Genomic DNA, 106486 nt, shown 5'->3' with positions numbered 1-106486 from the left:
CGACGAGCGAACACGTCGCCAGGTCACTCAAGGTCGGTGACGAGGTTTCGGTCCGCGGGCCGCTCGGCAGCTCTTTTCTGCGCGAACAGCATACTGGTCCAATTCTGGCGGTCGCCGGCGGGTCGGGACTGGCGCCGATCAAGTCGATTGTCGAAACGGCGCTGACAAGCGGCCTGCGGCAGCCGATCCATCTCTATTTCGGGGCACGGACGGAGCGCGATCTCTATCTGGTCGAACATTTCAGTCTTCTGGCGAGCGCCTACGACAACCTCACCTTCACACCCGTGCTTTCGGAAGTGAGCCGATCCGATCGCTTCCGAACCGGCCTGGTAACGGATGCGATCGTGAGTGACGTGCAGGATCTCGATGGCTGGAAGGCATATATGGCCGGACCGCCCGCCATGATCGATGCTTCTGGCATCATGCTTCGCGAACTGGGCTTGCGCGGCGAGGACATACATGCGGACGTATTTTTTACGCCCGAAGAAGCGCCTACATAAGTCGAAGAAAGGAACCAGCGATGAACATCGGAAAGGCAGCGGCGGCATCAGGCGTTTCGGCGAAGATGATCCGTTACTACGAATCGATCGGATTGATCGCGGAAGCGTCGCGGACGGATAGCGGATACCGAGATTACTCCGACAAGGACGTGCATACGTTGCGTTTTATCAGGCGTGCGCGCGATCTCGGTTTCTCGGTCGAGAAAATGACGGAACTGCTTGCGCTCTGGCGAGACCGAGACCGGGCGAGCGCGGACGTCAAGCGTGTTGCCCTTGAGCATGTCGAGGAACTTGAACGGAAGGCGCGTGAACTCAGGGAGATGAGCATGACGCTCAAGCACCTTGCCGAGAACTGCCGGGGCAATGCCCGGCCGGACTGCCCGATCATCGATGAGTTGGCGACGACTGATGACCCTGAGACCAGCCCCACACACACCCGCGATCGTTCCGGCGCGACAGGGAACAGGTTCGAGCACACGAGGCCCGTCGTGTCGGCGAAGGCGGAAAGAAGCGGTCACGGTGCCAGGGAGCAATAGCCATGACACTTGCCGGCGAAATCCTGCACCTGTTCAAACGGGCATGTTCGGACGGCGACATGGAAGTTGCCGAGAAGCTATTGCAGGCTCTTGAACTGATTGATGCGCGAGGGCTCGGCGTCGCAGCTTCGCACAAGCCGTTGTCTCAAGCTTATCTGGCTATCGGAGAACTTCCTGTGCCTCCGAAAAAATGTCAGCGGCATCACTAGGACATCATCCGTTCAATGAGGCCCAAGGATGGATGAGCCGGAAACGGGACGGGTCAATGCCGACTTCGCAGGTCAACAACTGCCCGCGTAGGCGGGACTCCGAAACTCAGCGGCGGCGGGAGACCTCCTCCTGATATCCGCGCTCTCGTTCCGGCCAGGTACTCTTAATAAAAGCGAGGACAGCCCGGATCTCGCCCTCGCTCAGGGCATCGGCAAAACCAGGCATGTCGCTCTCATAGCTCCCTCCGACGATGGCCGCTGTACCCTCCTTGACGATGCGGAACAGCATCTCATCGGCATGGTGCCAGGTGTGGCCGCTCTCGTCGTGCGGCGGTGCGGGCAGCCGACCGGAGGGAAGCGGCGAGCGCCAGTCCGGCTGCCCTTCGAGATTCGCACCGTGGCAAGACGCGCATTGATCCGCATAGACTTGTCGGCCCTGCTCGACGACCTCCGCTGATGCCGCAGCGGTGGATTCGGAACGGGCGTAATGCCACCCAGCCAATGTTACCACGATCGCTCCTCCGAGGAACGACCTTGACCAGAAAGTATTTTGGGGCTTCTTTCGCATGGCACGCATGTTCAGTAACGAGGAATTGCAACGCACGAGATGGCAAGGAAGATTTGCCAGTGGTGCGACACCATTTGCAATAGACATTCCGGTGAGTAGTACCTATCTTTCCAGTATGTTTGCGCGCGTTGTCTCCATGCTTGCCATAGCCGCGGTCGCCATCATGACGATGGTGTTTTCCGCGCACGCGGCACGCATGAGCATAACGCCGGACCCGGCTGTGCATGCGAACGAGATGATAGTCGTCTCAGCCGGCATCGAGCCTGCATGCAGCAGCGAACACTGCGGATCGGCAGACATGGATGCGGGAACCTGTGAACTGGTTTGTGCAGGTTTTTCGCTCTTTCTCATATCACCGAGCGGTGGTTCTGGAAACCAATACACGCCAACCATCTATGTCCTGCCGCCTGATGCAAGCATTGCCGGTGGGGCGCTTGGACTGAACGAGCGTCCTCCGAAGGTCCGCCTCCTCTGATCGCGCCCGGGCTTCGGCCCGCGGACTTCCGACAGCTTGAGGAACGGGACTGCTGTCCCGAGGAGACGACCATGAATACCCTTTCACGACGCGGCTTTCTCGCCGCTGGCGCAGCTATGCTGGCCTACGCTCATGTGCCCCGGACGGCGGCAGCGCAGGACGCCACGCCGCTGTCGCTTCGCGCCGCCAGCCGGACTCTGGACATCGACGGACGCGCCGCCACTGTCTGGGGTCTTGCCGGGCCATCAGGACAGGGCCTGACACTCGATCCCGGCATGCCCTTCCGGGTGGATCTAACAAACGAACTCGATACCGCCACACTGATTCACTGGCACGGCCAGATTCCGCCCAATGCGCAGGATGGCGTGCCCGACATGCCCTTGCCGATGCTCGCCCCCGGCGAAACACGCGCCTATGACTTCGCACCGCTGCCCGGCACCTATTGGATGCACGCGCATGTGCCGCTGCACGAGATGCGCCTTCTGGCCGCGCCACTGATCGTGCGCAGTGCCGAGGATGTCGCCGCTGACCGGCAGGAGGTGGTGCTGTTTCTGCATGATTTCTCGTTCAAGGCGCCCGAGGAGGTGATGGCCGAGATCACATCCGGCCATGGCGCCACGGGCAATCACGGAAGCGGCGCAGGCGCAGGCACGGGCGGAATGTCGGGTATGGACCACGGCGCGATGGGAAACATGCCGATGACTGGCATGGATCACGGCGCCATGGGTGGAATGGGGTCCATGGACAGTATGGCGATGGACCTCAACGACTACGATTGGGACGCCTATCTTGCCAACGATCGCACGCTCTCGGACCCGGAAGTGGTGCAGGTCGAGCGCGGCGGGCGTATCCGCCTACGCGTCATCAACGCCGCTGCGGCGACTGTGTTCTGGCTGGACACCGGCGAAGCGCAGGCCCGGCTCGTCGCGGTTGATGGCCACGCCGTTCAGCCGCTGTCTGGCACGCGGTTCGGTCTGGCCATGGGCCAACGGCTCGACCTTGAGATCGACCTGCCTTCGGAGGGTGGTGCCTGGCCGATCCTTGCGCTGCGAGAAGGAGCGCGGGAGCGCACTGGTCTGATCCTTGCCACTCCGGGCGCCGAGATACGGCACATTGATGCTTTGGCAGAGTCCGAAGCACCGGCTTTTGACACCGACCTTGGACAGGAGACGCGCTTGATCGCTTCCGAATCCTTGCCGGAGCGGCCGGTGGACCGCAGCCACATGGTAATGCTGGGCGGCTCGATGCAGCCCTATGTGTGGACGATGAATGGCGCCGTCTGGGGCCAGCATCGCCCGGTTACCGCGAGGCGCGGCGAGCGGATCGTGCTGTCCTTCCACAATATGTCGATGATGGGTCACCCGATGCATCTGCACGGGCATGTGTTCCAGGTCGTCGGGCTGAATGGACGGGCGGTTACGGGCGCGCGGCGGGACACGGTGTATGTGCCGCCAATGTCGATGGTCGACATTGCACTCGACGCCGGAGAAGCCGCGCGCTGGATGCTTCATTGCCATCACATGCCGCATCTTGAAACAGGCATGATGACCGAATTTGCGGTCAGCGCATAGGCAGCGTGCTGGCAGGAGGACGCCGGCACCGGCGTCCTCCTGTGCAACAAGGAGGTGAACCCTATGTCAATGTCTCACGGCGGTCATGCCGGCCACATGCCCGCGAGTGGTGATCGCAAAGCGCTCGTCATTTCGGGCTGGCTTACCGGCCTTTACTTCATCGTGGAACTCGGGATCGGCATCTGGACTGGCTCGGTCGCCGTCATGTCGGATGCCTTCCACACCTTCTCGGCCGTGGGCGGCGTGCTCATTGCGCTGGTCGCCATGCGTCTGGGTGAGCGAAAATCCAGCCCCTCGCGCACCTTCGGCTACATTCGGGCGGAGATCCTGGGGGCCCTCTTCAACGGCCTCTTCCTCGTCGCCATGGCTCTCTACGTGCTGTGGATGGGCGCGATGCGCCTCATGGAGCCCATCGAACTGGCCACGACGCCGATGTTGATCGCCGCAGCGGGCGGCATCGCCACCGAGCTTGTCGCGCTCTGGCTCATGTACGAGCGCCAGAAGGACAACCTGAATATCCGGGGTGCGTATTGGCACATACTGCAGACCTTCGTCGGCAGCTTCCTGATCATCGTCTCGGCGCTGGTGATCCGATTCACGGGCTTTGTGGCCATCGACCCGCTGCTTGGCATGGCCTTCGGACTGGTGCTGCTCTGGGCTTCCTGGGGTATTATGCGCGAGGCATTGCACATCCTGCTGCAAGGCACGCCCGAAGACCTCGACTTGGAGGCCGCCATCGAGGCCATCCGGCAGCTAGAGGGGGTTACCGACGTGCATCACGTCCATGCCTGGAGTCTGACATCCGGGCGCAATGTATTCTCAAGCCACGTCTGCGTTGGGGACTTTCAGGAAGGCGAACGGGTGTTGCGACAAGCAAGCAATCTCCTGCGCGAGCGTTTCAACATCTACTTCTCGACGTTGCAGATCGAGAAATACTGCCTCGACGGCGAGGACTCTGCGGCCGAGATTGACATCATGCAGTCTCAGACGGGGCAAGAACGGACCAGCATCGGAAAGATCCACGACAATCACTGATTGGCAGGAACTCCGGATTTCGATCACCTCTTGACCTTCCAACGGTTGGAAGGCGCAGAATAGGCGAAGAGCAAGCTTAGGATAAGACGCCGGGGAGGCGTGAAAATGGCCAGCAAGACCGAACACGATCACCAGAATCAGAGTCACGTTCATTCCGCCCAAGGTCATGCGCATGATCACGGGGCGGTCGCGCAGGACGACGCGCACAAGGTCAAGGACCCGGTCTGCGGCATGATTGTCGATCCCCACACGGCCCAGCACAAGGCCGAGCATGCGGGCCGGCCCTATTATTTCTGCTCGGCCGGGTGCCGCGCGAAGTTCCTGGCCGAGCCCGAAAGCTATCTCGATCCGGCGGCGGCGGAGGTAGTACCGATTCCCGAGGGGACGGTCTATACCTGCCCGATGCATCCCGAGATCCGGCAGGACGGCCCCGGATCATGCCCGATCTGCGGCATGGCGCTGGAGCCGGTGCTGGTCAGCCTTGAGGCCGAGCCCAATGTCGAACTGATCGACATGACACGCCGCTTCTGGATCGGCCTCGTTCTGGCGATCCCGGTGTTCATTCTCGAGATGGGCGGGCATGTGTTCGGGCTGACTCACGCCATCGGGCAGCAGGTCTCGAACTGGCTGCAACTGATCCTCGCAACGCCGGTCGTTCTCTGGGCGGGCTGGCCGTTCTTCCAGCGTGGCTGGCAGTCGCTCGTCAACCGCAGCCTCAACATGTTTACACTGATCGCCATGGGCACCGGGATGGCGTGGATCTACAGCGTCGTCGCCACGCTTGCACCCGGCATCTTCCCCGACGCCTTCCGCCAGAACGACGGCTCGGTCGCGGTCTATTTCGAGGCGGCGGCGGTCATCACCGTGCTGGTGCTGCTGGGACAGGTACTGGAGCTGCGGGCGCGCGAGAGCACCAGCGGCGCGATCCGGGCGCTGCTTGACCTCGCTCCCAAGACCGCGCGGATCATTCGTGACGACGGCACTGAGGAGGAGGTTCAACTCGACACCGTTCATGTCGGCGACCGTTTGCGGGTGCGGCCTGGCGAGAAGGTGCCGGTCGATGGCGAAGTTCTGGAAGGACGCAGCGCTGTCGATGAATCGATGGTGACCGGCGAGTCGATGCCGGTGACCAAGGAGGCCGGCGCCAAAGCCATCAGCGGCACCATGAACCAGTCCGGCGCGCTAGTGATCGAGGCACGCAAGGTCGGGCGAGACACCATGCTGTCGCAGATCGTCCAACTCGTCGCCGAGGCGCAGCGAAGCCGCGCGCCGATCCAGCGCCTCGCCGATCAGGTGTCGGGGTGGTTCGTGCCGGCGGTGATCGTCGTCGCAGTCATCGCCTTCATCGCTTGGTCGATCTGGGGACCGGAGCCGCGCTTATCCTTCGGGCTGATCGCGGCGGTTTCGGTCCTGATCATCGCCTGTCCCTGCGCGCTCGGGCTGGCAACGCCGATGTCGATCATGGTCGGCGTCGGCCGGGGCGCACAGGCGGGCGTGCTGATCAAGAACGCCGAGGCGCTCGAGCATATGGAGAAGGTCGATACCATCATCGTCGACAAGACCGGTACGCTGACCGAGGGCCGGCCCGCTGTCACCGCAATCGTGCCAGCGCCTGGCTTCACCGAGGACGAGGCTTTGCGGCTTGCCGCCAGCGTGGAGCGGGCCAGCGAGCATCCGCTGGCGCTGGCCATCGTTCGCGCTGCCGAGGAGCGGGGGATCGTGACCGCACCGGTCGCGGATTTCGACTCGCCGACCGGCAAAGGCGCCTACGGCACGGTCGAAGGCAAGCGCATTCCCCTTGGAAATGCCAAGTTCCTGGCCGAGCAAGGCGTTGATGTCGCCCCACTGGCGGATGAGGCCGACCGGCTGCGCGAGGACGGGGCAACCGCGATCTTCATGGGAGTGGACAACCGCATCGCCGCCATCTTCGCCATCGCCGATCCGGTCAAGCCCTCGACGCCCGAGGCGCTTGCCGCGCTGAAGGCGCAGGGAATCCGCGTTGTCATGCTTACGGGTGATAACTGGACCACGGCCAAGGCGGTCGCCCGCCGGCTCGGCATCGACGAGGTCGAGGCCGAGGTCCTGCCCGACCAGAAAAGCGCGGTCGTGCAGCGTCACAAGGCGGCAGGCGAGGTGGTGGCGATGGCAGGCGACGGCGTGAACGACGCGCCGGCGCTGGCGGCGGCCGATGTGGGCATCGCCATGGGCACCGGTACCGATGTGGCAATGGAAAGCGCAGGTGTCACATTGCTCAAGGGCGATCTCACGGGCATCGTCCGCGCGCGCCGGCTCTCGGAGGCTGTCATGCGCAACATCCGCCAGAACCTGTTCTTCGCCTTCATTTACAACGCGCTCGGCGTGCCGGTGGCAGCCGGGGTGCTCTACCCGTTCTTCGGCATCCTGCTGTCGCCGATCATCGCCGCCGCCGCCATGGCGCTGTCGTCGGTGAGCGTCATCGCGAACGCCTCCCGGCTGCGGGCCACGAGATTGTAGGAGGCTGACGTGGGCGAAGGTCCTCCATCTGGAAAAATTGGTGACGATGGTGGCGCCAACAGCCCGGATACCGTCCCATCCTTGCGCTAAGTCAAAGTCTGCGGCGAAGGGGGCCGCTATGAGTATCTTTGCGACGGAAGGGCAGAACAGGCCATGATGCAATGTCATGATGTCGGGCGGGATGATGTGGGGCATCGTTCTTCTGGTACTCGTGCTCCTTACCGCCGCCGCTTTGATCAAATACGTATTTTTCCGGTGATCCAGCTTTGACGAAGTTGCGGCCCAGATGGAGGAACTGAGATGCAAACCATCCATATGATCAGCAGGCGCTCCTTCCTAGCCAGCGCCACCGCGTTCCCCGTCCTGCTCTCAACGGCGGGAACGGTTCGCTCGGCAGGACTGCCTCTGGTGACCGTCACCAAGGATACGAATTGCGGGTGCTGCGGCGCATGGGTCGAGCATATCGAGGCGGCCGGCTTCCCGGTGAGCGTCGTGGAATCGAGCGAGGTCGAAAGCCTCAAGCAGCGGCTCGGCGTCCCGGCGGCGTTGTACTCCTGCCATACGGCCGAAGTGGACGGCTATGTCATCGAAGGACATGTGCCGGCCGCCGCGCTTCGCCGCCTCCTGGCCGCGCGCCCGTTCGCGACAGGGCTTGCGGTTCCCGGAATGCCCGCCGGCTCCCCCGGCATGGACTTTCCCGGCGTGGTCCCCGAGCCATACGAGGTGTTCCTGTTCGGCCCTTCCGTCCAGAAAACCTTCGGGCGTTTCCGCGGCGCGCGGGAGATCTGAGTGGAACGCTGCTCATGATCCATCCGGTCGCCATCAGTCCGATTCAGAACCGGGCCTGCGGGGCAGACCCTGCCTTTGTCAGGAGCTCTGGTTGCCTGGGCTCGGATATTGACGGCCGCAAGGATGTCATCTGGTGCGTGGCAACTCTCCATCCCGACCTCGACAAAGAAGCCAAGCCATGAGCAGGAGCTCGACTGCGGCTTTCGGATCGAAAGGCGACTGGCTCCGCCAGTTCCTGACAGGCCTGCTGCTGCTTGCGTTCAGCGCTTTTGTTTTCCTGGCAGCGGCGCATGCCAGTCCGGGCACACACGGCTCGCATCAGGATCAGACCGTTGCGGGTGCACAGCATGAGGCCCATTCGAATTACTCCGACGACCGAAGCAAGGCTGCGGACGAACGATGCTGTCACACTGAAACGGCGCCGGACCGCGATTGCGGCCAGCTCTGCACCATTGTTGCCCTGCTACCCGAGGCGCCGCCTGTGATGCCATCCTCGGACGGCGAGCCATTGCTCGGTTTCCAGGCCAGCGATCTGGGCCGAAATCCTTCAGTCCTCCTGACACCACCGCGTCTGACCGCCCCTGCGTAGTGAACGCATCGGCCGGGAGATGTTCTTCTCGGCACTCAAGCAGCAAACAGTCAGACGAAGCCACGGTAGGCGCGCGTCCAGAAATTAGACGCGGCTCTCCGGTGCCAAAGGATAAACCATGACGTACCGAACAATAGTTGCGCTTTCTGCTAGTCTCTTGATGGGAGTCTCCGGCGCTGCTCTGGCGCAGCAGGCAGAGCATGACGCCCATTACCCTCAGACGCCACAGGCCCAGGAGGAACGGGCCCCTGCCTCCATGTCCCCTTCAGGACAGATGCCTTCGATGCAGGACATGCCGCATGAATGCCGGGCCATGATGGAGACCATGCCCCAAGCGTGCATGGACGCCATGCAGCAGATGATGCAGGGCGGCATGATGCACGGTGGGATGGCCGCTCCCCAAGGCGGAGAGTCGGCTCCAGCCGACGCCGATGTCGCCGACTTCACCAAGGCCTATGTCGATGCGATGGAGGAGATGCACGGCCCGATGATGGAGGGCGTCATGGCCGAGGACCCGGACGTCGCTTTCATCCTGGGCATGATCCCGCACCATCAGGGTGCGGTCGACATGGCGAAGATCGTGCAGCGATACGGAGATGACCCGCAGACAAGAGAGTGGGCGTCTCAGATCATTGAAGCACAGGAACGTGAGATCGCCGAAATGCAGGCGTGGCTGGACAGGAATGCCGGCCAGCAGCCTGCTGGCTTGGTCGAGACAGGCGGAACCGTGTACTCCGCCAACGAGGGCGACAATTCGATCAGCGCCATCGAACTCGGCACGGGTTCGGTCGAGACGGTGCAGATCGGAGTCTCACCGCACAATGTCGATCGGACGCCGGACGGGAGGCTGCTGCTCGCCGTCGGGAGCCCTGCCTCCGATCACGCTCACGGATCGGATGACCAGGGACATGCCGATGCCGGCAACGGGCTTCTGGTGGTGCTCGATCCGCAGCAACTGTCACAACCCGTCGGCACTGTAGAAGTCGGTGCGCATCCGGCGCATGTCGTCGCCGATCGCAGCGGCCGCGCCTATGTTTCGCTGTCCGGCGGGAACGAGATTGCGGTCGTTGATCTCGCAGCGGCTTCGGTGATCGAGCACATCACGACAGGAGCCTATCCGCACGGGCTGCGCCTCAGCCCGGATGAGAGCGAGCTCTATGTGGCCAATGTCGAGGACGGCTCGGTCTCCGTCATCGACACGCAGGAGCTGACCGAGGTTGCGCGCATTCCGGTGGGCGCAGCGCCCGTTCAGGTCGGGTTCACGCCCTCGGGCGATCAGGTCTACGTCTCTCTTCGAGACGAGAACCGGGTGGCCGTCATCGACACCGCATCCCGCGAGGTGACGAACAGGATCGATGTCGGGCCGAACCCGATCCAGATGTTCGCCACCCCGGATGGAGCCTACGTCTATGTGGCCAATCAGGGCACCGAGGCGGAACCGAACGATACGGTCTCCGTGATCGAGACTGAGTCCGGAAACGTGATCGAGACGATCACCACCGGGGGCGGCGCCCACGGCGTCTCGGCATCGGCTGACGGGGCATTCGTGTTCGTAACGAACATTGCCGATGACAGCGTTTCGATCATCGACGTGGCGAGCCAGGAAGTGCTCAAGACCGTGCCGGTCGGCGATCGCCCGAACGGCATAGTCTACGCCGGATCGAACTAGTAAGCAGCGCGGCGCCGGAGCGAAACAGCTCTGGCGCCAGACTTGAGAATAGCTATTGGCGTCGATGAGCAGAGCCGGCCTGCACGACGAACTTCGAGGCAGCACGGCATTGGTTGCAGACATCGGAACTGATCTTGTCGCATATGCCGCCCTTTTCGTAAGCGCGTTCACGTCGGCGACCCTCCTACCAGGGTCGTCCGAGGCAGCGCTCCTGACTCTTCTAACAATGGGACAGGCCAACCTCGTCACCCTAGTGGGCGTCGCAACGGCAGGAAATGTGCTCGGCTCCTTGGTGAACTGGGCGCTGGGCAGGTTCCTCTCGGGGTTTCGAGACCATCGCTGGTTTCCGATTGACGACAGGTCATTTAGCCGTGCATCGGATTGGTACGGACGTTATGGCGTGTGGTCTCTACTCTTGTCCTGGCTGCCGATTATCGGCGATCCGCTGACAGTTGTGGCAGGAGCACTGCGAGTTGACCTGTTTCGTTTCCTCATATTCGTGTCGATCGGCAAAGCGGCACGCTATCTCTTTGTCGCCGGCGCATTTCTCTGGTGGAGCGATTCTTGAGTGTACTTGCACGTCGAGTCGAGCTGTTGAGAATGGCGGAGACGAAGGGGCGCAGCCGAGCCGCCACCGCGCCCAGAAGCCTCACCCGGCCGCCGACTGGTCCTTGCGCTCGGCCGGATAGCCTGCCTCGGTTAAGGCGGCGGGAAGTACCTGCTCGTCCACCTTCGTGGTGACCGTCACTTCGCGCGTGGGTGGATTGGTGGTGACATCAGCCGCCGGATCGACGCTCAGAAGTGCGTTGATGACCCGGCGCGCGCAGCCGCCGCAAGTCATGTCGGGAACAGTGAATCGGAACATGCGAACTCCCTCTGTTGGGTGTTCACGGACAAATCTGGTCCTTGCCACGTTGGCAAGGTCAAGGGTCAACGAGGAAAATGATATCGCGGCCAAGGTGGCTTGACCTTCCCATTGTTGGAAGCCACATCGGGGGTGCAATGGATCAGGAAGGAAGCATGTCAAGACGAACGTTGTTCCGGCGAATTTGCTGCTAGGACCGTCTGACCGCCGCCCGTTCCTGCCGCGCCAGGCCGCTCGGCCCGTCCGTGAACGACGGAGCTGGTCATGTCCTGGCCAGCTAGACCACTGATCGCCATTGCCTGATCGGCGCTTCTCGCATGCAAAATGTGGGCGATGTGCAGATCATCGGCTTATAGATCAAGTTTCAGCGGATTTGGGAATCAATTTGTTCTTGACCTTCCAGCCATTGGAAGGATTAGAGGTCTGCGACATCTGAACGACTCAAAAAAGTAGCAGGAATTCCCGGATGTCTACGATCTCCCCTCAAACGCCGAAGCCTCCGGTCGCTTCGGCACCTGCAAGCACGTCATTGCCGCTTGTCGTCATTGCGACGGCCCAGCTCATGGTGGTGCTTGACGATACCATCGCCAATATCGCCCTGCCGACGCTCCAGAACGATCTCGCATCTCGGCCGCGAACCTGCCCTGGGTGATCAACGCCTACATTCTTGCCTTTGGTGGACTGCTGCTGTTCGGCGGCAGGCTGGGCGATCTCTATGGCCGCAGGCGCATGTTGCAGGTAGGCATGGCGATCTTCACCATTGCGTCCCTGTTCGTCGGTCTTGCCCAGGACGGTGTGAGCATAATCGCGTCGCGCGGCCTTCAGGGGATGGGCGCGGCACTAACCGCCCCTAATGCCCTTGCCCTTATCGCCACGACCTTTCCCGAAGGCAAAGCCCGCAACGGGGCCATGGCCGTCTATGGCGCTATGTCCGGCCTTGGCATCATCGCCGGGCTTATCCTTGGCGGACTGCTGACGGGATTGCTCGGCTGGCGTTGGGCGTTCTACATCAATATTCCGATCGGCTTAGCGGTGCTGGCCGGATCGAGAACGCTTGTCGAAGCGGAACTGCACAAGGGCCGACCCGATCTTGCCGGTGCGCTCACCAGCATCCTCGGCATGGCGGCGCTCGTCTTTGGAATCACCCGTGGCGGCGAGCATGGCTGGACCGACAGCATCACCCTCGCTGCGTTCGCCACTGCAGTGATCCTGCTGCCGGTGTTCCTGATCCTTCAGGCCCGTAGCAAGGACCCGCTTCTTCCGCCGCGCCTGTTCAAGGAACGCAACCGCGCCGGCTCCTATCTCGCCATGCTGCTGCTCGGCTTTGGCCCAATGGGCATGATCTATATGCTGACGCTCTATTTACAGCATATCCTTGGCTACAGCCCGATCATGACCGCACTGGCGTTCCTGCCCTTCGGTGCGGGTATTATCCTTGGTGCCATTGTCAGTTCCAAGCTCGTCACGCGGTTTGCACCGCGCGAGGTGGCAGCGCCCGCCGCACTGATCGGTGGTGCTGCCTTGTTCTGGCTAGCCACAATCGGACAGGAACTCGACTATATCTGGCATTTCATGCCGGCCGCCTTCCTTTCCGCTTTCGGCTTCGTAGGGGCGGTGATTGCCTTGGCGCTGACCGCCGTGAAAGGCGTGCAGGCACAGGAGACGGGCATCGCATCGGCGCTCTTCAATGCTTCGCAGCAGATCGGGGTCGCGTTGGGGCTGGCCGTCCTTTCGACTATTGCGGTCTCGGCCACGGCTGGCCGATTGCCGGATGCACTCGGTGCGCTCTATCGCGGGCGAGTGGCTGGCGACAGCGATGTTGTGAGGTCTGCCAGTGATGCGCTGATCCACGGTTATGGTCTGGCGCTTATGGGCGCTGGAGCTGCCCTCGTGATTGCCGCCGTCATTGCAGCGGTGCTGGTCAACGCCAGGAGGGGACAGGTTTCTCCCGGCACGATCGCTGTCCATTGACAGGATAGTCATTAAGCCTACGGCGCGGTTCCGTGGCGCGCTACCCGCCGTATGCCTTGTGCAGACGCCTACTCGGGCGAATTGCAAGCGGAGCAGTGGATATGCAATACATGAACACGTATTCATATGTTGCATGTTAAACGGATGAGCCCTAAATGTCCCATTCACACAGCCATGGTCATTCTCATGATGACCATTCCCATGATCACTCCCATGCGCCGACCGTCACGAGCGATAATGAGCGCAAGGTCCTTCTCTCGTTCTTCCTGATCCTCACGTTCATGATCGTGGAGGTGATCGGCGGTCTAATCTCAGGATCGCTGGCGCTGCTCGCCGACGCTGGACATATGCTGAGCGACGCGGCTGCGCTGGCGCTAGCTTATGCCGCCTTTCGGTTCGGACGGCGGGCGGCAGACTCCAAGCGGACCTTTGGCTATCTGCGTTTCGAGGTCCTTGCCGGTTTTATCAACGCAATCACGCTATTCGCGATCGTCGTCTGGATTGTCTATGAAGCCTGGCAGCGCTTTCAGGAACCGCATGTTATCCTCGCGGGTCCGATGCTTGGCGTCGCCATTGCGGGGCTCCTCATCAATATTCTCGTGTTCTGGATTCTGACGCGCGGAGATACCGAGCACGTGAACATCAAGGGTGCCATCCTTCATGTGTTGGGCGACCTCCTCGGCTCTGTGGCAGCGGTTTCAGCGGCCATCGTGATCATGTACACGGGTTGGACGCCGATCGATCCTATCCTCTCGGTGTTTGTCTCCCTGCTGATCCTGCGCGCCGCGTGGAATCTCCTCGGCAAGTCGATACATATCCTGCTTGAAGGTGCGCCAGATAACGCGACGCCCGAGAAGATCGAACGCCATCTTGTCGAGAACATCGCTGGCGTGGCGTCGGTGAGCCACATCCATGTCTGGTCGATCACGTCCGGGCGGACCTTGGCCACCCTACATGTGCGGCCGAAAGCCGATGTCGATGCCCGCTCGGTGGTGCGCGCGGTCGAGCGTGAGTTGAAGTCACAGTTTACGATCGAACATCCGACCATCGCCATCGACTGGAATGACGATGCGGACGCGTGCAGCCTGTCGCAAGCCTCTGCCTTGACCGGGCACGCGCATGGGGATCCACACGACCATGATGGGCATCACCACAACCATGGGCCTGAGCATGTCCACAGCAAGCAGGAGCATGAACGTTGAAGCAAGCCCCGTCCCTGTCGCAGAACGACGTAACCGTACTGGCAGAGACTTTTCGCCTGCTGGGCGATCCCACACGGCTGAGAATTCTGCTCTTTTGTCTGCCGGGTCCAAAGTCCGTCGGCGACATTGTTGAGAGCCTGGAACTGTCGCAGACACTGGTTAGCCACCATTTACGCCTGCTCAGAGGTGCACGGCTCGTCAGGGGGGAGCGTCGGTCAAAGCAGGTTTTCTACGAAGTGGCAGACAGTCACGTGAGCGACATGCTGATCGACATGGCGACCCATATCGACGAGGAGCACTTTGATGACTGACAAACAAGGCTTCTTGGCGATGTGATGCCTGTACCGCTGAAGAGCGGGCCTCTAATGCGTTCGTTGACGCAGGCAGCAGCACTTATCGCCGACACGGCAATCTTCACGCTGCGGTTAAGACCGGGATCTGTAATTTGCAGAGCTTGGCGGTGTTTCCCTTGAGGGTTTCAAGGATCTGTCCGCACTGACGGCTGCGAGCAGCGGTCGTGCTGTATCGGGTTTCACAAGGCCGAACGTTGCATTGACTCGAAGCGGGCTCACTTGCCCATCCGGTAACCTTCGCAGATCGTCCGTCCCTGCGTTCCCTCTCGGGACACCGCCCTCGGATCAGCTTCTGGGCTTCACCGCTGGCAATCAGATTCTACCTCACTTCATGCTTCGAACAAAGTGCCATCGCGCAGCATGGCGTGCATGATGACGGCAAGACGGCGGGCAAGCGCGACACGCGCCTTTCTCAGCCCGCGCCGCTTCGCGATCTTCATGGCCCACCCTTTGAGGGCGAAGCTGCCGCGACTGCGCGTTAGGATCGAGTTGGCCGCTTCGTAGAGCAGCTTGCGCACCATACTGTCGCCTTGCTTGGTAATGCGGCCTGTCCAGTCGACCTCTCCGGATTGATGACGTCGGGGGACCAGTCCGAAGTAGGCTCCAGCCGTTCGTGATTGCCGGAACCGGCCAGCTTCATCGACTGCTGCGGCGAATGCTGCTGAAGTCTGGACACCGACACCAGGGATGCTCATGAGCTGCCTGCAGGATTGCGATCGGTGGGCGAACTCACGCAGCACCAGATCCATTTCCTTGATCTGCTTCATCAGCCCGGTTCTCACGGCAAGCAACGCGGTAATGCTCTGGCCGAGGCCAGGTATATTGGCAGCCTCCATCACACGGTCGATAAACGCCTTGCCCTGACCGGGACCGGGTTTAAAGCCGAAGGTCGCGCACAAGCCCCGGATCATGTTGTCGAGCCGTACCCGGGCTTCGACCAGATGGTTGCGTGCCGTGATGACGCTCCGCACGCCATGAGCAGCGGGCGATTTGACATGCACCTCTTTGTAGAAGCCGGTCCTGGCCAATTGCGCCAGACCGGCGGCGTCATGAGGATCGGTCTTGTTCGCCTTCAATGCTTTCAGACTCTGATGCGCCTGCCGTGCATCGATACAGACGACGGGAACGCCGAGAGAACGCAGACCGTGACAGATCGCCGGCGACATGCGGCCGGTTTCGATCACCGCCCGTTTGACGCCACCAACCTCGCGCAACGCCTGTGCGATCTTGTCGGGAGCGCTCTCGACCTTCATCGAGGCGATCTTCCCGCCATTCTCATCGACAATGCAGACCTGCGTGGTTTCCATCGACAGGTCCAGTCCGGCATAGTGTTTCATGGCTGCTTCCTTCCTTCAGCTTTCGACAGCCAGAAGTGTGAGCCATTTCAGCTCCGAGGGAAGCGGCCACAAATTACCCGATGACTTAAGCAATTTCGGTCTTGACCTTCCAATGGTTGGAGGCCGCACGATCTTGCTTGATACCCGTTTCGTCAATGCAAGGCGGCAGAAATGAAAGACCAAGCGAAGAACCGTTCGTCCGTCGACAAATTATTCGGCTCGCTGATCGCGGAAGGGTACGTTTATGCAGATGATGCCGCGGACCTCGATGATGGTGCCGACATACGGATTCGTTTGGGCTTTCTCCAGACATTGATGTTGGCGACCAGAAGCAAGGTGGCCGCATAATGCGGAAAGGGGTCAAGTGTTCGGATAAAGTCGAGCTTCGCCATCTCCGTTATTTCGTGGCGGCGGCCGAGCATGGCAGTTTTCGTAAAGCAGGCGCTGCGGTTGGGCGGTCGCAAGCTGCGATCAGTCGGTCCATTGCCAAGCTGGAAGACGAGATCGGCGCCTCCTTGTTTCACCGGCACACGTGGGGCGTATCGCAAACCTATGCCGGCCAGCGATTCCTCATACACGCCCGCAGGGTCATCAGGACTGTTGGAGAAGGCGCTCAAGAGGTTGCCTCCGCAGGTCGTTCTGAAAAGGGACGTGTCCGAATCGGTATTTATTCGTCGATCGCTTCCGGCTTTTTGGCGGAGTTGCTGGAAGTTTACGGCAGGCGACATAGCGCGGTCAGAATCGAAGTGGCTGACGGGAACCCCGCAGAGCATGTCGCAGCGATCCGGCAACTCAATCTCGACGTCGCCTTCATCACTGGAACACGAGACTGGCCGGATTGCGAACGCGCCCTCTTGTGGTCGGAGCGTGTGTTCGTGGTCTTGCCTGGCCATCATGCCTTAGCCAACAGAGAGGAGGTCGTGTGGCGCGATCTGGCCGACGAATCCTTTATCGTCAGCGAGACTGCTCCGGGACAGGAAATCCATGATCATCTGGTGCGGCGGCTCGCGGATCTCGGCAGGCATCCCGAGATCCAGGTGCAATATGTCGGTCGGGATAATCTGGTGCCGCTTGTCGCACTCGGTCGAGGGCTGACTCTGGTGAGCGAAGCCATGACCGTCGCACAATTTCCGGGTGTGGTTTACCGGCCGGTCCTCGGTGAGATCCTGCCCTTTTCGGCCGTCTGGTCGGCGAGCAACGACAATCCCGCCTTCCGTCGGTTTCTCAGTCTGGCGAAAGCAATGGCCGTCAGACCTGCGACTTCGGAGACCGGACGGAGCGCCGTGCTTTCGTGAATCCCCTGTCGGTGGCGATAAAGCGCTCCAACATAGGCGCGATCAGCCTGACAGGATCAGCGGCGGGCTGGCCCGTCTCGCGGGCCAGTACTTCGGCATAGGTGGCAAGATCGCGATGGAGCGGCCCCGGCAGTTCCACCGTGACCTTGACCGGCTTGTCGTCGGGCAGCGGGCCGAGTTTCAGCTTGGTCATGGTCAACCTCCTCCGTTGTCAAATACTAAATCTCGGGTCACAATTATCCTGACCGGGAAGCCCGGCCGGATGGTGAGCGTCGGCGCGACCTGCAACTGGCGCTGCACGATCTGCTGCCCGGCCTGATTGACGGTATCCTGTGCGCCGTCGCGGATAGCCCGGATCAGCCGGTCCTCGTCGCTCGTCGCCAGCTCCGTGCCGACCGCGAGCAGCGTGGACAGCCCTGCGGCCTTCATCAGATCCCACCAGTGATAATCGACGCCATCCTCAAGGCCAGCGTAACCGCTGGCGTCCGCGCCCGGCAGGCGCTCCAGAACGATGGAGCGTCCGCCGGGCAGGATCAGGCGATTCCACACCAGCAACACCCTGCGCTGGCCGAAGGTCACGCCGTCATCGTATTGGCCGATGATGCGTGTCCCCTGCGGGATCAGAAGCAGGCTGCCGGTTGGGCTGTCATAGACGTTTTCGGTCACCTGCGCCGTAATCTGGCCGGGAAGATCGGAACGGATGCCGGTGATGAGCGCGGCCGGAATGACGGCGCCCGCCTGAAGGATATAGGGCGAAGCGGGCGGCGTGACGCGATCCGCGGAAACGGTCTGCCGGTCGACCGGGCCATTGAGGAAAGCCGCGTGCCTGTTCTGCCCGGACGCGTCCTGTTGCTGTCCGCCAAGCCCGGCGAGGCCGGGCATGGCCGTTCCCGGTGTCCCGCCAGAGCGCGGGCCGGACTGGAAGAACACGTTGCTGAGGCGGGCCGCCTCTTCCTCGGCGCGCCGGCGTTCCTCTTCGGGATCGACGGCAGGCGTCGTAATGGCAGGTGTCGCTATGGGCTGGCCCCGGTTCTGAGCCTCAACGATCGGGCGGCCGAGATCGCCCGGCAGCGCCGGTCCCAGGATCGGGCCCGTATAGTCGCGCGGCAGGTCGGATAACCCGTCGGCCGTAGGTCGGTTTTCGGTCGAATAGAGTTCTTCGCCGCCCGGTCCCATGTCGCGGGTCTGGAGCGCGTAGATCAGCGCGCCGCCGATGCCGAGAAGTGCAATCGCACCGACGCCCGCCAGCACCTTGCGAGACAGTCGGGTAACGCGGGGCGATTCAGCGCGCAGGCGCATGGGCGCGGCGGTGTCGGTATCGCTCATAAGGACGATGCTCCCGTGGTCGTGCGGGCCGGCTGGGCTGCGGCCTGCCTCTGTTCCATGCGAACGATCCTGACCACCTGCTGGCGGTCGCCGCTGCCAAGGCGCAGTTCGGCCGCGCTGAACAGGCGGTCCACAATCAGGACATTCTGGTGGACACGGCTGTTGACGATCTGCGGCTCGCCATCGGAGCCGAGCACGAAGATCGGCGGCATCTCGCCCTGCACGATGCCGCGCGGGAAGACGACATAGACGCGGCGTCCATCGTCGAAGACGGAAACGGGCCGCCATGGCGGGCTATCGCCTCGCACCTGCAATCCGTAGCGATAGTTTCGGGCCGCTTCGGCCGGGATGACGGGTGCGGTCGGAACGCTCTGGCGCAGGCCTGCCGGTGGCGCGGGATAGGCCCATGCCAGGGAGGGCATGTAGAGCGCTTCCCGCGCGCGCAACTCGATCATGTAGGTGCGCCGGTCGGTGGTCACGACAAGGTTCGTGGAAATGTCCGGTCGCGTCGGCTTCACGAGGATGTGGACACGGCGGGTCGCGCCCGAACCGGATTCGGTGTCGCCGATGATCCATCGTGTCGTATCCCCGGCCGCAATCGGTCCCGCGCCGGTCAGGCTTTCGCCCGGCTCCAGCGCGATATTGGTGATTTGACCGGGGGCTGCATAGACTTGGTAGAGCGCGCCTTCGCTCCACGGATAAATCTGGATGGCGTTGTAATAGCCTTCGCGGCGTGGTTCGACGCGGGCGGCGGCATTGGCGTTTTCGACACGGCCTGCCGGTGTGCTGGCAGCGGTTCCGCCCCGCGCGACTGTCAAGGCAGGCGGGACATGCAGCGGCCGGGGCCGGTCGTCGGTGGCGGCCGCCTGCACGGCGGGCAGCGGCGGAACGTTGTCATCGTAGCTGAATTGCGGTGTTCGGTTGGTCGCGCATCCCGCAAGTATGGTCGCGGAAAGCAGCAAAGCCGCGAAAGGGGGTTTACGGAAAACCGGTAGCCCGGCTTTACGGAAAGTCGTGCGGGTCATTGGCTCATCTCCCGCGACCAGTTGATCGCGTTGACATAGATGCCTAACGGATTGGCGCGCAGCCGCTCGGCGTCGCGCGGAGCCTGGATCACGATGGTCAGGATGGCGGTCCATCGCTCGGTGGTAGAAAGCTGGCCGCTCTCGTAATGCCGTTCCGTCCACGCCACGCGGAAACTGTCCGGCGAAGCCCGGATGACGCTCGATACCTCGACAGCGATCTGCTGGCGGCCGACCTTGGTGAACGGGTCGTTGGCGCGGGCATAGTCGTTGAGCGCCGCCGCGCCACGATCGGTGGTGAACTCATAGGCGCGAAGCCAGTTCTGCCGGACAATGATCGCGTCCGCCGGGATCGCGCGGACCTGCTCGATGAAGCGGCCGAGATGGAAGGCGATCTGCGGATCGGTCGGGCGATAATCGGCCGCTGCCGGCGCGACTGCCTGCGCCTGTCCGAGATTGTCGACCTGCACCACCCAAGGCACGACGGTTCCGCGCGCCGATTGCCAGACGAGCGCGGCGGCGAAGCCGGCCGCGAGGATCAGGCAGCCGAAGGCCATATAGCGCCAGTTCTTCGCCTGCACGCGGGCCGAGCCGATGCGCTCGTCCCAGACCTGCGCGGCGCGCTGATAGGGGGTCTCGGGTTCCGGCACCTTGCCGTAATGGGTCGTCGGTCGTTTGAAGAGATTCATGAGCGGTCACTTTCGGAAAGGCTGACGGAGGAGCCGCCGCCGCGGCTGTCGCCGGATCGGACAGCATGAGCAGCAGCGGTAACGCCGTGGCTCATGGCCCGGCCGCAGCGGATCTGCTGTGCCCAGGCTGGCCCATCGGTAGATGGCGAAGTTGATGGCTCGGCAGATGCGCTTGCGCCGACCGTGCCCATAGAGGAACTGCCGCCGGACGCAGCGAACCCGGCTCTTGCACCGTCGGAATAGCTGGATTTGAGGCTGTCGGTGGCTCGGGAGGCGGCGCGTTTCAGGGGCGAAACGGTCGCGGAGGCTCCGGCGCGTGCCACACCTCCAAGGCCGGAGGCGACCCCGGCCGCGCCGGAGCCGCTCATGGAACCAAGGGTATAGGCGGACGAAGCCGCACCGGCTGCCACAGCACTACCACGCGCCAACGCTGCACCGCCCGATAGCGCGGCTGCACCTCCCTTGGCGGCGAGCATGGTCGCACCGCCTGCGGCAACGGCCGCGCCGCCAACCGCAAGGCCAGTGCCGACGGCAGCGCCTGCGCCGAGTTGCGGGCCGCCGGAGACAAGGCCGGTGGCGATACCGGGACCGAAGATGCCCAGGCCGAGAAGGGAGAGTGCGGCGAGCACAATCGCCATGGCGTCGTCGATCGTCGGGGTCGCACCGCCGAAGCCTGCGGTAAACTGCCCGAACAGTGTCGACCCGATGCCGATGATGACGGCAAGAACCAGCACCTTGATGCCGCTGGAGATCACATTGCCCAGCACCCGCTCGGCCATGAAGGCGGTCTTTCCGAACAGGCCGAATGGAATCAGCACGAAGCCGGCCAGCGTGGTCAGCTTGAACTCGATCAGCGTGACGAAAAGCTGGATTGCCAGGATGAAAAAGGCCAGCACCACCAGCGCCCAGGCGAACAGCAGGCACGCGATCTGGATGAAGTTCTCGAAGAAGGCGATCCAGCCCATCAGGTCCGAAATGGATTCCAGCAGCGGGCGACCGGCGTCCAGCCCGGTTTGGGCAACGCGGCCGGGACGCAGCAGATCGGCAACCGAGAAGCCAGTTCCGGACGCCATGAGCCCGAGCCCGGCGAAGCTCTCGAAGACGATCTGTGCGAGATTGTTCCAGTTGCTGATGAGATAGGCGAAGACGCCGACGAACAGCGTTTTCTTCACCAGTCGTGCAATGATGTCGTCGTCGGTGCCCCAGGCCCAGAACAGTGCGGCGAGCGTCACGTCGATGACGATCAGCGTCGTGGCGATAAAGGCTACTTCGCCGCCGAGCAGGCCGAAGCCGGAATCGATATAGCTGGTGAAGATGCCGAGAAAGTTGTCGATGACCCCCGTTCCGCCCATGTGCTCACGGCCTCCCGTTCTGTTCGGGTGTCGCTGGCGCAGGTGTGCGGCCGAGGAAGCGGTTGCGGGTCTCGGCCCAGATCGCGAGGCAATCGGTGTTGTTGGCCGCAGCTTCGCCCATCTGCTGGCAGCGGCGCTGCCCCTCGCGCAAGGGATCGACCGGAGGCTGGAGCGAGGGAGCGGAAGGCGCCGGGACGGAGACGTCCTCGCGGGTCATCTCGATGATGGTCGCCGTGATGGCCACGGCGACAAATACGATGGCCGCGATCCGTGCCAGCACCTTCCCGTCCATGACTTCCCCTCCCGGCTCAGTTGAACATTCGCGCGTTGCCGGGCTGGTAGCCGGACCCCGGGGTCAGGAAGCGCTCGCGCTGGATGCGTCCCTGTTCGGCTGCGGTGGCGCGTTCGGCCTCGGTCAAGGCGTCCGCCCGGCCATTGGCCGAGATCACCGCGATCAGGTCGGAAAGCTGCTGCGACTGGAGGGCGAGAAGCTGGTTGCCAGCCTGGGTTGCCTGAAGCGCACCGGTCGCGCCCTGGCTCTGGCCGACAAGTGCAGACATTTCGGCGCGGTTGCTGTCGATATTGCCGACGACGCCGGCCTGCACCCGCATAGCGTCCTGCAAGCCGCCGACCGTGTTTTCCCAGCGGGACCGAGCATTCGCTATGAGCTGCTGATCGGTGGCTGTGAGGGACAGGTTGCCATAGTCCTGCTGGAACATCTGGTCGATGTTCTGAACGTCGAACGCAATGTTCTGGGCCTGCCCGAGAAGCTGCTGGGTCCGCTGGACGTTCTGCTGAAGCGCCTGAAGCGAGCTGTGAGGCAGGCTCGCGAGATTGCGGGCCTGATTGATCAGCATCTGCGCCTCGTTCTGAAGCGAGGTGATCTGGTTGTTGATCTGCTCCAGCGTACGGGCGGCGGTCAGCAGGTTCTCCGCGTGGTTGGTCGGATCATAGACGATCCTGCCGAATCCGCCAAAGAAGGCATTGGCCGGGGTGATGAAGACCGGCGCGAGCGCCAGCGGCGCGGCGAGCGAAAGGGCGAGCGCCGAAGCGCTGGCCATGCGGGAAATCTGGGTCTTTGTGCGCGTCATGGGGTAATTTCCTCTTCTTCCAGGGTGAACTCGAACGCGTCGTCATCGAAAATGACGGACGGCAGATCCTCGCTTTCGGTCGCGAGATTGCTGAGGTCGGGGATGAGATCGGCCGCCCATTCGACATCGCGCGCCCGCAGCCAGGCGGCGAGGAACCCGTCACGGCCATGCTCGGTGAGGATTTCGGCAATGAGTGCCTGATCGGATTTGGCGGACGCGGCGCAGAGCGCGAGGCCGACTTCGGACAGGCCCAGCTCGAACAGGCGATTGCCGCGCCGCGACTGGCAGTAGTAATCCCGCTTGGGCGTGGCCCGGGCCAAGATTTCAATCTGCCTGTCGTTCAAGCCGAACCGGCGATAGATCTCCGTGATCTGCGGCTCGACGGCGCGCTCGTTCGGCAGCAAGAGCCGCGTCGGGCAGCTTTCGATGATGGCCGGGGCGATGGCGGAATTGTCGATGTCGGACAGCGACTGCGTGGCGAAGATGACGGAGGCGTTTTTTTTGCGCAGGGTCTTGAGCCATTCCCGCAACTGATCCGCGAACCCCTTGTCGTCCAGCGCGAGCCAGCCTTCGTCGATGATGAGCAGCGTCGGACGGCCATCAAGCCGGTCGCCGATGCGATGAAACAGGTAGGACAGGACAGCGGGCGCCGCGCCAGTGCCGACCAGGCCCTCGATCTCGAACGCCTGCACGTCGGCTGAGCCGAGATGCTCGGCCTCGGCATCGAGAAGGCGTCCATAGGGGCCGCCGACACAATAGGAGCGCAGCGCCTGCTTGAGGTCATTGGACTGAAGCAGCACGGCAAGGCCGGTGATGGTGCGTTCGCCGACCGGGGCGGAAGCCAGCGAGGTCAGCGCCGTCCAGAGATGTTCCTTCACCTCGGGCGTGATCTGGATGTTCTCGCGCATCAGGATAGCGACGATCCAGTCGGCGGCCCAGGCCCGCTCGGCCGTCTCGTGGATGCGGGCCAGCGGTTGCAGCGAAACCGAGGTCTCGGTCGCATCGGTCAGTTCACCGCCGAGATCGTGCCAGTCGCCGCCCATGGCCAGAGCGGAGGCGCGGATGCTGCCACCAAAATCGAAGGCAAAAACCTGCGATCCCGCATAGCGGCGGAACTGCAAGGCCATCAGCGCCAGCAACACCGACTTGCCCGCGCCGGTCGGGCCGACGACGAGGGTATGGCCCACGTCGCCGACATGAAGGGAGAGCCGGAACGGCGTCGATCCTTCGGTCCTGCCATACAGCAGCGGGGGCGAGCTGAAGTGATCGTCCCGTTCCGGCCCCGCCCACACGGCGCTTGAGGGAACCATGTGGGCAAGGTTGAGCGTCGAGACCGGAGGCTGACGAACATTCGCATAGGCATGTCCGGGCAAGCTGCCGAGCCAGGCGTCGACGGCATTGACCGTCTCGACCATGACACTGAAGTCGCGGGACTGGATGATCTTCTCGACCAGCCGCAGCTTTTCGTCGGCGCCGCGGGCGTCCTCGTCCCAGACCGTGACGGTCGCCGTGACATAGGCCATGCCGGCCATGTCGGCGCCGAGTTCCTGCAACGCCATGTCCGCGTCAGCCGCCTTGTTCGCGGCATCGGTGTCCACGAGCGCGGATTGCTCGTTGGTCATCACCTCCTTGATGATCGCCGCAATGCTCTTGCGCTTCGCGAACCATTGCCGCCTGATCTTCGTCAGCAGCCGCGTCGCGTCGGTCTTGTCCATGAGGATGGCGCGGGTGGACCAGCGATAGGGAAAGGCCAGCCGGTTCATCTCGTCGAGCAGGCCGGGGGTGGTCGTGCTCGGGAAGCCTGTGATCGTCAGCACCCGGAGATGTTGATTGCCCAGGCGCGGCTCCAGGCCGCCGGTCAGCGGCTGATCGGCCAGCAGCGCATCGAGATAGACCGGAGTTTCCGGCACGCAGACACGATGCCGATTGGTCGAGATGGTGGAGTGCAGGTAGGTCAGCGTCCCGGCGTCATCGAGCCAGCGGCATTCCGGCATGAAGCCGTCGAGCAGCGCCAACACGCGATCGGTGCGGTCGATAAAGCCGCGCACCAGTTCCCAGGGATTGACGCCCGAGGTTTCGCGGCCCTCGTAGAGCCAGGACTCGGAGCGGGCGGCATCCTCGGCGGGCGGGAGCCACAGGAAGGTCAGGAAGTAGCCCGAGACGAAGTGGCTGCCTTCCTCCTCGAAATCGGCCTTCCGCTCGGCATCGACCAGCGCGGAGGCCGGATCGGGGAACTGGCTGGCGGGATAGGTCGCGGCTTCCGACCGCTGCGCCTCGACAAAGATCGCCCAGCCCGAGCCGAGACGGCGGAAGGCGTTGTTCAGCCGTCCGGCCACAGCGACCAGCTCGGCCGCGACGGCGCTGTCGAGATCGGGACCGCGAAACTTGGCGGTCCTCTGGAACGAACCGTCCTTGTTGAGGACAACCCCCTCCCCGACCAGCGCGACCCAAGGTAGATAGTCCGCGAGGCGGGATGCGGTGCGGCGGTACTCTGCAAGGTTCATCATGGCTCGTGCCTCACACCGAGAGATGGCCGGGGATACGCAGATGGCGGCGCGCGACCTCGACGAAGAGCGGATCGCGCTTGGCTGCCCAGACGGCGGCGATATGGCCTACCGCCCAGATCAGGATGCCGGCGAGCCAGAGCTGAAGACCGAGGCCGACGGCCCCGGCCAGCGTACCGTTCAGGATCGCGACGGAGCGCGGCGCCCCGCCGAGCAGGATCGGCTCGGTCAGGGCGCGATGGACCGGAACGGAAAAGCCCCGCACCGTGTCGAGCGCCTCAAAACTCACCGCCATCAGACCAGCGCCCCGCCGCCGAAGGAGAAGAAACTGAGGAAGAAGGAGCTGGCGGCGAAGGCGATGGAAATGCCGAAGACGATCTGGATCAGACGGCGAAATCCGCCGCCGGTATCGCCAAAGGCCAGCGTCAATCCGGTGACGATGATGATGATCACCGCGACGATCTTCGCCACTGGGCCCTCGACGGATTGCAGAATGGACTCGAGCGGGGCCTCCCATGGCATGGAAGAGCCGGAGGCCCAGGCCGGGGACGTCGTGAGGCTCACCCAGGCGAAGGCCGATGCGGTTGCGATATGGTGGCGGATACGGAAGGCACGACGGATCATGCAGGTTCTCCAGTGTTGTGAGCGGTGTCTGGTTCTGAGAAAGCGGGGGAAATCCGGTAGTCGCCGTCCGGCCCGATCCCTTCGACGCGGGCAAGCTCGGCCAGGCGGCGCGCAGCCCCGCGACCTGCGAGGACGGCCACGAGGTTGATGGTCTCCGCGATCATCGCGCGGGGGACGGTGACGACGGCTTCCTGGATGAGCTGTTCGAGGCGGCGCAGCGCGCCGATGCCGGAACCGGCATGGATGGTGCCGATGCCGCCGGGATGCCCGGTGCCCCAGGCTTTGAGGAGATCGAGCGCCTCGGCGCCGCGCACCTCGCCGATGGGGATACGATCCGGACGCAGGCGCAGCGAAGACCGCACCAGTTCCGACAGAGTGGCGATGCCATCCTTGGTCCGCATCGCCACCAGATTAGGCGCGGCGCATTGCAGTTCGCGGGTGTCCTCGATGATGACGACACGATCCTGTGTCTTCGCTACCTCGGCGAGCAGCGCATTGGTCAGCGTGGTCTTGCCGGTGCTGGTGCCGCCTGCAACGAGGATGTTGGCGCGGGAAGAAACGGCCGCGCGGAGCGTTTCCGCCTGATCGGCGGACATGATGCCGGCGGCCACATAGTCATCAAGGGTGAATACGGCGACCGCGGGCTTGCGGATGGCGAAGGCGGGCGCGGACACGACCGGCGGCAGCAACCCCTCGAAGCGCTCGCCGGTTTCGGGCAGTTCGGCCGAGACGCGCGGGCTGCGCGCATGGACTTCGACGCCGACATGGTGGGCGACCAGCCGCACGATGCGCTCGCCGTCAGCGGCGGACAGTATCTCGCCTGTATCGGCCAGCCCTTCGGACAGCCGGTCCACCCAGATGCGTCCGTCGGGGTTCAGCATGACCTCGACGACAGACGGGTCTTGCAGCAAGGTTGAGATGGCAGGTCCGAGCGCTGTCCGGAGCATGCGCGCGCCGCGGTCCACATTTGCCTGTTTGTGGTTGATGCCTGCCATCTCGTCCCCGTTCCACCGGGGAGGCGAGAGACGATCCCCGGATGGGGATCACTAAAAGAGACACAAAACAGGTCGTTTCAACAAGTTTCGGTCGTCGTAGTAGTGTGGGATAAAATTACAGGAGAACGGCGGTGTGTCTGAGCAGTCGGATGATCCGCAGGCACACCGGCATGCTCTCGACTGATTCGACTGGCTCGTGGCGTCAGGCCGCCTCGCCGGGACCGAGCCGGCGTTCGCCCCAGGTGGTCCGCTCTCGGAAATCATGTCGCAAGTGGCTTAGCACTTGCGATAAAGACTTGTGAAACGAAAAGCCGCGACTTTCCGGGTGCAGCCGATCTATTGCGGGTTTCAGGAATTGCGCGAGATTGACGCGTGCGCGCTCCATCTATAAGCAATAATTTCAACAAAACATGAAACGTTGAAATGATATGGACGAAAACGACGCGCTCGCGGGCTTCGCCGCGCTCTCTCACGAGGACCGCTTGCGGATAATCCGCATGTTGGTCGTCGCCGGCGCTGACGGCATGGCCGCTGGTGCCATCGCCGGCGCGCTCGATAATGCGCCGCCGTCGCGCGTCTCCTTCCATCTCAAGGAACTGGAGCGTGCCGGACTCGTGCAGGGGCGGCGAGATGGCAAGTCGATCATCTACAGCGCCAACTGGCCGGCGCTCTCCGATCTCGTCGCCTTTCTCATGCACGACTGCTGCGAGGGCCACTGCAAATATTGCGATCAAGCGATTGCCCTATTCGCAAAATGCGAGGGTCGCCCAACCGGGCCGATCTGCTGCGACTAGAACTGGCCGTGCAAAAAATCCTCGCTTTCGTTGAAAACAACCTTCTGCTGCTGACCGTCGCGACGGCCGCGCTCGGCCTGCTGGTGCCTTCGGTCGGAATCATCCTTGAAAGCGGCATAAGCCCGCTTTTGGCCCTGCTGATGCTAGTCATCAGCCTGACCTTTGACGCTCATGCCGTAAAGCTGGTTTTCCGGAAGCCGAGCCGGCAGCTTTGGGCGCTTGGCCTCGTCTATGGTCCCATGTCGCTCGCCGGATGGCTCACCGGGCGGCTGTTCTTCGGCTCTGGGCCGCTGGCCGCCGGTCAAACCCTTGTCGGCACTCTGCCGACTGACGTTTCCGCTCCGTTGCTGGTCCTGCTCGCACGCGGCAATGTCGCCCTCGCGGCGGTCCTCAATGCGGTCAACACAGTGCTTTCGCCCTTCATCGTGCCGATCCTGTTCCTGCTTCTCACCGGAATCGAGCTGCAAGTTCCCATCGGGGCGGTCATCATGGAATTAGTGCTGATCGTGGTGCTGCCGACCGTGATCGGGGTCTACCTACGCACGCGATACCCGGAAGCGGTCGGCCGACACGATGGCCTCTATCCCTCTCTTGGTTCGGTGCTCTACCTGCTCCTGCTTCTGGCGGTCGTGGGTCCAAACGCCGAAACAATCCTCGGCTATGGCTGGTTCGCCCTCCTAATCGCGCTGGCCGCGCTCACGCTGAACCTGATCGGCTATGCGGTCGGGTCCATCGCAAAAGTCTTTGTGGCCGACCGGCAAGAGCTGATCGCCTACCTGTTCACGGTGAGCAAAAAGGAGTTCTCCATTGCGGCGGCGTTCGTAGCGGCGTCCGGGTTGCCCTCGGAAATCGCCGTGCCTGCCGCCTTCTTCGCTGTGATCCAGATGATTACGTCACCGATCGCCGCAAAGATTTTGGCATCGAGAGGCCCGGCGCTGCGGTGAGCAGTCATTAGGTTCTGGCTGGCAGCGGAGACAGGCTCTCTATTATCCTACAATCTGCGACCAGCCCGCATCCACACTGGTCTATCATCCTGTCCAGTTCCGACTTGAGCGCAGTTAGGTCTTCGATTTTTCGCTCGACTTCCTTCCGGTGCTCCTTTGCGATCGCATCAATCGCCGCGCAGGACTGCGAACGATCGTCGGCCAGCTTGAGAAACTCCCTGATCTGATCGAGCGAGAAACCAAGCTCGCGCGCACGCCTGATGAAGCTGAGGCGGTTGAGGTGGCCCGGCTCATATGCACGGTAGTTGCCATCGGTACGCGAGGGTGCGGGCAGGAGACCGTTCTTCTCGTAGAACCGGATCGTCTCGACCTTGGTCCCCGTTCGTCTAGCCAATTGGCCGATCATCAGAATTCTGTCGTTCATCTCTTGACCCTATAGTGACTACAGGGTCTATCTACAATGTCACATCGGGAAAGTCGAGGTGACATCATGGCGGCAGCGAACCCTTACAGACTGCGCGTAGAAGGCATGGACTGCGCCTCTTGCGCGTTGAAAATTGAAACGGCGATGCAACGCTTGCCGGGCGTTAGCGACATCAATGTCAGCTACGCCAACGAGACGCTTGCATTGCAACTCGATGAAGACCGTACGGCCCTCGGCACCATTGAGCAAAAGATCCGATCGCTCGGCTACACACCAGTGATCGAGCAGACCGAGGCAAAGGCGAGCCCACCTCGGAAACGCATCACAGAGGCATGGTGGAAAGGCAACAAGGGTCGGCTTGTGCTCCTTACCGGCGCGTTGTTCATCCTTGCCTTCGCCCTCGCGCGTGTCCTGCCCGAATCGGAGCAATGGCTATACTCAGGCGCTGCATTGATCAGCGTCATCCCGTTTGCGAGGCGGGCGGTCGCCGGCGCGATGTCAGGCTCACCCTTCACCATCGAGACGTTGATGACGGTCGCGGCACTCGGCGCGGTCGCCATTGGCGAGGCCGAAGAAGCTGCTGTCGTGATCTTCCTGTTCGCAGTGGGCGAATTGCTTGAAACGGTCGCGGCGGGCCGTGCGCGTGCTGGCATCGAGGCGCTGATCGATCTGGTGCCCCGCGTCGCATTCCGCGAACGTGATGGTGCCGTTGAGAAGATCGACGCCGAAGATCTGGCCATCGGCGATGTCGTGGTCGTTCGGCCAGGGGACCGTGTGCCGTCTGACGGCACGGTGATTGACGGTGTATCTGAGGTCGATGAGGCGCCCGTGACAGGCGAATCCGTGCCCGTGCTGAAAGAAGCCAGCGCAAACGTCTATGCCGGCAGCATCAACGCCAATGGAGAGCTGCGCGTAGCGATCAGCCATGTCGCGGCCGACAACACCATCGCCCGCATTATCCACATGGTCGAGGAAGCCCAGGAATCAAAAGCCCCAACGGCGCGTATGATCGACCGTTTCAGCCGCTGGTATACGCCGGGCGCGATGGTCGTCGCGGCTCTGATTGTTGTCGTGCCGCCGCTCGCCTTCGGCGGTGACTGGATGACATGGGTGTATCGGGGTCTCGCGACGTTGCTGATTGCTTGTCCCTGCGCGCTCGTGATTTCCACACCGGCGGCTATTGCCTCGGGTCTTGCCGCCGGTGCGCGTCAGGGACTGTTGATCAAGGGCGGCGCGGCGCTGGAAACACTTGGCAAGGTCGTAACCGTTGCCTTCGACAAGACGGGAACGCTGACGCGTGGCCATCCCCAAGTGACGGACATTGTGCCGATCAACGGTGATGAGAACTCCGTCCTTGCCACCGCAGCGGCCGTCGAGCGCAGCACCAGCCATCCTCTCGGGATTGCAATCGTGGAGGCGGCAAAGGTGCGGGGGCTCGAACTGCCCGCCACCTTCGGGGGCGGCGTTGCCACACCTGGCAAAGCGGTCACAGCGCGGTTGAAGGACGGCTTCGCTTCGGTCGGGTCTCCCCGTCACGCCGCCGAACAAACGGGCCTCGAAGAGGGCATCGTTGAGACGATCACCGAGCTGGAGAGCCAGGGCAAGACGGTCGTCGTGCTTATGAAGGACAAGACCATCGAGGGATTGATCGCATTGCGCGACGAGCCGCGCGACGACGCTATCGAAGGTGTGAAGCGGCTGACAGATCGCGGCGTGCGCCCTCTGATGCTGACGGGCGACAACAAGCGCACGGCCGACGCCATCGCGGCTCATCTTGGCCTTGAGGCGAGCGCCGAACTTCTGCCCGACGCCAAGCTCGCCGAGATCGGCCGCCTCAGGGCTGATGGACCGATTGCCATGGTGGGAGACGGTATCAACGACGCTCCGGCGCTCGCTGCTGCCTCCGTTGGCGTTGCCATGGGTGCGGGCACCGACGTTGCTCTGGAGACCGCCGATGCCGCGCTGCTAAGAAACCGGGTGACAGGTATCGCTGATCTCATCGGATTGTCGCAGGCGACGCTCGGCAATATCTGGCTGAATATCGCAATAGCGCTTGGTCTGAAGGCTGTCTTCCTCGTGACCACTTTATTCGGCATTACCACACTCTGGATGGCGATCCTCGCCGATACGGGCGCTACGGTCCTCGTTACAGCCAATGCGCTGCGCCTGCTGACCTGGCGCGGCACCCGCGACAAATGAGCTTGAACAGTGCGCACATGCAGGTCGCGGCTTCCACTTCTCGCCAAGAAAGCCGAGGTGTAATTTATGAGTAATCAGTCCCAGGGCAGTGCCAATTCATCCGAGAAGAGCGAACAATGGGCGCTCGCATGGGTACTTGCGATCAATACTGCCCAAGCAGCCATTGTGGGAGGATTAGGGTGGTGGGCTCAGTCAACAGGATTGATGGGCTCTGCGCTCGATAATCTTGGCGATGCAGGTGTCTACGCCATCAGCCTTTTTGTCGTAGGGCGCGGACTGGTGGCGAAGGTTCGCGTTGCGCGGCTGTCGGGTATGCTGCTGATATTATTCGCCGGTTTGCTTCTGTTTGAGGTCGGCCGACGCTTCTTCACTGGCTCCGATCCGATCGGGCCGGTCATGATCGCCGTGGCGATCGCGAGCGCCCTGACGAATATGGTCTGTATGTGGTTCCTGAAATCTCATCGGGAAAGCGGCGTGCATCTGCAAGCCTCATGGATTTTTACGACAAACGACATGCTGGTGAACTCGGCGATCGCTGTTTCTGGTCTTGCAGTAATTCTTTTCAATTCGCCTTATCCGGATCTGATCATTGGCTTGGGTGTGGTTGTAGTCGTTGTCAGAAGCGGCTTCGAAATCCTTGAGAAGGCCGGCGAAGCTGGAAAAGGAGAAAAGGAACATGACTAGTTTGCGAGCCCTATCCGCCGCCTTCCTTGCCTTTGCAGTGTCGATCTCTCCTGCTGTGGGTCACGACTTCCAAGCTGGTTCGATCACCATCAATCACCCGTGGTCACGCGCGACTCCGCCGGTCACGCCGGTAGCCGGCGGCTATCTCACGCTGACGAACGATGGCGACATTGCCGACCGCCTGATCTCGATCTCATCACCCCTGTCAGACCGGGTGGAGATCCACGAGTCGACCGTGAGCGACGGGGTTGCCAGCATGAGACCAGTGCAAATTGGCATCGAAATTGGAGCTGGCGAGACCGTCGAGCTTCAACCTGGCGGTATGCACATCATGTTCTTGAAGCCATCGCGCCCTTTGAAGGATGGGGAGCGGTTTGGCGCGACTCTTGTGTTCGAGCAGGCCGGTGCCATCGACGTTGAGTTCGCTGTGCAGAACATGGGTGCTCGTCCGGCATCTGCGAACGAGCATGACGGGCACGGGGAGCCCGCCCAATGAGCGGCGTCAAACTTTTCCGACTCGTTGCATGGGTCTCCGTCGCCGTTGTCGGCGGGCTTTTCATCGGCCTGTCCGTATCCAAGCCTTGGCAACAGCAAACCGTGACGGTCGCGTCCTCGACAGGCACGGCAGCCATCGGCGGCCCGTTCCAACTCACATCCCATCGAGGCGAGACGATCGACAATGCTGCGCTGGCCGGAAAGCCTTATCTCGCCTTCTTCGGCTTCACCCATTGTCCCGATGTGTGCCCGACGACGCTCTATGAATTGAGCGATCTCATGAACGAGCTCGGGCCGGTGGCCGACCAGTTCAACGTCCTGTTCTTCACCGTCGATCCCGAACGGGACACACAAGAATTGCTTGCTCAGTACATGACAGCCTTTGATAATCGCATCCTCGCACTGCGGGGCAATCGACAGGAAACGGACGCTGTGGTGAAGGCCTTTGCGGCCTATGCGCGAAAAGTGCCTCTGGAAGGGGGCGAATACACAATGGATCATACCGCCGGCGTTTACCTGATGGATGCCGAGAGCCAATTCGTCGGCACGCTCGACATGCACGAGCCGCGTGAGATTCGATTGCAGAAGCTCCGCCGCCTGGCGGGCGAGATTGGCTGATGGAGTTCTCCAGTATCGGAATAGCGACGGCTTTCGCCGCAGGCGTCGTATCCTTCCTGTCGCCCTGCGTTCTGCCGCTGGTGCCGGGCTATATCTCCTACGTCGCAGGCCGCACGATTAGCCCGGATGGCACTGCGGCCGATGCCGAATTCAAGGCGGCAAGCCGAACTCTCGGCCTCAGCCTCTGCTTCGTGCTCGGCTTTACGACCGTGTTCGTCCTCCTTGGGGCCAGCGCAACCGTGTTGAGCCGGCTCCTGCGCATGTATCTTTTCGAAGCGAACCTGATCGGAGGCGTGATCGTCGTCCTCTTCGGTCTGTTCACGACAGGTCTCGTACCAATGCCCTGGCTCAATCGTGAAGCGCGGTTCCATGCCAATCCGGGCAGCGGAAGCGCCGGGGCGGCTTATCTCCTCGGTCTCGCTTTCGCGTTCGGCTGGACTCCCTGCATCGGACCAGTGCTGGGCGCGATTCTGACCCTGTCCGCCGCCAACGCCACGGTCGCAAGCGGAACGACGCTACTCGCCGTCTACTCGCTCGGCCTTGGCCTCCCTTTCATCTTGGCCGCTTTGTTCATGCGCGGGTTCATGGCCCGGATGATGTCGATGCGCCGTACTGGCCGGGTGCTCAAAATCGTCGCTGGTGGGGTGATGGTGGTGATGGGCATCGCCATGATCACCGGCCATCTAACCAGCTTTGCGATATGGCTGCTCCAGACGTTCCCGGCCCTCGGTCGGATCGGCTAAGCCGGAGTTTAAAGGACATTTGGACATGCTCAGACTCGGCCTCCCCCTCGCCCTTGGCGGATTTTTCTTTGATCAGGCGACGAAGTGGTGGGTCCTGAACCATGTTATGAACCCGCCTCAGGTCATCCCCGTCACCGGCTTCTTTAATCTCGTGCTCGGCTTCAATACCGGCGTGAGCTTCGGATTGTTCGGCCAAGCGCCGGCTTGGCTCCTGATGGCGTTCACGCTCGCAATAGTCGCCGGCCTCCTTATCTGGATCCATCGAAGCGACAGCCGCCTGACGGCATCCGCCCTCGGGCTCGTGATTGGGGGGGCGCTCGGCAATCTGCTCGACCGGCTCCGGCAGGGTGCCGTGACGGATTTCCTGGATTTTTACATTGGCAGCTATCATTGGCCCGCCTTCAACCTTGCCGACGTGGCGATTGTTTGTGGGGTCGGGCTTTTGCTGGTGGAGAGCGTTCTGGCACGAGGCAAAACAAAGGCTGCATGAACAGAAGCCCTCGCCAGCTATCCGAAACTATCGCCGCAAAATTCCCGGAACCTGCAACGTAGCGGGCTTTAGAAGTAGTGCGACATGGCAATGGCTCGGGCGGGCTCAGCCGCAGCAGGCAGACGCTCTCGTCTGCTGCGCGCGATGCCTCGGCTTGCAGATTGCGGAACGTGGGCTGAGACGCACAATCGTCCGGTCTTTCTCGATCTCGATTCCGGCCCCGTCATAGACCTGCATCGGCTTACCGGGCCGGCTCACCTCCCATGTCAACCGCACGTCCGTGTCAAGCTGGACCCTGCTGCCGACCTTTCCCAAGATTGACCGGAACTTGGCGACGGTCATCGGCATGCTGCCTTCGGTCGGGGGGAATATCCTCGACCTGCAAGACCGTCTCCCGCCACGCATCGGGATTGCCGCCGCAATCGAGCGTGACGAAGGAACCGGCCTTGACCTCCGTGATGTGATAGCCGGCCTGCACCTGCTGCCCGTCGCCATAGGCGAGCACAAGAGCCTTGTCGGCATGGCCCTCCAATATATCGAGGATCGCCCCGAGCGAGGCATCATCAGGAAATTCTGTAATTGAGGGGCTGGCGTGAGCGTTCATGTCCGTGTATCCATGATTCAATTACTCTTGAGATGTTGAGGCATACATGAACGAAAAGCAAGCCCTCTCCGCGTTCGCGGCGCTCTCGCAGGAAACCCGCCTGCGCATCGTGCGCTTGCTGGTCACGGCCGGGCCGGAAGGGATGCCGGCCGGCGCGATCGGGGAAGCGATGGACGGCGCATCGTCGTCGCGCATGTCCTTCCACCTGAGCCACCTTGAACAAGCCGACCTCATCGAGTCGCGGCGCGACGGGCGCTCGATCATCTACAGCGCCTCCTATCCGGCGCTGTCCGGCCTGCTCGAATTTCTCATGCGCGATTGCTGCCAAGGCCACCCGGACGTGTGCAACCCGGCAGTCGCCGCGCTGTCCTGCTGCGAACCGACGAAAGGCGTCACCCATGCCTGAGCCTATGACCAATCACTCCGATAGAATCTTCAACGTGCTGTTTCTTTGCACCGGAAATTCCGCCCGCTCGATCCTCGCCGAAAGCATCTTGAACAAGGATGGTGCGGGTCGCTTCCGGGCCTACTCGGCTGGAAGCCAGCCCAAAGGCGAAGTAAACCCGCTCGCCCTGAAGGTACTCGAAAGCTACGACTACCCGGCTGAAGGCTTCCGATCGAAAGGATGGGAAGAATTCTCCGGGCCGGTAATGGATTTCGTGTTCACCGTTTGCGACAACGCGGCCGGCGAAGCCTGCCCGGTCTGGCCGGGCCAGCCGATGACCGCGCATTGGGGTATCGAAGACCCTGCCGCCGTCGAGGGCACCGAGATTCAGCGCATGGCCGCTTTTGTCACGGCGTTTCGCTACATGAAAAATCGGATTTCAGTCTTCGTGGCCTTGCCCGTCGCCAGCCTCGATAAATCGTCGCTCAAGGTGAAGCTCAACGAAATCGGTCAATCCGAAGGGGCAACCTGGCCCCGCTCTGGCGCGGCGTGAGGCAATCCATGGATGTCATTATCTACCACAATCCCGATTGCGGCACCTCGCGCAATACGCTCGGCCTGATCCGCAATTCCGGCGTCGAACCGCATATCATCGAATATCTGAAAACCCCGCCCTCACGGGCGCTGCTCGTGCAACTCATCGAGCGCGCCAGCCTGACGGTCCGCTCAATCTTGCGGGAGAAAGGAACGCCCTATGCCGACCTCGGCCTTGGCGATCCAGAATTGAGCGATGACGCATTGCTCGACGCCATGATGGCGCACCCGATCCTCATCAATCGCCCCCTCGTCGTCACCCCCAAAGGGGTCAAGCTCTGCCGACCGTCCGAAGCCGTTCTTGATCTGCTGCCCCCACAACGGGGCGAGTTCGTGAAAGAGGACGGCGAGCGGATCATTGACGAACATGGACGGCACGTCGCTTCCGCCTGACTTTCAGCCTGTGATTGGAGAATACCGATGGCTTCCCTCAAGCCAGCTTCCCGCCTTGGTTTCCTCGACCGCTATCTGACGGTGTGGATTTTCGCCGCGATGGCGCTCGGCGTCGTGCTTGGCACGATATTCACCGGCTTGCCGGAAGCTCTTAACGCCATGTCGGTCGGCACGACCAACATACCGATCGCCATCGGCCTGATCCTGATGATGTATCCGCCGCTCGCCAAGGTCCGCTACGAAGAACTGCACCGGGTCTTTTCCGACAAGCGGGTGCTGATCCTCTCGCTGGTGCAAAACTGGATCATCGGCCCGACATTGATGTTCGCCCTGGCGGTGATCTTCCTGCGCGACCACCCGGAATACATGACAGGACTGATCCTGATCGGACTCGCCCGCTGCATCGCTATGGTGCTGGTCTGGAACCAACTCGCGCGCGGCGACAATCAATATGTCGCCGGTCTGGTTGCCTTCAACTCGATATTCCAGATTCTGTTCTTCTCCACCTATGCGTGGTTTTTCCTTTCCGTCTTGCCGCCCCTCTTCGGCCTTGAGGGCAGCGTCATAGACGTGAGCTTCTGGACCATTACCGAAGCGGTGCTGATCTATCTCGGCATTCCCTTCCTCGCCGGGTTCCTGACGCGCCGCATCCTCATCGCTCGCAAAGGCGCGGGCTGGTATGAGCACGAATTTCTGCCGCGCATCAGCCCGATAACGCTAGCCGCGCTGCTGTTCACCATTGTCGCCATGTTCAGCCTCAAGGGCGCGGACGTGGTGTCGCTGCCTCTCGATGTCCTGCGCATAGCCATTCCCCTGGCGCTTTATTTCGTCATCCAGTTCCTCATCAGCTTCGCGATGGGCCGGCTGATCGAGGCGGATTATCCGCGCACCACGGCCATCGCCTTCACCGCTGCCGGCAATAATTTCGAGTTGGCCATCGCGGTCGCCATCGCGGCATTCGGTCTCGCATCGCCGGTGGCCTTCGCCGCCGTCATCGGCCCGCTCGTGGAAGTGCCCGCACTGATCCTGCTTGTCCATGTCGCGCTCAGGCTCGGCGCGAAGTGGTTTCCCGAGAAGGGGACGCCCGTTGCCGTTCCGGCCGAGGCCAAGCCATGACGGTTTCCGACCTTCCTAATGTGGTCCGCGCGGTGCTCGACAGCCCATCGGCTGAACGCCTACGAACGACGCCCTCTGCTCATCCGCCGCGCATTCTCCTGCTCTACGGCTCGTTGCGTGAACGCTCCTATAGCAAGCTGCTCACGCTCGAAGCCGAACGGCTCCTCAACCACTTCGGCGCGGAAACCCGTGTGTTCGATCCGCACGGCCTGCCGCTGCCTGATGGTGCGCCCGTTGATCATCCGAAGGTGCAGGAGCTTCGGAAACTGTCGCAATGGTCAGAAGGGCAGGTCTGGACCAGCCCAGAACGCCACGGTGCCATGAGCGGAATCCTCAAAGCGCAAATCGACTGGATACCGCTCGCGATCGGCGCAGTTCGCCCAACGCAAGGCCGAACATTGGCGGTAATGCAGGTCTCCGGCGGCTCGCAGAGTTTCAACGCCGTCAACCAACTTCGCGTCCTCGGCCGCTGGATGCGGATGATCACCATCCCCAACCAGTCCTCGGTCGCCAAGGCATATCAGGAGTTCGACGAAGCGGGTCGAATGAAGCCTTCATCCTATTACGACCGGGTGGTCGATGTGATGGAGGAACTGGTGAAGTTCACGCTTCTGACCCGCGACGTCGCTCCCTACCTCACCGATCGCTACAGCGAACGCAAGGAAACGGCCGATAAGCTGGACGAGCGCATGGCGCTCAAGCGCGTCCGGTGATGACGAACCTGCCGGCGCATACAGGTATGTCATCTGGGCCAAGAAGGTGGCCCGTCATCTCCGCGCTCGGCATCGTACAGATATTTGCATGGGGCAGCTCCTATTACCTGCTCGCCGTTCTCGCCGCCCCGATCGCGGCCGATACGGGTTGGCCGCTTTCATGGATCGTCGGCGCTCTCTCCATTGGCCTGCTCGCGGCCGGCGTCGTTTCCCCGCGCGTGGGTGACGCCATTGGCCAGCACGGCGGGCGTCCCATCCTAGCTCTGGCTTGCCTGCTGCTGGCGGCGGGTCTCGTCGTCCTTGCGGCTGCGCCGTCCCTATGGGTATTCGTCGCCGGATGGATCGTGCTCGGTATCGGCATGGGGGCCGGCCTTTATGATGCGGCATTTGCCACGCTCGGGGGCTATTATGGCCGTTCCGCGCGATCCGCCATCACTACACTGACCTTGTGGGGCGGCTTCGCAAGCACGGTCTGCTGGCCGCTCTCGGCCTTGTTTCTGGAGCATCTTGGATGGCGCGGGGCCTGCATGGCCTATGCCGGCATTCATCTCGCGATCTGCCTGCCGCTCGTGCTGCTGGTCCTTCCGAGCAACGGCAAGCCCAGGCCGATCGGTGGCAAAGACCAAGCTCCTGCGATCAAGCTGCGCGACCATGAACGTCGGGCCTATCTGATCATGATGGCGATCGTGGTGCTGGCCGGATTGGGCGTCACCATCATATCGGTGCATCTGCTGACCCTGTTGCAGCAACGCGGGCTGTCGCTGGGCGAAGCTGTAGCCCTCGGCGCGCTGATAGGCCCGGCCCAAGTCGCCGGCCGAATTGGCGAAATGGCGAGCGGGGGGAGGCATCATCCCTTCTGGACGCTCGCGGCCGCCTCCGTCCTGAGCGCGGCAGGGGTGACGATGCTCGCGGCAGGTTTTCCCATCATCGGCCTGTCGCTCATCCTCTACGGGGCCGGCAATGGCATCTTCTCGATCGCCAAGGGTGCGCTCCCGCTCGCCCTGTTCGGACCTTCCCGCTATGCGCCGATCATGGGGCGGCTTGCCCGGCCCAGTCTCGTCGCCCAAGCTGCCGGCCCAACCGTGGGTGCGATCCTGCTTTCGGTCGGGGGCACCGATCAAACTCTTGTGGCGCTGGCAGCTCTCGCCATCGCCAATCTCGCCCTCGTCGCGCTGTTATGGGGGCCGATCAAAGGAGAAGCGGGAAGCAACGATAAGTTTTGAGAAGCCGTCACGAAGATCCCTGATTTTTGTAGCAGGTCAGGCCAACGTTGAATTTTCAGGGGAATTTCTGTCGCAAATGTCGCGTGCGAAAGTCAAAATTGTGCGACTGATTTTTGCGACACGTCGCGGCCCGGAATCCGGGCCGCAATGGATTACCGCTCTTCCCGCTGCTGTGGTGCTGGACCGATTGTAGCGGGTTCCCCTTCGATGATGCGGATCGGCACGCCCAAAGCAGCCGAAAGGGATGCTTCGCTGCCACCGGCAAGCTCTGTTCCGGGGAGAACCGTAAGAACCACATATCCGGTGCGCTCATCGACATATCCGCCGTAGCCATCGGGAAGAACGCGCGTAATCATCTGGCGGTCATCCAACGCGGCGACCAGTTGATCGACGGTATGGGATGCGCCTGTCAGGACTTCGACACGCACCCGATCTTCGCCCAATTGGTACTGAAGCGTGCTCGCATCCCGGTCTCCCGTTAGCCTGACGACGACATGGAAATCGGGCTCGCGCTCGATGAAGATACCGGCGATACGGTCGCGGAAACGCTCCTGTAGGGCGGCCGAAAGCGGGCCGGTGTCCGGCTCCATCTCATGCGAGGGGATTTCAGGAACATAGTTCTCAGGCAACCCGGCCGGTCTTGCGGGGTCGGGCGTCTCCGCGCCTGCCACGGATGCTGCCGCGACAAACACCGTTGCGCCAAAAGCCCCCGCCCATACCCTATTCATTTGTGGTTTTGCCGCGTGCTTCGAAGAGCGCGGCCTTGTCTTCCGCGGGGCTGATGAAACCGTCGCCATCGGTGTCGATCTGGTCGAAGACTTCATCGGTCATGTTCGGATTCCCGGCTTTCGCCTCTTCCCGGCTCAGCTTGCCGTCGCCATCCGTGTCGCCCGCGTCCCATTCGGCCTGCCATGCGGCTTCGTCAAAATCTGCGGGTGGTTCCGTCTGGGCGAAGGCAGGGACGGCGAGACCGATGGCGAACAGGCTGGCAATGGCAAGTCTCAAGGCTGTTCCTCCAAAGTCGAGTGAATATACAGCCATCACCTTAGGATATTTCGCGAAAATCCCAAAGACCGCGACAGTCGCGAAGGCTGCTTCCGGCCGATCCTTGTTACTGCTCAGCCAACCGGGAGCGGGAACTCGTGTCAACGACTAAGGCGGCCGAATTCAACTCTCTGATCCGTCCATATCCTCCGAAACCTCCTGCCGGAGCTTCGGTCCCTGTGCGAGGCGGCGGCCAAGCGCGGTGATGAACGCCTCGTATCGCTCCGCCGATTTGGCCTTTGCGGCCTTTGCCGCCGGCTCAGGCAAGGCCGGTGTGGTGTTGATCCAGAAGCGGATGAAGACCGCCAGGCTTTCGACGGCGATGCCGACGTCTCGTTCAAGTCGGTCCATGCGGCGATCGAGTCGATCGAGGCGCTTGGCGATTATGGCCTCTCGACGTTCGGCATCGTCGGGAGACAGGAAGGAGGCGATGGCCGCCTCGCCGATCATCGACTGCGACCGATCCCGCCGCGCGGCAAACTCGGTCAGGGCTTTTTCGACATCGGGGTCCAGATAGACGGTGAGTTTTTTCTTCTTCCGGTGATTGGCCATGGCGCTACAACTCCATGCCGTCGTTCGGGTCCATGGCAACCTGTCGGGCAATGCCCTGCACCTGCCGAACCATGCGCCGGTTCTGGGCGGCGTCTTCATCGACGTCATCGGGCAGCGCGATCTCGAACTCGTTCTCGATCGGCTTTTTCTTCTCCACGGGCTTTACGCGGCTGAGTTCAGGTTGCAACCGGCGTTCGGATTCAGTCGGATCTTCGCCATCGGTCCTCTGGTCATCGTGATCCGTGGCGCCTTCCGGTCGCGCCGGGATCGGAAGCGTGGTCCAGTCGTCAGGCCGCGTTTCTTCGGGACCTTTCAATTCAGGCGGTGACAGTACGCGCTCCCGAAACCGGGCATCCTCGTAGTAGCGCGCCTTCGTCGCCCGGATCGGGGGGATACCCGCCACCATGACGATCTCCTCGTGTGGGGGAAGCTGCATGATTTCGCCCGGCGTCAGCAACTGGCGCGCCGTTTCCGAGCGCGAGACCATGAGATGCCCGAGCCAGGGCGACAGCCGGTGCCCGGCGTAGTTTTTCATGGCTTTCATCTCGGTGGCGGTGCCGAGGGCATCGGAAACACGTTTCGCGGTGCGCTCGTCGTTGGTGGCGAAGCTGACCCGGACATGGCAGTTGTCGAGAATCGAGTTGTTCGGGCCATAGGCTTTCTCGATCTGGTTCAACGACTGCGCGATCAGGAACGATTTCAGGCCGTACCCTGCCATGAAAGCCAGCGCTGTCTCGAAGAAATCGAGCCTGCCGAGCGCCGGAAACTCGTCGAGCATCAGCAACAGGCGGTGCCGGCCGGCATTCGCCTGCAGATCCTCGGTCAGGCGGCGACCGATCTGATTGAGCAGCAATCGCATCAGCGGCTTGGTGCGGTTGATGTCGGAGGGCGGCACGACGAGATAAAGCGTGGTCGGTTGATCGTCTCCCACAATGTCCCTGATGCGCCAGTCCGAGCGGCGCGTGACCTCGGCCACGACCGGATCGCGATACAGGCCGAGGAACGACATCGCCGTCGACAGGACGCCGCTCCGCTCGTTCTCGGACTTGTTGCGCAACTCCCGCGCCGCACTGGCCACGACCGGATGCGGCCCTGCTTCGCCCAGATGCGCGGTCTTCATCATGGCGCGCAACGTAGAATCCACCGGGCGCTTCGGATCGGACAGGAATTTGGCCACACCTGCCAGGGTCTTGTCGGGTTCGGCATAAAGCACATGCAGGATGGCGCCGACGAGGAGGCTATGGGAGGTCTTTTCCCAATGGTTGCGCTTGTCGAGACTGCCTTCCGGATCGACGAGGATGTCGGCGATGTTCTGGACATCCCGCACCTCCCACTCGCCGCGGCGCACCTCGAGCAGCGGATTGTAGGCGGAGGAGTTCGGGTTGGTCGGGTCGAAGAGCAACACCCGGCCGTGGCGTGAACGAAAGCCGGAGGTGAGTTGCCAGTTCTCGCCCTTGATATCGTGAACGATGGCCGAGCCCGGCCAGGTGAGGAGCGAGGGCACGACCAGGCCGACGCCTTTGCCCGAACGTGTCGGGGCAAAGCACAGGACATGCTCCGGGCCATCGTGCCGCAGATACTCGCGATCATACCGGCCGAGGACGACCCCATCGGGATCGAGCAGGCCCGCCGCCTTGATCTCTCCTTTCCCGGCCCATCGCGCCGAGCCATAGGTGGCGACGTTCTTCGCCTCGCGCGCCCGCCAGACGGACATGCCGATGGCGACCGCGATGGCGATGAAGCCGCCCGAGGCCGCGATGATCCCGCCCTTGGCGAAGATCGGCGGCGCATAGGCTTCATAGAAATACCACCACCAGAAGATCGCGGGCGGATAATAGATCGGGGTGCCGAACAGCACGAACCAGGACGGCCCGAGCTGCGCCTGATAGCCGAGGCTCCAGGCGACATACTGCGTCGCGCCCCAGGTGGTGGCGAGAATGATGAGGAAGACCACTGTGATCTGTCCCCAGAGAATCTTGGTCGCGGACATGGCGTAGTTCCTTTCCGATTGAGGCTAGAGACCGAGACCGCGCTTGCGCCCGAATTCCCAATCGACGCCGCCATCGTCGCGGGCGACGCCGGAGACGTGGCGGCCGATCTGCTTTTCGAGAGAGGGCGACCAGGGCACGAGCTGGAAGCCGAGGCCGTCGTCGATCATGGCGAAGCGGCCGGAGGCGAGCGCGAAACGCTGGCGATAAGAGCCGGCAACATATTCGCCGCTGGCGGCGCGCTCGAGGGACATGCCGGTCTCGGTCGCGAGCTTCTCGCCGAGACTGTCGAGTTCGCGTTGGCGCAAGGTGCTGAGCAGCCGGCGCGCGAAGACGACACGCCCGCCTTGCCGCTCGGCAAAGCCCTCGCCAATCAGATGCTCCGCGCGCTCGTCCAGGGCCTGACGGACCTCGGCGCCGAAACCGCTGTCCGAAAGAGAGATGGGTTCGCGCGCCACGGCCTGCCGGTCGAGCCAGGTCGCGCCTGTGGCGCCCACCTGTGCGCCAAGATCGAGATCGGCACGGACGGCGAGCGCGACGCGGCGCTGCCCCTGCGGGTCCTCCCAGGATCGCAGTTCAACGATGGAACCGGGCGGGCTGTCGCCGGCGGCGTCGAGATGCGGCAGCTTGATGTGGTGGGTGCGCCCGTCAACACCGTCGACCACGGCATAGGCCGTGCCTTTCAGTTCGTCGTCGAGGCCGCGCTCGACCAGGCGGCCGATGACGGGAACGTCGAGGCTTTCGCCGGCGAGGACATAGCTCGCCGAGCCGCGCTCGATGCCGCGTTCGGTCAGGGCGCGGTGCATACGCTTGATGATGTCGCCGCGCTCGCCCATCTCGCGCAGCACGGTCTCGGCTTCGGGCTTGATGAACCATTGCGCGTGCCCGACCTGTCCGGCCAGCCCGCGGATTTCGAGGGTGCGCAGCCGCCCCACCTTCAGCGCATGAAACTCGTCCGGCTTGCGGTCGGCGAGCGGGGCAAGGTCGATGATGCCGGACCTGCCGGCTTCGCGCACAAGCTGCCGGTCGAGCTGCGTCCAGCGTTCCGCCTCGACCTGCCGCTCCAGATTGCGGTGGAGCTCCAGATCGGTGCGGGGCCCGAGTTCCTGCGTGACAAGATCCTGCGCACGGGCGCGCATGCCCTCCTTGATGTAGTCGCGGGAAATCACGAGGTCCTGGCCGTCGTCGGCGCGGCCGCGCAGGATGACATGGATGTGGGGATTGTCGGTATTCCAGTGATCGACCGCCACCCAGTCGAGCTTTGTGCCGAGATCCTTCTCCATCTGCCCCATCACCTCGCGGGTGTGGGCTTTCAGGTCGGCCATATCCGGCGCGTCCTCGGGCGAGACAATGAAGCGGAAATGATGCCGGTCATCCTGGCAGCGCTCGGCGAAGGCACGTACGTCCATGTCGTCGCCTTCCGGGCCGAACATCCGCGCCTTTTCGTACTGCTGCCCATTGCTCACTTCGTTCGCGGCACGGGTCACGCCATCGCGGCGCAGGTAATCGAGGTGCGCGCCGAGCGGAGCCGAGCGCACCGTATGGCGAACCACGCGGGTCTTGATGACGACGATGCGCGAACGTCCGGTGAGAAGCCGGTTGGCCTGGATGCTGGCGCGCTGACCGCGCCCGAAGCGCGAGCGGTTGCCCGAGGTGATCTTGCCGGAGCGCGAGACGCGTCCGCCGGCCTTCTGGGCGGCAGCGAGAGCCTGGGCGATGAACGGCCGGGCCTGCTGCGCGCGGGTCGATCGGATGCGCCCAGGACGGATGCGGAACTCGCTGTCATCTGACATGGCGTTGCCCCGCACCGTGCAAATCATCATGGAAAATCAGGAAGATGGGCGCGCAGCGCACGGTGCGGAACGCGCCGGAAACCTGAACAAAAACAACCGCCCGCCACAGCCGCACCGTGCGGCCTTTTATCTCGCCATCTTTCGGTCGTGGTGCCTGCCGCCACCCTCTGCGCCCTCCATGACACGCCAGCGCCCGATGGGATGCGAATTGCGGTGCCGCTGCTCATGGCCGGTCCCCACCGGCATCGCGGGCGACGAACAGCCCCTCCGACTGCAAGGCGGTGAGTGCGTCCGGTGCCGCCGGGACGAGCGAAGGGGCATCGTCCGGCGTGCGGTCGGGGGACGCGGGATCGGCAGCGGAAGCGCCGATTTCACGCGCGACGAAGAGCGCCGCCTCGCGCCAGTCGGGCGGCGGAGCGACCGTCGAGCCGCTGCCGGAAGGCCGCTCGCCGAGCAGGATCGGCGTCAAAGCAGCGACATAGGCGCGCGTCTCGGCAGGCAGCGGACGAGCCGTCGCGCGGTATTCATCGTAGCGACCGGGACCGGCATTGTAGGCCGCGAGCATCGCGGCGACATTGCCGTAGCGATCCCACATCTCGCGTAGGTAGGCGGTGCCCGCGAGGATGTTGTCGCGCGGCTCGAAGGGGTCGCGGCCGAGAGCATGGCGGATGCGCAGCTCCGCCCAAGTCGAGGGCATGACCTGCATCAGCCCCATCGCGCCGGCAGACGATATGGCGTGCATATTGCCCGCGCTTTCGACCTGCATCACGGCGATGATCCATGCCGCCGGGATGCCGAACCGCTGCGAAGCCTCTTCGATATGGGCGCCGTGCGGATGCACGGCGACGGCACGACCCATCACGGCGATCTGCGCCAGGCCGGGCAGCGGGGCAATGGCTGTGACGAACAGGCCGGAAAGAAGAAGGAGGAGGATGCGGCGGCGGGCGCCACATCTCCCCGAGGCGGGACGGATGCAGGACGTGACCATGATCACTCCTGCTCGTCGCGCTTCTTTTGGCGGGTCCAGTGCAAGCCCCAGTCGCGGCCGTCTTCGTCCGACTGGAACAGGCGGGCGCGGATCGGCTGCTGGAAAACTAGATCGTCGAGAAGCACGGAGACGAACGGTCCCGCGCGCTCGCCGGAATGTTTCCAGCCTGCGCCGACTTCCGGCCCATACTCATCGCCGAGATGGATGCGATAGGCAGGCGCCTTGTCGGCGTCCGCATTTTCCGACGGCGTGAAGGTCAGCTCGACGTCCAGCGAGAGCGTGCGGAGTCGCCCGGAATAGCCGGACGGGGTGCGGGTAAACTGGCCGATCTGTGCCATGGAAGGCTCCTTTCCTATGCGGTGGAGAAGACGCGGGACGGCTCAACGGCCCCGCTCTGGACGCGCTGTCACCGCATCGGCGCGCGCCAGACAAAGCGGCCCTCGCCGTCTTCGTCGGTGAAAAGCGGGATCGCGTGGCCGATCACCGCCGAGGCGGGGAACGGGCCGAAATAGCGGCCGTCGAGGCTGTCGCCGACGTCCGGGTTCATCAGGAACACTTCGCCCTCGGCGATGACGCGACAGCCCTGCCAGACCGGCAGGTCTCGGCCGAAGCTGTCGTGGTCGCGCGCCTCGCCGAGCGGAACGCCGTCGACGATAATGGCGCGGCCATCGCGGCACAGGCGCTGTCCGGGCAGGCCGAGAACGTGCTTCAGAAGCGGCACGTCGCGTGCGACGTAGCCGCGCTCGACCATAAACGAGGCGAAGGGTTCGGGTGGGATGACGGCGACCAGATCGGGCACCGCGATCCGGTCGTCGGGTGCGACAGTATAGAACCCGATCGGCACGCTGGCCGATGCGTTCCAGACCAGCCTTGGCGCAGTCGGAACGAATCCGGCAAAGGCGATCCCGAGCGTGGCAACCGTCGTCACCATGACATAGCGAAAGCGCGTCATGGGGCGATCTCCCGCCGCCAGAGCCATGCCTGATGACGCTCCGCGGTGTAGGGACGCGGCGCTTCGCCTGCGTTTATCCAGTGGGAGACGTGCCGCCAATGATCGGGATCGACTTGGGCCGGATCGACACCTATGGCCTCGATCCCGTCGACATGGCGAAGGACAGCCTCGACCTTCGGCCAGCCTTCGATCTTCAGCAGGATTTCGCCGCCTGGACGGACGAAGGGCAGCGTCTGATAGGACTGGCCCGGCGCAACCGCGCGCAGGATGTCGAGGCGCGAAATGATCGTGCCGTGGTCGTTCGCCGCCCAGCGGACGAACGCAAACACCGTGCCGGGATGGAAGAATACAACACGCCGGTTGCGATCGAGGATCTGCTCACCAGTCGCATGGCCGAATCTGATCCAGTATTCGGTCTTGCCTTCCACCCAGGTCAGTTCCGCGCGGGTCAGATCGCCGTCATGGGCGTCGATGCCGATCATGGGCGGTCTCCCCCTATGTCGGGAAACTCGCGCGCCAGCAGGTCGCGCAGCATGTCGGCGACGGTGATGCCGCGCTGGAAGGCCGCGATCTTGATGCGGCCGCGCAGCGCCGGCGTGATGTCCACAGTCAGCCGCGCCGAATAGGCGTCGGCGGTATCCGTGCGCTTTGGCGGCGCGTCGCCCGCCTTGATCCAGTTATCGGGATCGGCCGGGCGCGTAGCGAAGCTGCGCTTCTCGGTGCGCGCCGTCATGACGAAATTCCGTCATGGAATGGCAGCACGGTGGCGATGCGCGCCCGCGCGCACTCGGCCATGTCGGGGTCGATCTCGCAGCCGAGATAGCGCCGGCCGGAAAGCCGGCAGGCTTCCCCGGCCGCGCCGGAACCGGCGAACCAGTCGCCGACCAGGCCGCCTTCGGGGCAGCTCGTGCGGATCAGGATCTCCAGGAGCGCCGACGGCTTTTCGGTCGGATGGATGGCGCGGCCGTGGCAGTTGCGCAGGTAGATGACCGAGCGCATGAGGCGCGGCCCGCCGTCATGGCTGACATAATGGCCGGCGTCGATCTGGCCGGTATGGGGCGGGCGCTGCTTGCGCCGCACCGTGCGGGCCGTCGCGTCGGGCGTGGTCTGGACGTCGTTGTAGATGTCACGCCAAGCGGTCTCGGCGGGATAGAACTGGACGGCCAGTTCATGCACCCGCTTGAAGCGGTCGGCATGAAAGCCGGTGCCGTTCTGCTTTTCCCAGACGATCTCCTGCGCGATCCGCAAGCCGGCGTCAGTGAAGCGGTCGGCGGTCGCCATGAAGCTGCGCAGCGAGCCGAAGACCCAGAGCGAGCCGGTCGGCCTGAGGGCGGCGCGCGCCAGCACGACCCAGCCCTCGACGCGCCGATCCCAGGCGAGCGAAGTGTCGCCATAGGGCGGATCGGCGATGATCATGTCGTAGGGTGCGTGCCAGGGCATTTCTTCGCGGCAGTCGCCGGTAAGGATCGTCATGCCGATACCCTCCCGATCCCCAGCAGGCCGATCTCGGCGGCCAGGGCGGCAATCTCGCGCGCGGCGGGTGATCGGCGCCCGATCTCGCGGACGAGCCGCCCGGTCTGCGCGGCGTCGGCGAAGACGACGCGCTGGCCGATGGCGCTGGTGAGCACGGGAGGATCGTGGTCCGCCAGCGTCTCGGCGGTCTCGCGGGCGATGACGGTGCGGGCACCGCAGCGGTTGAGCACGAAGCGGGCAACGAGCTGGGGCCGGTAGATGCGCGCCTCCGCCAGGAGGGCGAGCATCTCCGCCGAAGCCCAGCCGTCGAACGGCGATGGCTGCACCGGGATCAGCACGAGATCGGCGGCGAGCAGCGCGGAGCGCATGAGGCCGGCGACGCGCGGTGGCCCGTCGATGACGATGCGATCGACATCGCGGGCGAGTTCGGGCGCTTCGCGATGCAGCGTGTCGCGGGCCAGGCCAACGGTGCCGAAGGCGCGTGGCAGGCCCTCACGCGCGCGTTGTTGCGACCAGTCGAGGGCGGAGCCTTGCGGATCGGCGTCGATCAGGGTGACGCGCTTGCCACCCTGAGCCAGTTCACCGGCAAGATGCAGCGCCAGCGTCGTCTTGCCGACACCGCCCTTCTGGTTGAGGAGCGCGATGATCATTTGCACCCCCCCGGCAGATCGAGAGGCAGGCGGGGTCTTTCTGCAGATTCAGGAGCCTCGGTTGCGCCTCGATCAGATGCCGGTCGAGGCGATGCCGGGGCGTCGGATGCCCTCTTCTTAGCGGCTCTACCAAGGCTTCTGGCGGTGTCGCGGATGAGGTTTTCCACATCGCGCGCGCGCTCTTCAAAGTTAGACTCTTTGTTAGACTCTAAGTTAAGGGCGCGATTTCCTGAATGGGTTCCGGGTGTTAAGCCCGGTTTCGGTTCCTGATAGCACGAGCCTCCGGTTCCCGATAGCACGATAGTCCGGGTTCCTGATAGCACGAGGCCATCCACAGGTTTTCCACAGGGCGCGACCGGCTCGAAGGCCAGCAGCATCCGCCCGCCAACCTCAGCTTCGAGAAACAGCGAATAGCCCGGCAGAGGCTGGCGCCGGATGATGTCGCGCAGCTCGAAGGCGAAGCGCTTGAACGGCGACAGGCTGCCGGATTTCTGGTGAAGGTGACGGAAATCGAACCGCCAGCCATCGCGCTGGCGGCCGCCGTGCTTGCGCACCAGGCGGTAGAGCCAGCGGTCGAGGCCGCCGGTGAGATCGAAATAGGTCCGGTCGATGGTCAGCACGAGCGCATCGTCGAGGACGGCTTGGTAGAACCAGTCCGGCACGATCATCTCGATGCCGTCGGGTCGGCCGTTGCGGTCGGTGCGCTCCTGCCATTCGTTGATCCACGAGAAACGATGACGGCGGCCTTCGGTCGGCTGGCGGATCGAGGTGGAAATCGTGGTCGATTGCAGCCGGTCGAGCGCCGCCTTCAGCCGCTGGTAGTCGCGAAGCGACGTGCCGCGCCCGACATAGGTGAGAATCTCATAGGGCGTGGCGGCCATCAGCCGGGAGGTGCGAAGCCCGGCATCGCGGGCTTCGACGATCTGGCTCGCGGCCCAGATCAGGATGTCGGCGTCCCAGATCGTGGCCATGCCATGATCGGGAACCGCCTCGACCCGGATGGTCACGCTGCCGGCAGCGAAGTCGATGGGCGCGATGCGCTTCGACTTGGCGAGGGAGAAGAAGGGATAGGCCATGAGATCCTGCGCGTCTCGTGGCGCGAAGTCGCCGGGGAGCGCCCGGAACAGGTCGAGCTGCCCGCGCTCAGAAAGGGATCGGCGTCGCACCGTCATGAAGGGAACCGGCTGCGATCAGCGGGCGTAACGACCGGCCTGCGGGCCGGACGGAAGCGACTGACGCTTGGCGGGCAGCACTGAGCCACGCGGATCGGAGGTGGAGGTCACCGCGCCGCGCTCGGTCCAGGCCTCGAGATCGTCGATGGCATAGACCACACGGCCGCCGAGCTTGCGATAGGCAGGCCCGGTTCCGTAGGTGCGGTGCTTTTCGAGGGTCCGGGCCGAGAGGCTGAGAAAGGTCGCGGCCTCCTTGGTCCGTAGAAAACGCGGCGGCAGGACGACGGGTTCATGTGGCATGATCGGGCCTCCGTGGGGTTGCAAGCGGCCGCTGCGGATCAGCGGCGGGCAATGACCACGGTGGCGCAGGAAGAGCGGCGAGTTGCAGGGCGAAGTTGGGGGGTATCGAAATCGCCCACCATCAGGGCAAAGGATCGCGTTATCGTGGGCGGCGATGACGAAGGAGTTTCCGATAACCGCCGGCGACCATGGAACGGGCGTCGCGCAGGAGTGCCTTGATGGCATGACGGGCCGAGGACGCCTGCCATTCGTCCCGCTCAAGCCGGCCGGTGTTCAGAAGAACCCGCGCGATCTCCTGCTGCGTGACGCCGGCCCGATGGCCATCGAAGGCCCGCAGCATCCGTCGGAGGCGTGCGCGTTGCTGGCGTGTCAGGCGCGTATCCGGCGGGATCGCGCGACCATGCAGGGCCGAAAGGAAGCGTTGAATGGCCTCGATCCGGTCGAAACCGGCGAGGCTGAGAGGGACGATGGCGACCGCGATCGCGTCCCCCTTGATGGCACCGTCGAAAATCTGGAGCTTCTGCCCGTTGCCGAGCGGAAAGTGAAACTCCGCACCTGCATTCTCGACCGCGTAGTCGATGCGCCAGTTCTGCGGAGTGACGTCAGCGCTGTCGCCAAGTTCCGAAGGGACCCCGGTCAGCACCACCACACTTGTGTCCTCCGCCGGGAGCCAAAAGACCGGCGCATCGGGTGGCGGGACCAACGGATCGACAGGGAAATCGCAACCCCCATCGCTGCCGGATCCGTTCGGTCAGCGGTTGGGGGTCTCCATGGTCGGCAATTGAGGCTTCAAAATCTGCGTCATAATCGTCATTGCGGCGTAGCCATTCCCAGGCCAGATCGGATGCCGTCAGTTCATCCAGATGGTCGTATTGCGCCGACGAACGCCAAGTCGATGCGTCAGGGGTCATCGCGGCCTCCCGGGTCTACTCAAACGAATTGAGAAGGGTCAGGATTCCCGCACGCGTTGAATTGAGGAAGTCAGGCGATGGTCAACAGGTGATGCGCGGCACGCATCACGCGTCAGGAATTGCGCTGGCTTTCGCGGACCAGCTCGCGGTAGCCGTGTTCGGTCATCCAGTGCGCGCGGGCGAGGTGAGCGTCATGGATGGACCGGCAATGCTCGGGGTCATGTTCGGGATCGAGGCCAAAGAGAACCTGCACAGCTTCGCGCCAATCGGCGCCATCACGCTCGGCATCGAGCAGGCGCATGTAGAGTTTCATATGCTCGCGATCATAGGACGTCAGCGTCTGGCTGGACGGTGGCTTGTCGAGGAAAGTCTGTGTCGGGCGTCCCATCATTCGCTCACGTTTGGGTAACGTATTTGTTAACCATCTTCGGCGGAAGACAGCCATTCCTTTTGACGAGAACCTGACATCACGCTGGCCGCTGTTTCACCGTTTGTCGGTGTTGACCGTATCGTGTTGCAGCAACACGCCCTCGCCCTTATCCGTCGACAAGAAAACGATCCCGGCCGCTTCGAGAGCGCGGCGCACCTGGTCGCGGGTGGACTCGAACACCTCGAGCCCGCTTTGGGATTCGAGGCGTTTGAGTGCGGTCAATGCGACCTGGGCCTTGTCGGCGAGCGTCTCCTGTGTCCATCCCAGTAACGCGCGCGCAGCCCGAGATTGGCGAGCGGTGATCATACATGATCACCTCCCACCGGGATACGCACGCACTCCAGAACTACGACTATAATAGTCGTTCTTGCTGTGAGCACCAGCCGAAATTCAGGTGCAATTATCAAGGATAGAGAGGCGACGCTCCCGTCCATGCCCGTCTGATTCGGTCGCTGGACCTTGCCAGACGCGGCAGGCGCGATCCGGTGAAGCAGGGGAGAAGTCCGGCGGCTTGCGCCGCCGGGCCTCGGGTTCCCGATCAGAACGGAATGTCATCGTCGTCGATGAACTTGCCGTCGTCGTTCTGGGTCTGCTTCGCCCGGCTCAGGAAATCGACCGTCTCGGCGATGATCTCGCAGCCGTAGCGATCGACCCCGGCGGCATCGGTCCATTTCGTGTAGTGGATGCGGCCGCGAACCAGAACCTTCATGCCCTTGTCGCAATGCTGCTGGACCGTCTTGCCGAGGCCGTTGAAGCAGGTGATGCGGTGCCATTCGGTGTCCTGGACCCGATAGCCGTTCTCGTCGCGCAGGACGCGGCCTTCCGAATAGCGGGGGCGCGAGGTGGCCAGGGTGAAGTGGGTGATGCCGGTGCCGCCCTGGGTGGTGCGGGTTTCGGGGGCCTGACCGATGTTGCCGGCGAGGATGACGATGTTCTGCATTGTAGGTCTCCGTTGCTCCTCGGAGGGACCGTCCCTCCGACGAGACCCGGCCAAGGCCGTCGGAAGACTCCCGCAACTGCCGCCCTTGCGGCAGCTTGCCCCTAAGGCCCCAGGTGGGGCGGGCAGCCGCGTTTGCGCGGCAACACGGCTGGGAGCCGCGGGGGTTGCTGGTGGAAGCCGAACGGACTTAGGGGATCAGTCAGGCGGAGGGATGGTGCTTTCGAAAGCAGATCGGGGACGCACAGCAGAACCATCGTCCTTGCTGGCGACAGCGACCAGGCAGGCCCCCATGCGAACCGAGACCACCGGCATGGCACTCCTTCAACCGTCTTTGCCGGTCACCGTCGTGTCCGCCGCCGGAAGGCCATGTCATCCGCGATGTGATCGGACAGGCTATCGGGTTCTCAGGTCCGGTATGGCGCCGCCCTGCTTCATCGGCCAAAGGCTCGGTCCCTCAGCATCGTGAAGGGACAAGGAAGGTGTTCGCGAAGGCCCCACGAAACGACGTGGACCGATGCAGCGGGGCATCGACCGCACGGGACCACGGTTCGCACCGCAGACCATTTCAAGCGCCGCGAGAAGCAGACCGGGTGCGATGGTGACATGCTGCGACGAACTGCTTTTCCGTCTTGGGCGAAACGACCGGGGCTCGGCGGCGCAAGCTGCCGGCCTTCCTCAGAAGTGGCTGATCGCGTCTGCCGTTTCAGCGCGAGAACACCGACTCGCCGAGGGCGTTCAGATTGACGATGGCCGAGATGCCGATGACGAGACCGCCCATGCCGCCGAACAGGTTGAGAACCAGCCCCGAGTCGATGGCGTTCTTGGTGATGCCATAGACAAGGGCATAGCCGGCGATGACGGCGGGCACGGCGAAGAGAGCGAGCGCAATGAGCCGCAGGGCCGGGTTCTTCGCGAAGCCAAGAGTCACGATCACAAGCGCGATCGAGAGCACGGCGGCGCCGATGGCCATGAGGCCGGACATCACGACCCCGGCGCCCGCGCCCCAGGCATATTGCGCTGCCGTGATGCCTGCCATGACGGGCAAGGCATAGATCGCGAGATTCCAGGCGATCACGCAGGCCGCGATGGTGAGCGAGATGGCGAGCAGGATCAGCGTCATGGAAACCTCCAGAGAACGGTTGGGGATCACGACAGGCTGCCGGGAGATGCGCTCCGCCTGCGACTATGCTGCTTCGCCGGTTCTGCAAGGATGTTCCATCAAAGGCGCGGCCTTGCATCTTGTCAAGTATCGGCGGCCGAAAGCCGCCAGGCGGCGGCGCTTACGCGCCGCCGTCGAACTTCATGACCGGGATGCCGAGCTTGCGGGCCTTGTCGGCGAGATTCTCCTGAATCCCGGTGCCGGGGAAGACGAGGACGCCGACCGGCAGCACGTCCAGCATGGCATCGTTTCGCTTGAACGGCGCCGCCTTGGCGTGCTTGGTCCAGTCGGGCCGGAAGGCGACCTGGGGCACCTTGCGGTGATCTGCCCAACGGGAAGCGATCAGTTCGGCTCCCTTGGGCGACCCGCCGTGCAGCAACACCATGTCGGGGTGCTTGGCATGGACCTGATCGAGCTTCGCCCAGATCAGGCGGTGATCGTTGAAGTCGGCGCCGCCGGTCAGGGCCACCTTCGGGCCGGGGGGCAGCATCACCTCGGTCTCGGCCCGGCGCTTCGCGGCGAGGAAATCGCGGCTGTCAATCATCGCGGCGGTCAGGTTACGATGGTTGACCATCGAACCGCTGCGCGGCCGCCAGGCGCTGCCCGTGTGGTGCTCGAAGGCCTCGGCGGCAAGGTCGCGGAAGAGTTCCATGCTGGCGCGCCGTTCGATCAGGGTCTGCCCTTCTGCCGTGAGGCGTTCGAGTTCGACCGATTTCACCTCGCTGCCGTCCTGTTCCCGCTGCATCCGGCGCTGCGCCTGCTCGTTGTCGTCGAGATCGCGTTCGACCCGGCTGGTGGCGCGGTGGAAGAGATTGACGGCGCCCCAGAGCAGTTCTTCGAGATCGGGTTCGAGACGGGTGTCACTGAGCGTCGCCACAAGGGCGTCGAAGATGTCTGTGACGGCTACAGCGACGGTATTGCCCTCGGGGAGCCGTCGCGGATCAGGTTCGTCCTGGAACGGGCGCCAGCCGTAGAGCTGGAGTTCGGTGAGGGCGTGATCGGTCTGGGAGGAGGTGTGGACCGGCTCGGCCCCTGCATATTCGGGATCAATCGTCATCGGGAGCGTCCTTTGTCTGGAGACCGCGCCCATCGCGGCCTTCGCAGGCGTCGAAGCGCACGGGCGAGGCGGGTTGGCAGCCCTCGCCCGCTCCGCGAGGGCCTCGATGGCCGGGGTGGGCTATTTTGACTTTCGCGATGCAAAGGCGGGGCCAGAGACGGGGTCCCCACGCGACCTGTCGCGTGGGGTGGCTCCCCGCCGGCGGAAAATAGTCCACCCCCGGCCATTGCCAGCCCGGCCCGTTTGTGCGCCGATCGCCCTCTCCGAAGGCCGTGGGTGCGGGACTCTCCGACGAAGGATGCGGCTGCCGATGGCGAGTGGTTGAGCCCGGCAGGGGATGAAGCAGGACCACGCCACCGGGACCGATCATGCGCTTACCCCGCCATGAAACGGCGGACGTCTTCGGGATGAAGCTGATCCTTCAGGGCCGCCCGAAGGGCATCGGCACCGTGGCGTCGCAGATCATCGTTGAAATCGCCCCTGAGCGGCGTGAGCGATATCGCCTCGATCCCGAGGCTCGCTGCTCGGGCGACCAGGCGGTCTCTTGCGCCTTCCCCGGCCGGGTCGCGATCGCGCAAGACATAGAGTCGGCGCAGGGTCGGCGGGAACAGGATGGCGGCGAGGTGAGCGGCGGAAAGCGCCGCCAGCATCGGCATCTTGGGCAGAACCTGACGGGGCGACAGCACGGTCTCGATGCCCTCGCCAGCCGCGAGCACCACACCGGCATTGCCGAAGCGGACGGCGTGCCCAAGAAGGTCGCCCATCGCCCGCCGCGGTGTCTCGACAGGCGCCTTGCCGGAACCGTCCGGGGCGAGCCATGTGCGATGCGCGCCGGTCTGGTGGCCGGTGAGATCGGTGACGGCGGCGACCATCGCCGGCCTAATCTCGGTGGGCGCATGCTCGTTGGGCCTGTAATAGCACCGGGGATGGTAGCGCAGCGCGGTGGTGCCTTCGAGCGTGGTGATCGCTCGCCGGTTGAGGTAGATCGCAGCAAGGGTGCCGTGGATCGGCTGCGCCATGGCGAAGAGCCGCCGCGACGCTTCAGGCGAACCGGGTGCCGCGCCGGATGTGCTGTCGGTCGGCGCTCTCGTCTTTGCCGGTTCGGGATGCGGGAGGGCGAGGAAGCGGCGCGCTTCCTCAGCCACGTCCTTGAAATCGGCGAGGCCGAGCGCCTCGCGGATGACGTCGAGAAGGTCGCCATGCTCTCCCGTCGCCATGTCACTCCACTTGCCCGCCGCGCCCTTGCCGGATTCCGGGCCGGTCAGTCGCACGAACATGGAGCGTCCTGGGGTGTTCTGCACGTCACCGACCAGCCAGTATCGCCCAGTGCGTTGGCCGGACGAGAGATAGTGGCGGCAAACCGCCTCGGCCTCGCGGCCAAGGCGGATCGCCAGTTCGGATGCGTCGTGGCACAGCATCAGGCTGCGTCCCGCTCGCCGATGCGTTCGACCGGCCAGCGGTCGAAGAGCTTGGCTAGCACGGCGGGACCGCTGGCATCGACCGGCACGAACATGCGCAATTTCCACGAGATGATCTCGTGGAAGAGACCGTAGGCGGTGAGACGCTGGCGTATCGTATCAGTGAAGCCGGAGAGTTCGATACGACTCACACCCATGACGCGGGCCCTACGAAGCTGGAGTTCCTCGGCGAGATCGAGGATCGTGCGGCCTTCCATCAGCGCCGCGAAGGCGTCGTCCGGGGTAATCGACGCGATGCCGGTCGTGGTGGCGTTGGCGGCCCAGGCCGGCGAGACCTTGCGGCCGATGATGCGCTCGCCCGCGTCAGACTGGAGCCGATAGACGCGGGTGGACTCGTTCGGCAGCCGCTTCCAGATCGGCAGCAGCAGGCCCGTCACCATATGCAGGGTGCTGTCTGCGAACTCCGGCACCTCCGCAAGTTCCGCATTCCAGGCCGCAGCGAATGCGTCCCGGTCGGCCTCGACCCAATGGGTCTCGCCCATCATCCTGATGGGGATATTGTGCGCTTCCATCGGCCGGATCAGCCTGACGCGGCGCTCGATCTCGCCATCGTCCAGCATGACGCTGGTGGTGGGGATTTGCACCGCCGCGCGGCCTGAGCGCCCGTTGATCAGGAGCTTCGCGCGCGGATCGTCGAGTTCCGCTAGGGCGGCATCGAGCATGACGGGCCGGTTGCGCTTGCGTTCGGTGATCGTCAGCAGGCTGGTCTCGGCCCCGGTGCGGGGATGGGTGTAGATCACCTGACGGTCGGTGACGGTGAAGCTCTCGGCGCGCAGCGTCTCCAGCCCAGCGTCATAGATGCCGGACGCGATGGCGCCCTCGATCCGCGCGGTCAGAAGCTGCTCGAAAGCGCTGAAGAGAACGCCCTGAAGCTCGACGGTCAGCGCCAGCAGCCGGTTCAAGAAAGTCGTGATGGCGGGCAGCTCGTCCTTGATGCCGTTCGCGTCCATCAGTTTCAACCCGGTGGCGGATTCGAAGCGTTCGAGCGAACATCCCTCGACCTTGCCGCGCACCAGCAGGAGATAGAGCTGGCGCAGCGCGTCGCGGGCGTAGGGACTTTCCAGATTGTCCTCGGGCCGGAACAGGCCCTGGCCGCCGGTCTGGCGCTGGCCGCGCGTGATCGCGCCCAAAGTGTCGAGGCGGCGGGCAATCGTGCTGAGGAAGCGCTTCTCGGCTTTCACATTGGTCGAGATCGGCCGGAACAGCGGCGGCTGCGCCTGATTGGTGCGATGCGTCCGGCCAAGGCCCTGGATGGCGGCGTCCGCCTTCCAGCCGGCTTCGAGCAGGTAATGGACGCGCAGCCGGGTGTTCTTCGCTGACAGTTCGGCGTGATAGCTGCGCCCGGTGCCGCCGGCATCGGAGAACACCAGCACCCGCTTCTGATCGTCCATGAAGGCTTGCGTCTCGGCCAGGTTGGCCGAACCGGCGCGACTTTCCACGACGAGCCGGTCGATGGTAACGCCGCCGCCGCGCTTGCGGACGATACGACGCGAGCGGCCCGTGACCTCCGCCACCGTGTCGGTGCCGAAATGCTGGATGATCTGGTCGAGCGCGCCGGGAACCGGCGGCAAGCTGGCGAGGTTGGCGATCATCTCGTCGCGCCGGGCCGCGGCCTCGCGGCTCTCGACCGGCTGGCCATCACGATAGACCGGGCGCGACGACAGGTTGCCCTCCGAATCCGTGAACGGCTCATAAAGCTGCACCGGGAAGGAATGAGCGAGGTAGTCTAGGACATACTCGCGCGGCGACAGGTCCATTTTCAGATCGCCCCATTCCTCGGTGGGGATCTCTGCCAGCCGCCGTTCCATCAGCGCCTCGCCGGTCGAGACGATCTGGATGACGGAAGAATGTCCCGCTTCCAGATCGGCCGTGATGGACCGGATCAGCGTCGGGGTTTTCATCGACGTCAACAGGTGCCCGAAGAACCTCTGCTTGGCGCTCTCAAAGGCCGAGCGGGCGGCGGACTTGGCCTGCCGGTTCAGCGTGCCGGACCCGCCCTCGCCGCCGGTGATGTTGGCGGCCTGCATCGCCGCATCGAGATTGTTATGGATGATGGCGAAGGCATCGGCATAGCTGTCGTAGATGCGGACCTGTTCAGGGGTCAGTTCGTGGTCGAGCAACTCGTATTCCACGCCTTTGAAGGACAGCGAGCGGGCGGTGTAGAGGCCAAGCGCCCGCAGGTCGCGCGCCAGCACCTCCATCGCCGCGACGCCGCCGGCCTCGATCGCCTCGACGAACTCCGCCCTGGTCGAGAATGGGAAATCCTCGCCGCCCCAGAGACCGAGCCGCTGCGCATAGGCGAGATTGTGGACGGTGGTGGCGCCGGTGGCCGAGACATAGACAACGCGGGCATCGGGCAGCGCGTGCTGGATGCGCAGCCCGGCACGGCCTTGCTGGCTGGCGGCGACATCGCCGCGTTCTCCCTTGCCTCCTGCTGCATTGGCCATGGCATGCGCCTCGTCGAAAATGATGACCCCATCGAAGTCCTTACCCAACCATTCGACGATCTGTTTGACCCTGGAAAGCCTTGTCCCGCGGTCGTCGGAGCGCAGCGTGGCATAGGTTAGAAACAGGATGCCTTCGTTCAGGGTGATCGGCTTGCCTTGGGGGAATCGCGACAGCGGCGTGACCAGCAGCCGCTCCATACCGAGGGCCGACCAGTCGCGCTGCGCGTCTTCCAACAGCTTGTCGGATTTACTGATCCAGACGGCTTTGCGCCGCCCCTGCATCCAATTGTCGAGGATGATGGCGGCGGATTCCCGCCCCTTTCCGACGCCGGTGCCGTCGCCGATCATATAACCCTGCCGGAAGCGGATGGCGCCCTCGGCGTCTTCCGGCGCGGCCGACAGGGTGTCGAGCGTGTCATCGACCGTCCAGCCCCCGGCGAGGAATCCCATATGGGCCTCGCCGGCATAGATCACCGTCTCCAACTGCGCCTCGGACAGCCTGCCGAGAATGTCTTTGGGCAGCACCGGACGATAGCTCGGCTTCGGCGGCGCGATGCTCGCCATCGAGGCCGACTGCACGAGCTGGGTAGGATGCGCCTGCGCCCCGTCGATGCGGATGGTCTGAAGCCCGTATTCCTCGTAGATCGCGTCGGAGAGGCGGCCGCCCTCGGCCGGTTCCCAATCCACGGTCTCATAGGCGAGCGGCACGGCCTCCGGTTCCGCAAGGGGCGCGGCGGGCGCGGATCGCGCGGCGCGGTTGACGTAGCCGCGCACGGTGCGGGGCGCGGTGGGTCGTGCGACCGGCACCGTCAGGCCGGGATCGACCGGCAGCCGCGTGGGAAGCAGGTCGGCTAGCCAGGCGATCAGCGTGGCCACGTCCGGCGCGACACCAGGCGCTGCCGGAAACACCGCCGCATCTTCGGCCGGCAGCTTGTCGATGACCGTGAGCCGGGTCGGGACAGTGGTGCCTTGCTTGGCATAGACCGAGCCGTCGATGGCGGCGGAAAAGGTGACGCGACCGCGTTCCTGCAGCCGGGTCCAGGAGGCGGTCCACGCCGGATTATCGGGGGCGAAGCTCGCCCCGGTGATGGTCACGAGCCGTCCGCCGGGCGCAAGACGCGCCAGCGCCGAAGCGACATGGCGGAAGGCAGCATCGGCCATGCGGCCCTCGACATGGGCCATGACCGAGAACGGCGGGTTCATCAGCACAACGGTCGGAACAAGGCAGGGATCGAGATGGTCATCGATCTGGGCCGCGTCGAAGCGGGTAACGGAAAGGGCCGGAAAGAGGGAAGACAAGAGGCCGGCGCGCGCCTCGGCCAGTTCATTGACGAGAAGCGCGCCGCCGGTGATCTCGGCCAGGATAGCGAGGAGCCCGGTGCCGGCCGAGGGTTCCAGCACCCGATCAGCGGGCGTGATCGCCGCCGCCGTCACCGCCACGAAGCCGAGCGGGATCGGGGTGGAGAACTGCTGAAAGGTCTGCGCTTCCTCCGACCGGCGCGTATGCGTCGGCAGAAGCGCGGCGATCCTGCCGAGCTGCGGCAGGATTGTGGTGGGAGACCCGGCTTTGCGGAAAAGTGCATTGCCGTATTTGCGCAGGAAGAGGACGGTCGCCGCCTCGCAGGCATCATAGGCGGTCTTCCAGTCCCAAGCGCCGGTGGCATCGGACGTGCCGAAGGCGGCCTCCATGGCGCCGCGCAGCGTGGCGGCGTCGACACGCTGACCGCGTTCCAGATGCGGCAGCAGCAGACCGGCAGCGGTGAAAACGCAGGCCGCGGTCTCAGCGTCATGGTCGAACGGAAGCGGCGCGGTGGCGGATGCCGCCGCGGATGCGGAAATCATGTTCATCGGGGATTCCTCGGGAGAGCAAGTCAGGATCAAGCCGGGCAGCGCTCTCTCTCGACCGCACCGGCTCAAACCCCTTCCGGCCCATCTCTCGCTCTGAAGCCGTGGCGAAAGCAGGCATGAAACAAGCGCCCGACCGTCAGGCTGGGCGCTTGTGGGTTTCAGTCGATGGCCTGGAAAATCGCCGCCGCCTCCGCGTGATCGGCGGCATGCTCGTAGAGGCGACCATAGCCCTCGGCGAGTTCGTCGTCATCGTAGCGGAAGGAAAGATGCGAGAAGGCGAAGAGCGTGGCGATGATCCCGGCGGCATCGCTTGAGACCTCGCCCTCGAAGCCGTTGCCTTCGCAGAACAGGCGGCAACGGGGCTTTGAGGTCGGCGCGAGATAGAGCGGCTGGCCGGCGCGTTCGTAGAAATCCCAGAGCCCGCCGCCGTAATCGCCGGGGCTGAGTATCTCCATGAAGCGAAAGACGGTATGCTCGCCGATGATGAGCAGGCGCCGGCCAAAAAGGCGCGGCAGGAAGTCCATGCGGCGCTCGTCGGGGACGCGGATTGCGGATTGGGAAGCAAGTTCGGGCAAAGCCATGATCGGTCTCCGAGAGGGAAAGGGGCACCTGCCGGACGACCCTCTCTCAACCCGTCCGGGGGCACCTGTTCCCGGCCCTCCTTTCGCTCTGGGGGCTTGAAGTGGACCATTATCTGGACCATCTTGTGCAGAATAGCGGAGAACATCTGGAGTGATATGCGATGAGGGTTTCTGTCACCGAGGCGAAGGGGCAGCTCACCGAACTGGTGAAGCGGGCCGAAGCCGGCGACGAGGTGATCCTGACGCGGCGGGGCCACGAGGTCGCCCGCCTCGTGCCGGTTGCCGTGGTGGCGACCCCGAAAGGCCGGCGCGCGCTGATGGAGCGGGTCCGGGCCACGGCGCGGGGCAAGGCATTGCCCGGCGCGGCTGCCGCGCGCAGCCAGGATTTCCTCTACGGGGATGACGGGATGCCGGCATGATCGCCGTCGATACCTCGGCGCTGATGGCCATCGTGCTGGACGAGCCGCAGGCCGAGACCTGCATGGTGGCGATCGAGGCGGCAGACGGCCTGCTGATCTCGGCCGGAACAGTGGCCGAGGCGCTGATCGTCGCCGGGCGGCGCAATGTCGGTGAAGAGATCGCCGCCCTGGTCGAGGGCCTTGGGTTCGAGGTGGTCTCCGTCACTGAAGCCTCGGCACGCAGGATCGCCGAAGCCTATGCCCGCTGGGGCAAGGGCGTTCATCCCGCCGGACTCAACTACGGGGATTGCTTCGCCTATGAGGTCGCCAGCGAACGCGGCTGCCCGTTGCTCTTCGTCGGCGACGACTTCTCACGGACGGACCTGCTGTCGGTTCTGTGAGGCAGCGCAGAAGGGTTTCAGCCGAAGCGCTTTCCATCAACTGTGAAGCTGTATTCGTTGGCAACGATGGCCTCATCGACCGCCTCATCCGAAGTCAGGTAGTCGTATTCGCGCTCAAGCTGGCGATAAAGCCAACGGGCGAGATCGCGCAATGCCTCCATGACGGTCTCCTCGGCATCGGCGGTCATGTCCTGCCAGGTCGGGCTGTCGCGGGTGACCGAGATCGCCATGCAGTATTCGTGATAGTATCGCCCCCGATGGGTCGCCTCGGCGGTCAACTGGTAGAAGTTGCGGCGTTGCGCCTGGTGCAGGGCATCCGCGATGCGGTGCAGCTCCACATCCTTCGGCGCATAGGTACGGATTTCCGCCGCCGTGCCTTTGCGATAGGAATAGTGGCCTTCGAACGCGGCGCCATCGCCCTGCGACCAGAAGCCCGTAAACCAGATGCAAGGCTCTTGTCGCACGCCGCCGCCCATGAGGCGGACGGTGCGGCTCTTGATGCCGATGCCGAGGATGTCCGCGATCCGCCGGAAATCCTCATAGACGGCATCGTACCAATCGTAGTCGAAGCCGCCCTCGCGATACCAGGCGCGGGCATTGTCTTTCGCGGCTTCGGAAAGCTCGTCGAGCCGATAGACCTTGGTTTCGATGACGTCAGGCATTGGGGTCGCCCCCGTCCAGAACGGTGGAAAGCCAACCGTCGGTGTAGATCCAGTCCACCGTCTCGCCGGTGGCGAGGTCGAGGACATGCGCGCCGCCCCCGAACCCGTCGATTCTCGGACGTGAGCAGGTATTGGCGTATTGCATCCCCCATAGCCCGGTCAGGCCGAACGCGGCGGCACAGCGTTTGACGAACTGGATGACATGCTCGGGATCGCCGGTGCCGTCATCGCGCATCCAGAGCTGGGTGCCGCCATGTTCGGGCTGGATCGAAAGCATGAAGCCGTCCGAGGGCGGATCTTCGGCGGCGTTTTCGCGCGCCAGCGCGTTGTAGAGATCAAGCGCGCGGGCGGCGTTCTCGGGGCTGCCCACGTCGAGCAGGCAGGAGAAATGGATGAAGTAGTCGGCCATGTCAGGCTCCTGAAACGAGAAGGCCCGGCGCGGGGCCGGGCCTAGTGGATGGAAAGGGGCGACAGGTCAGGCAGCTTGTGGCAGCCGCAGCAGATCGGCAGTCGTCTCGCGCCAGAAGGGATCGACCAGCCGCGCCTCGAGCAGGCTGGCGCGGTGGCGGAGATCACGAGCCGATACCGCATCGCCGCGCCCGGATGCCGTGAAGGCCATGCCCCGCAGACGGCTGGCCTCCGTGACGGTGCGGCGAGCCTCGGCGTCGGAGGCGACCGGATGCTGCCAGAGCACGATCCCGGCCCGGACCTCACCGGCAAGGACAAGGCCCAGTTCGTTGTCCTGAATGACCATGACGCGGGGGCGAAAGCGCAGCGCATCGCCCTGTCCAACGCGGAAATCACCGCGCGCAACGCGCTGGCTGGCGATGATCAGCGCCTCTTCGGGGGATTGGCACTGGCCGATGACGAGCGTGCGGTCGAAGCCGCCGACGTCATCGCTTTCGTCATCGCTGGCGATACCGATGCAGGAGATGCGCAGCGGCAGCTTCTGGGCATGACGCAGCCGGGGCAGGATCTGTCGCGCGACAATTTCGCCGATCGAGGCGAAAGTGGTGTGGTGGGAAAGGCTCATGGGGAATGCTCCGCGACGGACGGCGGAAGCCCCTCTCCCGCCTCACAATCCGTCACGGCCAACCGGCCCGCACTCTTACTCTCCCGTCCCGACGGTGGATCGTCCCGCACCTCGGCGGGACGATCCGGCGATCAGCACCAGGGCTCACGCCGCCCGGCCCAGGTTCTCGCCAGCCCTTCATCGACGAGAATATCGCCGACATCGCGGCCTTCGACGCGTATCGCCGCCAGGGTCCGGCCATAGCGGTCGGTCCCCTGACGCAGGATTTCGACCCGCCGACCTTGCAGGATTTCCGCCAGCCTGATCTTCGCTTGCCGGGCAAGGTCGGTTTCATGGATGCAGCGGCCCTCCATTTCGGGAGCGTCGATGTTGAATATCCGAACAGCTTCGGACTGCTGTCCCATACCCAGCCGGATCGAGTCACCGTCCCAGACGCGGATTTCCGCCGGTTCGCAGGAAGCCGTGCAGAGCAGGACGGAGATGACGATATGGCTGAGCATGGCAAGAGGCTTTCATAAGGGGGAGGCTGACGCGACTGCTCAGACTTCTTCCTGAAGTCGGCCATTGACGCAATGCGGATCGACCTCCGCCTCGATCCGCTGCGTCCGCCCCATCCAAGGCGCCGGGTGGATTGCCCGCGCCCAATCGGCGAAGGACGGGATACGGCCCAGATCCTCGCGGACATGCTGCTCCCCGACCCATCGGGCCGGGATCACCCTGCCGGTGGACAGGGTGATCGTCGCCCCGAAAATGGTCTCGGCCATGAAGATGCCCTCGGCATGGTGGCGAAGCACGCGATGACGAAAATCGGCCAGGATCTCCTTGCTGGCATCGAACCAGCTATGGATGGGCAAGTAATCCTCGACCGTGCCGCCCCATTTCTTCACCGACGAGAGCGCATGATGATAGGGATGTGCCATTTCCGCCCCCTCAGAACTCGTGACTGTAGAATTCGGTGGCGGTGTAGCGCTCGTTGTAGTCGAGCGTGATGGTGCGCGCCGCCACATCGAAGCTGAACTCGCCATAGGCGCCATCATTGTTCTCCCAGCCGCCATGGGTTTCCGAGAGGAAGTCATAGGCGAGCTGTTCGATGGCCGCCTCAACGCCCATTGAGATTGCGGTCACCTTGTCGGTTCCCCATGCCACCGTGGCAATGGTGATCTCGCCCTGCGGCAGGTCCACGGTCCGGTCGTCCGATTGCGCGGTGATGTCCTCGATCTGGCCGCTGTCGCCAGAACCGTCGAAGGTGACGGTCACGAGAGTGATGCCTGCGGCGGCCAGCGCATCGAACAGCGCCGTCTTGTTGTCGGGACGGACCGCTTCAGCGCGACGGTTGCGCTCATCGCGCTCGGCGAAGAAGCGCGCGACGCTGGCGGCCATGTCGAATTCCGGCGTGGCTGGTTTGTCGGTATCGGTCATTGGATGATCCTCCAGGAGAGCGGGATGATATGGCCCGGCGGCGCTCTCCTCTCCTTCCGCCAGGCTCGCCCCGATCCCGGCCCAACTCTCCCTTTCCAGAGCCGAGGCGAGGCCTCGGCACCGCCGCTGGCGATGCGCAGCCTGCGCATGGCACAAGGCCCGGCTGCGCCTGACGCGGGCCGGGCCGTCGGGCGGAGGCGCTTTCGCGCCTCAGCCGAAGGGATCGAGTTCGAGCTTCACCATCTCTTCGTCGCCGTCGAACTCGTCGGCGGGCATGGCGCCGTGGGTGCCGTCCCCGGCCTGGAACACGACGATCACGACCATCAGCGTGGTGGCGAGGCTGGCGGCGAAAGCGGTGGCATCTGCGTAGGACATGGGTTCCGGCTCCTGTCTTTGGAGGCGGGGGACCATCCCCCGCGCGACAGGCGCCCGAAGTGTCTGACCGGATCTGCAATCACCCTCGGGCGTTCGGATTCTTTCCGAATCCCCGAGGGCGGCACGCGCGCGTAAGCCGACCCCACCGGGGTTGAATGCAAAGAGACGGTCGGCCCAAGGTTAGCGAATGGAAGCGGGGGATGGTGCTTTGCGTCGAGCCGGTGCCGGAAACCCGTCGCAGATGCTTTGCTGCGCCAGCCTCGTTGCCGGCGGATATTCAGGGTGTGTTTCAGGCCGGGGACGGAACCCGTTGCCCCCACAACACCAAGGAGTTGGCGCAATGGTGAAGCTCGAACTCGATCCATCGCTGCTTGTGCAGCGATACCCGATAGCCCCGTGTGCAAGGTTCGGCTTTCAGGGCCGGTCAGTCCCAGAACCCATCGGCGATTTCGCGGGCGATCATGGCGCGGGCCTTCATCATCACATCGTCGCCGGAGGTGTCGATATGACCGAAAAAGCGCGTCCGGGCGCCATGGGCCGTCCAGTCGGCATAGCGGCAGTATTCGCGGGCATCGAGCCGGAAGGCGCGCATGTCCTCGGCCCAATGCGGTTTCGGTTCCACGATGACGGTGACGCCGTTGCGGGTTTCCTCCCAGGGAAGCGAGCGCTCCGATGGCGGATTGCGGCGGTCATCGGCGAAGATTTCATCGACCGTCATCATGATGCGCCCCCATCTTCGGCCTTCTCGACAAAGCCGGCAGGATCGTCGGGATCCGGCGGCAGATAGGCGTCATAGGGGTTGCCGCTTGCGAGATGGCCGAACGGCGTGAAGACGTAATCACCCCCGTCGCGGCCGACCGCGCACAGGACATAGCGTGTCTCACGGGTCGCGGCGTCGAGGCATTCCATAAGGGCGAGATTGCCGTCATCGGCAGCACGAAGCAGAGTGTCGAAGTTCGTTCGAACGGGATCGGGAATGGCCATTGTGTTCTCCTGAAACGAAGAAGGCCCGCCGTCACGGGACAAGCGGGCCGGATGAACGGGATCGGCGATGGTCACGCGGCAGCTCGACCCTCGACGGCATCGGCGCCTGCCTCGTCGGCGGTGATCTCCTCGAGGCGCGCGCGGCTGTAGCCGTTCCTGGCTAGCCAGAGTTCGGCCGCCTCGTGGTTCTCCGCGAGGTGCAGCAATTCGACGTTCTCTCCGACATCCTGCACAACACGGACCTGACCGATCTTCGGGCGTTCGACAACCCGGAAGCTCAGATCGCTGTCGATGCCGTAGCTGCGCATGATGGTGATGAGGATGATGCCGCCTTCGCCGAAATCACCCTCATGCAGGGTGAAGGACGGCGGCGTCGTGTAGGTCGGGCGCTCGCGGCCCGGTTCCTTGCGCACGAGGCGACCGGCCCCGTTGCGGGATTTCCACGCGGCGAGCTTCTTGGTGAAACGTGCGGGCGGTTTCGGCTGGCCGTCGCTATAGGCCACGAGCGAGCCGAGAGGCGCAATGTCGAAAATGAGGGAAGCGGACATGATCTTGCTCCTGAAACGAAAGCGGCCCGGCGAGATGCCGGGCCTTCAGATGGAAGGGATGGAATGCGGGGCGGCGGAGGCCGCCCCGCTGCTGCGCGTCACTCGGCGGCGACGAGGGCCTCCGGATCGTCGGCGGCCTCGGCCGTGTCCTCATGGCCACCGGCGAGGAAGTCGGGCAGCGCCACGCTGTCCTCGTCCTGATCGGTCGCGCCATCCACGGCCTGCGCCTCGATGGCGGGGCGCAGCGGCTCCGGCAGCCAGCCGGTATCGGCCAGGAGCCGTTCGGCCTCCTTCGCCATATCGCCCTTCTTGAGATGCGCGATGAGATCGGCCGCGCGATCGCCGGCGCCCTCGCGCACCGCCTCGATGATGCGGGTCTTGGTCACGCGACCCAGGTAGTTCTCGACCGTGGGCCTCCAGCCCGCTTCGACGAGATCGAGGCCGGTGGCCTGTGCCAGCCGTTCGGCCTCGGCCATGCGGCGGTCGAGACCGTGCTGCGAGATGCCATTCCCCGAATAGGGGTTGGGCCGCTCGTAAAGCGCGTTGACCCCGAAACTGACGCAATGGGCGAGCAGCGCCAGGCGGCTGGCATCGTCGAGACCGTCGATCCAGTCCCAGAGCCGGTCGTCATCGCCAGCGGGGATGTCGCCCCGCCAGGCGTCCGCGCGCTCGTCGATCATCTTCGCGGCGGCGCTGTCAGCGAGCCCGGTCGCATCCGTGGGAAGATAGATGTGACGCACGGCGGCATAGAGGCTGGTTCCCGAGGTGGCGGTGCGCTCGAAAGTATCGAGAACCAGCTTGTGCAGCAGCGCCGTCATGGCGACGCGCGGATTCTCGGCAAGCGCATTGCGCAACGCCAGCGTCCGCCAGGCGGTCAGGTCGGTCACCAGCCGCTCGGGCAGCGGCTTGACGGCATCGTCCTCCTCTTCATCGCCGTCCGGGACCGGCTCGCCGCCGACGGTGATAGCCGCGCGCTGCACGGTATCAGGATCGGACGGGTCGGCACCTTCGCCCGCATCCTCACCATCGACGGTCTCGGGCTGCTCGTCCTCGGGGCGGACATAACCGGGACTGACGATCAACTCGCCATCGCGGTCGATGCTGACGAAAACACCGGCACGGGCGATGTCTTCCGGCGCGAAGGTGACGGGCCGGTTCTCGAAGCCTTCCAACTCGGCTTCGATCTCCCCGAGCCGCTGGTCGATCTCATCGGGCAGGTCGTCGGCTTCTGCATACTGCGCTTCGAGTTCGTCATACTCGTCGCGCAGCGCCTCGCGGGCGGTGCGCTCCTCGTCGGTCAGCTCCTGGGTCACACCGACCAGCCTGCGCAGGCCGTTGGAGTAGCCGTAGGGAAGCTCGACCGCCGCGTCGATCCACTTCCAGCCCTGACCGGCGGTCTCGTCGGCGACGGCGCGCAGCTTCTCGTCAACCAGGCGGTCGAGCAGCGTGACGTCCTGCAACCAACCGCCGTTCTCGTCGGAGAAGAGATCGCGCAGCACCGGGCCGCCCGCCGCCTCATAGGCGTCGATGCCGATGAAGCGGGCGCGCTTGTCGGCAGCCGGAACCGTGGTCTCGGTCAGCAGGCTGCGGATGTGCCAGGGCTCTTTCTGCCACGACGTGCTGATCCGCTCCCAGACCTGCTGCTGGCGCTCGTGGTCGGGATTGACGGTGAAGGCTTCCAGCATCGCCAGCGTCATCTCGTTGCGCGCATAGGCGTCGTGCAGCGCCGGCGCGACGGTGGCGAGGCGAAGGCGCTGCATGATGTAGCGCGGCGTGGTCCGCCAGGCGTCGGCGATCTCCTCCTTTGACATGCCCATGTCGAACATCCGCTTGAACGCCTTGAACTGGTCGAGTGGATGCAGGGCGAGGCGCAGCAGGTTCTCGGCCAGCGAGTCGTCGACGGCCGAGGTCTTGGCATCGGCCTTCTTGACGATGCAGGGGACGAGGCCGTCGGCCGGGAAGCGACCGGCCTCGACGAGGCGCGCGATGGACCTGTAGCGGCGGCCGCCGGCCGGTGTCTCGAAATCGCCGGTCTCGTTGCCGTCCTCGTCGAGGATGGCGCGAACGTTGAGGCCCTGCACGAGATCCTCGCGCCGGTCGATGTCATGGGTAAGTTCGTCCAGACCCGCCTCGACGTCAGTCTCGCGAACATTGCTGTCCGACAGCCTGATCCGGTTGAACGGAATGTCGCGCGCCCGTGAAAAGACGATCATCGGGGCGACGGGCTTCTTCCTGGCAGCTTTGGCCATGGTGATTTCTCCGCGACGGGCGGCCGGGAGCCTCTCTCTCGACCTCCAACCCGTCACGAAGCAAAGCGCCGCCCTCTTCCTCTGAAGAGCGCGACGCCAGGCCACAAAGCCGACAGCCGGAAATCAGGACTCCCGGCTTTCCGTATCTACGGATGTGCGGGTGAATGCCGCACCGGCGCGGTAGAGAACACGTTCGGCCGCACGGATGCTGCCGGTCTCGCGCGCAGCCTCCGCCCAGACCGAGATCGGGACATCCCCGGCGAAGAGCAGATCCCGCTCGATCCCCATGCCGAAGGGCAATCGGACCTCGCGCAGCTCTTCCATGCTCCACGAGCAAAGTTCGGGGTAGCCGATATCGGCCAGGCCGAACATGATGTCGCCGCCCTGATCCAGCTCGGTGGCGAGCCAGACACCCGCGCCAAAGGGGTTGAAGAATTTCACGACGGGGATGTGATCCACATCACGTTGGCGACCATTGGCCAGAAGCCGGTCGCGCTGTGTTCCGGTCAGGAGGATCATGCCGCGACCCTCCCTTCGATTGCAGCCGGAACCGGCTCCCCGGCATCTTCGGCCGGCAGATGCGACAGCAGCCACAGTCGGCCGCCTTGCTGGCCTGTCAACGGCGGTGCCCAAGACCGTAACGCTCCTGTTCTGAAGGCCATTCCATGTCCGACGCCACGACCCATCTCATGCTCCCGTACATCCTGGCGGCGCAGGCCCAGAAGCACGTCACCCACAACGAGGCGCTGCGGATCCTCGACGGGCTCGTCCAGCTCTCCGTCCTGGACCGGGATCTGACGGCGCCGCCCGGTTCTCCCACTGATGGCGACCGCTACATCGTCGGCTCGGGCGCGACGGGCGACTGGGCCGGCTGGGACCTGAACGTCGCGCTTTGGACCGACGGCGCCTGGCTTCGCCTGCCGCCCCGCAACGGCTGGCGGGCATGGGTCGAGGACGAAGGTCTGCTACTCGTTTATGACGGCGCGAGCTGGATCGGCACCACGCCCGCGGCGCTGCAAAACATGGCGCTGCTGGGTGTCGGCACGACAGCGGATGCCTCGAACCCGTTCTCGGCCAAGCTGAACGCTGCGCTCTGGACCGCCAAGAGCGTCGCCGAGGGCGGCACCGGCGATCTGTTCTACACCATGAACAAGGAGGCCGCCGCAGACGATCTCGGGCTGACCCTGCAGACCGGCTTCGTGACCAAGGCGCTGGTCGGGCTCTTCGGCTCCGACCGCTTTCGGCTCGCGGTCTCTGCTGACGGCAGCACCTTCTTCGACGGGCTGAGCGTCGACAACGCCACCGGCGTCGTCGATCAGCCCCGGCTGCCGCGCTTCAAGGCATACACCAACTACGACAACTATGTTGGAGTGGGGGCCTGGACGAAGATTGGCCTGAACAACACCGACTACAACGACCAAGGCGCGTTCGACGCCGCGAACAACCACTTCGTGGCGCCCGTGGATGGCACTTACCTCTTCGGCGCCACGCTGCTCTACCAGGTCAATTCCAGCACGACCGCGCGTATGCGGGGGCGGCTCGTTCTGAACGGCACAACCGAAATCCGCGGCTCCTTCGGGGAGATCTCCGCCACCCACGTCTCGCTCGCCACCACGATCTGGCTGCAGACCATGGTCCCGCTGACGGCAGGCGATACCGTCGAACTGCAGGGGTATTTCCGGGTCGCGGACGGCTACTTCGCCGCCGATCACACGTCCTTCTGGGGCTGCAAGATCGGCTGAGCGGTGGAAGGAGGATCCCGATGACACCACCCCGATCCGACGGCTTCGTCCGCATGCCCGACGCCGAATTCGAGGCGATCCTGACCCGGGCCGCAGAGGAAGGCGCGAAGCGCGCGCTCGCCGATGTCGGTCTCGACGGCGACGAGGCCGCGCTCGACATCCGCGATCTCCGCTCGCTCGTCGACTGCATCCGCCTGGTGCGCCGCACCGCCATGCAGACGGCCGTCCGCATGATCACAACCGGCGTCATGCTGGCGCTGCTCGCGGGCATCGCCATCAAGCTCAAGATCTTCGGCGGCAGCCCGTAGCCGCGCCCCATCCCCATTCATCAGTTCGCAATCACCCGCCCTCGAGGCGGGTTTTTTTTCGTTTCGGAGAACCCCATGACCACGACCTTCTACGACCACTGGCGCGACGTCCCCGTGAGCAGCTGGCGCTGGCCCAACTTCTCGCCAGCCGAGATCGCCTGCCGGGGCACTGGCAAGCTGCTGATCAACGAGCCCGCGCTCGACAAGCTGCAGGCGCTGCGCGACCGGCTGGGCAAGCCGCTGATCGTGCGTTCCGCCTATCGCAGCCCCGAGCACAACCGCGCCGTCGGCGGCGCCACGCGGTCGAAGCATCTCGACGGCGCCGCCTTCGATATCGCCATGGCGAACCACGACCCAGCGGCCTTCGAGGCGGCGGCGCGGGAGGTCGGATTCCTCGGCTTCTATCCGCGCTCGGGGTTCATCCATGTCGACGTCGGGCCCGCGCGCCAGTGGGGCGAGCGGTTCCCGGTCCGGGCGACGGCATTTGCAGCCGAGACGCCGCCCGCGCGCGAGGTGCTGGCTGACAGCCGCACCATGAGGGCGGCGGCGCAGCCGGTGTGGCGACGCTGGGTGCCGCCGGGGTCGAGGTGGCTCAGAGCGTCCTGGCGGAGACTCAGACCGCGATCCTGCCGCTCGTGCCGTATCTCGACACACTGCGCTGGGTGTTCATCGCGGTGGCGCTCGCCGGCATCGCGGTCACGATCTACGATCGGCTCGACGATTGGAAGAAGGGGCTGCGATGATCACCGCGCTCCTGACCGGGTTCGCCGCCCGCCCGTGCATGCGGGTAGCTCTGCGCTACGGCGCCATCGCGTTCGCCGTGCTCCTGTTCCTGCTTTCGCTTCGGCGCTCCGGGGGGCGAGCGGGACGCCTCGCCGAACGCCTTGAAACCATGGAGAAGGCCAATGACGTCCAACGTCGGATGCTGGAAGCGGCGGCTCGCCGTCCTCGTGATCACGACGATCTCGCTGACCGCCTGCGCGACGGTCGCTTCTGATTCCCGCGTCGCGACCGTCTGTCCGCCGGTTGTCGAGTATAGCCGCGACTTCCAGGCACGCGCAGCCGACGAGCTCGATCTGTTGCCGGAGAGGTCGGCAATAGCCGAAATACTCTCCGACTATAGCGTCATGTGCGTGATCAGGTGCGGGCGTGCTCTCAGTGATCTGAGAAACATAGTTATCTTGATGTTGACCCTGCTAAACCCTTAGCCCCGCCCATCTAACCATAAGACTACCGACCAGCATGCTCGCTCCAGTCGCGACAAGGAGGGGGCCGGCGAACTCGTCGGCTACAATGCCCGATGCCGCGGAAGCCGACAGCAGCATCAGGCTGAATTCTCCTCCGTGGCCCAGGATGATCCCAGTCCTCCATGCGGTCTGAAGCGACTCGCCGAATAGTCGGGCGACGACCAAAACGATCAGCGTCTTGCCCGCAAATATGATCGCGAGCCAGCTCAGCACGACTGGCCACGCATACGGGATAATCCAAAGTGGCAATTGCGTTCCGATGCCGACGAAGAAAATCCCGACAAACAAATCGCGGAAGGGCCGGATCTCGTTCTCGACGGCATGGCGCGCGTCACCCTCGCCGATGATCATGCCGGCCGCGAATGCGGCGAGTGCCGGAGAAAGACCGACGGAGGTCGCGACGATCGCAGACCCGAGCGCAATGGTGAGCGCGAGGAGTTGGGCGAGTTCCGGTTCGCCACGCGACGCGACCCAACGGGCAAGCACCTGCAGGGGGCCACGGGCAATGAACAGAGCTGCAACCAATGCCGTAGAACTGGCGATGACCGTTATCACGCCATGTCCCTCGGCGGCTCCGCTCATCGAATCGTGCAGAAGCAGGAATGCGACAGCTGCCAAGTCTTGAAACAGAAGCACTGCAATGGACAGACGTCCTTGGGCCGATCCCAGAGCGTTCGCGCTTGCGAGCACCTTGAGGCACATGGCCGTGGATGACATGGCAACGGCCCCGCCGATGAGGATTGCGGGGACGGGCGCGAGATCGAAGATCAGACTCGCTACCAACGATACCGTTATCGTCGTGACTGCAACCTGCGCGGCTCCAAGACCGAAGACATGCTTCCTGAGCGTTACGAGCTTCTCGAACGAGAATTCCAGGCCAAGAGCGAACAGCAGGAGTACCACTCCGATCTCGCCAATGCTGCTCAGGGCAGCGCTCTCAGCAATCAGGCCGAGGCCGGCAGGTCCGATGATTATGCCGGCAAGAATGTAACCGACGATACTGGGCACGCCGATCCGTGAACATATCGTCACGAGCACGAACGCGGCAAAGACCAACAAGGCCGCACTTTCAACAAATCCGGTCACGCCATGCATGTTCTTCTCCTTCTTCTCCTGATGGCATGGCGCAGGTAAGGCCAATACCTGTAAACTCTAGACGTGCGACCGCGCCCACTGCGCTATCTGCGCGGCAGGCATTACACCGCTCGTCCTCGCGATTTCCTTGCCGCCCCTGAACAAGATCATGGTGGGAATGCCGCGGATCCCGTAACGGTCGGTGATCTGCTGTTCGGCTTCGGTATCGAGCTTGCCGAGACGGAACTGGGGTTCGAGCGAACGCGCCGCAGCCTCGAACTGAGGTGCCATCATCTTGCATGGCCCGCACCATCCCGCCCAGAAATCGACGAGCAGGGGCAGATCGGCATCGGCGTGTCGGTCGAAACTGGCGGCGGTCAGTGTGACTGGCCGGCCCTCGAACAGGGCGGCGCCGCAGCGGCCGCAGCTGGGGTTATCCGTCAGTCGTTCCTGCGGAACGCGATTGACGGAACTGCATTTCGGGCAAGCAACGGTGGGCATTCTGTTCTCCCTTTGAGTGTCGTTTCGGAGGGGCAGGCAGGGCGGCGCCGTTCAGCGCGAGGTCGTGGCCCGCCGGGCCTCTCGGTGGCGGGGTTCGGGCAGGTATTCGACGCCGCCGCCCACACGGCGGACGGGCTGCGGATAGAGGGTCATCAGCTCGAGTATTTCCTCGGGCATGTCGGTCCGTACCGGCAGCCCCATCTCGCGCGCCTCTTCCGCAGAGATAGGGTAGTCGTGCGTCCAGGTGCCGGTGGCCAGCTGCGCCGCCAATGTCGCCGCCTTTTCCTCGTCCATCTTGTCTGTCAGGAGCCGTCGCGCTACGGTCTCGACTTGGGCGATCGCCTTTCGACCGACATCGGCCAAGACCAACGTCTGGTCGTCGATTTCCGTGATTGGCTTTTGCTCGACGACCCTGATGAGTGAAGCCGCGGGCATTTGGCCGAGTTGCGGATCGATCGGGCCCAGCACGGAGTGGTCGCACATCACGATCTCGTCTGCGGCCAGAGCGATCAGTGTTCCCCCCGACATGGCGTAGTGCGGCACGAAAACTGTGACCTTGCCCTTGTGTCCCTGGATGGCGCGAGCAATCTGCGTGGCAGCGAGGACCAGTCCGCCGGGGGTGTGCAGCACGATGTCGAGCGGCATTTCGGCGTCCGTCAGCTGGATCGCGCGCAGGACTTCCTCGGAGTCGTTAACGTCGATGTAGCGAACCAGGGGAAAACCTAGGAGGTTCATCGTCTCCTGCCGATGGATCATCAGGATCACCCGGCTTCCGCGCATCCTCTCGATTTGAGCGATCTTCCGAGTGCGCATCGCCTCCAGATACTTCCTCTGCAGTGCCGGCTGCAGTGCGGAGACGATGAAGAACAGCCAGAGCAGTTGCATCAAATCCATGGATTTCCTTTTCCTTTCCTTCGCCCATCCGGCAGGAAGCCGTATATTCCCTCGTCGCGGTAGTAGTTGCGATAGGTGACTGCAGGCCTGCGTAGAATCGGACTAGCGAGCCATCCTGAGACGAAGCCGCCGATATGCGCCCACCAGGCAACCCCGCCGGTGCCCGTATCTCCAAGCGACATCAGACCGGGGATGAGCTGCATGACGAACCAGATCATCGCGAACCCCAGCGCGCTGATCTCAAAGAACAACGGGATCACCAGAATCGGCACGATCACCACCAGCTGAGCCGCCGGAAACATCCGCGCATAGCACCCGATCACTCCCGCGATCGCGCCTGATGCTCCGAGGGCAGGCACGACCGAGTCGGGGTTGGCGAGGGCATGCGCCAGTCCGGCCGCCACACCACAGAACAGATAGAACAGTGCGAACCGCACCGGCCCTAGCCGGTCTTCGACCGCTGGGCCGAAGATCCAGAGCGTCCACATGTTGAGGATGAGATGAAGCCATCCCGCGTGCAGGAAGATGTTTGTCAGGAACGGCGTCCAATCGGACGGGGCGATGTGACGGAGCTGACCGAAGACGCGCGACGGCACCAGCGCGAAGTCGAACAGGAACCGGTTGAGCGCACGCGGCGGCAGGCCGCTCTGGTAGAGGAAAGCGAGAAGGCTGATCCCGACGACTGACCAGACGGCCACGGGGGGGTATCTGCGAGCAACGGTATCGGCCCATGGAAACATCTCATTTCCCCGAGCGCATGCAGCTGGCCGTCATCACGTCGTCTTTCTTGCAATTGTCACACCCGCCCACGCCGGAGGATCAGAGGCGGGGAAGGATTCGAGCGAGGCTTCGAGGACCGGATCGAAACTCTCCCTGTCGCTGGTAGACGGGTCGGCCGTGCTCTCATGCTGAACGCCTCTTGAGAGGCGGCGATCGGGGCGGAACGCGACCCGGAAGGCTCCCGGGGCATCGACGCCCCTGTGCAGCCGGTGGCGCGTCTCACCCGCCCAAGGGTTGGCCATCCGGGCTCCCCCAGCGTCCTCGCGCACGACATAATGCCAGTCCTGCCGCTCTGCGAAGTGCACGGCGCTGTCGCGATCCGGAAACTTCAGCCGAATCGGACGATAGGGATCGCCGGTGGACGTGTATCCCATCAGCGGCTCGATCTGCGGCGGCCGGGACGGCTCGAACTCGAGGACCCAGTAGTTGGGCCGAGGCGCCGATGTCATCGCGGAACGGGCAGGACGGTAGATGATTGCCGTCGGCACGTCCCAGGATGGCAGATCGGTTCCGGGAATTTTCGGCGGGAATGGTGGGCGATTATGGCCGCGCATATCAGTTCTCCCGGGTGTTGGTGGATACGAGAAGGTGACGTTCGAGATCGTCGAGTTTTTCCATTCGCCTCGAATTCAGGCGAACGGCGCGTTCGGTGTTCTGCGAAGGAAAGGCAGCAGCGTGCAGGACGTCCGACCGCATCGCTATCGTGAGATCGGCGACGGCATTCATCACGCCCTCTCCGTCCCCGTCCGAGAGCGTGCCGTCAGCAAAACCGGACTGCAATCTCTCCAGTACCTGCTCGAAGCTGGACACGACCCCTGCACTCGCGACTACAGCCAGCTTGTGGCTGAGAACACGCAGTTCATCGATCAGCTTGGCATCGTGCCTTGCGGTTTCCACGATCTCTGCGACCTTCTCGATGCAGGCCATGTAAATGTCGCATTGCTGCTGGAGGATGATGACCCTTCCTTCCTTGCGAAGCTCGAGATCGGTCTGGCGATTGAGAAGCGCCGCGGTCAGAATGATCGTCACGACAGCGCCGAGGAAGATGAGCGTCATCTCCTGCGCGAAAGGCAGTATGTCTTCGGCAAGATACATCGAACGAAAAACGAAAACGATGCCGATGCCCAAGGCAGCGGCCGCAGCAGCAAATGTCAAGTCAGGCAGGCGGTTCGACATCAGCACCTCGCATTTTCGGTGTCAGGTGGCATGCACGGCTTTGCATCGGCGTCCGGCGCCTCTGCGTCCCGGTGCCGCAGGAAGATTGGCGTCGGACCGCTGCCGAACGGATTGAAGCCGGTGCTCAGGCAACGGTCGAAGATTGTTTCGTCCCATCGGGTGAAATCGTGCTCCTCGCCGGCAAGTCGCCCGTCATCCACCACAGGGCACCTCACGCCTTTGCCGATGGGGGAGCGTTATCGAAGGCCGCACCGTCCGAACGATCCGCCTTGCGAAGCCGTAGCCCGAGGAGGATCATCATCACCCCGAAGACCGCGGCGTAGAAGCCGATCAGCCAGCCGAGCGCGAGGAAGCTTTCGACCGGGCGCGTCAGCAGCATCCAGGTCACGACGACACCGAGAACGACCGAGAGAAGGCCGCTCAGGATCAGCCAGATTTCGCCGTTGATTTCCTTTCGCAGGCGGATCGCTGCCGCGATCTCGAGGGCACCCGAGAACACGGACCAGAATGCGATGCTGGCCCAGAGGAATGTCGCAAGCACAAGCGTCGCGACAAAAGGCGAGACAACCACGACGACGCCCGTGGCGATGCCCAGAATGCCGCTGAACATCAGCCAGCCCCAGCGTTCGCCCTTGCGGATGTTACGTATCGCGGCGACGAGGCCGAACACGCCGTCGGCAAAGGCGAACGCGCCGAAGACCAGCGTGAGCGCCAGAAGCGCTTCCGCAGGCATGACGAAGGCTAGCACTGCGATGATCAATGCGAGCACGCCGCGTAACACGAATGCCCACCAATTCCGGGACAGGCTGCACAGCATGTCCTGCATCTTGTCGGTCGGGTTTTCAGAGGCTGTGGTCATTGGTCGATCTCCTATTCAGTTCCATGTCAGGTGTCGGAGCCGGCCTCCTCGCCGGTTAGGGCGGCGGCCACGCGGCGGCGATCCTCGATCGGCTGAGGCAGACGCTGCGTGTGAGCGATTTCCCGTTCGATGGGCGCGCGGCCTGATGGATCTCTGACCAACCCGGCTTCGGCAAGCCTCGCGCGTAGGGTCGCGCCCGCATTTTCTGCGATCTCGGCGACCACTGTCTCGGTCAGGCCGAAAAGGTCTGCCGTCTCCGCGATCGTAGCGCTGTCGAGGTGGAGCCGATAGAGAACGCGGCGTTCGACCGACGGAAGATCGGCGATTGCCCGGTGCAGCACCATGGCGATCTTATGCCGATCCGCTTGGCTCTCGGGGTCTGTGCCGCCGTCGTCGGCGAGGAGGTCCTCCAGCATCAGCACTTCGTCGGGCTGGTAGAACTCGAACATCGCCTGATCCGCCTCAGTGGGTTCCTCGGCCGGAGTCTCGGGTTTCGCGTCGATCGAGGCGGCGTCCTCCGGCACCGCGCGGCGCGCGGCGCGCGCCTCGGCCTCGATGCTCTCGAAAGCCAGTTTCAGCAGCCAGTCGCCTATGGAAAACTCGGTGGGCCGCTGCTCGAACCTTTCCAGTCCCTTGAGGATCGTCGCATCGACAAGATCGCGAACGCTGAGGTAACCCTCCGGCACAGATCCGCTGCATTCGAGATAGATCAACTCGCGCCTGACGGTGTCGTAGACCGTATCGAGATGATCCTCGATCAGGTCGAAGAAGAGTTGGCGCCGCTCCGCCTCCGCCGCATCCCGCGCGGGCGGCAGCGGGGCGCCGATCCGGCGCCGGCGGGCGGGACGCTTGTATTCAGGCTCGTGCTTGAGGCGCGCCACATGCCGATCGACCTGGTGGCGCAGGTCGGCAAAGGCCTTGCGCAGGACAGGCTCGATCTCGAACCCCTCTTCCTGCGCCGCGATCACGCCCGAGGGCAGTTGCAGGCGCAGGCTGACCTGGATGCGCGTTTTGCCCCTCGTCTGGGAGGCGACGACTTCGAGCCGGACGAGATCTTCGCTGAAGCGTACAAGATGAGGTTCAAGTTGCCGCACCTCTTCCTCGATGACCTCAGGCGCGCGCTGTTGCCCGTGCCGGTCAAGATTGCGAAATGCTCTGATGACTTTCATGCCGTGGATCCTTCCTGTAACCCTCCGACGAAATGAGCCGGCGCGACCGTCATCGCGCCGGCCAGTCCTTCACGACGTCACCCGGTAGACTTATCGCCCTTGGACTGCTCCTTATCCTTGGCGTCGACCGGGACATCGGGCGTCGGAGCGTCCGCCTTGTTTTCGGCAACTGCGCTGGACTCGCCGATCCCGGCTTGGGCCGGATCGTCCGGGCTGTCGTCACCGGTGTCCCTTGGGATCTTTTCGAACACGACCTTCTGTTCGTCCGCTGACCAGGCGACGCGGACCTTGTCGCCATCCTCGATCCGCCCCGAGAGCAGTTCGCGAGCCAACTCGGTCTCCAGCTCCGACCGGATCAGCCGGCGTAGCTCGCGGGCACCGAATTCGGGGCGGAAGCCGACCGCGCCGAAGTGATCCACGACGCTCACATCGAGTTCGAGTTCGACGCCCTGGGTAAGGGCGGTCCGCTTCACCCGGTTGAGCTGCAACTCGACGATCTGGCGGATCTCCGACTGATTCAGCGAATGAAAGACGATGATCTCGTCGATCCGGTTGATGAACTCTGGCCGGAAATGACCGCGCAATACCTCCATCAGTTCGGATTTCTGCTTGGCCTCGTCGAACTCCCTGCTGCCGCGTTTCGTGAGGTTGCGCTGGATGATGTCCGAACCGAGGTTCGAGGTGGCGATGATGATGGTGTTAGTGAAGTCCACCACGCGGCCCTTGCCATCTGTCAGGCGGCCATCGTCGAACACCTGAAGCAGGATGTTGTAGACATCGGGATGCGCCTTTTCGATCTCGTCGAGGAGCACGACCGAGTAGGGCCGACGGCGCACCTTCTCCGTCAGCTGCCCGCCTTCGTCGTATCCGACGTAGCCCGGAGGTGCGCCAACCAACCGGGCAACCGAGTGGCGCTCGCCATACTCCGACATGTCGATACGGATCAGCGCATCCTGGTCGCCGAAGATCACCTCCGCGAGCGTCTTGGCCAGTTCCGTCTTGCCAACCCCGGTCGGCCCGAGGAACAGGAAGGTCGCGGTCGGACCGGAACCTTCGCGCAGACCCGCTCGCGCCAGGCGCACCGCATCGGCCACGGCGCGGATCGCTTCTTCCTGGCCGATGACGCGCTCGTGCAGCTTCTCCTCGAGCTTGAGGAGCTTGTCCTTCTCCTCGGTGGTCAGGTCCGTGACCGGAACGCCGGTGATCTTGGAGACGATCTGCGCGACGTGATCGGCGCGCACCTCGGCGGTCGCCGAAGCCTGATCGCGCTTCCAGATCTCCAGAAGCTCGTCCAGCTCCTTCTGCTTCTGCTCCAGCTCCTTCTTCAGTTCTGCTGCTCGGTCGAATTGCTTGCGGGCTGCGGCATAGTCCTGTTCGCGCTTGATCTGCGCGACCTCGGCTTCGAGTTCCTGCACGTCCACGGGCCGCGCAGTGGCCGAGATCTTCACCCGCGCCGCGGCCTGGTCGATCAGGTCGATCGCCTTGTCGGGCATGAAGCGACCGGTGATATAGCGATCCGAAAGCTCCGCGGCGGCGATGATCGCCTCGTCGGTGATCGTCACCTTGTGGTGGCTTTCGAGCGTGTCGCGCAGCCCGCGCAGAATCATGATGGTCTGTGCGACCGTGGGCTCGTCCACATAAACCGGCTGGAACCGTCGCTCGAGCGCCGCGTCCTTCTCGATGTATTTCTGGTACTCGTTGAGCGTCGTCGCGCCGATCAGGTTCAGCTCGCCCCGCGCCAGCGCCGGCTTGAAGGTGTTGGCGATGTCGAGACCACCTTCGCCACCGCCCTGGCCGGCGCCGACGATGGTGTGCATCTCGTCGATGAACAGGATCAGGCTGTCCTTCTCCTCGGTGATCTCCTTGAGGATCTTCTGGACTCGCTCCTCGAACTCGCCGCGATACTTCGACCCGGCCACCATCGAGTTGATGTTGAGCTCGACCAGCCGCTTGTCGCGCAGCGCCTCGGGCACTTCGCCCGCGACGATCCGTTGTGCAAGTCCCTCGACGATGGCGGTCTTGCCCACGCCGGGCTCGCCGATCAGCACCGGGTTGTTCTTTTTCCGGCGGGCCAGCACTTCGATCGTCGTCTCGATCTCGCGGGCGCGGCCGATGACGGGATCGAGCTTGCCCTCGCGGGCGAGCTTCGTCAGGTCACGGCTGAACTGGTCGAGATCGGGGGTGTTCGACGGAGTCTCGACGCGGCCTTCCTCGGCTCCCTTGCCGACCACCTTCGTCACCTGCTGACGCAGCGCCTGCGGCGTCAACCCCAGCTTGCGCAGCATCGCCGCGGCCAGGCCTTCACCTTCCTCGGCAAGTCCGATCAGAAGGTGCTCGGGACCGACATAGGAATGGCCGAGTTCGTTCGAGGCGATGAAGGCCCGGTTCAGCGCGTCCTTCAGGCGAGGGCTTACGCCGATTTCGCCTTCCGTCTTGGCGTCTCCACGCTTCGCTTCCCTCTCGATCTGGCGGCGCAGATCGTCCACATCGACCTTGAACTGTTCCAGGATCGTCTTGACGACGTCAGACGAGGTCAATGCCAGAAGCAGATGTTCGGTATCGACCTCGCTGCGCCCGAATTCCCCGGCCTTCTGTGCTGCATCCTGCAGCAGCTTGTTGCCCTGTTCGCTCAGCCGATCGGCGATGGTGCGTCCGCCGCCGCGCCGCGATCCGCGGCGCGGCGTTTCCTCCCCGAAGGTGGCATCCACGACGTCGTCCTCACCCGCGCCCGTGGCGCCCAGTGCACCACCCCGCAGCGGGCTGTCGCTGAACAGGCTGCCGAACCCGCTATCGCCGAAGAATTCGTCAAAAAGGGAATGTCGTCCGAACAGGGACTCCAGCGGCGATGCGCTGCGGCCCGACCGGCGCACCATTTCGCGGTAGTGCTGATCGCACAGCTCCATGTTCTGAACTTTGCCGTTCACCGAGGCGCGCACGCGCGCCGTCGCCGGGCGACCGCAAATATCGCAAGCTCCGTTTGCCATTCGTCTTCTCCGTTTCTTTATCCAGTCAGGGTTGTCCGCCGATCATCTGCGCCAGTGACAGTGTTACGCAGCGACCGCTTCCGTTCTTTTCACCTTGGACCCAATTGCCACAAGATAGGACTCGTCCAGTGTCTCTCGTTGCAGGAGATCCTGCGCCGATTGCTCGAGCAGCGCCCGGTTGGCTTCGAGAAGCGAGAGGGTGCGCTTGAACACGCCATCCACGATGTCGCGCACCTTCGAGTCCATCCGCTCGGCAGTGGCCTCGCTGTAGCGGCGGTTCAGCCACGACGACTGGTCGCCGGTGCCGAGAAAGCCTGGCCGATCGGTGTCGTAGCTGACATGCCCGAGGTCTTCGTCCATCCCGTACCGCGCGACCATGGCGCGGGCGATATCGGTCGCCTTGACCAGATCGTCGGCCGCCCCGGTCGAGACATGATTGTAGATGATCTTCTCGGCCGCGCGCCCGCCAAGCAGGACTGCGATCTTGTTCTCCAGCTCCTCCCGCGTCATCAGGAAGCGGTCCTCGGTCGGGCGCTGGATAGTGTAGCCGAGCGCGCCAATTCCGCGCGGGATGATCGAGACCTTGTGCACCGGGTCCACCCCCGGCAGAGCCATCGCCACAAGCGCGTGCCCCATCTCGTGGTGCGCCACGATCTCGCGCTCGCGCGGGTTCAGAACGCGGTTCTTCTTTTCCAACCCCGCGATGATGCGCTCCACGGCATTGTTGAAGTCGTCCATCGTCACCGCATCGGCCTTGCGGCGCGTGGCGAGCAATGCTGCCTCGTTGACGAGATTGGCAAGATCGGCGCCCGAGAAGCCGGGCGTGAGCGCTGCGACCTTCTCGGCATCGACGTCCGGGGCGAGCTTCACCTTTTTCATGTGAACGCCAAGAATCTGCACACGTCCCTTCTTATCCGGCCGATCCACCAACACCTGCCGGTCAAAGCGTCCGGCCCGCAACAGCGCCGGATCGAGAATCTCCGGGCGATTCGTGGCCGCAAGCAGCACGATGCCGACTGATGGGTCGAAGCCGTCGAGCTCGGTCAGAAGCTGGTTCAGCGTCTGCTCACGCTCATCGTGGCCGCCAGCGACCTGGCCGGAGGAGCGCGCCCGCCCGAGAGCGTCGAGTTCGTCGATGAAGATAATCGCCGGCGCGGATTTCCGAGCCTGCTCGAAGAGATCGCGCACCCGCGCGGCACCGACGCCCACGAACATCTCGACGAACTCTGATCCCGAGATCGAAAAGAAGGTCACGCCGGCCTCACCCGCCACCGCGCGCGCCAGCAGCGTCTTGCCGGTGCCCGGCGGCCCAACGAGCAATATGCCTTTGGGGATATGTGCGCCCAGCTTTCCGTATTCGGCCGGGTTCTTGAGGAACTCCACGACCTCCTCGAGCTCGGCCTTGGCCTCGTCCACACCGGCCACGTCGGCGAAGCTGACGCCGGTTTCTTTTTCCATGTAAACCTTGGCCTTGCTGCGGCCGACCTGCATGAACCCGCCGAAGCCCTGCTTGTCGGCGAACTTGCGGAACAGCAGCATCCAGATTCCGAAGAAGATAAGCGCTGGCGCCACCCAGGAAATCAGCGTGCCGAGAAAAGTGTTTTGCGGAACGCCAGTGATCTCGATACCTGACCGGTCTATCCGTTCCAGGATTGCGGGATTCACTACGGTCGTCACGAACTGCTTCTTGCCGTCGACCGGTTCGGCGAAGGTGCCTGTGATAGTGTCTGACCCGACCGCGACAGAGGAAATTTTCCCGTCAGCGAGATACTTCTCGAACTGGCTGTAGCTGATCGGTGCGACGGATTGCCAGCCGGCGATCAGGTTCTGGATGAAAAGCACGGCTATGAAAGCCACCACCCAGTACCAGATGTTGTATTCGGTCTTCCTTTCCATGCCGCTTGTCCCTTTCACTGGCGCCCGAGCCGCGCCCTGATCCGCTCGAGCAGCGCCAGCAGGATGCGCCTTTCGTCTGCCGACAGATCCTGCAGGATTTCATGTTCGAGCGCCGATTGCCGCGGCGCGAGTTCCTCCAGCATCGCCCGGGCCTTCGACGTTGCGGTGACGATCTGCGACCGCCTGTCGTCGAGCGAGGGCGACCGCTCGACCCAGCCGCCCCGGACCATGCGATCGACGAGCTGGCCCGCAGTGGCCGGGCCGACCTCAAGTCGGTCGGCCAGATCGCCGATGGTCAGCCCGGGCGCATCCTCGACATGCGCCGCCGCCATCCAGGACAGGCGGGTCAGGCCGCTGTCGCGGATGCCTTGGTCGATCCGCTGCTGGATGAGCTGCGCGACCCGGTGGATCGTCGTCCCGATCAGCGCGATGTCCGAAGAGATCATAGGTATCCTTCCTCTGGTTGCATGAGACATAGGATAGACCGCATTCCATCCAAAGCGCAATGCACGCATCATATATGCTTGCATAATAAATGGAACCGCCTATCTTGATGGGCGGTCTCCGAACCCACATCCGGCCGGCACCGTTGCCCGGTCCCTCCATGCCGACGGTTCGGGGGCATCGATCAGCAACAGGAGGCCAGTAATGCTCTACCCGACATATCTGCGCCGCAGCGATCCCTTTGCGCTGATGCGCTCCATGATGCGCGATCTCGACCGCGGTTTCTGGCCGCCGGCCCGCGCGGCGTTCCCGGCGGTGAATGTCTGGCAAGGCCCTGAGGCCGTTGCCATCGCCGCTGAACTTCCCGGCATCGAACCGGGCGACATTGAGATTTCGGTTAAGGACAACGTCCTGACGCTTTCGGGCGAACGCAAGGCGCCCGAGGTTCCCGACGGTGCGCGCTGGCACCGCAACGAACGCGGTTTCGGCAGGTTTTCCCGCACTATCCGCCTGCCGTTCGCGGCCTCGGATGACAAGGTCGAGGCGAGGATGACGAACGGCGTGCTGCGGATCGTCATCTCCCGGCCCGAGGAAGAAAAGCCGAAGAAAATCGAGATCAAGGCAGCCTGAGAGGAGCTGGAACGATGAGCACCGACATCACGCAAGCCGCCGAAAAGACGCCGACCGACTCGCCCGAGACCACCGGCGGCGGACGCATCTACCGCCCGTTGACCGATATCGTCGAGACCGATCAGGGTGTCTCCATGATGCTTGAAATGCCTGGGGTCGCCGCCGATGCGGTCGAGATCACGCTCGAAAATCGTGTGTTGACGATCCGCGGCAAAGTTGACCCGGTGCGGCCGGAAAACCTCGAACTTGCCTATGCCGAATATGGCGAGGGCGATTTCGAGCGTGCCTTCACGCTTTCCGAGGACTTCGACCCCAACAGGATCGAAGCCGAGATGCGTGGAGGTGTCCTCACCCTGACGCTCCCCCGAGCCCCTGAAGCGCAGCCGAAAAAGATCGCCGTCAAGGGCGCCTGAAAACCGAAGGAGACCATATCATGCAGATCAAAGACCTCATCCCCTGGGCGCGCAAGGACGGCGCGCCAGATGCCAAGAGCAGCGAAGACAACCCGATCGCGACACTCCAGCGCGAAATGAACCATGTGTTCGAGAACTTCTGGAACCGTGTCGGTCATTTCGAATGGCCCTTTGGCAGCGGCGAAGCGAAATCCGACGTGGTCGAGACCGACAAGGCGATCGAAGTGTCGATCGAGCTGCCGGGCATGGAGATGAAGGACATCGAGGTGACGGTCAACGATGACATGTTGACTGTGAAGGGGGAGAAGAAGATCGAGCGGCAGGAGGAGAAGAAGGGGTATTACCTTTCCGAGCGCAGCTACGGCGCAATCTACCGGACAATTCCGCTCCCTCCCGGTGTGGATGGCGAAAAGGCGCAGGCATCCTTCAAGAACGGGGTTCTGACGATCAAGCTGCCCCAGACTCCCGAGGCGCAGGCGAAGGTCAAGCGCATCGAGGTCAAGAACGGCTGATTTGCCACATTGGGTGTCGCCGGTTTGCGGCGTCCCCTCCGCTCCGTGCGATATCGCACCGTCTGGCAAAGCCCCGGGGAGCTTGTCTCTCCAGGGCGGCTTTCGAGAGGCAATCTCGAAAGACTTGCAACGATCCGGGCTGACCCGTGAACAATGGTCGGCGATGACGCTCTACGAGAAGTTCGAGCAAGTTGTCATCTTCGTCCTCAGCGTCATCATTGCGGCGATCGTCGTGGCGTCGGTCTGGGCGCTGATGCGCGAAGTCGTGAACCGCTTGCTTCTGGGGGCATTCGACACTCTCGACTACGCCACCTTCCAGGTGGTGTTCGGCATGATCTTCACCGTGGTGATCGCGCTCGAGTTCAAGCGCTCCCTTCTTGTTGCGACCGAACGCAGCTTCGGGATCCTCCAGGTCCGCACGATCGTGCTGATCGCGCTGCTGGCCATCGCGCGCAAATTCATCATCCTGGACCTCGGCGAGACGGAATCATCCAAGATTGCCGCACTCGCGGGCGCGGCGCTTGCGCTCGGCGCTGTCCACTGGCTGGTGCGCGATCAGGACCGGCGCGAACTCGGAGGCCACGAGACGCGATGACCGCGGCCTCCGCCCGCCACCGTCTGCTCAATCTCGTGCAATCGGCGCTGCTGCTCGGCCTCATGGCGGCGCTCGCCTGGGTTTCGGTCACCGTGATCCTGGGGCCCGGAACGGGGCTGCTCGTCGCGCTCGGCATGGTCGCCGGCCTGTTTCTGGCCCCCGACCTGTCCCGACGAATGCTGCTGTCGGCCTATCGCGCCCAGCGTCTGACGGGGCGCGAGGCCCCCGGTCTCATCGCAGCACTTGCCGAGCTCGCCCGCCGCGCCGGCCTGCCGCGCACCCCGGCGCTTTATCGCGTCCCGAGCCGGCTGCCGAACGCCTTTGCCATGGGCAGCCCCGAGGACAGCACGATCTGCGTCACCGACGGGCTGCTCGAGATCCTCGACGGCCGCGATCTTGCCAGCGTCCTCGCGCACGAGATCGGCCACATCGCCCATCGCGACCTCTGGGTCATGGGGCTCGCAGATGTGATGTCGCGGCTGGTGTCGCTGGCAAGCTGGATGGGACAGTTGCTTGTGCTGGTGAACCTGCCGCTCGTGATGGCGGGCATGGTCCATGTGCCCTGGTCGGTCGTGGTGCTCCTGATCTTCGCGCCCACGCTGATGGCGCTGATCCAGCTCGGGCTGTCGCGCACCCGCGAATACGATGCAGACCGGGTGGCGGCGGACCTGACCGGCGACCCCGAGGGGTTGATCGGCGCGCTCGGCAAGCTCGAGCGCCGCGTCGGCCGGTTCTGGGAGGACATCTTCCTGCCCGGCAGACGCATCCCCGAACCCTCGCTGCTGCGGACGCATCCGCCGGTGGAAAGCCGGATCGCGAGGCTCCGCGCGCTGGCCCCCAGCCGAACGCTTTCCGTCCCGCCGATGGCCGGGCACGCGATGCCCGCACTGACGTCGCCACAGGCTCAACCGCGGTTCAGGTCCTTCGGATTTTATTGGTAAGGCAGCCGGACGGCTGACGGAAACGCACGTAAGTAATTGCTTTTTTAAGTAAATCAGTGGAGAAGGTTGTCTTTCAGACCCATCCCCTCCGCCACTTGCACATTGCAAACCCGAAAACAGGTCCCTCGCGGGGCCTTTTTCTTTATGTGTCAAAGGGGCAAAAGGGGTTGAAGAATTTCACGACGGGGATGTGATCCACATCACGTTGGCGACCATTGGCCAGAAGCCGGTCGCGCTGTGTTCCGGTCAGGAGGATCATGCCGCGACCCTCCCTTCGATTGCAGCCGGAACCGGCTCCCCGGCATCTTCGGCCGGCAGATGCGACAGCAGCCAGTCGGCCGCCTTGCTGGCCTGAGAAGCTGCGCGGACGATGGCGCGGTTGTCCTCGCGCAGCACCTCCAGCCAGGAGCCGATATAGTCGGCATGGCGCACGGTCGGCGCGATACCAAGCGAGGCGCAGCAGAATGCCGCGTTCATCTCCGCCACCAACTCCTCGAATGCGTATTTCTTCGTGCCGAAACTGCCCGAGAAATCCCGCCCCAGGCGCGAGGCATGGCCTGTGGCGTGACCGAGCTCATGCAACGCCGTCCGGTGCCAGTTGATCGGCTCGAAATAGGCTTGCGGTGGCGGGACCATCACGAAGTCCTGTGATGGAACGTAGAAGGCGCGATCCCCGCCGATGCGAAAGTCGATGCCGGTGGCCCGGATCAACGCCTCCACCCGCGGTTCGATCATGCCGGGCGGCGGGGGCGGTGCCTCCACCGCGATGTCCTCGGGCAGGCCCTCGCATTGCGCGGCATTGAAAACGGTGAAGCGCTTCAGGAACGGGATGCGTCCCGGCTCATCGCCGGTCTCGCGGGCGCGGCGCTTCTCGTCCTCGGGGGTGAAGCGGTCGGCATAGACCACGGTGGTGCCACGCTCGCCCTTCATGACATTGCCGCCGAGAGCCGCCGCCTGGCGATATGTGAGCCAGTGCTGGGAAGGGTAGCCGTGCTGGACCACGGCGCCCCAGAGGATCAGGATGTTGATCCCGGAATATTGCCGCGAGGTCGCGGCGTTCTTCGGCATGGCAAGCGACGCCTTTGCCGCCGCAGTCCCCCAGGGCTGGACCCACGGCAACCGCCCTTGCTCCAGCTCTGCCATGATCTTGCTGGTAATGTCGTCGTAAAGATTGCTGCGCGCGCCATCGGCAGCGTGATCCTGTCTGGCCATCGGGATGATCTCCGCGACGGGCGCCGGAGACCTCTTCTCCAGCCCTCAACCCGTCACGGAAAGCCCGCCCGCACTCGAACTCTCAGGGGGCGTTGCGGGGCAGGCTGTGCAGAAACTCGTCTGACCGCGTCCGGAAAGGTCTTCAGAGACGCGTCATTTCGTGAGCGATGATGTCGGAGTGCTAAAGCGTTCAGGTCGCGGCCGTCAGATTGACCCGCTGCATAAGGGCCTCGCTACTCTCCTTGCGTTCGGAATAGCGGTCGGTCAGGTAGGGTGAGACATCGCGCGTTAGCAGCGTGAACTTCACCAACTCCTCCATCACGTCGACCACTCGATCATAATAGGATGATGGTTTCATCCGGCCCGCCTCGTCGAATTCCTGAAAGGCTTTGGCGACGGAGGACTGGTTGGGGATCGTGACCATCCGCATCCAGCGGCCGAGCACACGCATTTGGTTGACGGCGTTGAAGCTCTGCGAGCCGCCCGATACCTGCATCACCGCAAGGGTCCGGCCCTGCGTTGGACGAACTGCACCTACTGAGAGCGGAATCCAGTCGATCTGCGCCTTCATCACCGCACTCATCGCGCCATGCCGCTCGGGGCTGGTCCAGACCTGTCCCTCGGACCAGAGCGAGAGTTCACGTAATTCCTGCACCTTGGGATGATTGATCTCAGCCCCATCCGGCAGCGGCAGGCCGACCGGATCGAAGATGCGTGTTTCCGCCCCGAAATGTTTCAGCAGACGCTCGGCCTCGAATGTCAGGAAACGGCTGTAGGATCGGTCGCGGAGCGAGCCGTAAAGCAGCAGGATACGCGGCGGATGGGTTGAGGGGGCCGCTACGCGCAGCCGACCAAGGCTGGGAGTATCAACGCAGCCGGCATCGAGATTGGGAAGATCGTCCGGCATCAACGCAGTTCTTTCGCGAGTTCGGATACCTTGCCGCCACGCTCATACCAGCCTTTGGAGCGGTTCACGATCCAGACAACCGAGAGCATCACCGGTACTTCGATCAGCACCCCGACGACGGTTGCGAGCGCCGCGCCCGAGTGGAAGCCGAACAGGCTGATGGCGGCAGCAACCGCCAGTTCGAAGAAATTCGACGCCCCGATCAGCGCCGAGGGGCCCGCCACGCAATGCTGCTCGCCGGCCATCCGATTGAGCAGATAGGCAAGCCCGGAATTGAAATAGACCTGAATCAGGATAGGCACCGCCAGCAGGCCGATAATCGCCGGCTGCGCGATGATCTGTTCGCCCTGAAAGCCGAACAGCAGCACCAGCGTCGCCAGCAGCGCAACGAGGGAGGCCGGGCCGAACTTTGCAAGAAGTCGGTCAAGCGCTGCCTGCCCGCCATTCGCCAGCATCCGGCGACGGATGATCTGCGCGATGATAACGGGAATGACGATGTAGAGCACGACCGACAGGACCAGCGTCCCCCACGGCACGGTGATGGCGGACAGGCCCAGCAGCAGGCCGACAATCGGCGCGAAGGCAACGACCATAATGGCGTCATTGAGGGCAACCTGGCTCAATGTGAAATGCGGCTCACCCTTGGTCAGGTTCGACCAGACGAACACCATGGCCGTGCATGGCGCGGCGGCAAGGATGATGAGGCCAGCGATATAGCTGGCGATCTGCTCCGCCGGTAGGTATGGCCGGAACAGCCAGCCGATGAACAACCAGCCCAGCAGCGCCATCGAGAAGGGTTTTACGGCCCAGTTGATGAACAGCGTCACGCCGATACCGCGCCAGTGCCGCCCGACCTCGCCCAATGCTGCGAAGTCGATCTTGAGCAGCATCGGGATGACCATGAGCCAGATCAGCACCGCCACCGGCAGGTTGACCTTGGCAATTTCCATTGCGCCGATGGCATGAAAAGCGCCCGGGAGAAAATGGCCGAGCGCAATGCCAACGACGATGCACAATGCGACCCAGAGGGTGAGGTAGCGTTCAAAGGTGGACATGGAACTCCCTCAGGCCGTTGCCACGCGTCGGCCGTGGCCGTCGATCACGCGCTCGCCGCCTTCCTTGGCGAACGCGCCACGCTGCGGCGGCAACAGGTCGAGCACGTCCTCGGACGGCCGGCAGAGCTTGACGCCCTTCGGGCTGACGACGATGGGCCGGTTGATCAGGAGAGGATGCGCCATCATGGCATCGAGCAATTGCGCGTCGCTCAGAGCCGGGCCGCCAAGGCCCAGTTCCGCATAGGGCGTGCCCTTCTCGCGCAGCAGTTCCCGCACCGATATGCCCATGCGCGCAATAAGTCGGGTCAGCAACTCGCGCGACGGCGGTGTCTTCAGATATTCGATGACATGCGGCTCGACGCCCGCATTGCGGATCATCGCCAGCGTGTTGCGCGAGGTGCCGCAATCGGGATTGTGATAGATGATGACGTCCATGGCCGGCTTCACGCTGCGCTGTTGCGTGGAGACGACGCGCCATCGGACTGGCCGATCTCGGTCAGTTTGGTGCGCAGCGACGCCTTGTCGAGACTGGCGACCGGCAGGGACGTGAAAGCCGAGATGCGGTTCTTCAAGAAGCGGAAGGCCGCAACGAAGGCGGCTTCCTTCTGGATGTCCGTTCCATCGACGGCCGCCGGATCTTCAATACCCCAATGGGCGGTCATGGGCTGGGCGGGCCAGACCGGGCAGGCTTCGCCGGCAGCGTTGTCGCAGACGGTGAACACGAAATCCATGAACGGTGCATCGGGCCCCGCAAACTCCTCCCAACCCTTCGTGCGGAAGCCTTCAGAGGGGTAGCTGAAACTCTTCAACATCTTCAACGCAAAGGGATTGATCGTCCTCTTGGGCTGCGATCCGGCGGAGAAGGCGCGAAAGCGACCCTCGCCATCCTTGTTCAGGATGCTTTCCGCGAGGATCGAGCGCGCCGAATTGCCGGTGCAGAGGAACAGAACATTGTAGATGCGGTCAGTCATGGGCGGCCTCTTTGGTGGCGAGGGTTTGCGGTGGGCAGCAAGGGGAAAGATCGGCGATCAGCGGCGCGCAGATCTCGGGGCGACCGCCGCAGCAATCCTTGACGAGAAAGCTGGCGAGCGCCCGCACGGCGTCGAGCCTTGCCCGATAGATGATCGACCGGCTGTGCCGCTCCGCCTCGATCAGGCTGGCGCGCGTCAGCGTCGCCAGATGTGTGGACATGGTATTGTGGGGGACATCTAACCTGCGGGCGACCTCGCCTGCGGGCAACCCATCCGGCTCATGCTCCATCAAGAGACGGAACACGTCGAGGCGGGTCGGTTGCGCGAGCGCGGCGAAAGCGAGGATGGCGTTATCTGATTCCATATGTCGAGACTAATCGACATATGGACAAGCGTCTAGGCAGGGACGGTCCGAAATTTCCGCCTCGTCGTGCAGTTGGACCGCGCCGCCGAGCGGTGAGAACGGGAAGCCCAGGACCGCAAAAGGCCAAACGCTTCGCCATGACAGCCTTCCAGCCTTCAAGAACACCTAGTGCGATGGTCGCAGCAAAGAGCCGCTCATCCTGGCTGTCAGATTTCCCGAACCACCTCTGACGAAGCTGCCCGGCAACTCAGCCTCGGCCTGCCGGACCTGTGAGGAACGGAGTGGGCTGAGGGGGCACCGTCAGGACCAGCGGCCACCATCGGCGCGACCAATTTTCTCGCATTGCCATGCGCGGCGTCTCCGCGTTAGACTGACCTCAGGACATGGCTGGAACGTCGCGCTGTGCGAGCAGATGTTCAAATCTCTTGGCGAGCCGCAAATTCGCACATCGTCGCGCCAGTATTTTTGCGACGCCATGCTGCTCAGGACTGCGCCAATGCCCGACCCCGCCCTCCATTCCCCGCCAAACGCCGCCGGGTGCTTCTCTGTAACACACTGGAATTGCAGTGCAGTCTTTGTGCGGGACCGTCATGGATCGGCGCAGGAATGGCACGGCAACGACAAACCACAGCATCGAAGCTTCGGCTGGTCACGGAGACCACGGATGAAGCCGTGGCGCGCATTGCTGGCACCCACAAGCCCGACCCCCGCCTCGCCGATCTCGTCCGGCAACTCGCCCGACAGGCAGCGCGCGATTTCGTCCAACAGGAGACGGCCCGTTTGGCGGGCGACCGCCTCCCCGACTGAGGTGTCCGCATGAAGGTCGCGCTCTACGCCCGCTACTCCTCCGACAACCAGCGCGACGCCTCGATCGCCGATCAGCTGCGTATGTGTCGCCTGCGCGCCGAAAAGGAAGGCTGGACCGTCGTCGAGGAATACACCGATCACGCCATCTCCGGCGCCAGCATGATCCTGCGACCGGGCGTCCAGGCCCTGATCTCCGATTCCCTGCGCGGCCGTTTCGACATGATCATGGCCGAGGCCATGGACCGGCTATCGCGCGACCAGGAGGATATCGCCGGCATCTTCAAGCGCATGACCTATGCCGATGTGAAGATGTTCACCCTGTCCGAGGGCGAGATCACCCATCTGCATGTCGGGTTGAAGGGCACGATGAACGCGCTGTTCCTGAAGGATCTAGCCGACAAGACCCGTCGTGGGCTGCGCGGCCGCGTCGAGGATGGCAAATCCGGAGGCGGTCTCTGCTACGGTTATGACGTGGTGAAGAAGTTCGATGATCGTGGGGAAGCCATCCGGGGCGATCGGACCATCAACGAGACCGAGGCCGGGATCGTGCGACGCATCTTCGCCGATTATCTTGACGGAAAGTCCTCGCGCACGATCGCCATGTCGCTGAACCACGAAGGCGTGGCAGGGCCGCAGGGCAGTGAATGGGGGCCATCGACGATCCACGGCAACCCGAAGCGCGGCACCGGCATCCTGAACAACGAGCTTTACATCGGAAAGCTTGTGTGGAACCGGCTACGCTATATCAAGGATCCCGACACTGGCCGGCGCGTATCCCGCCTGAACCCGGAAAGCGAATGGGTCGTCCATGAGGTGCCTGACCTGCGGCTCATCGACCAGGACATCTGGGATGCGGTCAAGGCACGGCAGAGCCGCCTCGCCTACGATGTGGTCGAGACCAGCCCGAATCCCCTGAACGACCGGCGTCGCCCGAAGCACCTCTTCGCTGGCCTCGTCAAATGCGGCTGCTGCGGTGGCGGCTATACGATGATCTCGAAGGATCTGCTCGGCTGCGCGACGGCGCGCAACAAGGGCACTTGCGACAACCGGCTCAACATCCGGCGCGACGCGCTGGAAGCCTCGATCCTCAACGGGCTACGCAAGCATCTGATGGATCCCGCGCTGTTCAAGGAGTTCTGTACCGAGTTCACCAGGGAGGTGAATCGGCTACGCATCGAGCGCGGCGCCGATCTGGAGGGTTGGAAACGGGAACTGGAGCGTGTCGACAAGGAGTTGGACAAGATCGTCGACGCGATCGTGCAAGGCTTCCCGTTATCGAAGCTGAAGGACAAGTCCGAGAAGCTGGAAGCCCGCAAGGCTGAACTGACGGAGAAACTGGCCAACGCGGACGAGCCGCCTCCCCTGCTGCACCCGAACATGGCGGCACTCTACGCGCAGCGGATCGGCCAACTCTACGAACATCTGCAAGATGAAGACGGTCGTACTCACGCTGCCGAGACCTTTCGGTCGCTGGTCGATCAGGTGACGCTGGTTCCCGACAATGGCGAGCTAGCCATCGTCCTGCGCGGCGACCTCGGTGCGATCCTGCGGTTTACAGCGGGCAAGAAAAACCCCGACTTCCTTGCGGAGGCCGAGGCTTTGGACAACCTGCTATCGCAGGGATCGTTGGTTGCGGGAGCATGCATCCATCTTCACCTGCTGTTCCGGACGGCGGCATAAGTGCCGATCCTTGCCAAGGTTGGGGTCGAGGGTTCGAGCCCCTTCGCCCGCTCCCGTTCTTTTAAAAAAATCAACGGCTTAAGCGAGAGTCGCCTGTGGGCGGCCTTTACTTTTTTGGCTTGGTCAACACATGGTCAACACGGCGATGAATCGTAATCGTCCAAATGTTTCATAGTATCCGCCATGGCAAACAGTTCTGGAGGGCGGGGCTGTGGTTGTGCAGGGACCAAACGACCGAAAAGGTGACCGGATCTGCCTCGTCGGTGATCGGTAGGAAGTCGATCTCGGCCACGAATGCAACCGGCTTAATCTAATTCTCTTTCTCTAACTCCAGCGTCGCTTTTCGGTAGAGGCAGGTTGCGACATGAGCCGATGATGCATCGGCATGACGTACAAATTTCATGTAGCAGGTCGCAAGAAGCGGCTCACCATCGTTGTGATCAGCTTCCTGCTTTCCTCGAAACCAATGTCGGACGCCATCAGCGGCAGCATCGGCGCGGCATCAAGGATGGCCACCAGAACCGCGCTTGTGTGCTTCGGGTCAAGATCGGGATCGACCTCTCCACGCGATTGACCGGCTTTCAGGGTCTCCATCAGGAGCGCCCGCACGCCATCGGTATTCTCTTTGAGGATAGCGCGGATTCTTTCGTTACGTCCCGCTTCTGCCAGCAATTCAAACAGGATGCGACAATGGGTGAGGTCGTCCCACCCCTTCATGCTCCAAAGTTCCGATAGCAACACGGTCGCAGTTTGCTCGGCTTCTGCATGACCGCTGAAATGGGCGTGGAGTTGCGACAGGTATTCGTCGGCCATCTGTTCGATGATCGCGTCCTTACTCGGAAAGTAGTGATATAGGTGGCCGGGGCTCATGCCCGCCTCCTTACAGATCATCGAAATCGACGCGCCTTGCAGCCCGTGGCGCAGGAAGCAGCGGTGCGCCGCCGCGAGAATCTCCTGCCGTTTGCCTTCGTGCTGTTCGGGAACGAGCTTGCGGACCATGGGGCCTCCATAATCATAGAATGATCGCTCTAATATAGCTTGACCTTGCCGCAATCATAACTAGAGTGATCACTCAATCTATGTTGGAACGGCCAGCGGGTCCAGCACAATGCGGCCTCGGCCAATCCGCTTTCTCGAAGGTGCGAGGTGTCATGAACAAATCCCTGCCTGTCATATCGTCCATCCTGGCCTGGCTTCTGGCTGCATTCTTTCTGTTCGGGGCGTATGGAAACGCCTTCATTTCCGAAGAAAACGCCGCGGCCTATGCGGCCTGGGGCTACCCCGGCTGGTTCCACTACATCACGGCTATCCTCGAGCTAGCGGCCGGGCTGCTGCTGATACGGACAGCCACACGTCCCCTTGGGGCCGGGCTGGGCGCGATCGTGATGGCAGCCGCCACCCTCACAACGCTGCTGAACGTGGACTACGGCCATTCGGTCGCTCCAAGCATCGTGTTGCTCGTCTCTCTCATTGTGCTGGGCTTGTCGTTGATCGTGCGGCGCACGGCAGCTTGGTAACTCTCATCACCGAGGCAAACTTCCATGAACGACTCACCTACACCGGCCCAATCGGCCGATCCCAAAAACACGCCAGCATCCCATGCGGACGGCTGGTCCGATCTTCTATCCGGGCGTCATCTCGCCATCGTTCTGGTCATGGCGAGCGGTGTCCTGCTCTATGCCATGAACCTCTATTTCACCGCCGCTCTGATGCCGTCCATCGTCGCTGATATTGGCGGACAGCAATATTATGCGTGGGTGACGACAGCCTTCGTCATCTCGGCCATCGTGGCCTCCCTATTCGTCAGCCGTATCCTCGACTGGAAGGGACCGGCGCTTGCCTATGTCGCGGCCTTCGCCGTCTTCGCGCTCGGCGCAGCGGCCAATGCCGCCAGCCCGACGATGGAACTGCTGATCGTCGGCCGAGTGGTGCAGGGGCTCGGTGGCGGATTGCTGGCCGGCCTTGGCTACGCAGTGATCCGCGCAGCACTTCCCGGACGTCATTGGGCACGGGCAACCGGCGTCGTATCGGCCATGTGGGGCCTGGGCACGCTGTTCGGGCCGGCGCTCGGCGGCGTGTTCGCGGAACTCGGACTCTGGCGCTGGTCATACGGTGCGCTTGCTGTGGTTTCGCTGCTGTTCGGAATTATTGCACACCGAGCGTTTGGACGCATGGCCGGTTCGGGGCATCGTTCGCCCGTTCCCGTCGCCTCTCTCATTCCGCTTGTCCTTGCGGCCATCGCTATTAGCCTCAGCGCCATCGTGCCGATAGGCTGGCCGACGCTGGCCATGGTCGGAATCGGCCTTGTGCTGCTCTGGCTGTTCGTCGTCGTGGAGCGGCGGGCGAAAGAGACTATCCTTCCCCACATCACCTATCGTCGCGGCAATTCACTGAAATGGATCTATCTCACGGTCGCGGCTCTGAGCGCGGGCGTGATGGTAGAGAACTTCATCCCGCTGTTTGGCCAGAAACTGGCTGGGCTATCCCCGCTGATCGCCGGATTTCTCGGGGCGGTTCTGTCGCTGGCTTGGGTCATCGCGCAGCTCTTTGTCGTGTCGGTCAAAAGTGAGAGCGGCCGCCGTCGCGCCATCCGTCTCGGCCCGTTACTGCTGACAGCTGGGTTGATTGCCTATGGCCTGCTGCAAGTCGCGGCTGCCGATATGACTATGGTGCTGATCTGGGCGGCCGTCCTCGCGCTTGCCGGGGTCGGCATCGGACTGGCTTGGCCGCTGCTGGGAGTTGCCGCGATGAGCAGCACCCATGATCCCGCCGAGGGTGGCAAGGCGGCGGCTGCGATCACCATCACGCAGCTTATTGCTTTCTCGATCACCTCTGCGCTCGCAGGCACGCTGATGGCCGCAGGCGGGGAATCTGCGGTGGACTCCGCACGCTATATTACGCTCGGCATCGCGCTCCTTACCCTGCTGGGTATCTTCGCCGCAGGCGTGGCAACGAGAAAGTAGTGAGCCACCATGCGACGGCGGCATTTGAAAAATGCGCAACCGGGTCGATCGCCCCAATTAGTTGGCGGCCGCATTCCCATGGCGTCGCTAATCCAGACAATCGCCGTCGCCGAACACCTGAGTTTTCACCGTGCCCCACGGGCGCGTGGCATCAGCCAGTCCAGTGTCCGCGCAGGGATCAAGGCGCTGGAAGAAGACCTCGGCATCCTCGTGTTCGAAGCAACACAAGAGTCGTTCGGCTCTCATCTGATCGGCTCATGAATCTACAGCGCCGACCGTGGGCAAATCGTGCGCGCGGTAGGCGGCATGGCTGTAGCTCAACGCATAACAAACCTGACGTCGCTCGTGTTCGCGTACCCTCCGCCAATCGCAACATTCAGGGATACGTAGCTTAACGCTGTCTGCTGGACGGCTCTAGCAAGATCGGCTTGTGCGTCGGCGACAGATCGCTGAGCATCCAGAACTTCGAGAAGGGTTGAGACGCCGTTCCGGTAATTGGTCGTCGCGATAGAAAGAGCGTCTTTGTAGGATTCAACGGCTTTTCTCAGTGTGGCTTCCTGCTGCATGCTGCGTTTTATGGCTGCCAGTGCGCTCTCAACCTCTTCAACTGCGACCAGAACAGTCTCTTTCCATTCAAGATATTGCTCCTTGGCTGCGGAGTTGGCGATGGCCACATTTGCGCGCAAGCGGCCACCGTCGAGGATTGGCAAAACCAGCGTTGGCCCGAAGGACCAGACGTTCAAGGAACCACTCGACCCACCATTGAGAAAGGTGTAGCTGGGAGAAATCGATCCGCTCAGCTGAATACTCGGATAGAGTTGCGATTCCGCGACGCCTATTTTCGCGACCGAGCTGGCCAAGCGCCGTTCTGCCGCCCGGATATCGGGGCGATTGCGCAGCAGATCGGCAGGAATGCCACTGCGCGCAACCGCACGTGCGACGGGTTGCCTGGCCCCTTTTTGAAGCTCGCTAATTAAAGATGAAGCAGGCAACCCCAAGAGTGTTGCTATGCGATGAGCTGATCGACGGAAATTGATCTCCAGTTCAGGAATTTCGGCCAGTGTCAACTGGACGAGTCCTTCTGCTTGCGTAACGTCCAATCGCGACGTCGCACCTGCTGCCAACTGCTGTTTCGTTAGCGCAAGTGTTTCTCGACGCGACTTGAGATTCTGGCGCGCGATCTCGATGCGCTCCTGATAATATCGAAGATCAACATAGGCTGAGGTCAATTGCGATATGAACGCAAGGCGCTGAATGTTAATGTCGGCATAAGCCGCATCGAGCGAAGCGGAAGCACTTTCTTTTGCGCGACGATATTGCCCGAAGAAGTCGACAAGCCAACTGACGCCAAGTCCGCCGGCGGTGATGTTCTTCATGGGTTGATCGGCATTGAACAGACTGCCCTTCTGCTCGCTAGTAGTGTTGCTCGCGGAGGCTATCAGGCTCGGGAGAGCTCCAGAGCCGGCTACGATGACATCCGCCTGCGCCTGGTTGATCCTCTCGATCGCCTGCTGCACCGTCAAGTTCTGTTCCAGCCCCAGGGCGACGTAGCGATTGAGGCGAGCATCGCCAAATGCATTCCACCATGCGGCCAGTGCCATATTTCCATTGCTTGCCACGGAGCCTTCCCCAAACTTATCTGGCAAAGCAATTTGTGGGGCTTCGTGATCGGGGCCAGTGACGCAGCCGGCGAGGAATATTAGTATAATAGGCACAACGTAATTTGTGGTTCTCATAAAGATCTCTCACTAGAGTTGCGCTGAGTCTAAGTGAGCAGTCAGGCTTGCGCCGCCCGCCTGCGGTCATTTCTTCAGCGCATCAGAATCGTTTTTGATTGTGGGAGCGATCGCATTCGGTCTCGGGTCTTACGACCAAACTGGATGCGATCGCCGTGAATTGTTTATGGTTGCTGTTTCAGGACAGCCCCTTCAGTGCTCATGCGCCTTTCGCGGCGGGTCGCAAATTTCCGCACGACGACGTAGAACACCGGCGTCAAGAGCAGGCCGAAGAGCGTGACGCCGAGCATGCCTGCGAACACGGCAATGCCCATGACATGCCGCATTTCGGCGCCGGCGCCGGTTGCGATGACAAGTGGAACGACACCGGCGATAAATGCGAGTGATGTCATCAGGATCGGCCGCAGGCGGAGCCGGGCCGCTTCGAGCACGGCATTCAATGGATCGACGCCTTCATCATCCTTCGCTCGCGCGAACTCCACGATCAGGATGGCGTTCTTGGCGGCTAAGCCAACCAGCACCACAAAGCCGATCTGGGTGAAGATGTTGTTGTCGCCGCCGGTCAACCAGACGCCCGCGATGGCCGATAGCAACGCCATTGGCGCGATCAGCAGCACAGCGAACGGCAACGACCAGCTGTTATACTGCGCAGCGAGAATGAGGAACGCGAGCAGAACGGACAGCGGGAAGATGTACATTGCTGTGTTTCCAGCCTGCTTCTCCTGATAGGCAAGCTCGGTCCACTCGAAGGCCATGCCGGGCGGCAAAGTCTCCGTGATGATCCGTTCTATCGCAGCAGTTGCCTGTCCGAACGAGTAGCCGGGTGCAGGCCCACCGCTGATATCGGCCGACGGGAAGCTGTTGTAATGCATCACCCGGTCTGGCCCCGAACTGTGCTCGATCGTTAGCAGAGCCGACAGCGGAATCATTTCGCCCGTTGCGTTTCGCACCTTCAGGCGGCCGATGTCCTCCGGCTGCATGCGGAAGGGGGCGTCCGCCTGGACGACGACACGATAGGTCCGGCCAAAGCGATTGAAGTCATTCGCGTAAAGCGAGCCAAGGTTGACCTGCAACGTTTCGAATATGGTGTTGAGCGGCACACCCTGCGACTTGGCCTTCACCCGGTCGATGTCCACTTGCACCTGTGGCGCATTTACCTGGAAGCTCGCAAGCATACCGGCCAGCTCCGGTGCTTGCATCGCCTTTGCCATGATTGCACCCTGCGCCTTAGCAAGCTCTTCAAAACCAAGTCCCGCCCGATCCTCGATCTGGAGCTTGAAGCCGCCGGTCGAGCCGAGGCCTGGAACGGGTGGCGGCGGGAAGATACCGGCGAAGCCATCGGGTATCTGGCTGAACCTGCCCATCAGGCGGCCTGCGATGGCGAAAGCAGACATCGAGGGGTCCTTGCGTTCGTCAAAAGGCTTGAGCATCGTGAACATAACGGCGGCATTGGGAATATTGACCATGCCATTGACGGACAGACCCGGAAATGCCACGACACTCTCCACGCCCGGTTCGGCGAGAGCGATCTCCGACATTTCCTTGACGACTGCCTCGGTCCGGTCGAGCGAGGCTCCGGTCGGCAGTTGGGCGATGCCGACGAGGTAGTATTTATCCTGAGCCGGGACAAATCCGCTGGGTACAGACTGGAAACCCATCCATGTCAAACCCAACAGGCCGACATAGACGATCAGAACGAGCGAGCTTACCCTCAGGGCACGGCGCACGGACCAGACATAAGCATTCGAGGCCGTGTCGAAGAAGCGGTTGAACAGCCTGAAGAACCAGCCGAACAGACCATCAATCACCCGGGTCAGGAGATCACGTTTCACCTCGCCGTGGTGCGGCTTCAGGAGCACGCCTGCAAGCGCCGGAGAGAGAGTGAGGGAGTTGACCGCCGACAGGATGGTCGAGATTGCGATCGTGAGCGCGAACTGGCGATAGAATTCGCCTTGCAGGCCGGACAGGAATGCTGATGGGATGAACACGGCCGACAGCACGGACGTAATGGCAACGATCGGCCCGGTCACTTCGTCCATGGCCTTGCGCGCCGCTTCCTTCGGCGTTTCGCCAAGCGCGATGTGCCGCTCGACATTTTCGACGACCACGATGGCGTCGTCGACCACGATTCCGATGGAAAGTACGAGACCGAACAGCGACAGTGTGTTCAGCGAGAAGCCGAACATATACATTAGCGCGAATGTGCCGACCAACGATATCGGGACCGCAACGAGCGGAATGATCGAAGCCCGCCATGTCTGAAGGAAAAGCACGACGACGATCACGACCAGGACGATGGCTTCGAGCAGCGTCATCACCACGGCCTCCAGAGACGCCTTGACGAAGACGGTGGGGTCGTAGGCAATGCGGTATTCTATTCCCTCGGGAAAGCCTTTCTGCAGTTCTTCCATGGTGCTGCGAACAGCGCTCGCCACGTCGAGTGCGTTGGCGCCCGGGCTCTGGACGATCTGCATTGCGAGCGCCGGCTTGCCGTCGAGAAGACTGCGCAGCGCGTAAGCGTCTGCGCCGAGCTCGATACGGGCAATATCGCGTAAACGGGTAATCTGGCCATCGCTGCCCGTCTTGACAACGATGTCGCCGAACTGCTCCTCGCTTGAAAGCCTGCCGAGCGTGTTGACCGTGACCTGGAACGCAGCCGAGGCATCTGGCTGCTGGCCTACCGATCCTGCGGCCACCTGAGCGTTCTGCTCGCGAATTGCCGCCACCACGTCCGAGGCGGTCAGACCACGCGCTGCCACCTTGGCCGGATCGAGCCACACCCGCATGGAATACTCGCCAGCACCCCAGACGAGTACATCACCCACACCTGACAGCCGCGCAAGCTGGTCGCGTACCTGCAAGGTGGCGAAGTTCGACAGGTAAAGAGGATCGTAGCGATCATCGGGTGACACGAGATGAACGACCATCAGGATGTCGGGCGAAGTCTTCTGCGTCACGACGCCAATACGCTGAACCTCCTGTGGCAGACGCGGAAGCGCGCGCGAGACGCGATTCTGCACCTGGATCTGCGCCATGTCGGGGTCGGTGCCCTGTTGGAAGGTCACAGTAAGCGTCATGCGCCCGTCGGTCGCCGCCTGCGAGCTCATATAGAGCATGTTCTCAACGCCATTGATCACCTGCTCCAGCGGCGCGGCAACCGTTTCTGCAATCACTTCGGGACTGGCGCCTGGATAGCTTGCGGTGACTTGTACCGTCGGCGGGGTCACCTGCGGATATTCGCTCAATGGCAGTTTCAGGAGCGTAAGGCCACCGCCGATCAGCATCAACACGGACAGGACGACCGCGAAGATGGGACGGTCGACGAAAAAGCGTGGAATGTTCATCGACGCGCCTCCTGCGATGCAGCCGCCGCCCGGTCGCCATCGACGGATTGGCCCGGCGACATCGAAACCGTCTGCGGGTCAACTTGCATTCCGGGGCGGACCAGCCCCTTGATGATGATTTTCTCGCCTGGCTTGAGGCCGCTGGAGACAACGCGCAAACCATCGATCATCGGCCCCAATTCAACCGGTCGGTACTCAGCCTTGTTCTCGGCTCCGAGAGCTAGAACGTAGCGGCGTCCCTGGTCGGTACCGATTGCCTGTTCGTCGATGAGCACGGTCTGAGCCGGTTCGGCGGTAACGAGCTTCACTCGTGCGAAGAGGCCAGGCGTCAGCCGGCCATCCGGGTTCTTGACAACCGCCCTGGCGCGGATCGTTCCCGTACTCCGGTCGACACGGTTGCCGAGAAAGTCGAGTTCGCCGGCATGTGGGAAGCCCGTATCGGTCATCAAACCGACCTGCACCGGAAGCTTGCCGCCAACCCTCTCCGAGTCTGATGCGCGTGCACGAGCGACGAATCCGAGATAGGTGGCTTCGTCGATATCGAAATAGACATAGAGCGGATCGGTCGAGACGATCGTGGTGAGCAGGGTCGCAGCCCCTGCATTGCCACCGGTGACGAGATTGCCTTCTGTCACGAGAACACGGTCGACCCGCCCAGCGATCGGTGCCGTGACGCGCGTGAACGACAGATCAAGTTCCGCGGCCGCAACGGCAGCCTTGGCGATTTCTACTTGGGCTTGGCGCTGACGGCGTGCTGCCTGCGCGTCATCGAAGGTCTTGCGCGACACGGTCCCATTCGGAGCCAGTGTTTCGGCCCGCCGGAAATCGATTTCGGCCTGATCGAGCAGAACCTTTGCCTGCTGCAACTGGGCTTTGGCTCCGTCCAGCGCAACCTGGAATGGTCTCGGATCGATCTGGAAGAGAAGCTCAGCCGGTCGCACGAGGCCGCCTTCGGGAACGCTGACGGCGTCGATTGCGCCGCCGACGCGCGGACGCAGTTCGACGGCCCTGGTCGCTTCGAGATGGCCGGTGAACTCCGCGGACGGCGCGACCTTGCGCGTGATGACTTCGGCGACGGGGACCTGTGGGGCAGGCATTTGAGCCGGCTGTGCAGCGGCTTGTGGCACGGTAGCCGACGAAACGCGTACCAGTAGATTTTCGGCGTATTGTTCTAATTCTTCGCGATAGACAGTGCCAAGAGTACCACCCGCGACGACCGCCCCAACAAGCATCAGGGTGGTGGCTTTATGACTCATTATCGTTCTCCTTCATAAGGGCACACCACCTCACAGCGTGAGACGGCGGTGACTTTTTACGAAGGTGCGGTTTCCAACCATGGGAAGGTCAAGAGCCGAGAAATAATTTTTTAGAAGAAGCTCTTGACGTGAGTTATCAAGTGTTTGATCAGGTCGTCAGCAAAGCTGATTTCTCCGATGCGCTCGGTCGGGAGGAGTTCGTCTTTGCTTCTTAGGAACGGCCGTGCGGAACGCCTCAGCGGCCGGAAATTCGCTAACGAAGCGTGACCGGCGGCTTTCCCAAATCAAATAATCAGTGGCTTTCGGCGGGCGCTAGGGCGCGAGAAGGCAAGCCTTTGTCCCAGCGCCCCGCGGCGGAATATGTGCCCCTGAAAAGCAGGAGCCGGCGGTGCAACGCCACAACAGAGCCATGTATCCTAATTAGCACGCCGCGATTATTTTCGCGGCGGGCCTTTGTTTCATGTGCCGATCCAAAACTTAGGCTCGAACGTCAATCGTACCCATCATTCCGAGCTGTTCGTGCTCGAGGATATGGCAGTGATACATGCGTGGTCCCGGCAGATCTTGGCGCAGCAGAATCCGAACCGTCTCTCCGGCCACGATGTTCACGGTATCCTTCCATGCGCGATAGGCTGGCCTGGTGACCTTTCCGTCCTTCTCGTGCTCGATTATCTGGAACTGCGTCCCATGCACATGGAACGGATGGTCCATATCCGCTTCGTTGACGACTTCCCAAAGTTCGACTTGTCCGACTTTCGAAACTACGTCTATGCGGTTCATGTCGAAGCTGGCACCGTTGATCAGGAACTTCATCTCCATGCTGTCGGAAGACATCGACATGTTGGAGTGATCCATGCCCTGCATCGACATGTTACTATGGTCCATACCGCCCATGGATTCCGTCAGCACAAAACGACGCGTGACAACCGGATTCTCAAGAGCTTCGATGGTGCGTAGCTTTGCCGGCAACGGAGGTATTGCGCTTGCCGGCGCATCTGATACGTGTGCCGTCAACAGGGTCATGTCGGCCTCGTTCGGCTTACCCGGCCCCATCCAGCCGCGCTCATATTCGAGCGTCGTGAGCATGGCCATTCCCGGTTTGTCGAAAGAAACAATCAACTCAACGCGTTCGGCCGGCGTGAGCAGCAGCTCATCGACGGCGACAGGGGCTTCGATTAGGCCACCATCCGTTCCTATGACGGTCATGCTCGCATTCTCGAACTTGAGCCGTAGGAATCGCGCGTTCGTCGCGTTAAAAAGGCGCAAGCGACGCTTCTCTCCAACTGCAACAGCCATCGTCGGGTTCTTCTGCCCATTAACGAGCACATGATCGCCAACGCGGCCGTTCATCAGATCAGCCATCGTGCTTTCCGGCATTGTCCCGTCGGCGGCGATCCTGAGATCGGTGAGCATGAGGATCGTGTCGCCATACTCCGACGGGATGGGATCGTCCTTTGGCTTGACCAGAAAGACACCAGCGAGTCCGCGGTAAACCTGCTCGGCGGTCAAACCATGAGGATGGGGATGGAACCAGTAAGGTGCCGCACTGCCTTCCGGCAGATCAAACGCATAAATACGGTCACCACCCGATACCACCGGGTCCATCGGATTGCCATCCTGGTCGGCCGGCACCGGCATGCCATGCCAGTGAATCGTCGTGGGTTCGCCTGGAATTCCGTTCTTGAAGCTGATCTCGACTTTGTCACCCTCACGTGCTTCGATTACGGGATTGGTGCCATTGTAGAGAAGCACAGGCGTATCGAGCCCTTCGGCGAACCGCATGGTGCCTGGTTCTGCTGCGAGCTTTACCTTGAATACGCCCGGTGCGGCCGACTGATTGGACAGGCGTGGCAGCTCCTTGAGCGGATGTCCCTCCGGCAAAACCGGGTTGGCGTTTGTGGGAGGCACGGCGTGATTACCGTGGCCATCCATGCCGCCCATATCGTGCTTTTGAGCTATTGCAGGCCCGGCCACGACGAGGCCCCCAAGGCTTGCCAGAAAAGTACGCCTTTGCATCGATCGTCTTCCTTTCGGTCGTTTGACAGTCAACGGCGACGCCGTCCAACCATGTCTTATGCATTTTTCATGGGGGAAGGCCGCTCCTGAGAGCCGCTCCCGTTGTCACTGACCGCGTTTTGCCAGCCATTCGCGCATCATGGCGATTTCGCCTTCCTGGGCGGTAATCACGCCCTCGGCGAGCTTACGGACTTCCGGATCCGTTCCGTGTTCGAGCACGCCGCGCGCCATATCAATCGCACCCTGGTGGTGCGGGATCATGCCGCGCATGAAATTCTCGTCCGCATCACCCGTGAACTCTATGGCCATATCGGCGTGCATCTTGTCGTTGACATCTTGATAGGCGCGAATGACAGGATTGTCGGAAGGCGTGCTTGCGCCGTGACCGGCATGTTCACCGCGGTTCATAGTTGCTCCTTGTTCTTGTTCGCCAATCTGCGATTGCGCGTAGGCGAGACCGCCGGCAACAGCTAGCGCGCCGGCGATAAAAATCGGGGTGAGTTTGTTCATGGCTCTGCTCTGATCATAAGGTTCTCAAGGCCGTGCCCGGCGTTTTTGCGGTCGCGGGATAACCGGCTTCTTCGAGAACCTGCTGAATAGCCCCCGCACTAGCAGTCGTCTCAACCTTGACCGCCCGCGCCTCCGGATTCGTCTCCACCCTGGCGGTGGGGTCGACTGACTGGATCGCCTTGGTGACGG

At 63.2% G+C, this 106486-nt stretch carries 123 protein-coding genes and 2 pseudogenes; 49 read left to right on the top strand and 76 right to left on the bottom strand.

The genetic code is table 11. From position 1 onward, the window contains the following. The 3 genes from ABWW28_RS22525 to ABWW28_RS22515 form a co-directional block, all read left to right on the top strand. Window positions 1-500 (top strand): ferredoxin reductase domain-containing protein (locus ABWW28_RS22525; RefSeq protein ID WP_502904593.1); only part of this gene is annotated, 500 nt, incomplete at its 5' end. A gap of 20 nt (window positions 501-520) precedes the next feature. Beyond that, window positions 521-1036, top strand: coding sequence for a Cu(I)-responsive transcriptional regulator (cueR, locus tag ABWW28_RS22520; RefSeq protein ID WP_012092680.1), 516 nt, complete (start codon window positions 521-523; stop codon window positions 1034-1036). A gap of 2 nt (window positions 1037-1038) precedes the next feature. After that, entirely contained in the window at window positions 1039-1245 is a 207-nt protein-coding gene (locus ABWW28_RS22515; protein ID WP_028034408.1) for a hypothetical protein, read from the top strand. A 106-nt stretch (window positions 1246-1351) separates the two neighbouring features. Here ABWW28_RS22515 and ABWW28_RS22510 read toward each other — a convergent pair whose 3' ends face one another. After that, window positions 1352-1756 (bottom strand): c-type cytochrome, encoded by a 405-nt coding sequence (locus tag ABWW28_RS22510; RefSeq protein WP_247648027.1) that lies wholly within the window; start codon window positions 1754-1756, stop codon window positions 1352-1354. Window positions 1757-1811: 55 nt separating this feature from the next. Between ABWW28_RS22510 and ABWW28_RS22505 the strand changes: the two genes are divergently transcribed. The 9 genes from ABWW28_RS22505 to ABWW28_RS22465 all read left to right on the top strand — a co-directional run bounded on the left by ABWW28_RS22505 (window position 1812) and on the right by ABWW28_RS22465 (window position 11002). Next, window positions 1812-2288 carry a hypothetical protein gene (locus ABWW28_RS22505; RefSeq protein WP_209004896.1) on the top strand — a complete coding sequence of 159 codons (477 nt, stop codon included), beginning with the start codon at window positions 1812-1814 and terminating at the stop codon, window positions 2286-2288. Window positions 2289-2359: 71 nt separating this feature from the next. Next, window positions 2360-3859: a multicopper oxidase family protein gene (locus ABWW28_RS22500; protein WP_122520894.1), complete on the top strand. Its 1500-nt coding sequence runs from the start codon at window positions 2360-2362 to the stop codon at window positions 3857-3859. Between the two features lie 63 nt (window positions 3860-3922). Then, window positions 3923-4894, top strand: coding sequence for a cation diffusion facilitator family transporter (locus ABWW28_RS22495; protein ID WP_206110628.1), 972 nt, complete (start codon window positions 3923-3925; stop codon window positions 4892-4894). Between the two features lie 105 nt (window positions 4895-4999). Beyond that, window positions 5000-7387 carry a heavy metal translocating P-type ATPase gene (locus tag ABWW28_RS22490; protein WP_122520895.1) on the top strand — a complete coding sequence of 796 codons (2388 nt, stop codon included), beginning with the start codon at window positions 5000-5002 and terminating at the stop codon, window positions 7385-7387. A 300-nt stretch (window positions 7388-7687) separates the two neighbouring features. Then, window positions 7688-8176: a DUF411 domain-containing protein gene (locus ABWW28_RS22485; RefSeq protein ID WP_122520896.1), complete on the top strand. Its 489-nt coding sequence runs from the start codon at window positions 7688-7690 to the stop codon at window positions 8174-8176. A gap of 14 nt (window positions 8177-8190) precedes the next feature. Then, window positions 8191-8358 carry a hypothetical protein gene (locus ABWW28_RS22480; protein WP_163001346.1) on the top strand — a complete coding sequence of 56 codons (168 nt, stop codon included), beginning with the start codon at window positions 8191-8193 and terminating at the stop codon, window positions 8356-8358. Next, the gene (locus ABWW28_RS22475; RefSeq protein WP_122520897.1) at window positions 8355-8765 is read left to right on the top strand and encodes a hypothetical protein; all 411 of its coding nucleotides are present in this window, start codon (window positions 8355-8357) and stop codon (window positions 8763-8765) included. The genes ABWW28_RS22480 and ABWW28_RS22475 overlap by 4 nt, the downstream gene beginning before the upstream one ends. Before the next feature lie 118 nt (window positions 8766-8883). Continuing rightward, a complete protein-coding gene (copM, locus tag ABWW28_RS22470) occupies window positions 8884-10434 on the top strand; it encodes a CopM family metallochaperone (RefSeq protein ID WP_122520898.1) in 1551 nt (516 codons plus the stop codon). Between the two features lie 64 nt (window positions 10435-10498). After that, window positions 10499-11002, top strand: coding sequence for a YqaA family protein (locus ABWW28_RS22465; protein WP_122520899.1), 504 nt, complete (start codon window positions 10499-10501; stop codon window positions 11000-11002). An 81-nt stretch (window positions 11003-11083) separates the two neighbouring features. Here ABWW28_RS22465 and ABWW28_RS22460 read toward each other — a convergent pair whose 3' ends face one another. Further along, the gene (locus ABWW28_RS22460; protein ID WP_353392202.1) at window positions 11084-11299 is read right to left on the bottom strand and encodes a heavy-metal-associated domain-containing protein; all 216 of its coding nucleotides are present in this window, start codon (window positions 11297-11299) and stop codon (window positions 11084-11086) included. Between the two features lie 466 nt (window positions 11300-11765). Here ABWW28_RS22460 and ABWW28_RS22455 point away from each other — a divergent pair, with 466 nt between their 5' ends. From ABWW28_RS22455 to ABWW28_RS22440, 4 genes are all read left to right on the top strand, one after another. Beyond that, on the top strand, window positions 11766-11951 hold the full coding sequence (locus ABWW28_RS22455; RefSeq protein ID WP_353392200.1) for a hypothetical protein: 186 nt from the start codon (window positions 11766-11768) through the stop codon (window positions 11949-11951). Beyond that, a complete protein-coding gene (locus ABWW28_RS22450; protein ID WP_353392198.1) occupies window positions 11948-13270 on the top strand; it encodes an MFS transporter in 1323 nt (440 codons plus the stop codon). The genes ABWW28_RS22455 and ABWW28_RS22450 overlap by 4 nt, the downstream gene beginning before the upstream one ends. 155 nt (window positions 13271-13425) lie before the next feature. Then, window positions 13426-14472, top strand: a complete 1047-nt coding sequence (locus tag ABWW28_RS22445) for a cation diffusion facilitator family transporter (RefSeq protein WP_122520904.1) — start codon at window positions 13426-13428, stop codon at window positions 14470-14472. Continuing rightward, window positions 14469-14783, top strand: a complete 315-nt coding sequence (locus ABWW28_RS22440; protein ID WP_122520906.1) for an ArsR/SmtB family transcription factor — start codon at window positions 14469-14471, stop codon at window positions 14781-14783. The genes ABWW28_RS22445 and ABWW28_RS22440 overlap by 4 nt, the downstream gene beginning before the upstream one ends. Window positions 14784-15154: 371 nt before the next feature. Here ABWW28_RS22440 and ABWW28_RS22435 read toward each other — a convergent pair whose 3' ends face one another. Then, window positions 15155-16162, bottom strand: a complete 1008-nt coding sequence (locus ABWW28_RS22435) for an IS110 family RNA-guided transposase (RefSeq protein ID WP_122520908.1) — start codon at window positions 16160-16162, stop codon at window positions 15155-15157. Window positions 16163-16333: 171 nt separating this feature from the next. On the opposite strand from ABWW28_RS22435, the gene ABWW28_RS22430 reads away from it, so the two are divergent. Then, window positions 16334-16510, top strand: a complete 177-nt coding sequence (locus ABWW28_RS22430; RefSeq protein WP_012092667.1) for a hypothetical protein — start codon at window positions 16334-16336, stop codon at window positions 16508-16510. Next, window positions 16510-17457: a LysR family transcriptional regulator gene (locus ABWW28_RS22425; protein ID WP_122520910.1), complete on the top strand. Its 948-nt coding sequence runs from the start codon at window positions 16510-16512 to the stop codon at window positions 17455-17457. Before ABWW28_RS22430 ends, ABWW28_RS22425 begins: the two co-directional genes overlap by 1 nt. Here ABWW28_RS22425 and ABWW28_RS22420 read toward each other — a convergent pair. The 11 genes from ABWW28_RS22420 to trbB are packed head-to-tail and all read right to left on the bottom strand — an operon-like array spanning window position 17411 to window position 27060. After that, the gene (locus tag ABWW28_RS22420; RefSeq protein WP_353392194.1) at window positions 17411-17650 is read right to left on the bottom strand and encodes a DUF2274 domain-containing protein; all 240 of its coding nucleotides are present in this window, start codon (window positions 17648-17650) and stop codon (window positions 17411-17413) included. The genes ABWW28_RS22425 and ABWW28_RS22420 overlap by 47 nt on opposite strands. A gap of 2 nt (window positions 17651-17652) precedes the next feature. Further along, on the bottom strand, window positions 17653-18783 hold the full coding sequence (locus ABWW28_RS22415) for a TraB/TrbI/VirB10 family type IV secretion system protein (RefSeq protein WP_122520914.1): 1131 nt from the start codon (window positions 18781-18783) through the stop codon (window positions 17653-17655). Beyond that, a complete protein-coding gene (gene trbG, locus ABWW28_RS22410) occupies window positions 18780-19808 on the bottom strand; it encodes a P-type conjugative transfer protein TrbG (RefSeq protein ID WP_122520916.1) in 1029 nt (342 codons plus the stop codon). Before trbG ends, ABWW28_RS22415 begins: the two co-directional genes overlap by 4 nt. Continuing rightward, complete coding sequence (gene trbF, locus ABWW28_RS22405) at window positions 19805-20494, bottom strand: conjugal transfer protein TrbF (protein ID WP_122520919.1); 690 nt, start codon at window positions 20492-20494, stop codon at window positions 19805-19807. Before trbF ends, trbG begins: the two co-directional genes overlap by 4 nt. Continuing rightward, window positions 20491-21846, bottom strand: coding sequence for a P-type conjugative transfer protein TrbL (gene trbL, locus ABWW28_RS22400; protein WP_353392192.1), 1356 nt, complete (start codon window positions 21844-21846; stop codon window positions 20491-20493). Before trbL ends, trbF begins: the two co-directional genes overlap by 4 nt. A 4-nt stretch (window positions 21847-21850) precedes the next feature. Beyond that, complete coding sequence (gene trbK-alt, locus ABWW28_RS22395) at window positions 21851-22138, bottom strand: putative entry exclusion protein TrbK-alt (RefSeq protein WP_122520923.1); 288 nt, start codon at window positions 22136-22138, stop codon at window positions 21851-21853. A gap of 16 nt (window positions 22139-22154) precedes the next feature. Further along, window positions 22155-22937: a P-type conjugative transfer protein TrbJ gene (gene trbJ / locus ABWW28_RS22390; RefSeq protein WP_122520925.1), complete on the bottom strand. Its 783-nt coding sequence runs from the start codon at window positions 22935-22937 to the stop codon at window positions 22155-22157. Next, window positions 22934-25444: a conjugal transfer protein TrbE gene (gene trbE, locus ABWW28_RS22385; RefSeq protein WP_353392189.1), complete on the bottom strand. Its 2511-nt coding sequence runs from the start codon at window positions 25442-25444 to the stop codon at window positions 22934-22936. The genes trbJ and trbE overlap by 4 nt, the downstream gene beginning before the upstream one ends. 10 nt (window positions 25445-25454) lie before the next feature. After that, complete coding sequence (locus ABWW28_RS22380; protein ID WP_122520929.1) at window positions 25455-25736, bottom strand: VirB3 family type IV secretion system protein; 282 nt, start codon at window positions 25734-25736, stop codon at window positions 25455-25457. Then, window positions 25736-26065, bottom strand: a complete 330-nt coding sequence (locus ABWW28_RS22375; protein ID WP_122520931.1) for a TrbC/VirB2 family type IV secretion system protein — start codon at window positions 26063-26065, stop codon at window positions 25736-25738. The genes ABWW28_RS22380 and ABWW28_RS22375 overlap by 1 nt, the downstream gene beginning before the upstream one ends. Next, window positions 26062-27060 (bottom strand): P-type conjugative transfer ATPase TrbB, encoded by a 999-nt coding sequence (trbB, locus tag ABWW28_RS22370; RefSeq protein WP_122520933.1) that lies wholly within the window; start codon window positions 27058-27060, stop codon window positions 26062-26064. The genes ABWW28_RS22375 and trbB overlap by 4 nt, the downstream gene beginning before the upstream one ends. A 428-nt stretch (window positions 27061-27488) precedes the next feature. Between trbB and ABWW28_RS22365 the strand changes: the two genes are divergently transcribed. Together ABWW28_RS22365 and ABWW28_RS22360 are read left to right on the top strand one after the other, a co-directional pair. Next, entirely contained in the window at window positions 27489-27854 is a 366-nt protein-coding gene (locus ABWW28_RS22365) for an ArsR/SmtB family transcription factor (protein ID WP_122520935.1), read from the top strand. An 8-nt stretch (window positions 27855-27862) separates the two neighbouring features. Continuing rightward, a complete protein-coding gene (locus ABWW28_RS22360) occupies window positions 27863-28798 on the top strand; it encodes a bile acid:sodium symporter family protein (protein WP_122520937.1) in 936 nt (311 codons plus the stop codon). Window positions 28799-28805: 7 nt separating this feature from the next. Here ABWW28_RS22360 and ABWW28_RS22355 read toward each other — a convergent pair whose 3' ends face one another. Next, a complete protein-coding gene (locus tag ABWW28_RS22355) occupies window positions 28806-29222 on the bottom strand; it encodes a MerR family transcriptional regulator (RefSeq protein WP_012092652.1) in 417 nt (138 codons plus the stop codon). A 66-nt stretch (window positions 29223-29288) separates the two neighbouring features. Here ABWW28_RS22355 and ABWW28_RS22350 point away from each other — a divergent pair, with 66 nt between their 5' ends. The 6 genes from ABWW28_RS22350 to lspA all read left to right on the top strand — a co-directional run bounded on the left by ABWW28_RS22350 (window position 29289) and on the right by lspA (window position 34451). Continuing rightward, window positions 29289-31421, top strand: a complete 2133-nt coding sequence (locus ABWW28_RS22350; protein WP_122520939.1) for a heavy metal translocating P-type ATPase — start codon at window positions 29289-29291, stop codon at window positions 31419-31421. A gap of 66 nt (window positions 31422-31487) precedes the next feature. Beyond that, complete coding sequence (locus ABWW28_RS22345; protein WP_122520941.1) at window positions 31488-32105, top strand: cation efflux transmembrane domain-containing protein; 618 nt, start codon at window positions 31488-31490, stop codon at window positions 32103-32105. Continuing rightward, on the top strand, window positions 32098-32601 hold the full coding sequence (locus ABWW28_RS22340; protein WP_122520943.1) for a copper chaperone PCu(A)C: 504 nt from the start codon (window positions 32098-32100) through the stop codon (window positions 32599-32601). The genes ABWW28_RS22345 and ABWW28_RS22340 overlap by 8 nt, the downstream gene beginning before the upstream one ends. Next, window positions 32598-33218 carry an SCO family protein gene (locus tag ABWW28_RS22335; RefSeq protein ID WP_122520945.1) on the top strand — a complete coding sequence of 207 codons (621 nt, stop codon included), beginning with the start codon at window positions 32598-32600 and terminating at the stop codon, window positions 33216-33218. The genes ABWW28_RS22340 and ABWW28_RS22335 overlap by 4 nt, the downstream gene beginning before the upstream one ends. Then, complete coding sequence (locus ABWW28_RS22330; protein ID WP_012092647.1) at window positions 33218-33961, top strand: cytochrome c biogenesis CcdA family protein; 744 nt, start codon at window positions 33218-33220, stop codon at window positions 33959-33961. Before ABWW28_RS22335 ends, ABWW28_RS22330 begins: the two co-directional genes overlap by 1 nt. Window positions 33962-33986: 25 nt before the next feature. Beyond that, the gene (lspA, locus tag ABWW28_RS22325) at window positions 33987-34451 is read left to right on the top strand and encodes a signal peptidase II (protein WP_122520947.1); all 465 of its coding nucleotides are present in this window, start codon (window positions 33987-33989) and stop codon (window positions 34449-34451) included. A gap of 283 nt (window positions 34452-34734) precedes the next feature. On the opposite strand, the gene ABWW28_RS22320 is transcribed toward lspA, so the two are convergent. Further along, a complete protein-coding gene (locus tag ABWW28_RS22320) occupies window positions 34735-35055 on the bottom strand; it encodes a DUF6428 family protein (protein ID WP_206110630.1) in 321 nt (106 codons plus the stop codon). Window positions 35056-35101: 46 nt separating this feature from the next. On the opposite strand from ABWW28_RS22320, the gene ABWW28_RS22315 reads away from it, so the two are divergent. Genes ABWW28_RS22315 through ABWW28_RS22290 form a run of 6 tightly spaced genes read left to right on the top strand, consistent with a single transcriptional unit; the run spans window position 35102 to window position 39479 of the window. Then, a complete protein-coding gene (locus tag ABWW28_RS22315; protein ID WP_122520949.1) occupies window positions 35102-35461 on the top strand; it encodes an ArsR/SmtB family transcription factor in 360 nt (119 codons plus the stop codon). Further along, window positions 35454-35993, top strand: coding sequence for an arsenate reductase ArsC (locus tag ABWW28_RS22310; RefSeq protein ID WP_206110631.1), 540 nt, complete (start codon window positions 35454-35456; stop codon window positions 35991-35993). The genes ABWW28_RS22315 and ABWW28_RS22310 overlap by 8 nt, the downstream gene beginning before the upstream one ends. 8 nt (window positions 35994-36001) lie before the next feature. Then, a complete protein-coding gene (arsC, locus tag ABWW28_RS22305; RefSeq protein WP_122520952.1) occupies window positions 36002-36427 on the top strand; it encodes an arsenate reductase (glutaredoxin) in 426 nt (141 codons plus the stop codon). Between the two features lie 27 nt (window positions 36428-36454). Then, the gene (arsB, locus tag ABWW28_RS22300) at window positions 36455-37543 is read left to right on the top strand and encodes an ACR3 family arsenite efflux transporter (RefSeq protein WP_012092641.1); all 1089 of its coding nucleotides are present in this window, start codon (window positions 36455-36457) and stop codon (window positions 37541-37543) included. Continuing rightward, the gene (arsH, locus tag ABWW28_RS22295; protein ID WP_122520954.1) at window positions 37540-38256 is read left to right on the top strand and encodes an arsenical resistance protein ArsH; all 717 of its coding nucleotides are present in this window, start codon (window positions 37540-37542) and stop codon (window positions 38254-38256) included. Before arsB (ABWW28_RS22300) ends, arsH (ABWW28_RS22295) begins: the two co-directional genes overlap by 4 nt. A 26-nt stretch (window positions 38257-38282) precedes the next feature. Continuing rightward, window positions 38283-39479, top strand: a complete 1197-nt coding sequence (locus ABWW28_RS22290; RefSeq protein ID WP_122521534.1) for an MFS transporter — start codon at window positions 38283-38285, stop codon at window positions 39477-39479. Window positions 39480-39631: 152 nt separating this feature from the next. Here ABWW28_RS22290 and ABWW28_RS22285 read toward each other — a convergent pair whose 3' ends face one another. The 24 genes from ABWW28_RS22285 to ABWW28_RS22170 form a co-directional block, all read right to left on the bottom strand. Next, a complete protein-coding gene (locus ABWW28_RS22285) occupies window positions 39632-40207 on the bottom strand; it encodes a hypothetical protein (RefSeq protein WP_353392182.1) in 576 nt (191 codons plus the stop codon). After that, the gene (locus tag ABWW28_RS22280) at window positions 40200-40484 is read right to left on the bottom strand and encodes an EF-hand domain-containing protein (RefSeq protein WP_036749074.1); all 285 of its coding nucleotides are present in this window, start codon (window positions 40482-40484) and stop codon (window positions 40200-40202) included. Before ABWW28_RS22280 ends, ABWW28_RS22285 begins: the two co-directional genes overlap by 8 nt. A 162-nt stretch (window positions 40485-40646) precedes the next feature. Further along, a complete protein-coding gene (locus tag ABWW28_RS22275) occupies window positions 40647-41075 on the bottom strand; it encodes a ribbon-helix-helix domain-containing protein (protein ID WP_122520958.1) in 429 nt (142 codons plus the stop codon). A gap of 4 nt (window positions 41076-41079) precedes the next feature. Further along, entirely contained in the window at window positions 41080-43065 is a 1986-nt protein-coding gene (locus ABWW28_RS22270) for a conjugal transfer protein TraG (protein WP_122520960.1), read from the bottom strand. A 24-nt stretch (window positions 43066-43089) separates the two neighbouring features. Beyond that, the gene (locus tag ABWW28_RS22265; RefSeq protein WP_122520962.1) at window positions 43090-44856 is read right to left on the bottom strand and encodes a relaxase/mobilization nuclease domain-containing protein; all 1767 of its coding nucleotides are present in this window, start codon (window positions 44854-44856) and stop codon (window positions 43090-43092) included. A 223-nt stretch (window positions 44857-45079) separates the two neighbouring features. Next, on the bottom strand, window positions 45080-45844 hold the full coding sequence (locus ABWW28_RS22260; protein WP_012092634.1) for a lytic transglycosylase domain-containing protein: 765 nt from the start codon (window positions 45842-45844) through the stop codon (window positions 45080-45082). A 2-nt stretch (window positions 45845-45846) separates the two neighbouring features. After that, window positions 45847-46182 (bottom strand): DUF736 domain-containing protein, encoded by a 336-nt coding sequence (locus ABWW28_RS22255; protein ID WP_066816297.1) that lies wholly within the window; start codon window positions 46180-46182, stop codon window positions 45847-45849. Window positions 46183-46250: 68 nt separating this feature from the next. After that, window positions 46251-46796, bottom strand: a complete 546-nt coding sequence (locus ABWW28_RS22250; RefSeq protein WP_012092632.1) for a S26 family signal peptidase — start codon at window positions 46794-46796, stop codon at window positions 46251-46253. Next, the gene (locus tag ABWW28_RS22245; protein WP_012092631.1) at window positions 46793-47278 is read right to left on the bottom strand and encodes a DUF2840 domain-containing protein; all 486 of its coding nucleotides are present in this window, start codon (window positions 47276-47278) and stop codon (window positions 46793-46795) included. Before ABWW28_RS22245 ends, ABWW28_RS22250 begins: the two co-directional genes overlap by 4 nt. Further along, entirely contained in the window at window positions 47275-47529 is a 255-nt protein-coding gene (locus ABWW28_RS22240) for a hypothetical protein (protein ID WP_066816300.1), read from the bottom strand. Before ABWW28_RS22240 ends, ABWW28_RS22245 begins: the two co-directional genes overlap by 4 nt. Then, entirely contained in the window at window positions 47526-48269 is a 744-nt protein-coding gene (locus ABWW28_RS22235; RefSeq protein ID WP_012092629.1) for a DNA-methyltransferase, read from the bottom strand. The genes ABWW28_RS22240 and ABWW28_RS22235 overlap by 4 nt, the downstream gene beginning before the upstream one ends. Beyond that, window positions 48266-48919, bottom strand: a complete 654-nt coding sequence (parA, locus tag ABWW28_RS22230) for a ParA family partition ATPase (protein WP_012092628.1) — start codon at window positions 48917-48919, stop codon at window positions 48266-48268. Before parA ends, ABWW28_RS22235 begins: the two co-directional genes overlap by 4 nt. After that, window positions 48916-50091, bottom strand: a complete 1176-nt coding sequence (locus ABWW28_RS22225) for a replication initiator protein A (RefSeq protein ID WP_039194769.1) — start codon at window positions 50089-50091, stop codon at window positions 48916-48918. The genes parA and ABWW28_RS22225 overlap by 4 nt, the downstream gene beginning before the upstream one ends. 18 nt (window positions 50092-50109) lie before the next feature. After that, window positions 50110-50391, bottom strand: a complete 282-nt coding sequence (locus ABWW28_RS22220; protein ID WP_039194768.1) for a helix-turn-helix transcriptional regulator — start codon at window positions 50389-50391, stop codon at window positions 50110-50112. Window positions 50392-50530: 139 nt separating this feature from the next. Next, window positions 50531-51034 (bottom strand): DUF2285 domain-containing protein, encoded by a 504-nt coding sequence (locus ABWW28_RS22215; protein WP_258125058.1) that lies wholly within the window; start codon window positions 51032-51034, stop codon window positions 50531-50533. Further along, on the bottom strand, window positions 50994-51302 hold the full coding sequence (locus ABWW28_RS22210; RefSeq protein WP_073469400.1) for a transcriptional regulator domain-containing protein: 309 nt from the start codon (window positions 51300-51302) through the stop codon (window positions 50994-50996). Before ABWW28_RS22210 ends, ABWW28_RS22215 begins: the two co-directional genes overlap by 41 nt. Window positions 51303-51414: 112 nt before the next feature. Continuing rightward, window positions 51415-51690 (bottom strand): DNA -binding domain-containing protein, encoded by a 276-nt coding sequence (locus tag ABWW28_RS22205; protein ID WP_039194909.1) that lies wholly within the window; start codon window positions 51688-51690, stop codon window positions 51415-51417. Window positions 51691-51786: 96 nt separating this feature from the next. Next, the gene (locus tag ABWW28_RS22200) at window positions 51787-52038 is read right to left on the bottom strand and encodes a helix-turn-helix domain-containing protein (RefSeq protein WP_012092622.1); all 252 of its coding nucleotides are present in this window, start codon (window positions 52036-52038) and stop codon (window positions 51787-51789) included. Window positions 52039-52270: 232 nt separating this feature from the next. Beyond that, entirely contained in the window at window positions 52271-52672 is a 402-nt protein-coding gene (locus ABWW28_RS22195; RefSeq protein WP_012092621.1) for a single-stranded DNA-binding protein, read from the bottom strand. 703 nt (window positions 52673-53375) lie between these two features. Beyond that, on the bottom strand, window positions 53376-53792 hold the full coding sequence (locus tag ABWW28_RS22190; protein ID WP_353392175.1) for a hypothetical protein: 417 nt from the start codon (window positions 53790-53792) through the stop codon (window positions 53376-53378). A 160-nt stretch (window positions 53793-53952) separates the two neighbouring features. Further along, window positions 53953-54888 carry a DUF2493 domain-containing protein gene (locus ABWW28_RS22185; RefSeq protein ID WP_196108343.1) on the bottom strand — a complete coding sequence of 312 codons (936 nt, stop codon included), beginning with the start codon at window positions 54886-54888 and terminating at the stop codon, window positions 53953-53955. Between the two features lie 374 nt (window positions 54889-55262). Further along, window positions 55263-56306, bottom strand: a complete 1044-nt coding sequence (locus ABWW28_RS22180; RefSeq protein ID WP_196108342.1) for a DUF7146 domain-containing protein — start codon at window positions 56304-56306, stop codon at window positions 55263-55265. Then, window positions 56306-60661: a strawberry notch-like NTP hydrolase domain-containing protein gene (locus ABWW28_RS22175; protein WP_353392173.1), complete on the bottom strand. Its 4356-nt coding sequence runs from the start codon at window positions 60659-60661 to the stop codon at window positions 56306-56308. The genes ABWW28_RS22180 and ABWW28_RS22175 overlap by 1 nt, the downstream gene beginning before the upstream one ends. A gap of 158 nt (window positions 60662-60819) precedes the next feature. Next, window positions 60820-61242 (bottom strand): antirestriction protein, encoded by a 423-nt coding sequence (locus ABWW28_RS22170; RefSeq protein ID WP_012092616.1) that lies wholly within the window; start codon window positions 61240-61242, stop codon window positions 60820-60822. A 161-nt stretch (window positions 61243-61403) separates the two neighbouring features. Here ABWW28_RS22170 and ABWW28_RS22165 point away from each other — a divergent pair, with 161 nt between their 5' ends. Both ABWW28_RS22165 and ABWW28_RS22160 read left to right on the top strand, forming a co-directional pair. Then, window positions 61404-61661 (top strand): type II toxin-antitoxin system Phd/YefM family antitoxin, encoded by a 258-nt coding sequence (locus tag ABWW28_RS22165; protein WP_028034381.1) that lies wholly within the window; start codon window positions 61404-61406, stop codon window positions 61659-61661. After that, window positions 61658-62041: a type II toxin-antitoxin system VapC family toxin gene (locus ABWW28_RS22160; RefSeq protein WP_012092614.1), complete on the top strand. Its 384-nt coding sequence runs from the start codon at window positions 61658-61660 to the stop codon at window positions 62039-62041. Before ABWW28_RS22165 ends, ABWW28_RS22160 begins: the two co-directional genes overlap by 4 nt. A gap of 17 nt (window positions 62042-62058) precedes the next feature. Here ABWW28_RS22160 and ABWW28_RS22155 read toward each other — a convergent pair whose 3' ends face one another. The 12 genes from ABWW28_RS22155 to ABWW28_RS22100 form a co-directional block, all read right to left on the bottom strand. Continuing rightward, window positions 62059-62703, bottom strand: a complete 645-nt coding sequence (locus ABWW28_RS22155) for a DUF8835 domain-containing pootine (RefSeq protein WP_196108339.1) — start codon at window positions 62701-62703, stop codon at window positions 62059-62061. Next, on the bottom strand, window positions 62696-63112 hold the full coding sequence (locus tag ABWW28_RS22150) for a hypothetical protein (protein WP_196108338.1): 417 nt from the start codon (window positions 63110-63112) through the stop codon (window positions 62696-62698). The genes ABWW28_RS22155 and ABWW28_RS22150 overlap by 8 nt, the downstream gene beginning before the upstream one ends. 66 nt (window positions 63113-63178) lie before the next feature. Then, a complete protein-coding gene (locus tag ABWW28_RS22145; RefSeq protein ID WP_039194755.1) occupies window positions 63179-63736 on the bottom strand; it encodes a hypothetical protein in 558 nt (185 codons plus the stop codon). Window positions 63737-63867: 131 nt separating this feature from the next. Beyond that, entirely contained in the window at window positions 63868-64236 is a 369-nt protein-coding gene (locus ABWW28_RS22140; RefSeq protein WP_012092610.1) for a thermonuclease family protein, read from the bottom strand. Window positions 64237-64275: 39 nt separating this feature from the next. Continuing rightward, window positions 64276-64656 carry a DUF6915 family protein gene (locus tag ABWW28_RS22135; RefSeq protein ID WP_353392169.1) on the bottom strand — a complete coding sequence of 127 codons (381 nt, stop codon included), beginning with the start codon at window positions 64654-64656 and terminating at the stop codon, window positions 64276-64278. A 10-nt stretch (window positions 64657-64666) separates the two neighbouring features. After that, window positions 64667-65155: a DUF6878 family protein gene (locus tag ABWW28_RS22130; RefSeq protein ID WP_012092608.1), complete on the bottom strand. Its 489-nt coding sequence runs from the start codon at window positions 65153-65155 to the stop codon at window positions 64667-64669. Window positions 65156-65365: 210 nt separating this feature from the next. After that, the gene (locus ABWW28_RS22125) at window positions 65366-65530 is read right to left on the bottom strand and encodes a hypothetical protein (protein ID WP_166507195.1); all 165 of its coding nucleotides are present in this window, start codon (window positions 65528-65530) and stop codon (window positions 65366-65368) included. Between the two features lie 424 nt (window positions 65531-65954). After that, window positions 65955-66251 carry a hypothetical protein gene (locus tag ABWW28_RS22120; RefSeq protein ID WP_012092597.1) on the bottom strand — a complete coding sequence of 99 codons (297 nt, stop codon included), beginning with the start codon at window positions 66249-66251 and terminating at the stop codon, window positions 65955-65957. Then, entirely contained in the window at window positions 66248-66514 is a 267-nt protein-coding gene (locus ABWW28_RS22115; protein WP_012092596.1) for a DUF6117 family protein, read from the bottom strand. Before ABWW28_RS22115 ends, ABWW28_RS22120 begins: the two co-directional genes overlap by 4 nt. Before the next feature lie 71 nt (window positions 66515-66585). Then, on the bottom strand, window positions 66586-67062 hold the full coding sequence (locus ABWW28_RS22110; RefSeq protein ID WP_012092595.1) for a UCP036055 family protein: 477 nt from the start codon (window positions 67060-67062) through the stop codon (window positions 66586-66588). A 98-nt stretch (window positions 67063-67160) separates the two neighbouring features. Continuing rightward, complete coding sequence (locus ABWW28_RS22105; protein ID WP_058097004.1) at window positions 67161-69311, bottom strand: ParB/RepB/Spo0J family partition protein; 2151 nt, start codon at window positions 69309-69311, stop codon at window positions 67161-67163. Window positions 69312-69434: 123 nt separating this feature from the next. Beyond that, window positions 69435-69830 carry a DUF2958 domain-containing protein gene (locus ABWW28_RS22100; protein WP_058097005.1) on the bottom strand — a complete coding sequence of 132 codons (396 nt, stop codon included), beginning with the start codon at window positions 69828-69830 and terminating at the stop codon, window positions 69435-69437. A 146-nt stretch (window positions 69831-69976) separates the two neighbouring features. Between ABWW28_RS22100 and ABWW28_RS22095 the strand changes: the two genes are divergently transcribed. The 5 genes and pseudogenes from ABWW28_RS22095 to ABWW28_RS22075 all read left to right on the top strand — a co-directional run bounded on the left by ABWW28_RS22095 (window position 69977) and on the right by ABWW28_RS22075 (window position 72358). Beyond that, window positions 69977-71053, top strand: a complete 1077-nt coding sequence (locus ABWW28_RS22095) for a DUF2793 domain-containing protein (RefSeq protein WP_285294787.1) — start codon at window positions 69977-69979, stop codon at window positions 71051-71053. 20 nt (window positions 71054-71073) lie between these two features. Further along, window positions 71074-71361 (top strand): DUF6127 family protein, encoded by a 288-nt coding sequence (locus ABWW28_RS22090; protein WP_068282935.1) that lies wholly within the window; start codon window positions 71074-71076, stop codon window positions 71359-71361. Window positions 71362-71436: 75 nt separating this feature from the next. After that, window positions 71437-71754 (top strand): annotated as a pseudogene (locus ABWW28_RS22085) (D-Ala-D-Ala carboxypeptidase family metallohydrolase); the annotation flags it as partial. 164 nt (window positions 71755-71918) lie between these two features. Then, the gene (locus tag ABWW28_RS22080; protein WP_353392209.1) at window positions 71919-72104 is read left to right on the top strand and encodes a hypothetical protein; all 186 of its coding nucleotides are present in this window, start codon (window positions 71919-71921) and stop codon (window positions 72102-72104) included. Further along, window positions 72101-72358, top strand: a complete 258-nt coding sequence (locus ABWW28_RS22075) for a hypothetical protein (protein WP_123194503.1) — start codon at window positions 72101-72103, stop codon at window positions 72356-72358. Before ABWW28_RS22080 ends, ABWW28_RS22075 begins: the two co-directional genes overlap by 4 nt. Window positions 72359-72557: 199 nt before the next feature. On the opposite strand, the gene ABWW28_RS22070 is transcribed toward ABWW28_RS22075, so the two are convergent. From ABWW28_RS22070 to ABWW28_RS22020, 11 genes are all read right to left on the bottom strand, one after another. Next, the gene (locus ABWW28_RS22070) at window positions 72558-73703 is read right to left on the bottom strand and encodes a cation:proton antiporter (protein WP_285294796.1); all 1146 of its coding nucleotides are present in this window, start codon (window positions 73701-73703) and stop codon (window positions 72558-72560) included. 57 nt (window positions 73704-73760) lie between these two features. Further along, window positions 73761-74183 (bottom strand): thioredoxin TrxC, encoded by a 423-nt coding sequence (gene trxC / locus ABWW28_RS22065; RefSeq protein WP_285294798.1) that lies wholly within the window; start codon window positions 74181-74183, stop codon window positions 73761-73763. 51 nt (window positions 74184-74234) lie between these two features. After that, window positions 74235-75077 carry an SDH family Clp fold serine proteinase gene (locus tag ABWW28_RS22060; protein WP_353392162.1) on the bottom strand — a complete coding sequence of 281 codons (843 nt, stop codon included), beginning with the start codon at window positions 75075-75077 and terminating at the stop codon, window positions 74235-74237. Next, complete coding sequence (locus tag ABWW28_RS22055; RefSeq protein WP_285294802.1) at window positions 75068-75775, bottom strand: rhomboid family intramembrane serine protease; 708 nt, start codon at window positions 75773-75775, stop codon at window positions 75068-75070. The genes ABWW28_RS22060 and ABWW28_RS22055 overlap by 10 nt, the downstream gene beginning before the upstream one ends. Before the next feature lie 75 nt (window positions 75776-75850). After that, window positions 75851-76411, bottom strand: coding sequence for an NADH dehydrogenase ubiquinone Fe-S protein 4 (locus tag ABWW28_RS22050; RefSeq protein WP_353392158.1), 561 nt, complete (start codon window positions 76409-76411; stop codon window positions 75851-75853). Window position 76412: 1 nt separating this feature from the next. Then, window positions 76413-77033, bottom strand: coding sequence for a hypothetical protein (locus tag ABWW28_RS22045; protein WP_353392156.1), 621 nt, complete (start codon window positions 77031-77033; stop codon window positions 76413-76415). A 211-nt stretch (window positions 77034-77244) separates the two neighbouring features. Beyond that, complete coding sequence (locus ABWW28_RS22040) at window positions 77245-77892, bottom strand: HdeD family acid-resistance protein (RefSeq protein WP_092156202.1); 648 nt, start codon at window positions 77890-77892, stop codon at window positions 77245-77247. A gap of 26 nt (window positions 77893-77918) precedes the next feature. Then, complete coding sequence (locus tag ABWW28_RS22035) at window positions 77919-79061, bottom strand: sigma-70 family RNA polymerase sigma factor (protein ID WP_353392154.1); 1143 nt, start codon at window positions 79059-79061, stop codon at window positions 77919-77921. Window positions 79062-79138: 77 nt separating this feature from the next. Next, window positions 79139-82045, bottom strand: coding sequence for an ATP-dependent Clp protease ATP-binding subunit (locus ABWW28_RS22030; protein ID WP_353392152.1), 2907 nt, complete (start codon window positions 82043-82045; stop codon window positions 79139-79141). 63 nt (window positions 82046-82108) lie between these two features. Next, window positions 82109-83941 (bottom strand): ATP-dependent zinc metalloprotease FtsH, encoded by a 1833-nt coding sequence (ftsH, locus tag ABWW28_RS22025; protein ID WP_353392149.1) that lies wholly within the window; start codon window positions 83939-83941, stop codon window positions 82109-82111. A gap of 14 nt (window positions 83942-83955) precedes the next feature. Next, on the bottom strand, window positions 83956-84387 hold the full coding sequence (locus ABWW28_RS22020) for a MarR family winged helix-turn-helix transcriptional regulator (RefSeq protein ID WP_353392147.1): 432 nt from the start codon (window positions 84385-84387) through the stop codon (window positions 83956-83958). Window positions 84388-84589: 202 nt separating this feature from the next. On the opposite strand from ABWW28_RS22020, the gene ABWW28_RS22015 reads away from it, so the two are divergent. From ABWW28_RS22015 to ABWW28_RS21995, 5 genes are all read left to right on the top strand, one after another. Next, on the top strand, window positions 84590-85015 hold the full coding sequence (locus ABWW28_RS22015) for an Hsp20/alpha crystallin family protein (protein WP_185926886.1): 426 nt from the start codon (window positions 84590-84592) through the stop codon (window positions 85013-85015). Between the two features lie 14 nt (window positions 85016-85029). Continuing rightward, window positions 85030-85428, top strand: coding sequence for an Hsp20/alpha crystallin family protein (locus ABWW28_RS22010; RefSeq protein ID WP_028713488.1), 399 nt, complete (start codon window positions 85030-85032; stop codon window positions 85426-85428). A 20-nt stretch (window positions 85429-85448) separates the two neighbouring features. Beyond that, window positions 85449-85940: an Hsp20/alpha crystallin family protein gene (locus tag ABWW28_RS22005; protein ID WP_086466662.1), complete on the top strand. Its 492-nt coding sequence runs from the start codon at window positions 85449-85451 to the stop codon at window positions 85938-85940. Between the two features lie 163 nt (window positions 85941-86103). Then, entirely contained in the window at window positions 86104-86535 is a 432-nt protein-coding gene (locus tag ABWW28_RS22000; protein WP_353392143.1) for a phosphate-starvation-inducible PsiE family protein, read from the top strand. Continuing rightward, complete coding sequence (locus ABWW28_RS21995; RefSeq protein WP_353392141.1) at window positions 86532-87476, top strand: zinc metalloprotease HtpX; 945 nt, start codon at window positions 86532-86534, stop codon at window positions 87474-87476. The genes ABWW28_RS22000 and ABWW28_RS21995 overlap by 4 nt, the downstream gene beginning before the upstream one ends. 163 nt (window positions 87477-87639) lie before the next feature. On the opposite strand, the pseudogene ABWW28_RS21990 reads toward ABWW28_RS21995, so the two are convergent. The 7 genes and pseudogenes from ABWW28_RS21990 to ABWW28_RS21960 all read right to left on the bottom strand — a co-directional run. Beyond that, a pseudogene (locus ABWW28_RS21990) lies at window positions 87640-87735 on the bottom strand (DUF2958 domain-containing protein); the annotation flags it as partial. Further along, on the bottom strand, window positions 87732-88688 hold the full coding sequence (locus ABWW28_RS21985) for an ArdC family protein (protein ID WP_058097816.1): 957 nt from the start codon (window positions 88686-88688) through the stop codon (window positions 87732-87734). The gene ABWW28_RS21985 and the pseudogene ABWW28_RS21990, both read right to left, overlap by 4 nt. Window positions 88689-88878: 190 nt before the next feature. After that, complete coding sequence (arsH, locus tag ABWW28_RS21980; RefSeq protein ID WP_353392139.1) at window positions 88879-89595, bottom strand: arsenical resistance protein ArsH; 717 nt, start codon at window positions 89593-89595, stop codon at window positions 88879-88881. Then, window positions 89595-90650: an ACR3 family arsenite efflux transporter gene (arsB, locus tag ABWW28_RS21975; RefSeq protein WP_058097818.1), complete on the bottom strand. Its 1056-nt coding sequence runs from the start codon at window positions 90648-90650 to the stop codon at window positions 89595-89597. Before arsB (ABWW28_RS21975) ends, arsH (ABWW28_RS21980) begins: the two co-directional genes overlap by 1 nt. Window positions 90651-90659: 9 nt before the next feature. Beyond that, window positions 90660-91085 (bottom strand): arsenate reductase (glutaredoxin), encoded by a 426-nt coding sequence (arsC, locus tag ABWW28_RS21970; protein ID WP_058097819.1) that lies wholly within the window; start codon window positions 91083-91085, stop codon window positions 90660-90662. 8 nt (window positions 91086-91093) lie between these two features. Further along, window positions 91094-91621, bottom strand: a complete 528-nt coding sequence (locus ABWW28_RS21965; RefSeq protein WP_058097820.1) for an arsenate reductase ArsC — start codon at window positions 91619-91621, stop codon at window positions 91094-91096. Continuing rightward, the gene (locus ABWW28_RS21960) at window positions 91614-91985 is read right to left on the bottom strand and encodes an ArsR/SmtB family transcription factor (RefSeq protein ID WP_058097821.1); all 372 of its coding nucleotides are present in this window, start codon (window positions 91983-91985) and stop codon (window positions 91614-91616) included. The genes ABWW28_RS21965 and ABWW28_RS21960 overlap by 8 nt, the downstream gene beginning before the upstream one ends. Window positions 91986-92591: 606 nt before the next feature. Here ABWW28_RS21960 and ABWW28_RS21955 point away from each other — a divergent pair. After that, entirely contained in the window at window positions 92592-92792 is a 201-nt protein-coding gene (locus tag ABWW28_RS21955; RefSeq protein ID WP_066816365.1) for a hypothetical protein, read from the top strand. A 9-nt stretch (window positions 92793-92801) separates the two neighbouring features. Beyond that, window positions 92802-94472: a recombinase family protein gene (locus tag ABWW28_RS21950; RefSeq protein WP_353392135.1), complete on the top strand. Its 1671-nt coding sequence runs from the start codon at window positions 92802-92804 to the stop codon at window positions 94470-94472. A 399-nt stretch (window positions 94473-94871) separates the two neighbouring features. Here the strand turns inward: ABWW28_RS21950 and ABWW28_RS21945 are convergent, their stop codons facing one another. Further along, complete coding sequence (locus ABWW28_RS21945) at window positions 94872-95471, bottom strand: TetR/AcrR family transcriptional regulator (protein ID WP_100653185.1); 600 nt, start codon at window positions 95469-95471, stop codon at window positions 94872-94874. Between the two features lie 152 nt (window positions 95472-95623). Between ABWW28_RS21945 and ABWW28_RS21940 the strand changes: the two genes are divergently transcribed. The 3 genes from ABWW28_RS21940 to ABWW28_RS21930 all read left to right on the top strand — a co-directional run bounded on the left by ABWW28_RS21940 (window position 95624) and on the right by ABWW28_RS21930 (window position 97696). Continuing rightward, the gene (locus ABWW28_RS21940; RefSeq protein ID WP_100653183.1) at window positions 95624-95989 is read left to right on the top strand and encodes a DoxX family protein; all 366 of its coding nucleotides are present in this window, start codon (window positions 95624-95626) and stop codon (window positions 95987-95989) included. Between the two features lie 24 nt (window positions 95990-96013). Next, window positions 96014-97435: an MFS transporter gene (locus tag ABWW28_RS21935; RefSeq protein ID WP_100653182.1), complete on the top strand. Its 1422-nt coding sequence runs from the start codon at window positions 96014-96016 to the stop codon at window positions 97433-97435. A 78-nt stretch (window positions 97436-97513) separates the two neighbouring features. Then, a complete protein-coding gene (locus tag ABWW28_RS21930) occupies window positions 97514-97696 on the top strand; it encodes a helix-turn-helix domain-containing protein (RefSeq protein WP_196108457.1) in 183 nt (60 codons plus the stop codon). A 56-nt stretch (window positions 97697-97752) separates the two neighbouring features. On the opposite strand, the gene ABWW28_RS21925 is transcribed toward ABWW28_RS21930, so the two are convergent. The 5 genes from ABWW28_RS21925 to copM (ABWW28_RS21905) all read right to left on the bottom strand — a co-directional run bounded on the left by ABWW28_RS21925 (window position 97753) and on the right by copM (ABWW28_RS21905) (window position 106297). Next, window positions 97753-99171, bottom strand: coding sequence for an efflux transporter outer membrane subunit (locus ABWW28_RS21925; protein WP_313014867.1), 1419 nt, complete (start codon window positions 99169-99171; stop codon window positions 97753-97755). Between the two features lie 164 nt (window positions 99172-99335). After that, entirely contained in the window at window positions 99336-102515 is a 3180-nt protein-coding gene (locus ABWW28_RS21920; RefSeq protein WP_353392132.1) for an efflux RND transporter permease subunit, read from the bottom strand. After that, on the bottom strand, window positions 102512-103771 hold the full coding sequence (locus ABWW28_RS21915; RefSeq protein WP_100653174.1) for an efflux RND transporter periplasmic adaptor subunit: 1260 nt from the start codon (window positions 103769-103771) through the stop codon (window positions 102512-102514). Before ABWW28_RS21915 ends, ABWW28_RS21920 begins: the two co-directional genes overlap by 4 nt. 477 nt (window positions 103772-104248) lie before the next feature. After that, window positions 104249-105787 (bottom strand): multicopper oxidase family protein, encoded by a 1539-nt coding sequence (locus ABWW28_RS21910; protein ID WP_100653173.1) that lies wholly within the window; start codon window positions 105785-105787, stop codon window positions 104249-104251. Between the two features lie 105 nt (window positions 105788-105892). Then, a complete protein-coding gene (gene copM / locus ABWW28_RS21905; protein WP_100653171.1) occupies window positions 105893-106297 on the bottom strand; it encodes a CopM family metallochaperone in 405 nt (134 codons plus the stop codon). Between the last annotated feature and the right edge of the window lie 189 nt (window positions 106298-106486).

Origin of the sequence: Brucella sp. NBRC 14130 (assembly GCF_040371715.1) — a bacterium.
GTDB lineage: Bacteria > Pseudomonadota > Alphaproteobacteria > Rhizobiales > Rhizobiaceae > Brucella > Brucella intermedia.
The sequence above is the reverse complement of the archived record's forward strand: the minus strand, read 5'-3'. Positions and strand labels throughout refer to the sequence as shown.

What these genes read in the sequence shown, in the direction of transcription:
- lspA (WP_122520947.1), top strand. Translation starts at nt 33,987, where the DNA reads ATGCTCAGACTCGGCCTCCCCCTCGCCCTTGGCGGATTTTTCTTTGAT.
- ABWW28_RS22175 (WP_353392173.1), bottom strand. Translation starts at nt 60,661, where the DNA reads ATGAACATGATTTCCGCATCCGCGGCGGCATCCGCCACCGCGCCGCTT.
- ABWW28_RS22105 (WP_058097004.1), bottom strand. Translation starts at nt 69,311, where the DNA reads ATGGCCAAAGCTGCCAGGAAGAAGCCCGTCGCCCCGATGATCGTCTTT.
- ABWW28_RS21910 (WP_100653173.1), bottom strand. Translation starts at nt 105,787, where the DNA reads ATGCAAAGGCGTACTTTTCTGGCAAGCCTTGGGGGCCTCGTCGTGGCC.
- ABWW28_RS21985 (WP_058097816.1), bottom strand. Translation starts at nt 88,688, where the DNA reads ATGGCCAGACAGGATCACGCTGCCGATGGCGCGCGCAGCAATCTTTAC.
- ABWW28_RS22475 (WP_122520897.1), top strand. Translation starts at nt 8,355, where the DNA reads ATGAGCAGGAGCTCGACTGCGGCTTTCGGATCGAAAGGCGACTGGCTC.
- ABWW28_RS22365 (WP_122520935.1), top strand. Translation starts at nt 27,489, where the DNA reads ATGGACGAAAACGACGCGCTCGCGGGCTTCGCCGCGCTCTCTCACGAG.
- trbE (WP_353392189.1), bottom strand. Translation starts at nt 25,444, where the DNA reads ATGATGAACCTTGCAGAGTACCGCCGCACCGCATCCCGCCTCGCGGAC.
- ABWW28_RS22145 (WP_039194755.1), bottom strand. Translation starts at nt 63,736, where the DNA reads ATGAGCCTTTCCCACCACACCACTTTCGCCTCGATCGGCGAAATTGTC.
- arsH (WP_353392139.1), bottom strand. Translation starts at nt 89,595, where the DNA reads ATGCCGGACGATCTTCCCAATCTCGATGCCGGCTGCGTTGATACTCCC.
- ABWW28_RS22455 (WP_353392200.1), top strand. Translation starts at nt 11,766, where the DNA reads ATGTCTACGATCTCCCCTCAAACGCCGAAGCCTCCGGTCGCTTCGGCA.
- ABWW28_RS22375 (WP_122520931.1), bottom strand. Translation starts at nt 26,065, where the DNA reads ATGATCCGTCGTGCCTTCCGTATCCGCCACCATATCGCAACCGCATCG.
- ABWW28_RS22285 (WP_353392182.1), bottom strand. Translation starts at nt 40,207, where the DNA reads ATGAATAGGGTATGGGCGGGGGCTTTTGGCGCAACGGTGTTTGTCGCG.
- ABWW28_RS21950 (WP_353392135.1), top strand. Translation starts at nt 92,802, where the DNA reads ATGAAGGTCGCGCTCTACGCCCGCTACTCCTCCGACAACCAGCGCGAC.
- ABWW28_RS21930 (WP_196108457.1), top strand. Translation starts at nt 97,514, where the DNA reads ATGGCGTCGCTAATCCAGACAATCGCCGTCGCCGAACACCTGAGTTTT.
- ABWW28_RS22320 (WP_206110630.1), bottom strand. Translation starts at nt 35,055, where the DNA reads ATGAACGCTCACGCCAGCCCCTCAATTACAGAATTTCCTGATGATGCC.
- ABWW28_RS22160 (WP_012092614.1), top strand. Translation starts at nt 61,658, where the DNA reads ATGATCGCCGTCGATACCTCGGCGCTGATGGCCATCGTGCTGGACGAG.
- ABWW28_RS22355 (WP_012092652.1), bottom strand. Translation starts at nt 29,222, where the DNA reads ATGAACGACAGAATTCTGATGATCGGCCAATTGGCTAGACGAACGGGG.
- ABWW28_RS21945 (WP_100653185.1), bottom strand. Translation starts at nt 95,471, where the DNA reads ATGGTCCGCAAGCTCGTTCCCGAACAGCACGAAGGCAAACGGCAGGAG.
- ABWW28_RS21935 (WP_100653182.1), top strand. Translation starts at nt 96,014, where the DNA reads ATGAACGACTCACCTACACCGGCCCAATCGGCCGATCCCAAAAACACG.
- ABWW28_RS22205 (WP_039194909.1), bottom strand. Translation starts at nt 51,690, where the DNA reads ATGGGACGCCCGACACAGACTTTCCTCGACAAGCCACCGTCCAGCCAG.
- ABWW28_RS22185 (WP_196108343.1), bottom strand. Translation starts at nt 54,888, where the DNA reads ATGACGATTGATCCCGAATATGCAGGGGCCGAGCCGGTCCACACCTCC.
- ftsH (WP_353392149.1), bottom strand. Translation starts at nt 83,941, where the DNA reads ATGGAAAGGAAGACCGAATACAACATCTGGTACTGGGTGGTGGCTTTC.
- trbF (WP_122520919.1), bottom strand. Translation starts at nt 20,494, where the DNA reads ATGAATCTCTTCAAACGACCGACGACCCATTACGGCAAGGTGCCGGAA.
- ABWW28_RS22515 (WP_028034408.1), top strand. Translation starts at nt 1,039, where the DNA reads ATGACACTTGCCGGCGAAATCCTGCACCTGTTCAAACGGGCATGTTCG.
- ABWW28_RS22505 (WP_209004896.1), top strand. Translation starts at nt 1,812, where the DNA reads ATGGCACGCATGTTCAGTAACGAGGAATTGCAACGCACGAGATGGCAA.
- ABWW28_RS21965 (WP_058097820.1), bottom strand. Translation starts at nt 91,621, where the DNA reads ATGACTGACCGCATCTACAATGTTCTGTTCCTCTGCACCGGCAATTCG.
- ABWW28_RS22135 (WP_353392169.1), bottom strand. Translation starts at nt 64,656, where the DNA reads ATGGCACATCCCTATCATCATGCGCTCTCGTCGGTGAAGAAATGGGGC.
- ABWW28_RS22035 (WP_353392154.1), bottom strand. Translation starts at nt 79,061, where the DNA reads ATGAAAGTCATCAGAGCATTTCGCAATCTTGACCGGCACGGGCAACAG.
- trxC (WP_285294798.1), bottom strand. Translation starts at nt 74,183, where the DNA reads ATGCCCACCGTTGCTTGCCCGAAATGCAGTTCCGTCAATCGCGTTCCG.
- trbG (WP_122520916.1), bottom strand. Translation starts at nt 19,808, where the DNA reads ATGACCCGCACGACTTTCCGTAAAGCCGGGCTACCGGTTTTCCGTAAA.
- ABWW28_RS22415 (WP_122520914.1), bottom strand. Translation starts at nt 18,783, where the DNA reads ATGAGCGATACCGACACCGCCGCGCCCATGCGCCTGCGCGCTGAATCG.
- ABWW28_RS22115 (WP_012092596.1), bottom strand. Translation starts at nt 66,514, where the DNA reads ATGGCCATTCCCGATCCCGTTCGAACGAACTTCGACACTCTGCTTCGT.
- ABWW28_RS22100 (WP_058097005.1), bottom strand. Translation starts at nt 69,830, where the DNA reads ATGATCCTCCTGACCGGAACACAGCGCGACCGGCTTCTGGCCAATGGT.
- ABWW28_RS22235 (WP_012092629.1), bottom strand. Translation starts at nt 48,269, where the DNA reads ATGACGATCCTTACCGGCGACTGCCGCGAAGAAATGCCCTGGCACGCA.
- arsC (WP_058097819.1), bottom strand. Translation starts at nt 91,085, where the DNA reads ATGGACGTCATCATCTATCACAATCCCGATTGCGGCACCTCGCGCAAC.
- ABWW28_RS21995 (WP_353392141.1), top strand. Translation starts at nt 86,532, where the DNA reads ATGACCGCGGCCTCCGCCCGCCACCGTCTGCTCAATCTCGTGCAATCG.
- ABWW28_RS21920 (WP_353392132.1), bottom strand. Translation starts at nt 102,515, where the DNA reads ATGAACATTCCACGCTTTTTCGTCGACCGTCCCATCTTCGCGGTCGTC.
- ABWW28_RS22060 (WP_353392162.1), bottom strand. Translation starts at nt 75,077, where the DNA reads ATGGATTTGATGCAACTGCTCTGGCTGTTCTTCATCGTCTCCGCACTG.
- ABWW28_RS22465 (WP_122520899.1), top strand. Translation starts at nt 10,499, where the DNA reads ATGAGCAGAGCCGGCCTGCACGACGAACTTCGAGGCAGCACGGCATTG.
- ABWW28_RS22260 (WP_012092634.1), bottom strand. Translation starts at nt 45,844, where the DNA reads ATGGTCACGTCCTGCATCCGTCCCGCCTCGGGGAGATGTGGCGCCCGC.
- ABWW28_RS22310 (WP_206110631.1), top strand. Translation starts at nt 35,454, where the DNA reads ATGCCTGAGCCTATGACCAATCACTCCGATAGAATCTTCAACGTGCTG.
- trbB (WP_122520933.1), bottom strand. Translation starts at nt 27,060, where the DNA reads ATGGCAGGCATCAACCACAAACAGGCAAATGTGGACCGCGGCGCGCGC.
- arsC (WP_122520952.1), top strand. Translation starts at nt 36,002, where the DNA reads ATGGATGTCATTATCTACCACAATCCCGATTGCGGCACCTCGCGCAAT.
- ABWW28_RS22015 (WP_185926886.1), top strand. Translation starts at nt 84,590, where the DNA reads ATGCTCTACCCGACATATCTGCGCCGCAGCGATCCCTTTGCGCTGATG.
- ABWW28_RS22250 (WP_012092632.1), bottom strand. Translation starts at nt 46,796, where the DNA reads ATGACGCGCTTTCGCTATGTCATGGTGACGACGGTTGCCACGCTCGGG.
- copM (WP_100653171.1), bottom strand. Translation starts at nt 106,297, where the DNA reads ATGAACAAACTCACCCCGATTTTTATCGCCGGCGCGCTAGCTGTTGCC.
- trbK-alt (WP_122520923.1), bottom strand. Translation starts at nt 22,138, where the DNA reads ATGGACGGGAAGGTGCTGGCACGGATCGCGGCCATCGTATTTGTCGCC.
- ABWW28_RS22240 (WP_066816300.1), bottom strand. Translation starts at nt 47,529, where the DNA reads ATGACGGCGCGCACCGAGAAGCGCAGCTTCGCTACGCGCCCGGCCGAT.
- arsB (WP_058097818.1), bottom strand. Translation starts at nt 90,650, where the DNA reads ATGTCCACCTTTGAACGCTACCTCACCCTCTGGGTCGCATTGTGCATC.
- ABWW28_RS22095 (WP_285294787.1), top strand. Translation starts at nt 69,977, where the DNA reads ATGTCCGACGCCACGACCCATCTCATGCTCCCGTACATCCTGGCGGCG.
- ABWW28_RS22380 (WP_122520929.1), bottom strand. Translation starts at nt 25,736, where the DNA reads ATGGCGGTGAGTTTTGAGGCGCTCGACACGGTGCGGGGCTTTTCCGTT.
- ABWW28_RS22200 (WP_012092622.1), bottom strand. Translation starts at nt 52,038, where the DNA reads ATGATCACCGCTCGCCAATCTCGGGCTGCGCGCGCGTTACTGGGATGG.
- ABWW28_RS22275 (WP_122520958.1), bottom strand. Translation starts at nt 41,075, where the DNA reads ATGGCCAATCACCGGAAGAAGAAAAAACTCACCGTCTATCTGGACCCC.
- ABWW28_RS22110 (WP_012092595.1), bottom strand. Translation starts at nt 67,062, where the DNA reads ATGTCCGCTTCCCTCATTTTCGACATTGCGCCTCTCGGCTCGCTCGTG.
- ABWW28_RS22245 (WP_012092631.1), bottom strand. Translation starts at nt 47,278, where the DNA reads ATGATCGGCATCGACGCCCATGACGGCGATCTGACCCGCGCGGAACTG.
- ABWW28_RS22345 (WP_122520941.1), top strand. Translation starts at nt 31,488, where the DNA reads ATGAGTAATCAGTCCCAGGGCAGTGCCAATTCATCCGAGAAGAGCGAA.
- ABWW28_RS22330 (WP_012092647.1), top strand. Translation starts at nt 33,218, where the DNA reads ATGGAGTTCTCCAGTATCGGAATAGCGACGGCTTTCGCCGCAGGCGTC.
- ABWW28_RS22460 (WP_353392202.1), bottom strand. Translation starts at nt 11,299, where the DNA reads ATGTTCCGATTCACTGTTCCCGACATGACTTGCGGCGGCTGCGCGCGC.
- ABWW28_RS22430 (WP_012092667.1), top strand. Translation starts at nt 16,334, where the DNA reads ATGAAAGACCAAGCGAAGAACCGTTCGTCCGTCGACAAATTATTCGGC.
- ABWW28_RS22500 (WP_122520894.1), top strand. Translation starts at nt 2,360, where the DNA reads ATGAATACCCTTTCACGACGCGGCTTTCTCGCCGCTGGCGCAGCTATG.
- ABWW28_RS22220 (WP_039194768.1), bottom strand. Translation starts at nt 50,391, where the DNA reads ATGCCACATGAACCCGTCGTCCTGCCGCCGCGTTTTCTACGGACCAAG.
- ABWW28_RS22480 (WP_163001346.1), top strand. Translation starts at nt 8,191, where the DNA reads ATGATCCATCCGGTCGCCATCAGTCCGATTCAGAACCGGGCCTGCGGG.
- ABWW28_RS22485 (WP_122520896.1), top strand. Translation starts at nt 7,688, where the DNA reads ATGCAAACCATCCATATGATCAGCAGGCGCTCCTTCCTAGCCAGCGCC.
- ABWW28_RS22150 (WP_196108338.1), bottom strand. Translation starts at nt 63,112, where the DNA reads ATGGCCGACTACTTCATCCATTTCTCCTGCCTGCTCGACGTGGGCAGC.
- ABWW28_RS22435 (WP_122520908.1), bottom strand. Translation starts at nt 16,162, where the DNA reads ATGAAACACTATGCCGGACTGGACCTGTCGATGGAAACCACGCAGGTC.
- ABWW28_RS22050 (WP_353392158.1), bottom strand. Translation starts at nt 76,411, where the DNA reads ATGCGCGGCCATAATCGCCCACCATTCCCGCCGAAAATTCCCGGAACC.
- ABWW28_RS22210 (WP_073469400.1), bottom strand. Translation starts at nt 51,302, where the DNA reads ATGACCCCTGACGCATCGACTTGGCGTTCGTCGGCGCAATACGACCAT.
- arsH (WP_122520954.1), top strand. Translation starts at nt 37,540, where the DNA reads ATGACGGTTTCCGACCTTCCTAATGTGGTCCGCGCGGTGCTCGACAGC.
- trbJ (WP_122520925.1), bottom strand. Translation starts at nt 22,937, where the DNA reads ATGACGCGCACAAAGACCCAGATTTCCCGCATGGCCAGCGCTTCGGCG.
- arsB (WP_012092641.1), top strand. Translation starts at nt 36,455, where the DNA reads ATGGCTTCCCTCAAGCCAGCTTCCCGCCTTGGTTTCCTCGACCGCTAT.
- ABWW28_RS22045 (WP_353392156.1), bottom strand. Translation starts at nt 77,033, where the DNA reads ATGTCGAACCGCCTGCCTGACTTGACATTTGCTGCTGCGGCCGCTGCC.
- copM (WP_122520898.1), top strand. Translation starts at nt 8,884, where the DNA reads ATGACGTACCGAACAATAGTTGCGCTTTCTGCTAGTCTCTTGATGGGA.
- ABWW28_RS22010 (WP_028713488.1), top strand. Translation starts at nt 85,030, where the DNA reads ATGAGCACCGACATCACGCAAGCCGCCGAAAAGACGCCGACCGACTCG.
- ABWW28_RS22445 (WP_122520904.1), top strand. Translation starts at nt 13,426, where the DNA reads ATGTCCCATTCACACAGCCATGGTCATTCTCATGATGACCATTCCCAT.
- ABWW28_RS22270 (WP_122520960.1), bottom strand. Translation starts at nt 43,065, where the DNA reads ATGTCCGCGACCAAGATTCTCTGGGGACAGATCACAGTGGTCTTCCTC.
- ABWW28_RS22165 (WP_028034381.1), top strand. Translation starts at nt 61,404, where the DNA reads ATGAGGGTTTCTGTCACCGAGGCGAAGGGGCAGCTCACCGAACTGGTG.
- ABWW28_RS22255 (WP_066816297.1), bottom strand. Translation starts at nt 46,182, where the DNA reads ATGGCACAGATCGGCCAGTTTACCCGCACCCCGTCCGGCTATTCCGGG.
- ABWW28_RS22005 (WP_086466662.1), top strand. Translation starts at nt 85,449, where the DNA reads ATGCAGATCAAAGACCTCATCCCCTGGGCGCGCAAGGACGGCGCGCCA.
- ABWW28_RS21915 (WP_100653174.1), bottom strand. Translation starts at nt 103,771, where the DNA reads ATGAGTCATAAAGCCACCACCCTGATGCTTGTTGGGGCGGTCGTCGCG.
- ABWW28_RS22125 (WP_166507195.1), bottom strand. Translation starts at nt 65,530, where the DNA reads ATGTCCTACGCAGATGCCACCGCTTTCGCCGCCAGCCTCGCCACCACG.
- cueR (WP_012092680.1), top strand. Translation starts at nt 521, where the DNA reads ATGAACATCGGAAAGGCAGCGGCGGCATCAGGCGTTTCGGCGAAGATG.
- ABWW28_RS21955 (WP_066816365.1), top strand. Translation starts at nt 92,592, where the DNA reads ATGGCACGGCAACGACAAACCACAGCATCGAAGCTTCGGCTGGTCACG.
- ABWW28_RS22030 (WP_353392152.1), bottom strand. Translation starts at nt 82,045, where the DNA reads ATGGCAAACGGAGCTTGCGATATTTGCGGTCGCCCGGCGACGGCGCGC.
- parA (WP_012092628.1), bottom strand. Translation starts at nt 48,919, where the DNA reads ATGATCATCGCGCTCCTCAACCAGAAGGGCGGTGTCGGCAAGACGACG.
- ABWW28_RS21940 (WP_100653183.1), top strand. Translation starts at nt 95,624, where the DNA reads ATGAACAAATCCCTGCCTGTCATATCGTCCATCCTGGCCTGGCTTCTG.
- ABWW28_RS22090 (WP_068282935.1), top strand. Translation starts at nt 71,074, where the DNA reads ATGACACCACCCCGATCCGACGGCTTCGTCCGCATGCCCGACGCCGAA.
- ABWW28_RS22225 (WP_039194769.1), bottom strand. Translation starts at nt 50,091, where the DNA reads ATGACGGTGCGACGCCGATCCCTTTCTGAGCGCGGGCAGCTCGACCTG.
- ABWW28_RS22290 (WP_122521534.1), top strand. Translation starts at nt 38,283, where the DNA reads ATGTCATCTGGGCCAAGAAGGTGGCCCGTCATCTCCGCGCTCGGCATC.
- ABWW28_RS22000 (WP_353392143.1), top strand. Translation starts at nt 86,104, where the DNA reads ATGACGCTCTACGAGAAGTTCGAGCAAGTTGTCATCTTCGTCCTCAGC.
- ABWW28_RS22130 (WP_012092608.1), bottom strand. Translation starts at nt 65,155, where the DNA reads ATGACCGATACCGACAAACCAGCCACGCCGGAATTCGACATGGCCGCC.
- ABWW28_RS22495 (WP_206110628.1), top strand. Translation starts at nt 3,923, where the DNA reads ATGTCAATGTCTCACGGCGGTCATGCCGGCCACATGCCCGCGAGTGGT.
- ABWW28_RS22425 (WP_122520910.1), top strand. Translation starts at nt 16,510, where the DNA reads ATGCGGAAAGGGGTCAAGTGTTCGGATAAAGTCGAGCTTCGCCATCTC.
- ABWW28_RS22070 (WP_285294796.1), bottom strand. Translation starts at nt 73,703, where the DNA reads ATGCATGGCGTGACCGGATTTGTTGAAAGTGCGGCCTTGTTGGTCTTT.
- ABWW28_RS21925 (WP_313014867.1), bottom strand. Translation starts at nt 99,171, where the DNA reads ATGAGAACCACAAATTACGTTGTGCCTATTATACTAATATTCCTCGCC.
- ABWW28_RS21960 (WP_058097821.1), bottom strand. Translation starts at nt 91,985, where the DNA reads ATGGAATCAGATAACGCCATCCTCGCTTTCGCCGCGCTCGCGCAACCG.
- ABWW28_RS22420 (WP_353392194.1), bottom strand. Translation starts at nt 17,650, where the DNA reads ATGACCAAGCTGAAACTCGGCCCGCTGCCCGACGACAAGCCGGTCAAG.
- ABWW28_RS22490 (WP_122520895.1), top strand. Translation starts at nt 5,000, where the DNA reads ATGGCCAGCAAGACCGAACACGATCACCAGAATCAGAGTCACGTTCAT.
- ABWW28_RS22350 (WP_122520939.1), top strand. Translation starts at nt 29,289, where the DNA reads ATGGCGGCAGCGAACCCTTACAGACTGCGCGTAGAAGGCATGGACTGC.
- ABWW28_RS22075 (WP_123194503.1), top strand. Translation starts at nt 72,101, where the DNA reads ATGATCACCGCGCTCCTGACCGGGTTCGCCGCCCGCCCGTGCATGCGG.
- ABWW28_RS22120 (WP_012092597.1), bottom strand. Translation starts at nt 66,251, where the DNA reads ATGATGACGGTCGATGAAATCTTCGCCGATGACCGCCGCAATCCGCCA.
- ABWW28_RS22265 (WP_122520962.1), bottom strand. Translation starts at nt 44,856, where the DNA reads ATGTCAGATGACAGCGAGTTCCGCATCCGTCCTGGGCGCATCCGATCG.
- ABWW28_RS22340 (WP_122520943.1), top strand. Translation starts at nt 32,098, where the DNA reads ATGACTAGTTTGCGAGCCCTATCCGCCGCCTTCCTTGCCTTTGCAGTG.
- ABWW28_RS22040 (WP_092156202.1), bottom strand. Translation starts at nt 77,892, where the DNA reads ATGACCACAGCCTCTGAAAACCCGACCGACAAGATGCAGGACATGCTG.
- ABWW28_RS22190 (WP_353392175.1), bottom strand. Translation starts at nt 53,792, where the DNA reads ATGACGCTGATCCTGCTCGCCATCTCGCTCACCATCGCGGCCTGCGTG.
- ABWW28_RS22170 (WP_012092616.1), bottom strand. Translation starts at nt 61,242, where the DNA reads ATGGCTTTGCCCGAACTTGCTTCCCAATCCGCAATCCGCGTCCCCGAC.
- ABWW28_RS22020 (WP_353392147.1), bottom strand. Translation starts at nt 84,387, where the DNA reads ATGATCTCTTCGGACATCGCGCTGATCGGGACGACGATCCACCGGGTC.
- trbL (WP_353392192.1), bottom strand. Translation starts at nt 21,846, where the DNA reads ATGGGCGGAACGGGGGTCATCGACAACTTTCTCGGCATCTTCACCAGC.
- ABWW28_RS22180 (WP_196108342.1), bottom strand. Translation starts at nt 56,306, where the DNA reads ATGCTGTGCCACGACGCATCCGAACTGGCGATCCGCCTTGGCCGCGAG.
- ABWW28_RS22195 (WP_012092621.1), bottom strand. Translation starts at nt 52,672, where the DNA reads ATGCAGAACATCGTCATCCTCGCCGGCAACATCGGTCAGGCCCCCGAA.
- ABWW28_RS22155 (WP_196108339.1), bottom strand. Translation starts at nt 62,703, where the DNA reads ATGCCTGACGTCATCGAAACCAAGGTCTATCGGCTCGACGAGCTTTCC.
- ABWW28_RS22335 (WP_122520945.1), top strand. Translation starts at nt 32,598, where the DNA reads ATGAGCGGCGTCAAACTTTTCCGACTCGTTGCATGGGTCTCCGTCGCC.
- ABWW28_RS22140 (WP_012092610.1), bottom strand. Translation starts at nt 64,236, where the DNA reads ATGCTCAGCCATATCGTCATCTCCGTCCTGCTCTGCACGGCTTCCTGC.
- ABWW28_RS22315 (WP_122520949.1), top strand. Translation starts at nt 35,102, where the DNA reads ATGAACGAAAAGCAAGCCCTCTCCGCGTTCGCGGCGCTCTCGCAGGAA.